Below are 115343 nucleotides of genomic sequence, written 5' to 3'. Positions count from 1 at the left end.
TGTTTGGCTTCATCCTCGTTCGCATAAAAATCAGGATGATATTGTTTGCTTAGTTCGTAAAACTTCTTTTTAAGCTGCGCAGCATCGAGGTTGAATGATTGGGTTATGGCGTAAAAGTCAAAATAATTAATCATACTGCAAAGGTAGGCGATATACGTACGAATTGTATTAAATAAATATAATTACTCTGCTATAATATCGCATTACAGTACGCAAAGCAGTGCGGGACAACACCCACCATAGGCTAATATAAAATAATCCGCAACGTCTCTGTTTGTTGTAAGGATAACGCTGATCTATATATCATATTGCTCTCAAAAAAATATAGTTAAAAAACGTTTTTTTAGTGTTCTGTACCCTATACTTTTGACGATATCATCAACAAAAAAAAGAAAAACATGGATAAATTAACCGAAGCCAAACACGATTTGAATGCGCAGCAATTCTTTCACGGCACTAAGGCTCAGCTACAACAAGGGGACTTGATTGCACCCGGTTTTAATTCAAACTATGGCAAGCAGAAGAAGGCATTATTTGTCTATCTGACAGCGACCATGGATGCTGCTATTTGGGGAGCCGAGCTTGCTTTGGGCGATGGGCCTGGTAGAATTTATATAGTAGAACCTACAGGACCTATCGAGAATGACCCCAATTTGACAGACAAGAAATTCCCCGGAAATCCAACCAAGTCCTATCGTACTCGTGATCCGCTTCTAGTTATTGGTGTAGTTACCGATTGGCAAGGACACTCGCCGGAACGGCTCAAAGAAATGAAGAATCATCTTGAACGTCTTAAAGAACTTGGTGTTGAGGCAATTGAGGACTAATTATACTGTAGCCTCATTTTTACATAAATATAATTCTGCTTGATTTATATTTATGCCAAATTAACAATTGATATGCTCCAAAAAATCTCGAACATTGCATTTTTAGTAATGCTTTCTGCCGCTACTTTTGCGCAGACCACCCCTCCGGCGAATGCCCCAACCGGTCAGACACCGCAACGCCGTCGTGGCCAGCCACGCCCATACACTGTAATAATTGCTAATAGCACCAAAACTGATTTAGATACAGCCCAGATCAACGCTGAATTTAAAGCGGTCTATCCCGGTTTTGCCGCTGCCGATGGTTATAATACAAAAAGGGAAGTAACCATGCGCGTTATTGACACCACTAAACAATTCACCATAAGCGCTAAACCAGGCGAAATTGTGGTTAACAGTAAATGGATAAAAAAGAAAAAAAATTTTAAAGGTTTTCAGATAAGCCTACAGGAAGCACTGCATAAAAATTGGAACTCGGTAGATACCATCAAAAAAGATGGCTACCAGTTAGTGTTTATCAACAAAAACTCAAATTTTAGTCCTACTTGTAAGCAAGACCTAATCGATACTTACTTCACTGTTTTTCCTCAATTGGTAAATATGTTTAATGACAAAACTACACATGAGGTTGTATTTGTAACCGATACCGCTTATAAAGGTGTTGCCGAAGCCAGCGGTAACCGCATTTTGTTTAGTACTAAATATATGAATGCCCACCCTTATGACATTGACATTGTAACCCATGAGGGCATGCATATTGTACAGGGCTATGGTTATGGTTCGGGCCCGGTTTGGTTAACTGAGGGTATTGCTGATTTTATCCGTTATAAATATGGTGTAAACAACATTGGTTCAAAATGGTACTTGCCGGCGTTTAAGGCAAGTCAAAGTTATAAAAATAGTTATAGGGTTACAGCCCGTTTTTTTGAATGGATAGACCAAAAAGTTAAGCCTGGTATGATTGTTCAGATTGATAAAGAATTGAGAAATCATACTTATACAGAAGCTACCTGGGCATCACTATCAGGCGGTAAAAGCATAGACCAGCTTTGGGATGATTATGCAAAAGATTCAACTGTAACACTTAAATACAGTGGCAAAGAAGCCCCTGCAAAAATGTAATTGCAGTAGATCACCTATAACAACAAAGCCCGGTATTTTATATTGGGCTTTGTTGTTTGCAATAACTAAATTTAGCCAACAAAAATATCCCCCATGATTAAAACCAAACCCAATCTCCAATTATTTGCTTTAGCTAGCTTTATACTATTTGCAAGTGCCCCGGCTTTCTCGCAAACTAACCTTAGCCGTAAAAAAGCTGATGCTATAGCCGCAACTGAGCTTAAAGCCCAAATGGACCTGCAAAAACCAAAAGCTGCTGAGGAATGGGCCGCCAAACAAATTCAGTATAAGGAGTATATATTAAAATTTACCACCCAGATATTTGGCGAAAAACCGGCGGATGGCAGGAGCCTATATATTTCATTACATGGCGGTGGTGGTACTGCACCAAAGGTTAATGATGGGCAATGGGAAAATCAGAAGAAACTATATAAACTAAAAGAAGGTGTATACTTTGTACCGCGCAGCCCTAAAGATGCCTGGAACATGTGGCACGACTATCCGATGGATGAGCTATTAGCCGAAGTAGTTAAAGATGCTATTGTTATGGAAGATGTAAACCCCAACAAGATTTATGTAATGGGTTATTCGGCAGGCGGCGATGGTGTTTTTCAACTGGCACCACGATTGGCCGATTATTGGGGTGCAGCGTCAATGATGGCCGGGCACCCTGGCGATGCGCAAATTTTGAACTTAAAGAATATTCCATTCATGGCATTTGTGGGTGGTAAAGATGCGGCATATAACAGAAACATGTTAGTTGCACAATGGGGCAAGCGGCTGGATAGCCTGCAAGAAGTTTACAAAGGAAGCTTTATCCACGAAACACATGTTTACCCGGACATGCCTCATTGGATGAATAGAAAAGATACTATTGCGGTACCATGGTTGGCCTCATACAAAAGAAACCCGTTGCCAAAAGATGTGATCTGGATACAGGATGATATTTTACGTGATCAGTTTTATTGGTTGGGCACACCTATTGAAAGTGCGAAGCAGGGTTTAAAAGCACGAGTAGCTGTATCTGGTAATGATATTACTATCCTTGAAAATCAAAACGAAACACTGTATTTATATTTAAATGATGATTTGGTGAACCTGGATAAAAAGGTTACAGTCACCATAAATGGCAAACAGGTATTTAACCAGAAAGTGCCACGCAATGCAGATGTAATTAAAAAGACGGTGACTGCAAGGATGGATAAAGGTTTGATCTTTACAGCTGGTTTGGCTATTAAAAACGGACAGGTAACAAGCATGTAAAAGCATTCTGCAACGTTGTATATACAAGGCCCGGTATTTTTGCGCCGGGCCTTGTTGTTTGTAATATTTAAATCACACAATAAGCGGCCAATGTTTTTTTGCTATTATTGGGCTATTAAACCGCTGTAACCATGCGGCACCCTTTATAACCAACTATTTAGGCCCAACCTCAATACAAAATGAAACTAAAGCATCTTTTTTTTATGCCATTGCTGCTTATCAATACGGCATTTGCGCAACAGCTAAATCTTGTTAACTATGTTAATACTTTACAAGGTACCAACTCGCAATTTAAATTAACCAGGGGCAACACCTACCCTACTACCGCGTTACCATTTGCCATGCACACCTGGACACCGCAAACCGGTAAAAATGGCGATGGCTGGAAATACCAATATTTTTTAGATCATATCCGTGGTTTCCAGCAAGCGCACCAGTGTAGTTCTTGGACAAATGACTACGCCGTTTTCTCGCTTATGCCAATGAGTGAACTGGTTGTTGACGAAAACAAACGCGAAGCTAAGTTTAGCCATGCTAATGAGATAGGTAAACCCAATTACTACAAGGTTCAGTTTGATAATAAGATAACTACTGAGATCTCACCTACCGAGCGCGGTGCGCATTTACGATTTACTTATCCATCAGGCAAAAAGAGTTTTTTGGTATTGGATGGTTACACCAAATTAAGTGGTGTTAAAATTTATCCGAAGGAAAACAGAATAACCGGCTATGTAAACAACGGACGTGGTTTCAGAAATGGCTGGAAAAGCTATTTCGCCATGCAGTTCGATCAGCCTATTAAAGCTTATGGAACCTGGGAGAATAAGAAAAACACAATTAACGCCGACTCAACATCTGCCGAAGGCTTAGGCAAAGGCGCTTATATACAATTTAAAGATGGCGCTAAAGTACAGGTAAAAACCGCTTCATCATATATCAGCTTAGAACAGGCAGAACTGACTCTAAAGAACGAGTTAGGCCCAGACAAAACATTAGAGCAAACCAAAGCCAATGCCGCCGCGGTTTGGAATAAATCATTAGGCAAAATTGTAGTTGAAGGCGGTACCCAGGCTGATAGAGAAACTTTCTACTCTTGTTTCTTCCGTGCCAGTTTATTTTCAAGGAAATTTTATGAAATAGGTACCGATGGCAAACCTTATTACTTTAGTCCGTATGACGGTACTGTGCATCCGGGGTATATGTATACGGATACCGGTTTCTGGGATACTTTCAGGGCACAATTCCCGCTAAACAGTTTGATACAACCAGAAATGCATGGCCGCTACATGCAGGCTCTGATAGATGCTTATAAACAATGTGGCTGGTTGCCGTCATGGTCATTTCCAAGTGAGGCTGGCAGTATGGTAGGTAATCATGCTATATCTTTATTGGCTGATGCATGGGCAAAAGGTATCCATACATTCGACCCTAACGAAGCGCTGTCAGCTTATATGCACGAGGCATCAACCAAAGGTCCATGGGGTCCGGCTAACGGGCGTGAAGGGTGGAAAGAATATTATGAGTTAGGTTATGTTCCGTACCCTACTTATCGCGAATCAACAGCTAAAACTTTAGAATATGCTTATGACGATTGGTGCGGTTACCAGTTAGCCAAAATGACCGGTAATAAAACCTATATGGACATATTTGCCCGCCAGATGTATAACTACAAAAACGTATATAACCCGGCAACTCACTTTATGCAGGGCAAAGGGCCTGACGGCGAGTGGACCAAAAACTTCGACCCTATTGAATGGGGCGGCCCATTTACAGAAGGTAACTCATGGCATTACACCTGGTCGGTTTTTCAGGATACGCAAGGCTTGATTAACCTGATGGGTGGCAGCAATAATTTTAACGCCAAGCTTGACTCTGTATTTAGCGAACCTAACAAGGTTAAAGTAGGCACTTACCGCGGTATGATTCACGAGATGACCGAAATGGTTGCAGCTAACATGGGACAATATGCGCATGGGAACCAGCCTATCCAGCACATGATCTATTTATATGATTATGCAGGCGAGCCGTGGAAATCACAATTTCATGCAAGGGATGCGATGTACAAGCTATACAACGCTACCGAAAATGGCTATCCCGGCGATGAGGACCAAGGACAAACATCGTCATGGTATGTGTTAAGCGCTTTAGGTATTTATAGCGTTACACCAGGCACCGGCGAATATGCTTTAGGCAGTCCGATGTTTAAAAAGATCACTTTGAACTTAGAGAATGGCAAGAAATTCATCATTGATGCTCCAGCTAATGATAAAGACCACGTGTACATCCAATCGGCAACTTTGAATGGAAGCACCTATACTAAAAACTTTATCACTCATGCCGACCTAACCAACGGTGGCGTTTTAAAATTGGAAATGAGTGATAAACCTAATGAGCAAAGAGGCACCGGCGCTGCTGACAAGCCTTTCTCTTTAACCAAACGATAGGTTATTTGATGACAAGAACAGGATCATTATTCGCAGGTATTGCTTTGCTGCTGGCTACTTCGGTATCGGCACAAAAGATAATGCCTGCAGATACTAATTCGCTGACTGGTGTTATCGATTTTCATTGCCATACCGGGCCGGATATTTCTGTTCGTTCTATAAGCGATGTGCAGCTAGCACGACTTGCCAAAAAAGACGGTATGCGCGGTATTGTACTCAAGAACCATTATACCATGACTGCCGACAGGGCGCAGGTAGCCATGCAGGAAGTTGGTGGTATTGAGGTGTTTGGAGGCATTGTTTTGAATCGGTCTGTAGGTGGTATTAATGCCGAAGCTGTCAGGCGCATGGTACAGATAGAGGGCCACCGTGGTAAAGTTGTTTGGCTGCCTACGGTTGATGCGGAGAATGGCTTTGAGCACACTCCCGGCCCGCGCCAGTTTGTACCGGTTGTGAAGGACGGCAAGCCTGTGCCTGAGTTAGCAGAAGTATTTCAACTAATGGCTAAAAATAATTTGGTGTTCGAGACCGGGCATTCATCACCACAAGAATCATTGATACTGATACCCGCGGCAAAGCAAGCGGGCGTTAAAAATATAGTGGTAACCCATGCCATGCTGTTGGGCGCTACATTAGACCAGGTTAAACAAATGGCAGCAATGGGCGCTATTATTGAGTTTTGTTTTCAGCCAGCCGGGTTAAGCTATGCTAAAAATCCCGCTACCATTGCCAATTATGCCAGGGTGATTAAAACAGTTGGAGCAGAACATTTTATTATTGATTCAGACCTCGGCCAAAAGAACAATCCGCTGCATCCTGATGGCTTGCGAACGTTCATCGCGCAGCTTAAAGCAAACGGATTAACCGAACATGACATTGACCTAATAGCCCGTAAAAACCCGGCAAAGCTGCTGGGCCTTGATCCTTCCAACTAGTACTATTTTACGGCGATGCAGTGATTCATAAAAAGTGAATCACTTTGAATCACCTGAATCACTTTTTACTTGTAAGTGACCCGTCCTAAAAAAGTTTACACTTTTGATTGTTAATACTTGATTGAATTTATGGCTCTATTAAAAATTCAACATTAACCCCGAAGATCATTTCGAAGCCACAAGCACCACATCTTTTGCTCTGCTTGCAGGTATTACCTGCAAGTTGGATAGCTTGCCTTTTTCTACATGCCCTTTAACAGTAGTATTACCGGGTGCATGGAGTTTAAAGTCGGCGGTCCAGTCTGCCGGCCATGCGGGGGTTAGCTGTATCCGCTTGCCATCACATTGCATCAGCATGTTTTGAAGCGTGATCATACCCGAACCGCCGTTGTCAAAATCGGGGTTCCAATCATGGTCAGCCCTCCAAAACCATAGAAAATCATCTTTGCCGTAATTGGTAAATTCGGCAATGGCCGCTTTTTTTGCCACATTGGTAAGGCCGAGTATAGATGCTTGGGTGCCATCCTGCCCCCAGCAGGTGTTTGCCGGGAAATGCCTGGCGGCAAATGTATTAAGCGCCAGTTCAAGGTTAGGTTTCCCTACGCCGTAAATACGGTACGGAAAAGTGGTATAAAGTTCCGGGTTTTCGCTATTTTCTGTTTTACCGTATTTTTCTGCAGGCAAAATGACTGCCTTGCCGTCGGTATCGCCTTCGCCAAATGCAGGTATTTTGCCTTTAACGGTTTTACCCATCGGCAGTGGCGGCAGATCACGAAGCACGCGCGACCAGTTGTCGCGCTGTTGCTGGGTGGTCATCTCAGACGGAAGTGCCAGTAAACGCGGGATGACACTCATCAGGCCCGCGATATCCGGTGTAGGATTAGCCGCTGTAAGCTGATAGGTTTCAAGCGACTGCATAGGGTACATATAGATCTTACCATTAGCGTCCCTTTGCCAGTGTTTATCATAGTAAGTAATGATGGCATCGGCAAACGGCACTATAGACGACCGGGCAAATGCTTTGCCACCGTAATAATCATATTGGTCAAGCATTTCGGCAATTACTTCAAGGGTGCCCTGTACATGATAGCGCTGCCAGCGGCTTTGGATCTCATTGGTAGGGTTATTTCCTCCAAAATCGTCCATCCTTGGTACCCCATAAAATTCCATGGTTTCAGGGAAACTTGCACCATCATGATGATAGTATAAAAAGTTGCGGGCCTTAGCAAAATCCAGGTGGTTTAAATACATGTCAAACCAGGGTTTTAGCAAATCGTTATCCCCGGTCATCACCAATGGCCAGTAAAACAAACGGTTATTTTGGTTCCAATAAGCCTCGCCCCATTCGCGAAAATCGGGGTCATAGTTGGTTTTGTTTTGTTTCACGCCTTCGGCCATATCATGCCCTACGGTGAATAAGCCGCCGTTAAATTTTACGGCAGACTCGCCGCGCGAGGATGCCGCAATCATATAGCGTTGCATAGCATAACCTTGCGAAACTTTTTTAGCGTCATCGGTTCCGGTTACATGGATCCAACTACGATTCCAAAAATCAGACCACCATTGTTCATGAGACTTGCGCAAGTTGCGTGAGTCGTAGCCGGCAAGGGTGTTAGCCAACGCATTGATTTTATTGTTCCAGCCGGCGGGCGAAGCTGATTTAATACCCGTAAGCGCTACAATATCGAGCTGCAACTGTCGCCCTGCCTTGGCCGACTTTAAAGTACGGTCATCCTGTTTGACAAGCCCGGGGCCGGTTAACAACGCGCCAAAGCAACGCTGATAAAGCGGGTCCGGGTATTTATTTGTTAAGCTTTCCAGGTGTTGTTGTTTGAGTATGTACGGATAATAACTATCAGCATTGTAATGGCACCAGGCCAGACGGTTTTTCGTTACAGGAAAAACAAAATCAGGTTTTAATTTAGGTTGACGGTCGCCGTTCATAACTGATGAAAAATCCGAACCTGCTGCTAAAGAAACGCCGTCAGCTTGCACCTTGCGCCACATTTCAAGCCCGGCACTCATGTTGCCGGCACTAGCCAGCATTGCCTGCACGTGGATCACCGGGTGATTGGCATCGATCCAGACCAACACTGTGTTCGTGCCACGTTTAATTTCAAGCGTACCGCTTTCCAATCGTAGTACTTGTGTAAAATCAACCGTATCCGCAAATGGATTCGGCGTTAATTTTACGCGAACGCGGCCAATTTTAAAGAGATTTGCAGTCTCTGCCCACGCATCAGATTTAGCAATTAGCAATACGATATCGCCATTCTTTTCGGTCCAGACATTGGCGGCAATATCACCGTTACCCAAAGGCATTGAGCTATTTTCATCGTTACCCAAAGTATGCCATTTGACATCATTCGAGACGGCCAGAATATTAGCTGATGGTTGCCTGACCTGTGCTGGCGACACAGTGCTGTTTATAAAAAACAAGCTCAATAATAAGGGTAAAAATCGTCTATCCATGGCTGGGAAATAAAGTGGCTTATAATCTCTGAAATTAGCTAATTAATTGATTTTATCAATTAATTAATTGCATAAATCAGGTATCTCCATTAGTCCGGATTTCGCCAACCCAATAGCTATCATTCAGCAGCTAATGCCTTTACATGAATATTATCAAACAAATTATGATTATAGGTGCTTGCAATGAAAGCCATACCTTTTAAGCCTGATTTGCTCGTAACGGTTGTCATTTTATGGCCATCCACAAACCCGGTAACCTGGTCACCATTCATTTCCAGGCGGAGTTGGTGCCAATCCGAAGGTTTGAAGTTCTCGATCTGGCCCGAAGCGAGCGTGGTGTATTGCCAGTTTAGTTGCCACCGCCCGTCCCGGGTAAGTATCCAGCGAAAACCCAGCTTATTTCTATCGGCGTAGCGTCCGCCTATCTCCACATCACCACCTTCCAATAAAACGTTACCTTCAATGGTATAATTTTGCCAGTTAGCGTCGCCAAATAACGAGTGTGGTTTCAATAACCAGTTGTTATACCATAAAATTCCCTGATCGGGCACGATCTGCGCCAGGCACATTCCACCGCCCGGATACTGATAGGTTTCGAAAGTACCTTTCTGATCTGAGAAATATCGTGGCGTTTGGCCGGGGGCATAGTTACTAAAATCCTCTATATATGGAAAAGGAAATGGCTTACTTGCCGGCGGCGTACCAAATGTGCCTTTTGTTTGCCCGGTGGTACTGGTTAAGGTATAAATTGCATCAGGCTCCAATTCTATTTCAATAGAGTTCTTATTTAACCGCAGTGGCTTTTGCCTGATAAACTGTTCTTTTTCTGTTGATTTCCATAAATAAACAGGTCCGTTTTTAAGCCCTTTACCAATATCGAGCTTTACCCTCCGTTTTTCTCCGGTGACTATGATAACCGACCAATCGCCGGTTTTCGGATCCCGCATTGCCACATGGCTACCGCGCCAGGTATTAATATCAAATTGCCCGCAAGCTCCGTCCATATATACCCAGCCAGGTTGGGCAAATTGGGTTGTATGGGCCAATGCCCATACCGATGGCCACACGGTATAATGGCCGCTCCACGGCGAGTCGGCCTGTATTGCACCTGTATTAGCCCAAATAATTTGGTCATAAATACCATCAACAGGGCACCAAATCTCGTATTTTGTAATACGATCTCGCGTATATAGTTTATTCATTAACCGGGCCAGGTAGAGGGCCCCTTTTCCTCCCCACTCCTGCCCCGACTGACTCCATTCCTCGGTGGCCCACAGCGGTTTGCCTGATTGCTTGGCTTTCTCTGTCGCATCGCGGCCTGTTTTCTGATCAATCTGCCACGGCTCGCGACCGTCCACATAATGATAACCAACAGCGTCAATCAAGTGGTTATATTCAGGGTTCTTTTCAAGTTGATCAAATACCTGCCAATATTCACTGTCATCATCCGGAGCTTGAAGTTTCACTTTTGAAAAACCATGGGCATCTAATGTTGGGCGCAAGTATTTGGCTATCCAGTTCAAATCAGTTCCATTTTCGTTTTGGGCCGCAGATACCCAGTTTATATCCAGCCCATAGTGTTTGCGGGCAACTTCCAAAAATGAAACAAACCAATCAGCAGACTCCTGCGAAAACCGTTTACCAACCCAACTAGGGTAACCCCATGGAAGACAGTCTAGTATAATATTCGGGTTGCGTTTACGCGCTTCAGCCATCAGCCAAAACTCATAACCCCGGGGTTTAGGGTCAAGTAATTCTTCTCGGGTGATAGCGTGAGAAGGTTCACTGCCGCAAGTTGAATTTTCGCCGCTCCCTATTTCAACTTTAAGATGCTGAAAGCCTGCCCCAAACTTTGGTTTGAATAAAAAATCAAGTACCTCGGCGCGTTGCTTTTCAGGGTAATCGACCAGATTGCGAGTTGAAGCCCCGGCGCTAACAGCCCCGATCCCTTCAAAAACCCTTCCTTTATCATTTGCATTTAAAGAGATCGTTGTTTGTGCGTCAATATTCAACGCAATAAAAAGCATTGCCGCAAAGCAGAGGACATGTTTTCTCATCGGTTTTTTATTAATTTGGAAAGGTTTAAACTCGGGCAACAATACTAATAATGGTAGGCAATCTAAAAATAATATATTGAAATTAAATGGACTATACAGCGTTAATAATGGATTATTTTATCATGTGTACGTGGCATCTTGGTTGTATATTTTTCTCTGGGAAGACAGAGCACCTTTAGCTATCTAAGAAAGAAAACCATTTTCTTAATATCGGCAGAACGCGCCATTAACTTACCGTCAACAAAACACATCAGGCCCTGTCCTTTTTTATACTTGTTTCCAAATTTGTCATAAAGTATGGTTAATGTTTTACCATGATAGGTAATATTATCCAGGCAAAACCAATCCCACTTGTTTTTTGGGATCAGCGGGTTAATTATAACCTTATTATTACTTTGCGGGCGCAAACCAATCAGCCCGGAAATAACCAGGTCGCAGTAAGTCGAATGATTATAATCTTTTCCGCGCTCCCTGCCGCCTAAACCCGGAGGAAAGTTTAAGCCTTGTAATATAGTGCGCGATATCCAATCGCCGGTATAAGGGTTCAACACTTCATCTATCCAGGGTATCACTTTCCCATCTTTGTCAATGCGTCGTTGTGATTTGGCATAAATACTTAACTGATCATAGTAGTTTGAGGCTGTTACCGTTGTTTGATTATAGTTATTCAAAACATTGGCCAGGGCGGTAAGTGTAACAGATGTTGAAAATGGCCAGCTGGGGCCGTTCCACTGACATTCATGACCGGTATAAGCCAATTTAAAACCGGGATCATCCTGTTCGGCACTTGTTAGGCCGTATGGGGCAAAGAAACCTTTCTCCGATTTGATATATTTCCAAGCCGCGTCATAACCTTTATCATCCGGAGGTAGGTTAAAATACCAGGGAGTGTAACCCATGATCTCTTTTACAGCCACCAGGTTCTGTTTGCCATAAGGTAGTACTTTAAAAAAGGAATCATTACTATCCCAAAGTTTAGCCAGTATAAGTGTTTTTAATGAATCTGCTTTTTGTTTAAATTCTTTTTCTGTAGCGCTATCACCTTTCAAATTTGCGATTTTAGCTATCGCTATTGCATCGCCATACATATAAGCGTTAATGGTAGGTCTTTCCCCACTCCCGCCAATAGACATTTCCATGCCATCACGGTCGTCTATACTACTGAATAATCCATCTGCATTTTTACCCATAAATTGATTATGGTAGTTTTTGCCCGTTTGCCACTTTTTATAATTTTCAACCAAGTCCGGCAACAATGCTTTGATATAGGTAGCATCAGGATCAACTTCATAATTTGCCCAAAGCGCATCAGATAGCCAATTACTATAGCTGCGCAGATCGCCTCCTTTTTTGAGCCAAAAGAGCGTATTATCTTTCAGGTATATTTCATTTTTAAGCCAGCGCCCTTCATAAATCTGGTGTCCTAAAGCGCAGCTTATTGTATTATATTTACCAGACCATGGCACTTGCGGCAAAAACTCCGTGATCACATAGCCATCTGCCGTAAGTTTGATATGTTTACGATAAGCCCACCAGCGAAAATAGTAGGTAAGTTCAATATCTTTATCCGGGCAATCAAGCAGCGGTATGTTTTGACTTAAAAAAGCCCAGGCAGAATCATTAGTGAAGTGCTCTTTATATATTTCGTCATCCTCGCGGTTAAAGCGGTCAATATAGAATTTATAATCAGGTGCTTTAAGTACAAAATTTGCCTGTGCTTGTAGTTTAATTGTATAAAAACACAGTAAAATTAAAGCGGTTATAATCTTAAACACATAAACCCGGTCATCCTGTTTTATCATTATTATAACTTTAAAGACTGATCAGAATACAAGGTGTTAGAAACTATTTAGACTTATCAATTTCGGCCTTTAAATCCTTTAACTGCTCAAGCGTGTATGCACCGGATATGTTTATACTATTGCCGGTGATATTGCCCACCATACTGGGTGCCAGTTTAAGTTTATTATTTAAAATCAAACCTATTGTTCGTTTATAACCTGTTGATGATGCTTTGGTATTGGCACTTGCGCCTTCGGCATCAAAAACAATCATTAGTGTTGGGTGCGATGTACCATTAAACTTTACCAAAGTTACCGCTGTAGAAACGATATGCCTGGTACTTACAAACGGAGTTGACTCGACATCATAATATTTATGGGTATGATTTAATTCCAAGTGGATACCCTTTTCGTCAATTACCTTATAAAATCCCGACACTAACTTTTTTTTCGGCGGCCGTGATGCAATTAACAACAAGGGCGTGCAGAAAATAACTGCCGTTATGAGTAAGGTTTTAAAATTCATGATTCAATGTTTAAGTGAAGGCAATATACAAATTATTGTAAATCCAGACTACCCCTTCCCCAATCAGAGGCGTTAGCCTCGGCCAACATTATAGCAATGGATTTCAATCCGTTGAGTTTTAAGACAAAGCAAATGAAGAACCATAGGTTCGGCCCATATAAATATACATCGTGCCTATAGCACTCGTTATTTAATGTTGATCTTTTCAACGGGTTAAAACCTGTTGAAAAAAGCTACGCCTCTTGTGATATTGATCTTTTGAACACTCCTAGATTAACCTGCACTTTTTTCTAAAGCTTGATTAATATCAGCTATAATATCTTCTACTTTTTCTAAACCGGTAGATATACGGATAAGGCCGGGGGTAATACCAACGCTTAATCTTTGCTCATCAGTTAACCTTGAGTGTGTTGTACTTGCCGGATGCGATGCTATACTGCGGGTATCGCCCAGGTTGGCTGTTACCGAAAGCATTTGCAGAGCATCTAAAAATTTACGACCGGCTTCTAAGCCGCCTTTAAGTTCCATACAAAATACACCGCCGCCCATTTTCATTTGTTTTTTGGCGATGTCAAATTGCGGGTGCCCTTCCAGGAAAGGATATTTCACCTTCGAAACATGCGGATTACTTTGCAAGGTTTGGGCAACTGTAAGCGCGTTCTCGCAATGGCGGGTCATGCGCACATCAAGCGTTTCTAAACTCTTACTTAATATCCAAGCGTTAAACGGTGCTAATGCAGGGCCCGTATTACGGCAAAATAAGTATATTTCTTTAATCAGATCGGCACGGCCAACAACTATGCCACCTAATACCCTGCCCTGACCGTCAATCCATTTAGTAGCCGAATGTACTACCAGATCGGCACCATACTCAATAGGTTTTTGTAACAGCGGTGTAGCAAAACAGTTATCTACATTTAAAATAAGATTATGCTTTTTTGAAAATTTACCGGCCCACTCCAAATCCAAGATCTCTAATTGAGGGTTAGTTGGCGTTTCAAGGTAAATCATTTTCGTATTAGGCTGTACGGCCGCTTCCCAAGCCGCTTCATCATTAGCTGGTACCAACGTGCAGGTAATGCCATAACGAGGCAAATATTTGGTAACTAAGGTAAACGTACTGCCAAATACAGAACTACAGCTTATTAAGTGGTCGCCTTGTTTAAGTAATGCAAAGAAAGACCCAAATACAGCGCTCATGCCGGTTGAAGTTGCAAAGCCAGCTTCGGCACCTTCTAAAGCGCACATCTTAGCTACAAACTCATCAACGTTAGGATTGCTGAAACGGCTGTAAATATTATCATCGGTTTCATCAGCAAATGCGGCGCGCATAGCCTCTGCTTCATCAAAAACAAAGCTACTGGTTAAATATAGTGGTGTAGAGTGTTCCTGCTGTTGCGTTCTTTCTGTTTGAATGCGTATAGCCTGGGTTATAGGGTCTAGTTTAGATGACATTTAGTATTAGTTTTATTAGTTATTGTGCAGGATGTACAAACACCTGCGTTTTAATTTCGGCACCGGCTTTTTCTAAAGTAGCCGCAACCGAACAATATTTATTAACTGAAAGATCAACAGCGCGGCTGGCTTTATCCGGGTCTATATCGCCGTATAAATGAAACTCGATGGTAACATCTTTCCATAAAGAAGGCTCTTTACCTGTTTCGCGGCCACCGCTGATAACCATTTTATAATCTTTAACATCCTGGCGCTGTTTCTTTAATATAGCTATCACATCAATAGCCGAGCAGCCGCCCAGGCCCATTAGCAGCATTTGCATAGGGCGCACCCCAAAATTTTGGCCACCACTTTCGGGGCTGCTATCCATCTTTATGGTATGTCCGTTTTCATCACTTGCGGCAAAGCCAAAATCGCCATGCACGCGTTCTAAATTTATAGTAGGCATAATCTATGTAACAAGTGTGCTAAGTTATAACTTTTGCAGGAGTAAACTTTGCGCAAAATCAACATTTCTGTAATTTTAACAACATCCTACTGTAAAATACACGTATGAAAAAGCTACTTACTTGTTTATTATTTATTGGCTATACCAGTTATTGCTTCGGGCAAAAAAACCTGATATCGTACGAGGATCTTAAATTTTTGTTACATAACAACCTTGAGCAAGCTGACACTTTTTTAACGGCCAAAGGATATACTACTACAGTAAAGAATGTTAAAACAAAAAATCGCACTTACAAACTAACTATAAAAGGCGGAACCTTTGTAAGCCTAAGCATAAGGGCCGATGGCAAAAAGCAATTTATGGAATTGGAAACAAACGAGGTGGAGCAATACACGTTGTTAAACAATTCTATATCACAGTATATTAACAAGGAAGGCACTATAGGCGATGTACAAACCTATTTTATAAAAAATCTCTGTAGTATTTATATCACGGTGAATGATACCCAACCTTATGACCCGCTTAAAAGAGATTACATTATGCAAATAGTCCCTGATAAAAATGTAATGGCGTTTGATTGATGTTAAAGATTAGTGATCGAAGATTAAAGATTAGGTACTAAGCGTATTTATCATTGGCCAATAATTATCCCCTATCCCTAATAGGTATAACCAGTTTCAGGCCTGACCATACCTCATCAACCGCGCAAACTTTTATATCAACCAGGCCAATGCGCAGTGCATAGTTGCGGATAGTATCTTCGGTAATATCTGTTAAAACTTTCGATGCTTTTTTGGGCCATGACACCCAGATCATTCCGTTGGCTTTAATCTCCTGCTTTAATAGCGGCAATAATTCTAAAAGTTCGCTCTCCTGTTTGGTAAAGAAATGAATAAAGTCTTTTTTAACACCTTCATCCTTTATTAACTGTACATCAGCAGGCATATCTGTAAGCAAATCAAAATAATAAATCGGTTCATTAATTAAACCTATATTAAAGCCCGGTTTAATACCCAATTTCTTTACCAATTGCGTGCCCGAATATCCGGATGGTTTAGTTAGATCCATTAATACACTTGCCTTAAATGATGTTTTAAGTGATCTACATAATCCTGGGCCAGCCATTCAACGGTATGTAAGCTAACTTCGGTTTTACTGTTGTCACATTGTGCGGTAAGTCTGTCGGCAGGATAGTTTTTCCATACCGTAATAATTTGAAAGTTAAGCAGTCGCCAAAGTTCCAATATCTCATTAATATCGGTATCCTGGTAGTGTTGTACCTGCACCCACTCCACCTGTTCATACGTCAGCTTAAAGTTTTCTTCATAAGTGCAGCGTATAAAGCGTTGCAGGTTTATCTGAGCACTATCAACTAAATGGCCAATAATTTCTTTTCTAGACCACCTGTCCGGCGCGGGTTTGTAATCCCAATCTATGGCCTGCAGATCGGTTGTCAACAAATCATTAATCGCATCGGCTAATTGTGCTATGGTATGTTTCAATTTTTGCTGTTATTATATTTAATTTAAAATTGCGCAAAACAAAAGTGCTTATCAAATCAAAAATTGCATATTTTCACATCTGCAATATTATACTCATAAAGCATGGCCTTAAATTATATCTGGATTGCCTTTTTTTTAATTGCCTTTGTCATCGGTTTATTCAAGCTGATATTTTTAGGCGATACCGAGATATTCAGATTGATGATAGAAGGTACATTTGACTCTACCAAATCATCGGTAATGGATATTGCCTTGCCCCTGGTAGGTATAATGGCCTTTTACCTGGGTATATTAAAAGTAGCCGAAAAAGCCGGGGCAATAAATTTCCTTTCGCGTATTGTAGGGCCATTTTTTAATCGCTTATTCCCTGAAGTACCTAAAGATCATCCTGCTGTTGGACAAATGATGATGAATTATGCGGCCAATTTATTGGGACTGGATAATGCCGCTACACCTTTTGGCTTAAAGGCTATGAACGGCTTGCAGGAATTAAATAAAGATAAAAACACGGCATCAAACTCGCAGATCATGTTTATGGTGTTGCATGCGTCCGGCTTAACACTTTTACCCATAGCTATTATTGCGCAGCGTGCCATATACCATTCTAAAGACCCTACTGATATTTTTATCCCCTGTATTATTGCAACTTACGTGGCTACACTGGCCGGTTTAATTGTGGTAAGCATTAAGCAAAAAATAAATCTGTTTGATAAGGTTATTTTAACCTGGCTTGGAGGAATAACCGTTTTTATAGCTTTAGTGATATGGTATTTTACTGCCTATCTAACTAAAACCCAAATAAGTGATGTATCGAAAGTGTTCAGTAATTTAACCTTATTTGGATTGCCTGTTCTGTTTATATTAGGTGGTGTACGCAAGAAAATAAACGTGTTTGAAACTTTTATTGAAGGCGCTAAAGAAAGTTTCGATATCGCTATTAAAATCATTCCTTATTTGGTTGCTTTATTGGCAGCCGTAAGCATATTCAGGATAAGCGGGGCTGTTACTTACTTAGGTGATGGCTTTAAGTGGATATTTAGCCACTTTAATATTGATACCCGATTTACCGATGTTTTGCCTATAGCCTTTTTACGTCCGCTTAGTGGATCGGGGGCAAGGGCTATGATGCTTGATAACTTAAAAACTTATGGTGCGGATAGCTTTACCGGCCATCTATCAAGCGTTTTATACGGCACTGCCGATACTACGTTTTATATTGTGGCACTGTATTTTGGTTCGGTTGGCATCCGGAAAACACGTTACGCTATCCCCGCCATGCTTATTGCCGATTTTTTTGGTGTAGTAACGGCAATATTGATCTCTTACCTATTTTTTGGCTAAGGCGGCAAGTTGTATATATAAGTTGTTATAAATATTCTTGATGATTTATTTTTGTAGTTTTTATCTTTAACTTTAAAGCATTATTTTATACTAAGCTAATAGTATGGCAAACGATTTACCCAACAACAAAACTGATCAATATTTAAAGGAAAAAGCCGCGAATAAAAAAAAAGGCAACAAGGCGCTTGTAGTATTCCTGTTTTTAATTTTTATAGTAATATCGGTAGTAGTTAAAATAACACTTACAGGCTCATTAAAACCCGATTTTTTTAAAGGCCTGCCCGGCAGTGATGATGCTTATACTATAGCTAAAGAGTTTATACGCCCTACCCTAAAATCATCAAGCGCTAATTTTTCTGATACTAAATACCAGTTTGGAAAGCAATCGGATTCTGTATATGTGATACAATCATCGGTTGAATCAAGAAATGATAGCGGCGACAAAATTAATACCGAATTTAAGATCGTTTTAAAATACAATGGTGGCCAGGTTGACAAACAAAAAAACTGGACGCTTATAGATCTTAGCCAAAACTAATACCTCCCCTGGATTAGTATATATAAAAAAAGCAGGCTGAAATTTTACTTTCTGCCTGCTTAATCACTCTAAAACAATCACCTCTTAACTTTAGAAGTATCTTTGATAATTGATATATATTATATTAATTATTATCTTATTTATTAACGGTCAAAGTTACCATTAAGTTATCTTTCCACGCTGATAGTCAGTATTTTTTACTGCAAGGTGACAGTAGTTTAGTTAATACATCAAGCCCTTTATAAATATATCAAGCAGTAATAACCGCTTGGTATGTATTTCATCCAGGTGTTCTTTTTGCGGAAACATTACTTTTTTATGCGATACCGCGCTTACCCTAACCCCATGCAACGCGTCTAACAGCAGATCAACAATTTGTTCAGGGTTATCAACTGGTTTTATATTTCCCTTATCGGCTTCGGTTTTAATAGCCGCGCTTAACAATACCATTTCGGTTTGGTGTATCTCGGTTATAATTTCCCAAATAGTATCCGGCAGGTTTTGTTCGTTAACTCTAAAAAAATCAAAAAAGTTGTAATTTTTTACGATGAAATTATGCTGAGTATCTATCTGTGATACAAATGCTTCTTTAAGATTGACAAATGTGTTAAGCTTATTTTCCAAGTCCTGTATATACTCCCCAGCCAATTTGCGCATAACGGCAATATATAACTGGCTTTTATCCGGGAAATAATAATATAGTAATGCTTTAGATAGCGACAGATCGCCGGCTATCTCATTCATGGTGGTTTTTGAATATCCATAATGCAAAAACCGTTGGTAGGCCGCTTCTAAAATCTTTTCCCGCTTAATATCCTGCTGATCGCTTCCTGTACTCATTGTAGCGTATTTACTGTAAAACTGACTATTTAAACAAAATTATCAAAAATTCTACATTATAACCTCAATAAGGCCAAACAAGTGTTTAAACTCACAAAATTGATACACAAATTACATTAAAATTAAAAAGCAACCCTAAATCACGCCCATATTAAGCCAGTTTAGCCAACTCTAATCCGGCACTAATTATCAGCGCATCTTCTATTACACCAATAATAGGATGTATCACGCCAGAACTTTTAACTGTAGTTTTTCGCAAAAAGAAACTACCAAATGTTGATGCAAATGCTGCCGTACCGCCTATTAAAGCGCCAACAATCGCGTTGCCCCCACTAGCTTTTAATATACCCGCGCCTGCCAATGCGCCTGATATGCAGCGGGCCGCTATTACTACAGGCTTAATTCTATCTGGTGTTGAGGGTAATTTGTCGCCAACAAATTCGGCCAGCGCCATAAGTTTAAGGCCGTTAGCTACAACGTTTGATTGCATGAAGTTTAATGGCGATCGCTCTAATATTTTTGAATGGTGGTGGCTTAATATATGACTGGTTATAGCCGGTGCCGATGCAGAGCGCATACCGGCTAATACGCCAACTCCTAATACTTGCCAAAACGGTTTTTCTATTTTAAGTTTCATGACTCCAATGTTTGTAGAACCATGGTTTGCAATAATCATTCCCAAAAAAGGTGCATAACAAAAAGAGGCCCCGATATATCGGAGCCTCTTGGTTATAATAAACTTGATAACTATCCAGCTATCTCTGCAGGTGTTTCATGCAATTCTTTTTTGCTGAACCTGGCTTTAATCCTATAACGGATCAAATACATACATGGTACCAATATCAGGGTAATTATGGTTGCAAAACCTAACCCAAATATCATTGTCCATGCTAACGGTCCCCAAAACGCTACGTTATCCCCACCAAAGTGAATATGTGGTTTAAAGTGTGTAAACAAGCCCACAAAATCTATATTAAAGCCTACAGCCAATGGTATTAAACCTAATATGGCTGCGGTAGCTGTTAATAGTACCGGAGTCATCCGCGTATGGCCGGCCTCGACAACAGCATCATGTATGCTTGCGCCCTGTTCCATCAACATATCTGTAAACTCAACCAGTAAGATCCCGTTACGTACCACAACACCCGCGAGGGCAATGATACCTACACCGGTCATTACAATTGATATAGTCATTTTAAATATGCTCACACCTAACAACACCCCTATAATACTGAACAATATTTCACTCAATATGATCAACGTTTTACCCGTAGAGTTAAACTGGATCATGAGGATGATCAGGATCAAACCAAACGAAGTAGCCAAAGCACCCAGCAAAAAGTTCATTGCTTCTGCCTGGTCTTCCTGTCCGCCACCCATTTTTATGGTTACACTAAGCGGCTTTTTAAAAGTGTTTATCGCTCTTAAAATATTAGCGTTAACCTCATTGATGTTATTCGGCTTAATAACGTTAGATCCTAAGGTTAATACGCGTCTTTGTTGTTTATGCTTGATGTTACTATAAGTTGTGGTGTACCTTACATCTGTAAAGGCAGATATAGGCACCTGGCGTATAGCACCACCTGTTGCCATATCGCGATAAGTGATCTTTAAGTTCTTTAAAGCGTCCAGGTTACTGCGCTGGCTTTCTAAGGCACGTACTTTTATCTGGTAATCATCCTCGCGGGTATTTCTAAAATCAGCGGCTTTTCTACCAAAAACTGCAATAGCTAATGCATCTGTTACCTGTCCTGTGCTTATACCTTCGCGGTTTGCTCGTTCACGGTCAACATCAAATACTATTTCAGGTTTGTCGGTCTGCACATCGGCAATCAATCCTTCTATACCAGCTATGTTTTGTTTGGCCAGGTAGCTTTTTAAATGATTAGCAGTTTTAACCAATGTATCTATATTATCACCGGCTATTTCAATACTAATATCTTTTTGTACTGGTGGGCCACCATTCTCTTGCGCTACCGCTATTATAGCACCCGGGATTATCCCAACAACAGCCTTACGCACATTTGCCAATACTGCTTTGGTATCCTTACCATTACGTTTACCAAATTCAACAAACGCTACGGTTATCTTACTCTTGTTTTCGTAATCGCCCTGGTCCTCATCACTTGGGTCGGCAACACTGGCTGTAACGTTTGATATAATGGATGAAACGATATCCTTATCAGGCTCAACAGCCTTTGCAACAAGTTTCTCCAATTTCTTGGTTACCTCATTAGTATAAGTCTGATCTGTGCCGATAGGCATCCTGATATAAACAAAGGCAAAGTTGGGATCACCAGCCGGGAAAAACTCCACTTTTGGCGACCGGGCTACCAGGAAGAATATGGTAAATATAAACAACAACACTGTGCCACCCAATACCCATACCGGGCTTTTAACAGCACGTTCCAACCATCTGGCGTACCAGTCTTTAAAGCGCGGCCATAAGTTGTTTTGGAAACTGTCTATCGCCCGTAATAAAACAAAATGATTTAACAGGTACAAGACGATAGCCAACGCAAACAAATTACCCATACCCATTGTCCACTTACCGGCAAAAAACATCAAGTAACTTAATAAGCCCAAACCACCTAATATGGCTGTTGTACGTGCTGTCTTTTTATCAAACTTAGGGTTATCATGTTCACCTTCAACGTGCGGCTTCATAAAATCAACCGCAAATACCGGGTTAAACAAGTAGGCTACAACCAATGATGCCAGTAACGTTATGATCAATGTAATAGGCAGGAAGAACATAAAGTGCCCTATCAAACTATTCCAAAAAGCCAACGGAACAAACGGTGCAAGCGTAGTCATGGTGCCAGAAAATACAGGTAAAAATACTTCGCCCGCGGCTATCTTAGCTGCTTGTTTAATTGGGATAGCTCCATTGTTAAATATCCGGTGCGTGTTTTCAATTACCACAATGGCATCATCTACTACTATACCCAAAGCGAGCAGGAAGGAGAACAGCACGATCATATTTAGCGTAAAGCCAATAGCCGGCATGACCAGGAAGGCGATAAAACACGACAGCGGTACCGATAGCGCCACAAATATGGCGTTGGTGCTACCCATAAAAAACATCAAGATGATGGTAACCAGTATAAAACCAATAACAATGGTGTTAATAAGGTCATTCAACGTTGTACGTGTTTTGTCTGACTGATCGCCGGTTACGGTTATTTTAAGGCCTTTAGGGAATGTCGTTTTAAGTTTCTGTGCAATAAGATTGTTTATTTTATCAGAAGCTTCGATCAGGTTTTCGCCGGTACGTTTACTTACGTTAAGCGTAATTACATTCTTAAAGTCTTTACTATCGTTTGTTTTTAAACGTGCGTAGCTTTCCTGTTCTAAAAACGAATCTTTTATCTCGGCGATGTCACGCAGGTATATTGGTTGCCCTTTTGGGTTTCTTACTACCATTTCGGCTACTTCGGCAGCGCTCTTGTAATCTTTCTTAATGTCTATACTACGACGGATACCATCTGTAGTTACATTACCTGCCGACGCTATGATGTTTTCATTACCAATTGCTTGTACAATATCGCCAAAGCTTAATTGTACTGCCGCCATTTTATTCATGTCGACATTGATCTGGATCTCGGGTGTTAACGCACCTACTTCCTGAACGCGTGAGATCTCTTTGTAACTCTCTATCTCGTCTTTTAAGTTATCGGCATATTCCTTCAACTTTTTCAGGTCATAATCGCCTGAAATATTTACATAAAGGATAGGGATATCAGCAACATTAATATCAGATATGATTGATTCTTTAAGGTTAACATCGCCCTGCGGCAAATCTTGTTTTGCTTTATCAACCGCTTCTTTTACGTCAATTTTTGCATCCCTGATCTTAACATCCGCATTAAATTCGGCTGTTATTACAGAGATGTTTTGTTTTGAGTTTGATGTTACCTTTTTTAAACCTTTAAGTGATTTTAATTGTTTCTCTAATTGCCTTGTAACCAGCAACTCAATATTTTGCGGCGATTGGCCAATATATGGCGTGCTCACAAAAACCTTTGATTGTGCTATATCCGGAAAATTTTCCTTAGGCAAAGTATTATAGCTGATAAGCCCCAGTACCGTAATTAAAAATATAAGTACGTATATGGCAGTCTTATTATCAATGGCCCAGCTTGATGGCCCAAATTCTTTGTTAAGATCTTTCATTATAGATCAAATTATTTAAGTGTGATTAATTACCAGATTGTAACACATTTACTTTGTCGCCATCATTCAAATCGGCAGCGCCGGCAGTTATTAATTGGTCGCCGATAGTTAAGCCTGATATAATTTCGGCCTGGCTGCCATAGCTTATGCCAACTTTAATATTTTTGCGCTTGGCTGTACCATTATCATTAACATAAACGTAATCGCCCTGCTCTGATTTTTGAATGGCATTTAGCGGAATAACAATTGCTTTGCTGTTGTTATAGTCGGCTATTTTTATAATAGCTGTCATGTTAGGGCGCAGAGTTTTGCGCACAGGTAAAGCTATTTCAATAGCGAAACTACGTGATGTTGGATCGATAACTTTAGCAGCGAAAGTTAACTTCGCACTTAAAGAGTCATTACCATCAGGCACAACAATTTTTACATTGTCGCCCTGGTTCACACGGCTTGCGTATGACTCAGGCACATCAGCTTTAACTTTTAACACATCGGCATTTACAATACGGATACCTGTACTGCCCGGCTGTGCCACCTGGCCCAGTTTAAGATCCATTTGGTCAATACTGCCGCTAATAGGCGAAATGATACGATACAGATCGGCCTGTTGGCGCAATGCGTCAACTTGTTTTTGCGCACTTTGCATTTGAGTTTGTGCTTGTAAAAACTGCACCTCGGTACCAATTTTTTGATCCCACAGATTTTTTTGACGTTGGAACAACGTTTTGGCCAAAGTAGCCTGTGATTCGGCTTGTGATATATTTTCTTTCAGCACACTGTTATCTAATTGTGCCAAAAGCTGGCCCTTGCTTACATGCTGGCCCGGTACTACATAGATCTTAGTAATAACACCCGGCGATTGCGGATAAGCCATTACGTTATCTTTAGCATCAATTTTACCCTGTATATCAACATAGTGGGTAAACTTGGTTTCAGCAATTTTTAATACGCTTATATCAGCACTCTTAGATGAATCCTGGCTGGCGTCTGTAGTTTGCAATGCCGCAATTTTTGAGTTGATGTCTGCCTGTTGTTTTTTTAGATCGGCTAATTCCGTCGCTTTATCCTTTGGTTTTTGCGAGCATGCTGCTAACAACAATAAGGCTGGTATGTATATTAATTTTTTCATTTTTTATGGTGATTTAGTTTTAGTTAATGCGTGCGTATGCTTTATCAAGATCTACCTTGCTTATTAAAGCATTGTATAGTGCCTGTATGTATTGATTGTCTGAATTTTCCAGTTCGGTTTGTGCTTGTGTAACCTCAATGCTTGAACCTACCCCCTGCTGATATTTAATTTTTGATACCCTTAAAACCTCTTGCGCCAACTCGCGACTACGTTTTTGGTTGTTAAGCGATTGCATGCTGTTATAAAAAGTTATCCGCGCAGCGTTGGCTTGCAGCTTAAATCCGTTACTTGCGTTATGCAAATCGTTTTGGGCTTTCATCACGCTTATTTGCGATTGCTTTAGCTGATTAATGCGTTGGCCTCCACTAAAAATTGGAATATTTATACTCAAGCCAATAAAGCTGTTTGGATACATATTGTTATATAAATATTTAAATTGGTTTTCCTGAAAAACCTCGCCGAAGCCACCGTTTAAACTTACCGTAGGTAAAAAAGCGGCTTTTTTACTTTTAGCATCAAGTTGGTTAAGCGTTATGTTGGTTTCCAACAACTTATATTCAATACGATTATGATAAAAAGCTGTATCAAGCGCGCTTGCGGCAGCCTGGTTTTGCATGTCAATACTTTCCAATTTGTCTGTTAATGTCAAGGGCTGCTCAATAGGCATGCCCATCTGGAACTTTAACATCTGTATATTTAACACCAATGACCGTTCAACATTATCGCGATTAGTAATCAGGTTATTATATTGAACTGATAAACGATCAACATCTATTTTCTCTACAAAACCTTGTTTATTTTGCTGAGTTGTTTGGTCAAGCGTTTGTTTTAGTTGGATAACGTTGGCATCCAGCAATTTTACCTGCTCATTACTCACTAATGCCTGGTAATACGCTTTGGTAACATTAACATTGGTTTCAATTTTAGAGCGTACCAAACTGCGTTGTGATAGCTCTCTGAAAGTTTTTACCGCCTGTAAACCAACTAAAAACGTCCCGCTAAATAAAAGCTGACTAGCCTGCAACGAGTAAGTATTGTTATACTTAACAGCGCCAAACGGGAACTTTACTAAAGGTGCATTCAAGTCAATTGGCGGCGGGCCAAAAACATTAGGGCCTACTGTTGCCGGTGGTTTTAAAAAATCCTGGAAACTAATAGAACCGTTTATCTGCGGTAAACCGGAGCCTATAGTTTCCTTTACTTTATATTCGGCGCTTTGCACATCAAGGTTGGCGTTTTTTACCGAGTCCTGGTGGTCATAAGCATATTTTATACAATCGGCCAGGCTAAAGTTTACCGGCGTATTGGGAGGCGGTGCCTGCTGCGCATAACCACTTAAAGCTATGGCACAAATTAAAGACGCTGTTAGAAAAATATATTTCATTGTATTATTGTGTGTTTAGTTGACTATTTATTTAATTGTCTTTTCAAAATAACATCCCGGTTATGACAGCCCTATGTCAGCAGGAAAATTATTCATCATTTATATTTTTAAACTCATTTAGCAATTTATAACCCTTTAGGGTACAAATGCCAAAATTAAAATGCTCTAAAAGCTGGTACTGTACTTTCCATGTGCTAAACTCGGCGATGGGGAAGATGTTAGAATTAAAACCCATCTCTACCTGGTTTACCCGCATACGTGCCATAATTTTAACATCTATATCCGGGCGTATATAGCCTTGCTTAATACCTTTAGTTAGCAACTCTTCTAAAGTGTGTACTATTACATTGGCTTTAAAAGTCTGAAAATGCTGCCATGCTTCCGGGTGATATTTTTGCAGATCATGGATTACTATCGGGTTGATCCTTGAGAATATCTCTTGCGAGCATTTCATCATGTTGATCATTTCCTCTATCACATTCTCAGATTTAAGCATTATGGCACACATCTGATCTTCGTCCTGTTGCAACTTTTTCTTTACCAGAGCTATCACTAACTCGTTTTTATCTTTAAAGAACTGGTAGATGGTTTTTTTTGACATGCCTAAGTGTTTAGCTATATCATCCATCGTAACGCTTTTGATGCCTGCTGTTAAAAACAGATCCTCACCGCCTTGTATTATTCTATCTATTTGACCCATTGACTTGATTGGTCAAAACTATGGAAACATTTTTAGATTTTAAAGTTTCCATTTAGAAAAAGTTTTTAACATTACTTAGTAATGACGATCGAGTTTGGCCCTATTGGACAATTGCTTTACAAATATTTCTGACTGCTACTATAACTGCTACTGCTAGTTAATAAGCCAAATTGTTACCTTTGCACAAAATCACCGAACATGACACTTACACCTCTATCTGCAATATCACCCATTGATGGCCGTTACCGAAAAACCACCGCCCAACTAGGAGCTTATTTTTCTGAATATGCCCTGATCAAATACCGGGTATTTGTAGAGATCGAATACTTTATAGCTTTATACCAGCATCCGTTACCACAACTACAAGGTTTTGATAAAAATTTGATAGAAAAGTTACGGGATATTTACAAAAATTTTACCGAGGCTGATGCACAAAGCATTAAGGATATTGAGAAAATAACCAACCATGATGTTAAAGCGGTTGAATACTTTATCAAACAAAAATTTGATGAGTTTGGCCTGCAAGAACATAAAGAGTTTATTCACTTTGGCTTAACATCACAAGATATTAACAATACCGCCATCCCATATACTTTTAAGTTGGCGTTGGATGAGGTTTACTATCCGGCTATTAATGAGTTGGTTACATTATTAAAAAAATATGCAGGCGATTGGGAGCAAATACCAATGCTGGCCCATACTCATGGGCAAGCGGCATCGCCTACCCGTTTGGGCAAAGAAATACAGGTTTTTATTGAGCGATTAGAAAACCAACTACATTTATTAAGGCAAGTACCTACATCAGCTAAATTTGGCGGGGCTACAGGTAATTTTAACGCGCACAATGTGGCTTATAGCAATATTAACTGGAAGGATTTTGGCAATAACTTTGTTAATAATATTTTAGGGTTGAGCCGTTCGCAATACACCACGCAAATTGAACATTACGATAATTTTGCCGCGCAGTGTGATGCTTTAAAAAGGATCAACAATATCCTGATAGACCTTGATCGCGATATGTGGACCTATATATCTATGAACTACTTTAAGCAGCAAATTAAAGCCGGCGAGGTAGGTTCATCAGCGATGCCACATAAAGTAAACCCGATAGATTTTGAAAACTCTGAAGGTAACTTAGGTATTGCTAATGCGATATTTGAGCATTTGGCAGCCAAACTGCCTATATCAAGGTTACAGCGCGACTTAACCGATTCGACCGTACTGCGTAACATAGGTGTGCCGGTAGCGCATACGTTAATCGCCATAAAATCAACAATAAAAGGCTTGGGTAAATTGTTATTAAATGAAAATGCGCTGAACGCACATTTGGAAGCTAACTGGGCCGTGGTTGCCGAAGCCATACAAACCATTTTAAGGCGGGAAGGCTATCCAAATCCGTATGAAGCGTTAAAAGAGCTTACACGTACCAATACACAGGTTAACGCGCAGACTATAGCAGAGTTTGTAGATACTTTGCAGGTTGGGGATAGTGTTAAGGAGGAGATTAAGAAGATAACGCCGAGTAATTATACAGGAATTTGATGTGCAGATCTGCTTTTTAAATTTATTGATTTGCACATTTGCATATCCGCGCATTTGCACATCAAGACCGTCACCAACAGGTCATAACTAAATTAGGATGATACTTTAATCAAAAACCTATTTAACTTTGTTAAGTAAATAAAAGAGAGAGCAAAATGAATATCAACGTATATACCGAATCTACGCCTAACCCGGCAACCATGAAGTTCATTGTGAACAAATTGATGATCAATGGGAGTGCAGATTTCGCCACTAAAGAGAGTGCAGAAAAATCACCGTTCGCTAAAGAGTTATATAAATTTTCGTTTGTTAACGGTGTATTCTTCGCAAGCAACTTTGTTACCGTTACCAAAACTGAAGGTACCGATTGGGAAGATATTGAGCCGATATTGAAAGAGTTTGTAAAAGGCGCGGTTGAGTCTGAATTAAAAGTTCAACTGGAAGAACAAGCCGAAGATGTTGCTTTTGAAGGTACAGAAACCGAAATAAAGATCCAACAAATATTAAATGATTACGTACGCCCGGCTGTTGAGCAGGATGGTGGTGCTATTTCTTACCGCTCATTTAACGAAGGTGTGGTAACTGTTGAACTGCGTGGTTCATGCAGCGGTTGCCCATCATCAACAATCACCCTAAAAGCAGGTATTGAGAATTTGCTTAAACGCATGGTTCCTGAGGTTCAGGAAGTGGTGTCAGAAGCATTATAATTTTTAGATTGCACCGATTAAGATAAAGATTACACCGATTAAGATAAGGATTGCACAGATTTGTGCGGTCCTTTTTTATTTGAAGTATGTTTGAATAATGGTAATCATTTCTTTAGTGATTCGTCCATTAGTAGCCAACAGCTCTCGCGTATCCAACACTTCATCACCGCCTTTAAAATTAACTACATGACCTCCGGCTTGTTTTAATATCACTATGCCAGCTGCAACGTCCCAGGAGTTAAGGTTATATTCATAAAACACGTCAAATCGTCCCGCGGCGGTATAAACCAGGTCGGTAGCAGCCGAGCCCAGGCGGCGAAGGCCATGGCAGTTTTGCATTAGGTAATTTAGCAACTCCATGTATTGTGGCTGCTTTATAAAGTCATAATACGGGAAACCGGTAGCAATTAAACAATCAGCCACTTTAGGGGCTTTACTTACTTTAATTTCAGTACCGTTCATGTAAGCCGGTGAACCTTTCCAGGCATAAAAGCATTCGTCCTGGTTAATTTCGTACACAACACCCAATACCAGTTCATCATATTCTTTAAGCGCTATGCTTACCGAAAATACAGGCAGGCCGTGTATAAAATTGGTAGTGCCGTCAAGCGGGTCAATGATCCAGTTATAACGCTCTCCTATTTTGGTCGTAGTTTTCTCTTCGGTTATAAAACCGGCTTCGGGTAAAATCTTTTCAAGTCCGGTAACAATGATGCCTTCGGCAGTTTTATCCACGTATGATACCAGGTCGTTCAGGCCTTTGTATTCTATTTTATCGTTGCTAAAGGTTTTTCTTTCCTGGCGGATAAAATCGCCGGCTTGTTTTGAAAGCTCAATTACTTGCGCTGCTATCTGCTCCAGTTGCATGTTGATGTCTTAATGATAGGCTGAATGAGAAAAACTTATGTACAAAAAAACTGGCGAAGAACAGGCTCAGCGCGGCAGCAACACGTGCCACAGGCGGATACATACCTACTGACCTGATAAAAATATCTAACAACATAAGATTGGCAAAAAAACCAATTATAGCTACCGATACAAAACGCACAAATTGTTTGGTTGGTGACGATACCGATTCATTAAAAACCAAATACCGGGTAATTAAAAAATTAACCACTACACCGAAAAAGAAGGATATGGCTAACGCAAGTGTATAGTTATCAAAGATGAAAGTTAATATATTATAAGTGGGCTGTTGCAGCCAATTATGATCTAAAAGGTAGAAAGCAACAATATCAACCAAAAACCCGATCCCTGCCGAAAATATAAACCTGGCTATCTGATTTTTTAATAATTTTTTAAATTTTACGTTAGCCATGCTTAGCAGTTGCCTTTTTATCTCTGTTCAATCCCGTTATAATTAAGGCTAACCCTCCTATTGCTAAACAAAGTGATATCATTTCGGCCTGGGTAAATAATATACCGGCTACATGATATTTGGTATTTACTCTTATCAATTCAATTAAAAAGCGCTCTATACCGTTTAGTACCAGGTATATACCAAACATTACGCCGGGTAACTTAATGCGATCTCGAATGCTCCATAAAACGAAGAACAGCAATATACAGATCACCGACTCATAGAATGATGTAGGATATACCGCTAATTTTAGTTCATTACAATATTTGCCTATACAGTTAGGTATAAGGTTACCGGCATCTTCATTACTTACATTGTGCGGAAACTTAAATGCCCACATCCAATCTGGCGCCCAGCTTAACCAGTGGGGTTTTGGTGCAACATTGGGTATCCCCCAATCACCATCGCCAGACATTTGGCAACCTATACGACCAACGCCATAAGCCAGCATCATACCCGGGCCGCCAATATCCAGCATGGTTAAAGGTTTTATACCATGTTTGTTAGCAATATATAATACGGCTGCACCGCCGCAAATTAATCCGCCGTAAAAAGTAAGTCCGCTAAAACCTATCAGCATCCCAACCGGATCGCGCATAAACTCGTCCCAGTTCTCGAGCGCGTTAAATAGTTTTGCACCTGCAAATCCGCAGATAGCAGACCATAACAGTATGTTCCCCATTAACTCGTATGGGTGTACCTTTATGGTTTTGGTTTCGGGTTTAGCTAAAATTTGTTTTTTATTTTCTGAGTAAGCCCAGTAGCCAAATATGGCTGCAAATAAAATACCGCCAATAAAATTACCATGAAGGGATAACAAAAAATCCTGCGGATCATCAATCATAGCATGGTAATTAAATACCATATCCAGGAATTTATAACCCAAAACAAAGCCAAATACGCAATTGCCTATCAACTCGGGCATAGTAATTGGCGCACCAATGGTTACTTTTTTTTCGAATGTGTGGATATAACCCAGTTTCTCTTTACGCTTAAACTCCTGCACAAAGGCCCAGTAAGCCGCCATAAAGGCAAGCGCCACAAAAAAGCCAAAAGTTTGTATAGGTAACGGAATATCTACCCCTATAAGGTATTTTATTAGCGAACTAATGCTTGGAAACATAGATAAATAATTTGCAGCGAATATAAGGGTTAATGTACTAATATTTCTTCGCCTTCGGTTATTTCAACATCGCCATCGGGTGAAATATTGGATAAGCAGACAGTTTTTAATTCGTTCACCAATACCGGGTCGAATTTGGTTTTAACTTTTACATAGTTGCGGGTAAAACCATGCATGTAACCTTCTTTAATATCCCTTTCAAACAAAACATCTTCCGTACGGCCTAATTGGGTCTCGTAAAAGGCACGGCGTTTTTTTTCTGATAAAATATGCAGCATCTTACTCCTATCAGCACGTGCAGAGCCGGGCACTATGCCGCTCATTTCGGCAGCCAGGGTGTTTTCCCTTTCGGAATAAGTAAACACGTGCAGGTAGGATATATTCAACTCGTTTAAAAAGTTGTAGGTATCTATAAAATCTTCGCGTGTTTCGCCGGGGAAACCAACTATAACATCCACGCCTATACAGCAATTTGGCATTAGCTCTTTGATCTTAGCTACCCTATCAACATACAGCTCACGCTTATACCGGCGGCGCATCAGGCTTAATATTTTATTGGAGCCCGATTGTAAGGGGATATGAAAATGCGGCACAAAACGTTTAGATTGCGCTACAAATTCAATGATCTCATCTGTTAATAAATTGGGTTCGATAGATGAGATCCGTATCCGGTCAATACCTTCCACTTCATCCAATGCTTTTACCAGGTCGAAGAACTTAGTTTCGCGGTTGCCGTTGATGATACCGAAATCGCCCAGGTTAACCCCGGTCAATACAATTTCTTTTACATCTGTTGCAGCTATTTGTTTTGCCTGGTCAATAACACTTTCAATAGTATCGCTCCTGCTTGCGCCGCGCGCTAACGGGATGGTACAAAAAGAGCAGGAATAATCACACCCATCCTGCACCTTTAAAAAGGTACGGGTACGATCACCAAATGAAAAAGCGGGAACAAATTCATTAGCTTGCGACACCGGTTGGTTATAAACCAGCGCCTTTGGATTTTTAGTTAAATCCGTAATATGATCTATGATCTGAAATTTCTCGGCAGCGCCTAAAACCATGTCAACACCCGGTATTTCGGCTATTTCTTTTGGCTTTAACTGCGCATAGCAGCCAACTATAGTTACATAAGCGTTAGGCGATACCTTTAATGCTTCTTTAACTACTTTTTTGCACTTTTTGTCCGCATTATCAGTTACCGAGCAGGTATTGATAACATATACATCGGGGGTATCGGTAAAATCAACCGTATCAAAACCGGCATTACTAAAAAGCCGTCCCAGCGTTGATGTTTCCGAGTAATTGAGTTTACAACCCAGCGTGTAAAATGCTACTTTCTTGTTCATTGCGGACGCAAAGATAATTATAATGAGTGAATGATGGAATTAGTGATTGATGGAATGATTTAACAATGACTAAATAAGCTGATTTTTACCAGAGTCCTTAAATCTTTTAATCCTAAAATCATGGTTCAGACAATTATTATTTCTCAGCCACAGCATCACCAGTATTCAAAAACACAAACTGGTTATCAAACATATCCAACTTGATCTTGCTGTCCTTGTCAATCTTACCGGCAAGTATTTGTTTAGATAATTCATTCAATATCCTTTTCTGGATTACCCTTTTTAAGGGCCTTGCACCAAATTGCGGATCGTAACCTAATTGCGCCAGCCAATCCAGTGCTTCGTCTGATGCTTCGATAACCACGCCCATTTCGGCCAAAGTTTGTTGTACGCCTCTAAACTGTAGCTTCACAATATCCCCTATCTCATCACGGCTAAGCGGTGTAAACATAATGATCTCGTCAATACGGTTTAAAAACTCAGGGCGTATGGTTTGCCTTAACAGATCAAACAACTGGCTTTTGGTTTTAGCCATTACTTCGTCTTTGTCGCTATCCTCAAAATCCTGGAAGTTTTCCTGGATAATGTTCGAACCGATGTTTGATGTCATGATGATGATGGTATTTTTAAAATTCACCAAACGGCCTTTGTTATCTGTTAAACGGCCATCATCCAATACCTGCAGCAATATGTTAAATACATCAGGATGCGCTTTTTCTATCTCATCTAATAAGATAACACTATAAGGTTTCCTGCGTACAGCTTCGGTTAATTGTCCGCCTTCATCATAACCCACATATCCCGGAGGCGCGCCAATTAGCCTTGATACGGCATGGCGTTCCTGATATTCGCTCATATCTATGCGTACCATAGCGTGTTCATCATTAAACAAGTACTCGGCTAATGCTTTGGCTAATTCTGTTTTACCAACGCCTGTAGTACCTAAGAAAATGAACGAACCAATTGGCTTACGTTTATCCTGCAAACCTGCGCGGCTGCGGCGTATGGCATCGCTTATGGCTTCAATAGCTTCATGCTGACCGGCAACACGTTTATGCAATTCATCTTCCAGGCTCAATAGCTTTTCGCGCTCGCTTTGTATCATTTTAGAAACCGGGATACCAGTCCAGCGAGAAACCACACCGGCAATATCTTCGGATGTTACTTCTTCTTTCAGCATCCGGCTATTCGACTGATTAGTCAGTAAAGCTTCTTTTAATTTTTCAACTTCTTCCTGCGCTTCGCGGATGCGGCCATAGCGTAGTTCGGCTACTTTGCCGTAATCGCCGGCACGTTCGGCCTGGTCAGCTTCAAGTTTATAGTTTTCAATCTGCTCAACTTTTAAGTTAATGCCGTCAACCACATCCTTCTCCCCTTGCCATTTAGCACGTAACGAGTCACGCTCGGCCGATAAGTTTGCTATCTCCTCGCCCAATTCTTTTACACGCTTATCATCTTTCTCACGTTTGATAGCTTCGCGTTCAATCTCCAGTTGCATAATGCGGCGGTCCAACTCATCAACCACCTCGGGTACCGAATCCATTTCTAAACGTAATTTAGAAGCGGCTTCGTCCATCAGGTCAATTGCTTTATCCGGCAAAAAACGATCAGAGATATAACGTTGCGACATCTCCACCGCGGCAATTATCGCCTCGTCTTTAATCCGTACTTTATGATGTGCTTCGTAGCGTTCCTTCAATCCACGTAATATGGATATCGCATCGGCGGTATCAGGCTCATCAACCAATACCATCTGGAAACGGCGTTCCAGGGCTTTATCCTTCTCTATATATTTTTGGTACTCGTTTAACGTAGTCGCGCCAATGGCTCTTAGTTCGCCACGTGCCAGGGCCGGTTTTAATATGTTGGCGGCATCCATAGCGCCTTCGCCACCGCCCGCGCCTACAAGCGTATGTATCTCATCAATAAATAGAACAATCTCGCCATCGGCTTGCGTAACTTCTTTAATAACGGCTTTTAAGCGCTCCTCAAATTCGCCTTTATATTTGGCACCGGCAATAAGGGCACCCATGTCTAACGAGTAAACGGTTTTGGATTTGAGGCTTTCGGGTACATCACCTTTTATAATTCTAAAGGCAATACCTTCGGCAATGGCCGTTTTACCAACACCGGGCTCACCAACCAGTATAGGGTTATTTTTTGTACGGCGTGATAGTATTTGAATAACCCTGCGTATCTCTTCATCCCTGCCAATAACCGGGTCAAGCTTGCCTGATTCGGCATACTCATTTAAGTTACGGGCATATTTATTTAAAGCGTTATAGCTTGCTTCGGCGTTTTGGTCAGTCACCTTGTTATCCCCGCGCAGGCTGATAATAGCTTTTTTAAGATCTTTTTCGTTTACGCCAAAATCTTTAAGCGCGGTACTGGTTTTATCGCTTACAGCTAAAATACCAAGTAATATATGCTCTACAGATACAAATTCATCCTTAAACTCTTTAAGGTAGCCGGTTGCTTTTTGTAATACCGAATTGGATGTAGATGATAAGTAAACATCACTCCCGCTAACTTTCGGGAACGATGCTATCTGCTCGTCCAAAATATCATGTAACCGGTTAAGATTAACGTTTAATTTTTTTAATAAAAAGGATATAACATTCTCATCCACCAATAACAAACCTTTAAGCAAGTGTGCGGGCTCAATGGCCTGTTGCTGATTGCCGGATGTTATTTCTGAAGCTTTTTGTACAGCTTCCTGGGCTTTTATGGTAAAATTGTTAAAGTTCATATTTGTACTTAGTCAAAATACTTGCCACAACTGCATTTATGAAATAATGTCATTTTATAATAAATTGGTATGTCTTTTTGTCAATTGCTTATTAAGTAATTATAGTTTTCTTAACAACCAATTAATTTAACAAAAGTTGTTAATAAACAGTAAAAAAGCAGGTTAGCTATAAATCAATGCACATTTTTTATATTTTTGGATACCCATAATTAATTGAATTGAATACCCATTACTTTAAAAGCGTACCCGGTAAATATCGCGTAGCATTCCGTAACTATTATACGTTACAGAATTTGTTGTCTATCCGTAACTGCGCACTAATATTTTTATTAATAAATGTGATATTAAGGGTATTGGTTTTGGCCCTGCCTATCAGTATTACCAAAGCGCAAAATTTCCCTGAGTTTGACTTTACCAACTGGGTGTATCTTATACTTACCCCCGTATTTTACCTGATAAGTCATTTATTGGTTATCCAAATACGTAAGACAAAAAAAGCTAATGCAGGCATGATCCTGTTTGTGTTTTTGTTTTCACTATATATCATTTTAAGCGGTATGTATTCGGCGTTTATAGCTACTTCCGAGCCGCGAAATAACTTAACCATCTATTTGATCGCATTAATTGTTATCAGCGTAATGTGTGTGTTCGAGTATGATGAGGTATTGATACTATTGATCTTGTCGGAAATAGCTTTTACATCGTTGTTACTTTACGCTCACGCGGATGCGACCGGCATGTTGTACGATCAGCTGATATCTGTTGTATTGCTATCAGGGTTTTATTTAATATCCCGGTACTTTTTCTCGTACAAAGCCAGTTATTATGAACAGATCATAGAGATCAGAAGCAAGAATATTGAAATTGAAAAAGCAGGCGAATTTAAGAACCAGGTATTAGGCATGGTAGCGCATGATCTGCGTAACCCTATAGGCGCTGTCGAGTCGATTGCGATGATGATGGAGTTGGAAGAAATTGATGAGGACACGCAGGATAATGTTAACATGATTAAAGAATCGTGCAGTAAGGCTCGTGATATTTTGGATGATCTGTTAGAGGCTGCCAGGAACGAGAACATAAACATTATTGAAACAAAAAAGATAGAACTTAACCAATACTTGAAAGGTATAATAGATGCCTGGAAGATACAGAACCCTATTACTATTATACTGATTAGCTCGGTTAACCCATTGTATACGCAGCTTAGCAAGGAGAAATTTACCCGAGTGTTGGACAACCTGATAAGCAATGCTCTTAAATTTTCGAAAGAAACAGACAACGTAGAATTGCACTTAAATCAAAAAGGCAATATCATCAATATCGAGGTTAAAGATCATGGATTAGGCATCCCGCAGGATATGATCCCACATATTTTTGAACGCTTTAGTAAAGCGGGCCGTACCGGTTTAAAAGGCGAGAAATCTACCGGTTTGGGCCTAAGTATTGTTAAGCAAATTATAGAGAGTCATAAAGGAAAGATAAGCGTAAGCAGTGTGGAAGGTAAGGGCACAACATTTTTAATACAACTACCTGTTAGTGCTTAGACTTAGCCGGTTATTCAATTACTAAGAACTATGAAAGCAGCATATATTATATTATCAGCCCAACCTGCAGAAACCGGGTATTATTTAAAACACATAGCAAATTGGTCGCAAGTAATCATATTATTTGCTTTGGCTATAGCAGCGTATTTTTTTCTAAAAAAGCTGTTTAAATAGCTAGAATGGCTGCTCGACCGGGCCGCCATAAAACTTATCGTTAAAATTTACCAAAAACAATTCTTTAGTAGCACGGGTACAGGCGGTATAAAACCAGCGTAAAAAGTCGGTATTTACCATTTCATCGGTTAAATATCCCTGATCTACAAAAACAGCATCCCATTGGCCGCCTTGCGCTTTATGGCAGGTAATAGCGTAAGCAAACTTTATTTGAAGCGCGTTATAATAGGGATTCAGCTTTAACTCATTATGCTTGGCGCGTTTGTTGGGTATATGGTCGTAATCTTTCATGGCTTCCAGGTACAATCGCTTTTGATCTATAGGTTGTAAAGCGGGCGATTCAGAATAAAGTGTATCCAGTAAAACCTTACAATCTAAAACCGGGTCCTCGGCATAATCAATAAACTCCAGCTGTACATCCGCGAAGCGGAAACCATACATTTCTTCAAATTTGCGCACTTTCCTTATTTTGGCAATGTCGCCATTGGCTATAAAAGCGGTGCTTCCCTCCTCCTGGTCTTGTAGCCAAAAGTAGTTGTTCTTTACTATCATTAGCTGGTCGCCGCCGGTTAGCTCTTCTTCGCGCCATAATAGCCGGGCACGTATTTGTTTATTATACAGGTTGGCGTTTTTATTGGATCGACAGATGATCAGCGTATTTTCATTACCGTATTTATTGTAAGCATATTCCAACCCTTCTTCCAAACGCTCGCCCGTCATCCTGAAAACATCAGTATAACCTTTTGTAGTTATTTGCGGAATAACCTCCACTCCCTGACGGATGATGTCACGAATACGTGTAGCATTATACAATATCCCCGAGTCTTTTCCCTGGCGCAGCACATCAGTTAGTTCGTAGCTAAACACGTTCAGGCTAAAATCAATCTTCATTAATTGTTCATCCAGCGCGGGGCTGTTATCAGAGCCTACAGGCGGTAATTGCGCGGTATCGCCTACCAGCATTAACTTGCAATTCTTCTTATTATAAACATACTTAACCAGGTCAAACAACAATGTATCGCGGTTATTGCCACTTATCTGGTCAGATATCATGGAAGCCTCATCAATAATAAACAGGGTATTACTGGCCAGGTTATCGGCTATCGAAAATGATTCATCAACATTTAGCGCTGTTTTTTTGCGGTAGATGCGTTTATGTATAGTAAAAGCCTTACGCCCCGAGTAGCTGGTAATTACTTTAGCCGCCCGCCCGGTTGGCGCCAACAATACCGATTTATAATTATAGCTTTTTAACGCCTTTACCAGCGCGCCTACAATAGTGGTTTTACCCGTGCCGGCATATCCTTTTAAAATAAAACATTCGTCACCATCCTCCTTTAATAAAAAATTATGCAGCCTGTTAAATAACTCCTGTTGCTGGGCGGTAGGTTCATGCGGAAAAGCTTTGCGGATATGATCTGTTTCTGTCACCTAACAAAAATGCAGATAAGTAATTAAGTAATTCAAAAAATATTACTTTTGTTAACAGCATGAGCGAACAAATTTACACTTTCCGCGATCCATCGTTTAATCTTAACCAGGCCTACTATTATACGTTGTTAATACAGGTAGATGCTATGTCATTTTCGTATGCCATAACCTACAAGAAACAGTTAATTGCCTGGGATACCAATTGCAGTATAAATGAGCTTTCTGACCCGCAGGAACTGGCCGAAGAATTAACAGCAACTTATAAAAAAGTGGTTGTTGGCTTACCTGCCAACGGGTTTACCTTAGTACCTGCGCCGCTTTTTAGTAAAAATCAAATAGCTAATTATGGCCGATTGCTGGATGTAAAACCTGATGAGGGCGTTTTAGCACAGGTGTTGGATAACCAAAATTTTATTATTTATAAGGTCGATGAAAAGATATTATCTGCAGTGCAAAAGTTTGACATGGATAATACGGTTTACTTAAATAAAGGCTGGATAACAGCTGTCGCCCAAAACAGTCCGTCAAACCAGGACCTTTACCTGCATGCAGAGAATAGCAAAGCCGAATTTTTATATTTTAAAGATGGCAAAATCCGCTTTTACAATAATTTTGACTATAAAAACGAAGACGACCTGGTTTATTTTACCTCATTAGTGGTTGAAGAATTAGACCTATATGCTCAAAACGTACACCTAAAATTAAGCGGAAACTTAAAGCCTGAAGATAGATACAGCTTACGGCTGGCCGAGTTTTTCCAGCACATAGTGTTCTTTAACCCGCAATTATTAGAGTTGCCTGAACAAATAGACTCAAAACAGGTATTGACTTTAGCAGCATTGTCATTATGCGGATCATTGGAGGTACTTTAAAGGGATTAAGGCTTAATCCGCCTAAGAATTTACCGGTACGCCCTACTACAGACCTTGCTAAAGAGGCGCTTTTTAATATCCTGCTAAACCAAATTGAGTTTGATGATATTAAGGTACTTGATCTTTTTTGCGGTACCGGCAATATTGCTTACGAGTTTGCATCACGCGGCGCTAAACAGGTTATAGCAGTTGACCGTAGCATACACTGCATTAACTATGTTAAAGATACCAGCCGCCAGTACGGCTTAACCAATATAAAAACTTTTAAGGCCGATATTTTTAAATACCTGCAGGTTGAAACAGAACAATATGATCTGATATTTGCCGATCCACCGTATGATATGAACCAGATTCCGGAGATACCGAAGATCATTTTTGAAAAAAATCTATTGTCGCCTGATGGTCTATTGATTCTGGAGCATCAATCCATGCAGAACCTAAGTAATCACCCCGCATTTGTTGAGCAGCGTACGTATGGACACTCATCATTCTCGTTTTTTAAAAAATTAGTATACTAACCAATGAAAAAACATGTATTGCATATTTTAGTAACCCTTTGCGTTATTATCACACTGCAAAGCTGCCACTCAGGCACGCCGGGCGTATGGGTAAATGGCGATATTAACAGTGATATTAAAAAGCAAATTACAGAACTAAACCAAAAGCTTTTTAAAGCGATCATGGCGCGGGATACCAACGGTATTAAAGCACTTTTGTCACCAAAACTGCTTCAAAAAGCAGGCAAAAAGTTAGATACGCTGATATATACTTCGGCACAAAACTTTCAAGCTAAAGATTATGAGGTGTTGGACGAGTATTATACCAAGCACCATGTAAAAGGACCGCCTGATACACTGTTATCTAACAAAGGAAACATCAGCGACTATATGGTAAGCTACAAAGCCATGAATGCGGAAATGTACACCTCGTTACTGGTAACTAAAGATCTGCCGGTAAATGGATTGATATTGGTTGTTTACGGCAAGTATGGCAACGAGTGGAAGATAAATGTACTACAGATTGGTGAGTATAGCATAAATAATAAAACCGCGACCGATTATTATAAAATGTCGAAAGAGGAATATGATAAAGGAAATTTAGTAGATGCTACTGACCTGATCATTATAACTTCACAATTGGCTAATCCGGCAGGCGATTTTTTTAAATATACCCATGAGGATACGATGAGAATTTTCTCTGCTACAATTTTAAACGAAGCAAATAACCGTTTTAGGTTCCCGGTAGTTATTGACCAGGTTACAACTAAACCCCAAATTTTTTCTGTAGAACCCCAATTTATTGGCGAGGCCGGGCATGAGGGCATATTTCCGTTGATAAAATATAAGTCGACCATTAAACTTACGGATAGCGTTGCTTTAAAAGCAGAGAACAATGCTATACAACAAGTAATCGGCAGTATGTTTAAAGGTATTGATCAAAATAAAAAGTATATTCTTTACCAGGCCTTTGATCAGATACCTAATAATAAGCCGGGCATTAAACATTATGGCTTTATACAAAATATAAAACAGAACTGATCTTTTAGCTTTATCTTTACGTAAAATACAGCAAATCATGAAAATAGCCCTTTTCCCGGGATCATTTGATCCGGTTACCAAAGCTCATGTTGATATTGTGAAAAGATCGGTAGGCTTGTTTGATAAAGTATATATTGGCATTGGTGCCAACAGTACCAAACCCGGCTTTTTAAGTATTGAAACCCGTGAGAAAATGCTGCGCGCTGTTTTTGATACGGAACCCAAAATACATATAATAGCCTACGAGGGGCTTACTGTTAACTTCTGCAAAAGTATTGGTGCCGCCTACATGATCCGTGGCATTCGTACCGTATCAGATTTTGAATACGAAAAAGCTATCGCCCAAATGAACCACTCTTTAGCGCCCGATATTGAAAGTATATTTATTGTAAGTAAACCGGGTTATTCGTCTATCAGTTCAACCATTGTGCGCGAAATACTGCGTTATAACGGCGATGTAACGCAGTTTATTCCGAAAGAAGCTTTGGCTTTTCTGTAATCAAGTCCATCGCTGCCAGTACATCTAAAATAGATGGGAAGGTATTGGTTAAAATAGCGTCAATGTCATTAGGTTTAAACCAGCGTACATCAGTTATACCTTCTTCTATTTGAGGTTTTAGTTTATTTTGCCCTTTGGCCTTCATTTTATACCAGTGGGTCTTCTTTAAAACCACTTCGTTTTTGTAGATATATACGTGGTAGGTTTTGCATATTTTATCGCCGCGTTTGCTTACTACAATATTGCACTCCTCCTCTACTTCGCGTACGGCGGCCTCCTTAATGGTCTCGCCTTTTTCTATTTTGCCTTTCGGCAGATCCCATTTATCGTTACGATAGATAAACAAAAGATCCTTGTTTTCATTCTTCACCAAACCGCCTGCGGCCTCAATAACATTAACGCTTTGCTTAATTTGTTTCAGGAATGATTTTGCATCCTTACACAATATGTAAAACAGATCATTCTTGTGCGCCAGTATCCAGGTGTAAATTATTTTAAGATCAAATGCCTGGCTATCAATCTTTTGATAATGCTCTGATTTCTTCGGTTCAGATTCTGTTAATAAGATAACCTTTTGGTTAATATAAATTCTGTATTTTTGAGCCATGTTTAATACTACTGAAACCGAACAACAGGTAGCGGAATTTCTGTTGCAAATTAAAGCAATTAAATTACAACCTAATAATCCTTTTACATGGGCTTCTGGTTGGAAATCGCCTATATACTGCGATAATCGTATTACGCTTTCACATCCAACCATACGTACTTATATAAGGCAGCAATTAACCAAGATCATCCAGGAAAAATTTGGATCGGTTGGTTGTATAGCCGGGGTTGCCACCGCGGGTATACCGCAAGGCGCATTAGTAGCGCAAGAGTTAGGCTTGCCATTTATTTATGTTCGAGCCAAACCAAAAGAACATGGTACAGGCAATATGATAGAGGGCGATATACTTACCGGCAAACGTGTTGTTGTTATTGAAGACCTGATATCAACCGGAAAAAGCAGCTTGCAAGCCGTTGCAGCTTTACGCGATGCAGGTTATGATGTAGCTGGTTTAGCCGCCATATTTAGCTATGGATTTGATATAGCAACAGAGAATTTTAAAGCTGCTAATTGTCCATTTATAACGCTATCAAACTATACAGCTTTATTAAACTATGCCGAAGAACATCAATACATATCTCGCAAAGATGTTGACGTATTAAGAGAATGGCGCGAAAGTCCGTCAACCTGGGGCACAGAAACTGCTGAATAAAACATGGCTACTTTTGAAAGTAAAATAAATATAAATAAATCAGTAAGTGATGTATATCAGTTCTTAGCTGATTTTAATAATCATCAACAGCTAATGCCTGATAGTGTGTTGGATTGGACCTCTACTGTAGATGAAGCCAGTTTCAATATCCAAAACATGACTTATCTTTCTCTAAAGATCTCAGGACGTGTTGAAAATAAGGCAATCAACATCATCGCCACCGGCAAACCGCCTTTTGCTGTACAGCTTAAATGGGATCTAGCAGTTAATGGCGACACAACCGCTGTTACCTTCACCATAAATGCCGAGTTAAATATGATGATGAAAATGATGGCATCAGGCCCACTGCAAAAACTAGCAGATCATGAAGTTAATACATTAAAGAAAGTGTTAGCATAATAAGCCAGTACCGTCTTTAATAACTAATCTCTAATCTTTAACCCGCTAATCTTTAAAAATCCTTACCTTTGCGCCAAATTACAGGTGCAGCATGATCTCGGTATCCAATCTATCTTTACGCTACGGTAAGCGTACATTATTTGAAGACGTTAACTTAAAATTTACCCAGGGTAACTGTTATGGCATTATTGGTGCCAACGGTGCGGGTAAATCAACATTCCTTAAAATACTTTCGGGCGAAATTGACCCCACCGGCGGGCAGGTAAGCTTTACCCCCGGCGAACGTATGGCGGTTTTAAGCCAAAATCATTACGCGTTTGATGAATTTACTGTCATTGAAACAGTGATGATGGGACACAAAGAGATGTATGCCATCATGAAAGAAAAGGATGCCATCTACTTAAAAGAAGATTTTAGCGATGCCGATGGCGAACGTGCCGGCGAACTGGAAAACCTTTTTGCCGAAATGGATGGCTGGAACGCAGAAAGCAATGCCGCTACCCTATTAAGTAACTTAGGCATTAAAGAAGAATTTCATTACCAATTAGTTAAAGACTTAGATAACACTCAAAAAGTACGTGTGTTATTAGCACAAGCACTTTTTGGCAACCCCGATATATTGCTATTAGATGAGCCTACCAACGATTTGGATATCCATACCGTTAGCTGGTTAGAAGATTTTCTGGCAAGTTACGAAGCTATTGTATTAGTTGTATCTCACGATAGGCACTTCCTGGATACCGTATGTACGCATGTGGTGGATATCGACTTTGCTAAAATGACTATCTACACTGGTAACTATTCATTCTGGTACGAATCGAGCCAGTTGGCTTTGAAACAACGTTCTGATCAGAATAAAAAGACTGAGGACAGGGTTAAAGAGTTGCAGGAGTTTATCCGCAGGTTTAGCGCGAATGCGTCAAAATCAAAACAAGCTACCAGTCGTAAAAAGGCTTTGGATAAGATCAACCTGGATGAGATCCAACCATCAAACCGTAAATATCCGGGGATTATATTTAACAACCTTGGCCGTGAGGCCGGCGACCAAATCTTACAGATAGAAGGTTTAAGCAAAAAACTAAATGGCGAGACCTTATTTAGCGACATCCGTTTAATGGTTAATAAAGGCGATAAGATCGCGGTGCTATCCAACAACAGTTTAGCCACTACTGCTTTTTACAATATATTAACCGGTCGTGATAAGGATTATAAAGGCGAATTTAAATGGGGCGTAACCATTAACCCTGCCGATATCCCGATGGATAATACAGATTACTTCAAGGGTAAGAACGATAACCTGATCGACTGGTTGCGCGAGTATTCGCCGGGCGAAAAGGATGATCAGTTTATTCGTGGTTTCCTGGGCCGGATGCTATTTTCGGGCGAGGAAGTGTTGAAGAAAAGCAGTGTATTATCAGGTGGCGAAAAAATGCGTTGCATGTTTAGCCGCATGATGCTGCAATCGGCCAATTTGCTGATGTTTGACGAGCCTACCAATCACCTGGACCTGGAATCTATCACTGCCCTAAATAATGGCATGAAGGACTTTAGAGGCACTATCCTGTTCACCTCGCGAGATCATGAGTTGGTGGAGACCGTTGCTAACCGTATTATAGAGCTAACACCAGGGGGTATCATCGATAAACTGATGACGTATGACGAATACATCAACAGCGATGCCGTACAAAAACAAAAAGACGAACTATACGCTATGGCGTAAATCACAAACAAGTATAACAGCCTGACTTAACGGGCCGTTATACTTGTTTGATATAAGAATCCAGGTTCGGCGCTATCCTTTGTCGACCTGTCATATTCTAACCCGAAACATCCCTTTGTTGTAGTTGAGCTTATTGCTATAGTATAGCTTTTACCTGCTGTAATTTTTATTTTTGGATGGATAATCATATTCTTTGGCGACCAGCTCATTTTATCAACTTTGATAGTTGATGAACTTAGCGTTTTGTCGTTGCCTGCCTCTCCTATTTCAATTAGCAGATCAGCATCCGGATAGGTATTTTTAAATGCTGATATACTTACCTCGCTTAATAACCCTGTTTTTGTCGCTTTAAATGTTTGGGTGCGCTTAATACCATTACTAATATCACATCCTGGCGCATAGTTAGTTGGCTTGTTTTTTTTATTTACTGCCGATGGTATGGCTACCGTGTTTTGGCAAACTATCGGGTTAATAGAACCATCAGCAGCAAAACTTAGCGGGGCCCAGTAATAGTTAGCCAGCGACTCATTTTTAGCCGCCTTGTTCCACAAATCACTGCCGAACAGGAATACATCGCCCGACTTTAGTTTGATAGATGATACAAACGATGGCTGCCCGCCACAAGAGTTATCACTGATCTTTATCCCGTCAGACCACGGCCCTAATGGTGACTTAGCCGTACGATATGATGCGCCGGTACCCGAACAATAACCACAATTTGGGTCAGAGTAAACCAGGTAATAAATACCTTTGCGCTTAAACAGTGCAGGCGCTTCAGTACGGGCGGCGGTTACCGCTTGTACAACTTTACCCATGCCGGTTAAGTAATCGGCACTTAATTGCTCTATAGCTATGGCGCCTTTTGCGCGCCAGTCGGTATAGGCCAGGTAGGCGGTGCCGTCATCATCTACAAAAGTGTCATGGTCGCCATTGTTTAGGCCGGCAACAGGGGCGGTGCCATTAACGGCGAGTTTGGGCTGATCTTTTTCTATAAAAGGCCCAACCGGGGTTTTGCTGGTGAATACCCGGTAGCCAACCTGGTTATCATAAACATTGATCCAAAGCACATATAGCTTAGTATTTTTATTGTAGATAACATGCGGACGAAAGCACCCATAAGTATTGCCATTGCAGCGGGTTTGCCATATAGGTGTCGAAGCATCAAACAGCATGCCCTTGTTTGTCCACGTCACCATGTCTTTTGATGAGTAGACCATAAATCCGCAAAATGGCGCGTCTTTATGTCCCCATTCAAAACCACAACCATAACTGGTACCGTACAAATAGTAAACACCATTAAAGTAGGCTATCTCGCCATCGTGCGCGTCAACGGCATCGCCCAGCTTGCTAAACTTGGTTAATTGTTCGCCTTTATTGTTGAAATTATTGATCGATTGCGCTTTCAATAATACGGGGAACAAACAAACCATTGCTAACCATAACTTCATCTGGTGCCTTATCTTCATATTCGGTTTTATTAATTATCCGGGCGGATATGTTTCGGTAAATATAAATTTATTGCGCTATATTTGCCACCCCACGAACAAACAATCAGACTTGGTAGCTCAGCTGGTAGAGCAACTGACTCTTAATCAGTGGGTCGAGGGTTCGAACCCCTCCCAGGTCACGAAAAGCCTTTCAGCGTAAAAGTTGGAAGGCTTTTTTATGACAAGTCAGAGCCATTCTATTCTATGAGTTTGCAGAACCTGAGTTAAGTTATATTTGGCTTCATCCTTTAAAGGGAATGATGCCAAATCAACATTTGAGAAAAATTTTAAACTGACAAAAGCATCACAACTAATCATTGCCGCTCAAGGAAGTTTGTTTTAAACCTCTACAAATAATATCCGTTACCAATTATAATAATTATTATTAGATTGCATTTATGGACTCAACTAAACCTAAAATATGATAATCAGGCAGGTAACTAAAGATGAATATTGGCTGGATAAAACATTAATGTAGGAGAAATAGTTTATCGATATATGGGCGCGACATATAAATGCATTAGAGATACTAGTCCTGCTTTTACGTTGACTCCTAACACGCTTCCATTTTTTCAGCTACCTAAAAATGCTATAAGTCCCGCATCCGAATTGATGGTAGATTAACAATAATCGTAATTATTTGAACTACATTATATGAAACCAAAACTTATTAAAAAACTATATGAGCCTCAAATCAACAGGTTACGGAATTCAAGCAAATGAATTTGTTAATAAAGTAATATCTAAATTTGAAAACATTGACTATGATGATACTCGCCTAACGGTTACTAAATAAACTAAGATGAACGCTGCTAAAGATTTGACCCATTTGCTCTCCAATGAAACATTTGACCTGGATCTTTTTGTTCAATCATCGCCAGATATGATCTGCATTGCCGGATATGATGGTTTTTTCAAAAAGATCAATCCGGCAGTGTCAAAAACATTGGGGTATACCCAAGATGAGTTATTATCAAAACCAATAAATGAATTTGTTTATCTCGAGGACAAAGCTGCCACTAATGAAAGTCGGGAGTCTATCAAAAGATCTGTTCCGCTAATAAATTTCGAAAATCGGTACCTAACAAAATCGGGCGATATTGTATGGCTGTCTTGGACATCTATAGGAATAGAAGAGCAACAGTTAGTATTTGCAATAGCCAAAAACATCACCCACAAAAAACGACTCGAAGAAGATAGAAACCTATTACTTACCAATCTTACAAAAACAAATAACGAACTTAAACAATTGGCCTATACTACTGCACACGATCTCCGGTCACCGGTAAATAGTTTACTTTCTATATTTAGCATAATCGATGAGCAAACCGTTGATAACGAAGAGGTAGTTGAATTATTAAGTATATTAAAAAAATCTACGGAGAATCTTCGCAATACTTTAAACAATTACGTAGATGTGCTAATACAAAAAAAGAGTTTAAATATAGAAGTAAGCGAGGTAAGCTTAACAGAATCTTTTAACACAGTCCAAAGATTGTTACGGTCATTGATAATCGACACTAAAACCGAGATTACTTCAGATTTTAAGAGGGCGGATGTTATAAATTTTAACAAAGCCTATTTAGACAGTATATTCCTCAACCTACTCTCCAATTCAATTAAATACGCAAAGCCTAATACCTATCCTAAAATTTCTTTGCACAGCGAAAAAGTGAATGGAATAGTTAAGTTGATATTTAAAGATGAGGGCCTTGGATTTGATATGGAAAAAGTGCAAGGTCGGATCTTTGGGTTTAACCAAACGTTTCATGATAATAAAGACAGCAAAGGCATCGGCTTGTATTTGGTGCACAATCATTTAACAAGCCTGGGTGGTCATATCGATATTGACAGCCGTATTAATGAAGGTGCTACATTTACAATCACGTTTAAGGCGTAGATAAGGCGAGGAGAATATACATAATCATTACAGCAAAGTTAGGCGTGAATATGGATACATGGCAAGGAGCTATATCCAACATTTTACCTTATAAAGAAGTGGTTTGAGCCAAGCCCAACAATCAGTGGATCGAGGGTTCGAACCACTCCCAAGGTCACGAAAAAGCTTTTCAGTGTAAAGTTGAAAGGATTTTTAAAGTGATTCACAAATATATGAATCACTTTAGCTTTTTACCTATTTACCAAGTTTAAGAAAGTGCCTGTTTCAAATCATCCAGCAAGTCATCTACATCCTCTACTCCTACGCTTAAACGTAACAGGTTATCAACCACGCCCACCTTTTCACGGGCATCTTTAGGTATGGAAGCGTGCGTCATGGTAACCGGGTGATTGATTAGCGACTCTACTCCTCCTAAGGATTCGGCCAACGCAAATACTTTGAATGATGATGCTATTCGGAACGTCTCTTTCAGATCGGCACCTTTCAGAGTAATTGATATCATCCCGCCAAAATCGCGCATTTGTTTTTTGGCGATCTCGTGGTTTGGATGGTCGGTAAAGCCCGGCCAATAGATCTTATCCACCTTAGGGTGCGTTTTCAGGAACTCGGCTATTTTACGGCCATTCTCGCAATGCGCTTTCATACGCAGGTGCAGCGTTTTAATACCGCGTAACACCAAAAAACTATCCATTGGCCCCGGTGTAGCGCCGCACGAGTTATAAATGAACCAAAGGCGTTTATAAAGATCCTCGTCATTTAACATCAAAGCACCCATCACAACATCAGAGTGCCCGCCTATATATTTGGTTACCGAATGCATTACCACATCAGCCCCCAGATCAATAGGATTTTGTAAGTATGGAGAAGCAAAGGTGTTATCAACTACGGTCAACAAACCTTTTTCCTTACCGATTTTAGTTACCGCCGCTATATCCACGATCTGCATAGTTGGATTAGTTGGTGTTTCTATCCAGATCAGCTTAGTATTGGCGTTGGTATACTCACGGATAATATCCGGGTTAGACAAGTCCAGGAAATGAAACTTGATACCATAATTAGCAAATATTTTAGTGAACATACGGTATGAGCCGCCGTACAGGTCATTACCGGTAATTACCTCATCGCCAGGCATCAACAGCTTCATAACAGCATCAGTAGCACCCATTCCGCTTGAAAAGGCTAAGCCAAACTGCGCGTTCTCCAAGGCTGCTAAACAATTCTCTAAAGCCTTACGGGTTGGGTTTGTACCACGCGAGTACTCATACCCCTGGTGATCACCCGGCGATTTTTGCCAGTAGGTAGATGTCTGGTATATCGGTGTCATCACGGCGCCAGTTGATGGATCAGGTTCCTGGCCCGCGTGTATTGCCTTAGTCGCAAATTTCATGGTGATACTTTTTTATTTACAGTTAAAAAAAGCGTCATTGCGAGGAACGAAGCAATCTCTGCACTTGCTAATCAATATGCAGATTGGCTGTCCTATGTAGAGATTGCTTCGTTCCTCGCAATGACGGGCGTGTCAGTAGCACTACCCAATATTTATTCTCTTATTACTCTATCTTCCGTGACATCAGGGCTAATAGGCTCTTGCAAACAAAACCCTCTGGATACTTGGCTTCCCGGTCAAAATACACTTACCCTCTTCCTGCTTATTATCTAAAGGAATACAACGGATAGTAGCTTTGGTTTCGTCTTTTATTTTTTGTTCCGTTTCTGATGTGCCATCCCAATGTGCTAAAAGGAATCCCGGTTTTTCGTCCAGCAGGCGTTTAAACTCTTCGTAAGTGTCAACCTCGGTAGTGTTTTCAGTACGGAAGTTGGCGGCCTTTTGATAGATGTTTGTTTGAATTTCTTCTAACAATGCTTCAATATGTTCAGCAAGCCCTTCCTGGTTAACAGTTTCTTTAGTCTTTGTATCTCTACGGGCCAGTTCAACTGTTCCGTTCTGCATATCGCGGCTGCCTATGGCTACACGCAGTGGTACGCCTTTTAACTCATACTCGGCAAATTTAGCACCGGGGCGATGGGTATCGCGTTTATCAAACTTAACTGATATATCTTTAGCTTTCAGTGTTTTACTTAATTCATTTACATAAGCCGTGATGTTCTCCAATTCTTCATCATGTTTATAAATCGGTACTACAACAACCTGTATAGGTGCCAGTTTTGGTGGCAATACTAGTCCGGCATCATCGGAGTGTGCCATGATCAACGCCCCAATTAAACGGGTTGAAACACCCCATGAGGTGGCCCAAACATAATCCAGTTTGTTTTCTTTATTAGTAAATTTAACATCGAACGCTTTAGCAAAGTTCTGCCCTAAAAAATGCGATGTTCCTGCTTGCAACGCTTTACCATCCTGCATTAACGCTTCAATGCAATAAGTATCTAACGCACCTGCAAAACGCTCGTTAGGGGTTTTGCGACCTTTAACTACAGGTAATGCCAGCCAGTTCTCTACAAAATCAGCATATACTTCCAGCATTTGCTCGGTTTCGGCTATGGCCTCCTCAGATGTCGCGTGGGCGGTATGCCCTTCCTGCCATAAAAACTCACTGGTGCGTAAAAACAACCGGGTACGCATTTCCCAACGCATTACGTTGGCCCATTGGTTAACCAATATGGGCAGGTCGCGGTATGATTGGATCCAACCGCGGTAAGTGTTCCAGATAATAGTTTCTGATGTTGGGCGGATAATTAATTCTTCCTCCAGTTTAGCATCTTCATCAACAATAATATTACCGTTACCATCATTTTTTAAACGGTAATGGGTTACTACAGCACACTCTTTTGCAAAGCCTTCTACGTGGCTGGCTTCTTTAGAGAAAAAGGATTTGGGTATCAGCAGCGGGAAATAAGCGTTGCTGTGGCCAGTGTCTTTAAACATTTTGTCTAACACGGCTTGCATTTTTTCCCAAATAGAATAGCCGTACGGTTTAATGATCATACAACCCCTAACCGGCGAATACTCAGCCATATCGGCTTTTATAACCAAATCGTTATACCATTGCGAATAATCTTCATCTTTACTAATAACGCCTTTGCTCATTTGTATGTGGAATATATTTTGACTGTTTAATTACTTATTATTGTGGTCAAATTTATAAATTTATACGTTATTAGAACGTCAAATTAAACTATCGCTGTAAATAATAGTCTAATTTTCAAAACCAAGCCTAAAATGAAAAGGAACCTGCTACAAGGAATAATTTTGATCAGTGCTATAGCATTGAGTTCCTGCTCTACCTTAAATACAATTTCTAAATCAGAAAATACCGGCGATGATGTTTATTATACCAAAGCCAAAGCAGGTGATGATTATGAATATGTACCCGAATATACCCAACAACCAACCAACACGGTAAGAAACGATGATTACTATTATTATGGTGATTACGAATCGCGCATAAAACGTTTTAGCTATTTCACACCGTTTGATTATGATGACGATTTCTATTACAGCTATACACCTTATAATTATTACAGCCCGCAGCCTACAGTAACAGCTGATGCTAATATAGGATACGCTTACGGCTATGATCCTTATGCTTATGATTTTGGCACCTACTCTGCCTATGACTTTGGTTATGGCGATTATAGCGGCTATGATAATTTTGGCTACGGATTTGCCTATTCAACTTTTATATACGGTGGCGGCGGCAGGACTAGTCATAAAAAATCATATTCTCATAGCAATAACAATGTAGTTGGTTCGGGCGGTTTAACTTTTACAAGGGCAAACGGTGGTTCAAATCGTTCTAATACAAGTAATGGCTCGGGCTTAACTTTCGCGAGAGCCAACGCTAATAGTAATGGTAATGGCGCTGCCTATTCCGGTAGCCGTCCGGGAGGTACTAACGCGGTTTATCCTGGCCGTCCCGGCGCAAACTCAGTAACAACAGTTCCTACAAATACTACTACACGTTACATACGTCCGCAAAGCGAAAATCCAAGGCCGGTAATTCAACAACCTACTATGGAGCGCGCGTCTCCTCCGGCCCAATCCACCAGCAGTTCATCAAACAGCAGCTCAAGCGGTTCAAGCAATAGCAGCGGCGGCGGTGGCAGACCTGTTAGGCCATAACCTATATCACTTATGAAATTTAAATATATACTATCCGTAATTGCTTTTGTAGCAGTTAGCAACAGCAGCTTTGCCCAATACGCAAAGGATGCCGTACGTTATTCAACTTTCCAAACCGGATCTACATCGCGCATAAAAGCAATTGGTAATGCAGGTACAGCTATAGGCGGAGATCTGACATCTATAAGCGGCAATCCAGCCGGTTTAGGTTATTTTACCCGATCTGAGGTTAGTTTTACGCCCGAGTTTGATGGCTCGAATAACAATTCGGCTTATTTGGGTCAATCAGGTACCGCAACTAAAAGTAATCTTAATTTAAGTAATGTCGCTATTGTGTTTTATTCGAGATTAAACACACCAAGCGGGCAAGATAAAACTAAAGGATGGGTAAGTATAAATTGGGGTGGAAGCTATAATCGTACAAATAATTTTTATGAAGGTATTCAGTACGGTGCTAAAAACAATACGAACTCTGTAAATGATTATTATGCCAGCCTGGCAAATTCATTTGGTGTAGATAATGGTGGTTTGCAGGCCTGGGCTTATGATCAAAAATTGATAAGCCCATATGGTACTGCATCTAATTATACCTACAGCAGTAATTCTTTGCCGGGTGTACAACAAAATAATACTATTAACCGTACAGGCGGACAAAGCGCCATCGATTTTTCCGTAGGGGCAAATTATAGCAATAAGTTATACCTGGGTTTTGGGTTTGGAATTACAGATCTGCGATATAAATACACTAATAACTTTAATGAAACAGGCTCTGTTACCGTAACAGAAAATATCTTACCGGTTACCAGGGGCTTCAATTCTACTTATTCAAGATTCCAGGATACGAAAGGTGAAGGATTGAACGCAAGATTTGGTATCATATATAAATTATTAGAAAGTGTACGGATAGGCGCAACTATTACCACACCAACGTTCTTAACTGTTGACGATACTTACAGCGAGGGCCTTACCAATAACCTAAGCAATGGTAATAAATACTCAAATGGACCTACAGACTATCCTTTAACTTATACCATGCGCACGCCATTTAAAGCAGCGGGTGGATTATCCATATTTTTAGGGCAATATGGTTTTATAACCGGCGATGTAGAATATATTGATTACAGCACCACCCACATGGATAGTAATGACAACTATACCAATACCTATGATAATGGTATAATAAAAAGCACTTACAAATCGGCTATTAACGCCCATGCCGGTGCCGAAATTAAACTGGGCAGCGTTGCTTTACGCGGTGGTTTAGGTATACAGGGCAGTCCTTTAAAAACAAACGGCGTAGCTACAAAAACTGTTACAGGTGGTTTAGGTTATCGTATCGGTAGTTATTATATTGATGCTACTTATGTACATTTAACTAACTCGCAAAGCATATTACCTTATGATATTGGTACCACCAGCCCTACAGCCAATGTAAACGGCACCAATAATAATTTCTTTTTAACTATCGGATATAGGTATTAATAAAGGACACCACATAGGTAGGCGCTTCTGCTATTATTGAATTTAATAGCATATTTATACCCTTATGACTATGCTATTACCATTTATTAATGAGCAGCTAACCGGCGTGATCTGGCGCATGGAAATTGACAGTTTAAGTGATACGCTTTTCCTTGAAATACGTACGACAGATAAGCAGGTTTCATTCACCTCTTTAGATCTAACAAGCGGCCAACCCAATTTCACAAACTATATCACGCCCGACAGGTGGTTAACCGGGATAGAAGCTGCTTATAACGATGTACTGTTATTGCATAACTACCAATCAGAAAACACACCAGTACATAAAGGTGTTATGGCCGTTAATACTAAAGGCGAAGTGATATGGAGTAATTATACTTACGCGTTTGATCATTTGTCAGTAAACGGCCCTATCTTATATAATATCCAGCTACAGCCTAAAAAATTATTTTTGGTTGATGTGGAAACAGGTTTGACCGTAAGATCATTTGAGCAAACCATTGATACAGAGATTGAAAATTATGTGACTGCTCCGCAAATTTTGCAGGCATCCCATTTAAATCAATCCTTACCTGTAGAGCCTTACGGAAACATTGTACATTCCCTTGATTACAATAATTTCAGAATTGTATCTTTGCACTCTTTCGTATCGGGACAACTTCAACAACATTTATATATTATGGATAGAAGCGGTCTTGTTTATGAAGATTTATTAAATGCTGATATACAAAAAATGCAGCCCGAGTCGTTTATCTTGTATAAAAACTCGCTCATTTATATTAAAAACAAATCAGGATTGAGGGTTTTAAACCTATAAATTACTGACTAATAAATTATTATGAAATTAAGAACTTTGTTATTCCTAACTCCCCTACTAACAATTTCTACCTCACTTTTTGCTAAAACCTTATTAACCGATTCTGTCGGGATTGAAAACCTGGATGGTAAAAAGGTAATTCTGCATAAACTTGACCCAAAAGATAACTACTACTCTATAGGCCGCAGATATAACGTAAAGCCCGGCGATATCATAAAATTTAATAATAACGCTCCTCTAAAAATTGGCAACATTATTAAAGTACCTACCGACAGATCGTTCGTTGAAGCGTCAAAGCCTGCTGTTGTGCAACAAAAAACGGTGGTTACACCTCCTGTCGTAACGCAACAATCACCAGAACAACAACCTGCTGCACCGGCAAACACCAGTGGTTCAACACAACAATACAAAGTATCGGCCGGAGAAACGCTGTATTCTATAGCCAAACGCTTTAACTCGACAGTTGAGGATATTACTAAGTTAAATGGTTTAACCTCGACTACCGTAACTCCCGGGCAAGTTATACAAGTAAAATCTGGCACGGCTGATGTACCTGCAGTTGTACGCCCTGTTGCCAAACGCGACTCTACAACCTATATGACCAGCCAGGATAGCGCCGACAGTAAACTAAATGCCAACCGTTATGGTTTGTTTGAGAAAAGCGAAAAAGGCGTAGCCACCTGGATAGATGATGCCAGCCTTGATCCTAATAAAAAATTGGTATTGCACCGTACTGCTCCAATTGGGACGGTTATAAAAATAACCAACCCCATGACCAGTAAAACTACTTTTGCCAAGGTTGTTGGCCGTTTTACAGAGAGCGAAGCTACCAGGGATGTTATATTAATCATGACAAAAAATGTTGCCGAATCTATAGGTGCTTTAGATAAACGCATCCACGTAAATATAAGCTACGGTAGCCCAAATGAATAAACCTTACATTGTAGGTATTGCCGGCGGTAGTGGCTCTGGGAAGACGTTTTTTTTAAATCGATTTTTAGATCATTTTTCGCCGGATGAGGTTTGTTTGCTATCGCAGGATGATTATTATATCCCTGTAGCACATAACATGACTCCTGAAGAAAATAAGCTCTATAACTTCGATCTTCCGCGTACGATTGATTATGAGCAGTTTGAGCATGATGTAACCAAACTGCTAAACCGCGAGGTTATCTACAAAAAAGAATACACGTTTAACAACCCTAATATCGTCCCAAAAATACTGGAGATAAAGCCTGCACCAATTATTATTGTTGAGGGATTATTCATTCTACACTTTAAAGGCATCGCAGATTTGTTCGATATGAAGATATTTGTAGATGCTAATGAAGACGTAGCTCTACAACGCCGCCTAAAGCGCGATCTGCTGGAACGCGGCTATTCGCACGATGATGTGATGTATAAATGGATTAACCACGTTGTGCCGGCTTATAAAGAGTTCTTGCTGCCTTATAAAGACGGCTGCCATAAATTGGTAGTGAATAACACCCATACCGCTGATGGTATACAGGCGGTTACTGACGAAATATCCAGAGATTTGAGAGAAAAGGTATTTAGTTAATATCCATTTCAGGTATATCACCTTCAATAATTAACCTTCCTGATGTAGCATTTTTTATTTCTTCGATGCTTACCCCGGGTGCGCGTTCCAGCAATTTGAAGCCGCCGCCGGGTAGTACATCCAACACCGCTAGTTCGGTAACGATTTTTTTAACGCAGTTGATACCTGTTAACGGTAAGGTACATCGCGGCAATAGCTTTGACTCGCCGGCTTTGTTTACGTGCTGCATAGCTACTATGATATTTTCTGCCGATGCTACCAAATCCATCGCTCCTCCCATTCCTTTAACCATTTTGCCGGGAATCTTCCAACTAGCTATATCGCCGTTTTCTGCAACTTCCATGGCACCTAATATGGTTAAGTTTACCTTACGAGCCCGTATCATCCCAAAGCTCATTGCCGAATCAAATATAGCCGAGCCCGGCAGCGTGGTTATGGTTTGCTTACCTGCGTTTATAATATCAGCGTCTTCCTCGCCCTCAAACGGGAAAGGCCCCATACCCAGTAAACCGTTTTCAGATTGTAATACAACATCCATATCCTCAGGGATATAATTAGCTATCAGCGTAGGTATGCCTATTCCTAAGTTTACATAGTAACCGTCTTTTATTTCTTTGGCGATGCGTTTCGCTATTCCTGTTTTATCAAGCATCCTGTCTTTTTCTTACTGTACGTTGTTCAATGCGTTTTTCGTAATTGGTACCCTTAAATATTCTATGCACATATATACCAGGTGTATGTATATGGTCAGGGTTTAGTTCGCCAGGCTCTACCAGTTCTTCTACCTCGGCAATAGTGATCTTGCCGGCCATTGCCATAACCGGGTTAAAATTGCGCGCGGTTGACCGGTATACCAAATTCCCCATGCTGTCCCCCTTCCAGGCTTTTACTATGGCGTAGTCGGCGTCAAAGGCCAATTCCATCAGGTAGTCTTTACCGTTAAAGTTGCGTACTTCTTTGCCTATGGCTACTTCGGTACCAATACCTGCCGGAGTGAATATTGCGGGCATACCATATCCTGCTGCCATGCAGCGTGTAGCAAGTGTGCCTTGTGGTATAAGTTCAACTTCCAGTTCGCCACTTAGCAGCTGGCGCTCAAACTCGGCATTCTCGCCTACGTAGGATGAGATCATTTTCTTAACCTGGCGCTGCCTTAACAGCAGGCCTATACCAAAATCATCAACACCGGCATTGTTGGATATGCAGGTAAGGTCCTTCACCCCTTTTTTAACCAGGGCGGCAATGCAATTTTCGGGCAGGCCGCATAAGCCAAAACCACCCAGCATCAAGGTCATGCCATCCGCTATATCATGGATAGCCTCATCGGCATTATTAAAAACTTTATTCATTGATTGGTATTGGTATTAGTAAAATTACTAAAATCATCAGCAGCCTGAAACAATAACTTATGTCTTATTAGGCGGTAATTTTACCCTGTTTACATAACGATAAAACCGTGTAAGTGTTTCACAAAATAGTGAATCACTTTGAATCACTTGAATCACTTTTTGCTTGCAACATACTGTAAATAAGTTATTTATAAAAAATGAGTAAATCACCCTGAATCAGTACCAAAACTTGAGGTCGACATAATTAGCTTATTGTAAATTAGCAAATTATGTAATTTTTATAAAATTTAAAAATTCTGAGTGAATCACTTTTGTGAATCACCTGAAATGAGAAATATGTTATAAAATATTAAATTTAGTTTTAAAAACTTCGATTTCTCTACTTGTTAAATTACAAACGTCTTTCCCTCTATCGCCAAAGCAGTATTCGGGAACACACTTTGCGCCTCTTCCAGCAACTCATCCAAACTCTTATAACGGGCCGAGAAATGGCCTATAAGTAATTTTTTAGCATTTACTTGTACGGCTATTTCAGCAGCTTGCAGGGCTGTGGTATGATGGGTTTCGTTAGCCCTGTCCAGCATATTATGCAGGAAAGTAGCCTCATGGTAAAGCAGATCAACATTGCTTATTTGCTTAAAGTATTGCGGATTAAACAATGTATCAGAGCAATAGACATAAGTTTTTGGCGCGTCCGAATCTGTGGTAAGCGTATCGTTCTTATAAATCTTACCTTTTGGATTTGTATAGTCGGCTCCTTTTTTTAAGGAAGTGTATAATTCTATAGGCACCCCTATTCGCTCCAGTTCGTCTTTTAATAATTTACGTAGTCTTTTCTTTTCTCTGAATAAAAAACCTGTACAAGCTATACGATGGTCAAGGGGGATAGTTTCTATCGTTACATCGTCATTAACAACAATTACTTGTGATTGGGTAGCATCGGTTGCAAAAAAATCAATTTCGTATTGCAGTGTAGTTTCAGAGTATTTAAACTGCAGGTCGATAATTTCCATCAGTTGCGGTGGGCCAAATAATTTCAAGGTTTTTTTTCTCCCGTTTAAATGCAGGGATGACAATAACCCGATCAAGCCCAGGTAATGATCACCATGTAGGTGGCTGATGAAGATATGATCTATACGGCTGGCCCTTATATCAAAACGAAGCATTTGCTGTTGCGTACCTTCGCCACAATCAACCAAATAAAGGCGCTCATTAATATTAAGCACCTGCGATGTAGGATTTCGATTATAAATAGGAGTTGCAGAACTACTTCCGAGAATTGTTACCTCAAATTTCATGTCAGGTAAACAATGTAAGTATTATCTTGCTTCTTTTTTTAATTCTTTTTCTATCTCTTCCATAAAAATAAGGTCAATGCCTTCTTCTGATTTTGAGACGATAGTTAAAACGGTTTCTAACTGCGAGATAGTAATTAAACGTGAAACAGCATCATTTAAACCTGTTAAGATAAATGAGCCACCTGCATTTTTGCATAAACGATGGCCAACCAATAAGCTGCTTAGACCCGATGAGTCGGCAAATTTTATCTGAGACAGATCCAGAATTATATTTCTCTGCCCTTCGGTATTAATCAATATTAACTCTGACTTTAATTGCGGGGTGATCAGTGAGTTCAGTTTTGATTCATTGAGCTTCAGCAAAATATATTTCTCGTGTTTATCAACAGTAAACTTCATTTCTTTATTTCTGTAATTTAGTGCTAATATAATACATTATTCACAAATAAAAATCACAATGATGTTAATGCATTTTTAATTGCAGCTTCAACCCTGTCTAAAATATTTATTCCTCCAGGTTTTACAAAGGCTTCGCCGGTAATTTGTTCGTAAAGTTCAATGTACCGTTCTGATATAGATTCCACCTTCTCCGGCGTCATTTCCGGCACTACCTGCCCATCTTTACCCTGGAAGTTATTTTCTATCAGCCACCGCCTTACAAACTCTTTAGACAGCTGCTTTTGAGGCTCATTGCTTGCCTGCCTTTCGGTATATCCCTCGCTATAAAAATAGCGTGATGAATCGGGCGTATGTATCTCGTCTATTAAAAATATTTTGCCATCAGCTTTGCCAAACTCGTATTTGGTATCAACTAAAATCAAACCTTGTTTGGCTGCAATTTCGGTACCACGGGCGAATAAGGCTTTGGTATATTGCTCTAATTGCTCATAATCCTCAACTGATACGATACCTTGTCTTAATATTTCTTCTTTTGATATATCCTCGTCATGCCCCACAGCAGCTTTAGTTGTCGGGGTGATGACAGGCTCGGGCAGTTTATCGTTTTCTTTTAGTCCTTCGGGTAAGCTAACACCGCAAACCTGGCGTTTGCCGGCAGCGTATTCGCGCGCGGCGTGGCCCGCTAAATAGCCGCGTATTACCATTTCTACTTTAAACGGCTCGCAAATGCGGCCAATGGTAACGCTTGGGTCGGGCACGCTCACTACCCAGTTTGGTACAATATCGGCAGTTGCTTTTAAAAATTTGGCTGCTATCTGGTTCAGTACTTGTCCTTTATATGGGATAGGTTCAGGCAATACAACATCAAATGCCGATATCCTGTCGCTTACCACCATTACCAGGTATTTATCAGCTATAGTATAAACATCCCTTACCTTGCCTTTATAAAAACTGGTTTGATTAGGGAAATTAAAATGGGTTTCTTTTAGTGCAATCATTTAGTTGTGAGTTTTGAGTGATGAGTTGTGAGTTTCTAAGCTCGCGAGAAATTACTCACCACTCATCACTCACTACTCAACACTCTACTGAATATCTCCGTAAGCTTCTAAGATCTTTCTTACCAGTTTGTGCCTTACTACGTCTTCGCCGCTTAGGTAAACTATTTCTATGCCTTTAATATCGGTTAATATACGCAGGGCGGTATGTAAGCCTGATTGTTGTTTTTTAGGCAGATCTATCTGTGTAACATCGCCCGTAACAATAAACTTAGCTGATGGGCCCATACGTGTTAAAAACATTTTTAACTGCATATCGGTAGCGTTTTGCGCCTCATCTAATATCACAAAGCAATTATCTAAGGTACGGCCACGCATAAATGCAAGTGGTGCAATTTCTATGGTACGATTCTCCAGATACAATTTAAGTTTTTCAGCCGGGATCATATCATCCAGGGCATCATACAATGGGCGTAAATATGGGTCGATCTTTTCTTTCAGGTCACCCGGTAAAAAACCCAGGTTCTCCCCTGCTTCAACAGCCGGTCGTGTAAGGATGATACGTTTTATTTCTTTATTCTTTAACGCTCTTACCGCTAATGCAACAGCAGTATAAGTTTTACCGGTACCGGCAGGGCCTATGGCAAATAGGATGTCGCTTTTGTTTATACAATCAACCATTTTGTGTTGGTTGGCTGTACGGGCCTTAACCATAACACCGTTAGGGCCAAAAACAATAACCTCGCCGCTGGCAAATTTATCAGTAGTCGGATCGTTTGTAGCGTTTATATCAACCTTTGAACCCAGCACTCTTTCCAGGTCGGTTATGTTCAAATTTTCAAACTTCTCTATGTGTTGTATCAGGTGGTTAAATTTTTCTTCAAAAATTACTAATTCCCGTTCATCGCCCAGCACTTTTACCTCGCTGCCGCGTGCAACAATTTTAAGTTTTGGATATTGTTTTTTAATGATCTCGAAGTGATCATTGTTGGGGCCCCATAAAACAGCGGGGTTAATATTTTCAATTGATATTTTGAGCTCGTTCAATAGTAATTTTGATTATTTTGTTGCCGATTTTTATGAATTAAAAATTGAATATTTGCAGCGTCTAAAGCTTGTACAAGATTAGTAATAAATATTTGAAAAATTAATGGCAATAATAACTTTAACTACTGATTTGGGCGATAAAGACATTTATCAAGCCGCCCTTAAAGGAAGCATATTAAAATTGCTGCCGACAGTAAATATTGTTGATATTACCAACAGCGTTGCCGCTTACAATGTACAACAAGCAGCGTTCATTTTAAAAAATAGTTTTCATTATTTTCCGGACGATACGGTGCACCTTATTGGTATTGATACCGTATATAGCGATCATACCAAATATCTGGCTGTTCAATACAATAATCACTATTTTGTTGGTGCCGATAACGGTATTTTCTCGTTGATGTTTAACCATGATCCGCAGGAAATGGTAGAAATAAACATTATGCAGGATTTAAAATTTCTGCACTTCCCCCTGGCGGATATATTTGTGAAAACTGCCTGCCACCTGGCAAAAGGCGGCAAACTAACAGAAATTGGCATACCGGTAACCGGGGTCGAAAACAAAATGAACCTGCAACCTGTGATCGAAAAGAATTTAATTAAAGGCGCCGTAATTTATATTGACTCTTTCCAAAATGTAATTACTAATATTACCAAGGAGTTTTTTAACAAGGTGCAGCAAGGCCGCCAGTTTACTTTGTATTTTAAACGTAATGAAACTATTAATCATCTAAGCTGGCATTATAGCGAGGTGCCCGAAGGCGAAAAACTTTGCCTGTTTGGTATAAGCGACCACTTAGAGATAGCTATAAATAAAGGCAACGCCAGCGGCTTATTAGGCTTAAATTTGGGCGATAGCGTAATAATTGATTTTGACTATACCGCATGAAAAAAATAATACTATTTGGCTTAATGTGCTTTTTGTTTGCCGGTGCATTTGCACAGTCAAATTCAGATTCGCTGACTTACCAGGTACAGCGAAACAAAATTAACAGCATGCTGGCAGTCCGCAGTCAGAAATTTGGTCAGTATGACCAAAGCCTGAGCGAGCATACCGGCATTTTTGGTTTTCAAACTAAAAAGGATATCCGCCGCAGTAATGATATACTAATGGACATTGTTAAAACGGATAACGAAATTTACCAACAGCTTAAAATATTATTAGCGTACCGCACGTTTCAACAAAGCCAGGTTTTGGACAAATCAAAAGAAACCGAAAATACTGCTCTGGAATCTATGTACACCATAAACAAGTTACAGAATCAGCTGGAGAAAATAAAAAAAGAACAAGAAGAGAATATCAGGCTACAGGATAAAGCATCGCTTAACTTTAAGATCATTGTTTTTATACTGGTTGGAATAATTCTATTCCTGCTAAGGAACCAGATACGCCGCAAAGAAAAAGCTTAATGAAATTAACTATACACGGTGCTGCCCGGCAAGTTACGGGTAGTATGCATTTGCTTGAGATAGGCCAATACAAAATACTAATAGACTGCGGGCTCGATTACGAAAAGGACCGTAGCACACAATCAAACGAAGATTTTCCGTTTAGCCCTGCCGATATAGACGTGTTGGTGTTAACACACGCGCATATAGACCACTCGGGTAACATCCCTACGCTGGTACGCTTAGGATTTAACGGCCAAATACTATCAACCCCTCCTACTGCCGACCTTACCGAGCTTTTATTGCTTGACTCGGTAAATATATTCATAAACAAGGCCCATAAAAGCCGTAAGCATGGTAAAGGTAAGTTTGGTACTAACGCTCAGCCATTATACCTGCAAAAGCACGTAATGGACGCTATGGACAGGTTTGTTACTATCGGCTTTAATAAACCATTTAGAATTACGGGCGATATTGAATTAACTTTTATCCCGGTTGGACATTTGTTGGGCGCGGCGGCAGCAGTATTTAAGGTAAACGATAACGGCACCGAAAAGTCAATTGCTTTTACCGGCGATATAGGCCGTAAAAACTACCCGGTGTTGGATGACCCGCAACCGCTACCCTCTGTCGATTTTATAGTAACTGAGTCTACGTACGGTGGCAGGATGCATACAACCGGCAAAAGCGTTGAAGAAACTTTAATTGAACATATTGATAAATGCTGTATTAAAGAGCAGGGACGTATGATTATCCCGGCGTTTAGTATCGGACGTACGCAATCATTAGTTTACTCGCTTAATAAAATATTTAGCAGCGGTTTATTGCCGCCGGTTAAGGTTTTTGTGGATAGCCCGATGGCCAGCATGGCTACCGGTATCTTCCGTAAATATCATGACCTGGTAAACAAAGAGGCGCAGGACTTTTATATGTCGCAGGGCGATGAGTTTGAATTTGATAACCTGACGTATGTGGAGACTTTAAAAGATAGCCGCCAGATCTCCAATTATTTTGAGCCTTGTATTATCATCTCATCAGCAGGAATGCTGGAGGGCGGACGCATACAGGATCACTTGTTTTATAATATCCAGAATTACTATTGTACCATATTATTTATAGGCTACTGTGCTAAAGGAACGTTAGGACATCGTTTATTGCGCGGCGATTCGATAGTACACATCAAGGACCGCGATCTGGCCGTATATGCCACTATTAAACAAACAGACGTACTAAGTGCCCACGGCGACCATGCCGACCTTGTAGACAACATTAAACATCAAGATAAGGCCCAATTGAAAGGCATCTACCTTGTACACGGCGAAGAAAGCAGTATGCAGGCATTGGCTGATAGTTTAGAAGCAGAAGGTTACCCGGTTATAATTCCTGAAAAAGGGGTGAGTTATTTGTTGTAGCAATTTATTTATTGTCTCTGTTAAAATACTTTTCACGGCAGGCAACCTTATAAAAATAAGAGCGTATTGTTTAAATAAAAATTAAAAAAATATGAACAAAAAACTTGCTATCCTACCTGTCTTGGCTATACTTATTTTTATGCTATCGTGCCAAAAACAAGGCGTACAATCAAACTCCTCTGCTACTAAGACTATCAAATTTATTCTTTATACCAATAAAGATTTTTCTGGTGTTAATGATACCATCAATTTCTCATTAACTATAAAAAAGAAGTCAAACATCACTGTCTTCGATTCGGCTTTAACTTCAATGAGAATTAAGGATATCCCAGGTCCTGCAAATAAAATGATTTTTCAAAAAACAGTACCTGATGATGGCTCCACCCTTATTGTGGGCTTTAACTATAGTATCAAGAACGTTGGTTATTCATGGTTTTTAGATACTGTCGCAGTCAACGAAAAATTAAAGGTTATCGAGTACCCTTTTCAATAAAAAACTAATTTACTGTAACAAAAAAAGGAGGCATAAACCTCCTTTTTTTGTTGTTAACGTCACATTATTTCTTAAAGTGCCCAATTATTAAACTGGCCAGCTCTGCCCCTATACGCTCTTGTGCTTCGTTTGTAGCAGCACCAATGTGCGGGGTTAATGATATTTTAGGGTGGGTTAATATCTCTGCACGAGGGGTCGGTTCATTATCAAATACGTCTAATGCCGCGTATGATACCTGGGCACTGTTTAAAGCGTCAACCAGGGCTAACTCGTCAATTAATCCACCACGTGAAATGTTGATTAGTTGTACACCTTTTTTCATTTGCGCCAATTCTTCGGCGCCAATTAAAGCTTTGTCGATGAATGGTGTGTGCAGGGTTATAAAATCAGCAGTTTTAATGATCTCGTCAAGTGTTGATGTTTTAACGGTTACATTAACTTTAGTACCACCCGTACCTAATGTTATTTCCACTTCAGGATTGAACGGGAACAGATCATAAGCAATAATATCCATACCAACACCGATAGCGATCTTTGCCACTTCGCGGCCGATACGACCAAAGCCTACAATACCTAAAGTTTTACCACGCAGCTCGATACCTTTGGCGTAAGCTTTTTTCAAGTCGTTAAACTTAGTGCCGCCATCAACCGGCATTTTGCGGTTACTGTCATGCAAAAAACGCACGCCGGTAAACAATTGTGCGAAAACAAGCTCTGCAACTGATAATGATGAAGAAGCCGGCGTATTATATACGCCTATTCCTTTTTCTTTAGCGTAATCAACATCTATATTATCAACACCTACACCGCCGCGGCCAATCAGCTTTAGGTTAGGGCAAGCGTCAATTAATGCTTTGCGTACTTTAGTCGCACTACGTACGGTAATAGCATCGTAATTTTGTAATTTAACAGGTAATTCATCCTGTGGTATATTGTTAGTATCAACCTCAAAACCGGCATCCTCTAACATTTTTTTTCCGATAGGATCTATCCCATCGTTAGCTAATATTTTGATCATCTTTTAAAAGTTCATTTGTTCAATAGTTCATTTGTTCATCGGTCTGCTTCATTAGCCCATCGATATGCACCAATGAACTATTGAACCAATGAACCAGTGAACTAACTATTCTTTTCTGCAAACTCCTGCATGGCGTCAATCAGCACATAGATGCTGGTTATTGGCAACGCGTTATATATGGAAGCACGGAAACCGCCTACGCTTCTGTGGCCTTTAATGCCAACTATGCCTTTTTCATCGCAAAGTTTAAGGAATGGTTTTTCCAACTCAGGGTTTTCCATTACAAAGCAAACATTCATATCCGAGCGATCTTCAACTGCGCAAACTGCTTTAAATAGCGGGTTACGGTCAATTTCTTCGTACAATACGTATGATTTTGCTTTATTTTCTTTGGCAATTGCTTCAACGCCGCCTTTTGATTTTAACCAGTTTAGCGTAAGCATTGATACATATATAGCAAATACCGGCGGGGTGTTATACATTGATCCACCTTCTATTTGTACCTGGTAATTTAACATTGCAGGTATTTTACGGTCTGTTTTACCTAGTATTTCGTCTTTAACAATTACTAAGGTTGTACCGGCCGGGCCCATATTTTTTTGAGCGCCTGCATAGATAATACCAAAATCAGCAACATTAATTTTTCGGCTGAAGATGTCTGACGACATATCGCAAACAACAGGTATTGGCGATGCAGGGAACTCATGCAATTGCGTACCATAAATGGTATTATTTGATGTTAAATGCAAATAAGCCGCATCAGCAGGTATGGTATAATCTTTAGGGATGTAAGTAAAATTACTTTCTTTTGATGTAGCAATAACATCAACCTCGCCAAAGAATTTAGCTTCTTTTAAAGCTTTGTTAGCCCATACACCCGACTCTACATAAGCAGCTTTACCGGTTGATGGCAGCAAGTTATAAGGCACCATTGCAAATTGTGTACTTGCACCACCTTGTAAAAACAATACCGAGTAACCTTCCGGAACTTCTAATAACTCTTTCACTAATTTTACGGCTTCATCTAAAACCGCCTCAAACTCAGCCGATCGGTGCGAGATCTCTAAAAGAGATAAACCGATGCCATTAAAATCAACAACCGCAGCTGCAGCTTGCTTTAAAACTTCATGAGGTAAGATGCCTGGTCCGGCACCAAAATTATGTTTCATATGTTTTGAAAATTGGTTTTCTGCGCCATATCGAATTAAGAACTTCGTATTTTGCTGGGGCAAAGGTAATTAATTTGACAAAGTTTACAGGGTTTATTTACATTTATTTTAAAAAATATAAATATTTAATAAAAATGACTTTTACAGCCCTTTTATTAAATAAAATTAAAAAGTTGTACTATTTGTATTATGATTGTAATAACATTCAGGAGTTTTTGAGCGTTGAGATCATTGCCGACGGACTAGATGCCGAGAACACCGAGCTACCCGCAACTAACACATTTGCACCAACCGAAAACAATTCCCCAGCGTTGTTTTTATCAACTCCGCCGTCAACTTCTATAAACAGATCAGGATTATATTTTTCGGCTAGCCTTTTAATATCAGCTACCTTTTTGTAAGTATTTTCAATAAAGTGCTGCCCGCCAAAACCTGGATTTACAGACATGATCAAAACCAGGTCAAGGTCACCAACAATATCTTCCAATAAAGCAACAGGGCTATGCGGGTTAATGGCCACTCCTGCCCTGCATCCTAATTCTTTAATAACTTGTATAGTACGATGTAAATTAGGGCAAGCTTCTAATTGCACGGTTATACCGGCTGCACCCGCGGCTGCAAAACGTTTAAGGTAACGATCAGGGTCTACTATCATTAAATGTACATCCAGTGGCTTTGTAGCGTGCTTATAGGCAACCTCGGCCACCGGGAAACCAAATGATATGTTAGGCACAAATAAACCATCCATTATATCAACGTGTATCCAGTCTGCTTCGCTTTGATTAAGCATTTCTATATCACGTTGCAGATTCCCAAAATCGGCAGATAAAATTGATGGAGCAATCAAATGGTCATTGGTCATTGTGTCATTAATCATTAGTTGTTGCAAATATATTAAATGTAGGGAATTGTGGTAAGTTTATTAGCAAACATGCTAAAGGCCGTCATTCAATGACTAATGACTTAATGACCAATGACAAAAATCAATCACAATTCAACAAAAGATCATAGTATTTTTTCATCAGTATAATATCATAGTTAACTAACGAGTTGTAGGCTTCGGTAATCAGTTCGGTTAAAATAGATGAGCCAAGCTGCCCGCCCCCATTTGGAATGGAGTCATAATAAGCAATAAGTTCTTTTACCCTTATTATTTCATACAATAACATCTGTACCAAATCGGCACCAGGGCCTGCCAGTTTGCCAGAATTATTATTGTTATTGAGAAAGTCTAAAGGATCATTGGTAGTAGAGGTCATTTCAATTTGGATCGGCCTTTTAGCTTTTATCAACTAACTATAAAAGATATAAAGCTCAAAAAACAGCTTTTTGTTTCAAAAAATAAAAAATAATTAAAACAAAATTTCGATTAAACAGTAAAGGCCTTATTTCTAAGGCCTTTACTGTTTAAAATATGATTACTCACCCGGTCTTTGCATCGCTCGACCACCTTCTCTTCCGCAAGCGGTAAATAGGGATTTAGGGTGAGGCTATTACTTAGCTGCTTCTGGCTTAGGTAATAAAACCTTACGCGAAAGTTTTAATTTACCTTGCTTATCAACATCAAGCAATTTCACACGTACTTCATCGCCGACTTCAAAAATGCCGTCCATAGTTTCAATACGTTTGTGGTCAATTTCTGATATGTGCAATAAACCGTCTTTACCTGGCATAATTTCAACAAATGCACCAAAAGGCATAATTGATTTTACTTTACCTTCGTAAATCTCACCAACCTCTGGTTTAGAAGCTATGTTTTTAATACGGGTAACAGCTTTGTCAATTGCTTCTTTGTTATCAGCAAATATTTGAACTACACCCTGGTTGCCAACTTCTTCAATAGAGATAGTAGCACCGGTTTCACGCTGCATTTCTTGGATGATCTTGCCACCAGGTCCGATAACGGCACCGATAAACTCTTTGTCGATACGGATAGTAACGATACGCGGAGCGTGTGGTTTGTAATCTTCGCGAGGTGCTTCCATGGTTTTAGCCATTTCGCCTAGTATGTGTAAACGACCATCTTTAGCCTGGTTTAACGCGTTGGTTAAAACTTCGTATGATAAACCGTTTATTTTCAAGTCCATTTGTACAGCAACAATACCATTTTTAGTACCTGTTACTTTAAAGTCCATATCACCTAAGTGATCTTCGTCACCTAAGATATCAGAAAGGATAGCATATTTAGTACCCATTTCGTTAGTGATCAATCCCATCGCGATACCTGATACCGGGTTGGTAATTTTGATACCTGCATCCATCAAAGCCAATGTACCGGCACAAACCGTAGCCATTGATGATGAACCGTTAGATTCTAAGATATCAGAAACAATACGGATAGTATAAGGATTTGCATCCTCGGCAGGTAATACACGTTTTAATGAACGCATAGCTAAGTTACCATGACCAATCTCGCGACGGCCTGCACCCCTGTTAGGACGAACCTCGCCGGTTGAGAAACCTGGGAAGTTATAATGTAACAAGAATTTTTGGTAACCATTAATGAACGCGCCGTCAATCATTTGTTCATCATCCTTAGCACCTAAGGTAACTGATGTTAATGACTGTGTTTCGCCACGTGTAAATACAGCCGAACCGTGAGCAGCAGGTAAATAACCAACTTCGCTCCATATTGGGCGTATTTGTGTAGTTGTACGGCCGTCTAAACGTTTGCCTTCGTCTAATACAAGGTTACGGATAGCGTCATACTCAACATCGTGATAATATTTTTTAGCTAATGATTTAGTTATATCATCAATCTCGCCTAAAGTAGCGATATACTCATCACGTACTGCTTTAAATTTAGCACCACGCTCGTCTTTACCAGAAGCTTCGCCTGCAATAGCGTAAACTTTATCATAAGTAGCAGCATAGATAGCTTTTTCAAGCTCGTCATTGCTGTGCTCATGGCTGTAAGTACGTTTTTCGGTTTTATTCAATTCAATGGTTAACTCTTTTTGAGCTAAACACTGTATTTTAATAGCAGTGTGTGCAAATTTAATAGCTTCAACCAATTCTTCTTCTTGTATCTCGGCGCTTTCACCTTCCACCATGTTGATGTCATGCTCGCTACCTGCTACTATAAACTCTAAAGTTGCAGTTTGCAATTGGCTTAAAGTTGGGTTGATAATTAATTTACCATCAACTTTAGCTACACGTACTTCTGATATAGGGCCGTTAAACGGAATATCAGAACAAGCTAATGCAGCTGATGCAGCTAAACCTGCTAAACAATCAGGCATGATATCTTTATCAGCTGATATTAATGATATCATTACTTGTGTGTCCGCATGATAATCATCCGGGAACATTGGGCGCAATGCACGGTCAACCAAACGCGAGATCAAAACCTCATAGTCTGATAAACGAGCCTCGCGGCGTAAAAATCCACCAGGGATACGACCGGTAGCAGCGTATTTTTCTTGATAATCAACAGAAAGGGGTAAAAAATCAATACCTTCTTTTGCTTCTTGTGATGATACTACAGTAGCCAATAACATGGTATCACCCATTTTTATTACTACAGAGCCATCGGCTTGTTTGGCCAATTTTCCTGTTTCGATCTCGATGGTGCGGCCGTCACCTAAATCGATCACCTTTTTAATTACGTTTAAACTCATCTTGTTTTCGTTGTGATGCGCTTTTCATCTTTTAGAGCGTATCGGTTTTTTTATTGTGTGTATATTAATTCGTAAAGTAAAAAAGCCATCTCCTAGTAGAGACGGCTTTTTGTAAAAAATAACTTTAAGTTACTTAATGATATCCCTAAGCGCTAAAGCTTTGATGATGGCACGGTATCTTGAAATATCTTTTTTGTAAAGGTAAGCCAGCAATCCGCGGCGTTTACCTACTAATTTTTGCAGTGATAATTGGGTTGAAAAATCATGTTTGTTTTTTTTCAAATGCCCTGTTAAATGTGCGATACGGTAAGTGAATAATGCTACCTGACCTTCGGTTGAACCTGTGTCTGCTGCATCTTTACCGTGTTTTGCGAAAATTTCTTGTTTTTCTTCTGTACTTAAATACATTACGTAAATAATATTAAAGCGTTAATAATTTTGTTATTTGTGGGTGCAAAGGTAAGTGTATTATTATTATTATGCAAGTATGTTTTAATACTGATCAACAAACGTAAACTCTTTTTTTTCACGCACAAAAAAAGCATTATTTCCAAAAACGTTAAAATGACCCCCTCTATTATAGTTATTGAATGATTGAATGCGTATTCTATCTGTAGTATAAAAACCTAAATACATTTGTTTAACAAGTTTCTGGCCCGAATAAAAATCAACAGGAATAGGTTGTTGTCTAAAATCAACCACATATCTCAATTTTATCAGGTGAGTGGTATCTTTATAATACACAGTCTTGTCATCAACAAAAATAAACTTATGATCACTTATTTTTCCTTTAAACGAATTGCCCCATTGGCCTAACAAATCTTTATAAATCGGCAAATGCATTTCAGTGCCGGTCATAGGCTGTTTTATTTTTAAATAAACTCCTACCTTTTTATTGGTGGTATCGGCATCCTTAGGTATGTCCCAACTATTAATTCTAAGTAAGATTACACTGTCGTTTAAAAACTTGATATAGCCACGTTCAAAACTTGGTTTTTTGCGGTTTAATTGAGTTGTAAATTTAAAATTCATTTGCCTGTCGCCTACTTTTTGTATGGCAGGTATGTACTTAAATCTATTCAATACAAAACCGCCTTTATCTAGCCATGCCCCGGTTGTATCACTGGTAAAAATTATGTTAGAATTTTTAAATCGTGATGATTGCCATCTGCCTACCAGATCTTTCGCCGAATAGCTTTGCGCGTATAGAAGTGCTGTGTTGACTAATAAAATTAAGGTGATAAGTATTCTTTTTTTCATGCGATAGTTGCATTTAGGTTTCTCAAATATAAAACGAAATTAACATGATTACCAGTGCAAATATACCAAGCATTGCAGGTGATTAGTTTTTAGCTGATGTTTGCCTCTTATACGGGATGAGCGCTTTGATTCCTATCAGAAAGGCCTTAAAATGATCCCGCCGTTTATCATGCCCAGAATATTCCACTAGCATAATATTTCTGTTATAAAAGTAAAAAATCGCCTCATCTACAGGTTCGTTACCCTTGTAAAAATCTATCATCATTGGCTGTTTGGTAAAATCAGCAACGTAACTTAGCCTCACTGAGTTCTGTCTGCCGTTTTTGCTATAAACAGTACTATCATCAACAAAGTTAAGCTCCCAGCTATTTAAAGTATCCTTAAAGGAATATTTCCACAAACCCAACAGATCCTTAAAATTGTGCATGCGCATTTCTGTACCCGGCAAATCATACTTTATTTTTTTGTAAACTTCTATTTTCTTATCGCTCGTATCTATTTTTTTGGGGATAGCGCTTCCCCTACTGGTAATCAAAACACTGTCGCTAATAAACTTAAAATAAAACTTTTCGTAGCTCGGGCTTTTCCGGTCAATTTGAATAGTAGCGTCAAGCTTAATAATGTCCTTATCGGGCTTGATGGTATACTTTATTTTATTTTTTAAAAACCCATCATCACTCAGGAAGGCGCCGGTAGAGTCTGTAAAAAAAGCCATATTAATTTCTTTCTTCCGTGTTGATTCCCATCGGCCCAAAAGATTTTTTGCCGAATATTGCTGCGCATAAATAGCCGCAGCGTTAAGCAATAAAATTAAGGCGATGAGTATTCTTTTTAGCATGGAGGAATATATTTAGGTTTCGTCAAATATAGAAGGAATCTCTTAATTACCAACTTCCGGTAGCAATCTCAATCCTCCCTATGGTGATGAAACTTATGGTCTATTTACGGTTGGCTCTACAACGGGCTTATAGGGTACCTTCTCAATCAACTTTCCATCCAAATACAGCCGCAGGTTGTCAAACCACATTTTGCCTTTGCCCGTTAATAAAGCCCCAACATTAAGGCTGCGTGCAACATCACTATTATAAGGCATTGAAATTGTGTACTCCTTCCAATCATTAGTACCATGCAGATTTTGCTTTTCCATTTTATCAAACTCGTCAATGCCATTTACCCGCATCCATATACCTGCGTAGCCATTGGTAACATTTTCTGTTTTTATAAATCCTTTTAATTGTAACGTGTGCCCGGTAAAATTATACGGGATAACGCAGTTAATAGCACCATAAGGGTAAGCATCGCTTGATGTAATGCAAATAGAATATTTGCCGTGATACACAACATTGCTATCCAGGGTGTAGGTATAGCCGCCTTTCATAGCGTTTGTCCAGGCCACCGGCATATTGGTTTTAGGGTCTATATTTTCAAGATCGCCATTAAATATTACTTGTGCTTTTAAGTGGCTGCTGCTGATAAAGCATGTCAACAAGAAAAACATGAAAACAGGACGTTGCATTGGCATTGAATTGGTAATTAAAGTTACATATTAAAACTGTCGATTTCTTAATTTTAAAAGGACATCTATTCTAATTATTCCCTTTTGAATTTTTACTTTTGGTTTTTAACTTAACCATGAGTTACGCCACTTTCGAAACTGAATACCGTGTACGCCCCGATGATATTGATATGTATCGCCACGTACATAACAGCAAATACTTTGATTATGTATTAGCTGCCCGTTATGACCAAATGGAGCGTTGCTATGGTATGGCTATGGAAAAGTTTTTGGAGCAGGGCAATGGTTGGCTAGTACGCAGTGTTTTTGTTGATTATAAACGCCCTTTAATATTGGGCGATTACTTTATTGTTACTACCGGGATTGAAAGCATTGACGAGAAAATTTGCCGCGTACAATTCAACATTAAAAACAAAACTACTACTAAAATATGCTGCGATGGCTGGTTTGATTTTGTGATGATAGATATGAATACTGGCAAAGCTGCCAAAATCCCCAACGATGTAATAAACCACTACACCTCTTTTAAAAAATAATTTAGGTGCCCTTATTATGATTTTGTGCAGCAAGCCGAATTGCGGTAAATTTGCTGTAGTTGAATAGATATATTTTAATTTATTTCTTTAAATTTGTTAAATGACAACAATAACAGTCGAAATTACAAAGGATAGGGATCTTACTGCTATAAAAGAATTTATAGCGCAATTAGGGTTGAAGTTTAGGGTTGCCGATACTGAAACCATAGTATATACAGACGAACTAAAAAATATGCTTGACCAACGATATGCTGATTATCAGGCAGGCAATATTAATTTGATTAGTGAAGAGGAAAGTCGTCAAAAAATCCAGAAACTACTTGTAACCAAGTAAGTGATAGCTTTTAAATACCGGCTTCACCCATCTGCCCAGGACGACTACGAATCCTCAGTATCATGGTATCTTAAACGCAGTTTAAAAGCAGCAACTAATTTTGTAAATGATATTGATAGAGCTTTAGCTCACATCTGTTCAGACCCAAAGCAAAATCGTAATGAATACAAAAACTATTATGAATTAAACATTCATAAATATCCATTCACTATCATTTATATGGTCGAAGAAGATCTACAAATAGTCATTATTGTAGCTATATATCATCACAAAAGAAAGCCGGGAAATAAATACAGATAGCACAAATTTTTTATAAAGCGGAAAAGTTTATCTGCCTTAATCACGCCAAATCTATCCCTACAATTTCATGATCCATTATCTGCGTGACTGTTAGCATAATCCTGCCATCTTTAATAGTATATGCCGGTTTTCGTTCGCTTACAGGTAAGTTCACACCTGTTACTTTTGCATTAGCGGGTATTTTAATGCTAACATCGGCGTTAACAGGTATCAGCTCGCGCATGGGGCCTTTCATCATCATTGGGTTGGTTAGGTTAACCAAATGCACCGCCATAGACTGCTCTTGCCGCCACACGGTGGTTTCTATTAACCCCGGTGCGGTAACTGCAACTACCGGCTCTTCGTTAAGCGCCCATTTAATGGTATTATTTAATAGCTTTCCATGATCAGGCGCCATGTATTGCCAAAAAGTCCTTTCAATATCCCAGGGGATGTAAGCTACCCGGCCTTTCCCAATCTCGCGTAAATAAAGCTCACGGGTATCGGGGTCCGGATTACGGGTGTAAACATCTTCCATCGGCAGATCCGGGTAGGTTGGCACTAAAGTAACCGGGCTGGGGAAATTAGTCGCCACCGGTTTCACCTTAACCGTATATATACCATTAATAATGCGGTTAGCGTCTTCCAGCCCTTCTAATACCGGGTGAAATTTATTGGTAGCTGCATCACTATGTAACCGCAAATAGCTGTTTTGCATCGGCCCTTCAACAGCATTATCAAAACTTACCCCAAATAGGTTAGCCAGTCCAAAATCTATACGCTTTTTACCATTCTCATCATATAACGATGATTCAAAAGAAGCCACAACACTTCCGCCATCCTCAACAAATTTGGTTATGATAGCGCATTGACTATCAGAAAGCGAGGTAATATTTGGCAATACCAATAGCTTATAAGGCTTCAATAGTTCGGCATTAAGCACGGCAGAGTTAATCATTTCGAAAGGCACATGCCCCTCTACCAAACTATGGTACATACCATTCATGTGATACGCACCGTTTGTTTGCCATGGCTTGCCACCCGCGCTTGCGACGCCTTGTTCTAATACGGCCACCCTTGCCATTGATGCGGTATTGCGCAGGTACTTTTCGCTGCGATAAAACCCCTGGTAAACCTGTTCTATAGGGCTCATCCAGCGTTTATCAATAGGTGTGGCGCCAAATTTTACAAAGCATGGCAACATGCCGTTAGCCACGCCATTAACAGCCCATATCCTTAACTCCGCAGCTGTATTTACCGAGTCTTTCCAGCGTGGAGACTCTTCTAGTCCCACGCTAAAAATATGTATCAGGGGTTTCATGTCCATACCACCGGCACGTAATTCTTTTGCGCCGCGGCCACTGTCCCATGGTGGTATATTGCCCGACCGGCCCTGCCTGTCAACAAAAAATATATCTGCCAATTGTCCGGTTATTTTTCTATCTGGGAACCCGTTAGGGATAAAACGCGATACCGGTTTTATTTTACGCATCTCGGCATCCCATAAAAACCATAATTCTTTTAAACGGGCGGTATTCCATTCGCGATACTTAGCTGTCGAACCACCATCCCGGGGCAGTTCCATACCACCCGAAAATGCTTTGAAGTTTTGTACACAATGCTCGCAATAACACATACCACTGCCCGACCAACGGTTAGAGAATATGCCTTCGGGTTTATACCTGGTCATGATCTCTTTGTGAACCGATGTCATGAAATCAAAATTATAGGGGCCCAACGCGCAGGTAACCCATAGATCAGGATTGGCCCAGTGACGGCGTTTTTTACCATCAGCAGTAACTGCTATCCAATCGGGATGCGCATCGTACACATTTTGTCGTGCAGCATGCGGGTCGGTGCGCAGGCAAACGGTCATATTCATTTTGCGGCAACCCTCTACCATATAACCAACCAGGTCTTTATTGCCTAAATAATCGCTGCGATGGTGTAAAGGGACATCGGTAGGATAAAAAGCCACTACCCCGCCGGCACTCAACAAAGCGCCCTGCGCGTGGATGCGTTTAAAATAATCAAGCCAGAAATCGGGGTCGCATTTGGCCGGGTCATTTTCAACAAAAGCCAACTGCGCCCAGCGCATTGATTTATTAAACCAGGCTTTATCGTCAGTTAAACTCTTTTCAGTCGAAGGAAACAAACTACCGGCATTGGCTAGCAGCGCCGGGCCGGTTATAGCATATCCACCTGCTATGGTAGACGTTTTGATAAAATCTCTTCTTCGCATAGTTGGTTAAGGATATGGTATTGGTGGCGCTTGACTTGTACCAAAATGACTTTTAAGTCAGAAAAAGTGTGCCAAACTGTATCATGAAATTAAATTCAAAAATACAATTAACTCATTAACAAATAATTATAAAAATAGGTGTATCAAAGTGTATCATCAAGACACACGCGCAGTGGTACACCTGTTTACATATTCCCTTCTATCAACTCGCTATAAAAATCAGGCACGCTCATACCTGCCGCCCGTACCTGTTGCGGTATCAGGCTATTTGATGATTGGCCGGGTGTGGTGTTTATTTCGATGAAATAGAAATCTAACGTTCCTTCTAACAAAATAAAATCTATCCTTACCATTCCTTTGCAGTTTAACCGCACATACACTTCGGTAAGTATCCCGGCTATTTCCTCATTCTTTTCTGATGATAGATCAGCCGGCGTTATCTCTTCGGACACCCCCGAAGTATATTTAGCCTCGTAATCAAAAAAGTCTTTCGAGCTTATGATCTCGGTAGTAGGCAATACTATTATTTTGCCTTGCAGGCGGGCTATCCCCTGGCTAAACTCACGGCCTTTTATAAACTCCTCAACCAATATCTGGTCATCCTCATTAAAAGCTTTGTGGATAGCAGCCGGTAGTTTGGCAGCATTATAAACCTTACTCATCCCTACACTGCTGCCCCCATTATTAGGCTTAATAAACAACGGGAATTTTAGCGTTGAAGCTATAGTAGCAATATCGTGTCCATCACTCTTAAATAAGCGCATAGACTTGGCCGTATGTAAACCGTGTATACCATTTACAATGGTTTTGGTATAAGCCTTATTCATACTAATAGCCGATGCAGTAACATCGCAGGTATTGTACGGGATGTTTACCAGGTCCAGGTAGCCTTGCATTTTTCCATCTTCGCCCGGCGTACCGTGTATGGTAATGAATGCGAAATCAAACTTTATCTTGTCGCCCTTAACTGTTATGCTGAAATCATTTTTGTCAACATCTATCCTATTGCTGCCCTCCTCATAAAACCAACGGTCGCGATTAACCAATATGGTATAAACGTTATACTTGTTCTTGTTTAAATTGGCAGCAATATTTTGGGCGCTGTTTAAAGACACTTCGTATTCACCGGTAAACCCACCGGCCAAAAGGGCTATGTTTTTCATTAGAATAATTATTCGTTAATAATTGTTTTTCAGTGGCACTCATGAGTGCTACGCAGTTTGTTTTTAATGGTAATGAAGCTATCATGAACTAGTCTATTTCACTCCGATACGTAGACAGTAGCCCATGATGGTTTCATTGTCATACGGTCAAATATAATTATTTTTTGAAGCAGGATGTTTAATTAATACATTAGTTTTTCAAACCGATAAATCCGAAATTATCCTTATGTTTGATGCGTGATTAAGTATAATATCACCTAACTGCGGATGAATAAATTTGGGGCCTATTTAAAAACTAAATCTTTTAGAAACACTATACTGTTAGCTATTGGGTCTGTTATAGCAATAGTTTTAATAGCTTTTTTTAGTCTGAGTTTTTATACTAATCATGGCTCTGGCATACCTGTACCTAAACTAAAAGGCTTGCCTATAGACCAAGCCATCAACATATTAAAAGAGCAGGGATTTGATTACCAGGTAGATTCTGTTTATGTAGGTGATGCCCCGCCCGGGACCGTACTTGAACAAGATCCCGATCCTGAAACCAATGTTAAAGAACATCGTAAGATCTATTTAACCATGGTGACTGTTAAGGCCCCTCCTGTAGCATTGCCAGATATTGAACAAATGCCATATATACAAGCGGCGGCTACCTTATCAAACAATGGGTTAAAGGTTGGTGATACAACTTACCGATCGGACATAGCGCTTAACGTAGTTTTAGAAACAAGGATAGCCGGCCAAACTATTAAACCCGGCACAAAAATACCTAAAGGATCAAAAATTGATCTGGTATTGGGCGATGGTGTAGGCGCCAGCGAAGTTGAAGTACCTGACCTTACCAACCAGGACCTTGACGCGGTGCGGTTTGTATTAAAAAATTCAAACTTATCCATAGGGACCATTACCTACCAGGGTATCATAACCGATTCAAGCAATGTTGTGGTTGTTAGCCAGTTCCCTATGAAAACAGATTCGGTAACCAAAGTAAGCATTGGCACAAAAATAAACCTAACAGTTACACAAGCTAAAAAATAATGCAGCAGATTAGTGCAGGCAGTTTACAAAGCAGGTTGCAAAGCGGCGAGGAGCTAAATTTGCTTGATGTACGTGAGGAAATTGAATACCATACCTATAATATCGGGGGCAAAAACATTCCCCTATCTAAATTAACTGAAAAATCAGACTTTGTTCATCCTAACAAAACCGATGAAATAATTGTTATATGTAAAGCCGGCTTGCGTAGCCAAACGGCTCAATCAATTTTGATAAGCAACGGTTATCAAAATGTAAAAAACTTAACAGGCGGATTATTAGCATTGCAAAAATTGCAGTCTTAACCATACTTTTATATCATGGCTAAACAAACATCATCAGGCGGAATATTCAGGAAATTTATTATTGCCCTGGTAGTTTTGATCGTTTTAGGACTAGGGGGTACTTTAATATTTTATTATCTAAGATACTTTGGCCCTAATGTTACCGGCAACGAGGAGTACCTATACATACATACCGGCGAAGACTTTAATGACGTTTATAAAACCATTCGCGAAAAAGGAATAGTAAAAGATACCGCCACATTTTCATGGGCTGCTTATAACATGAAATATGCAGAGCATGTAAAACCAGGTAAATACCGTTTGCACGAAGGTATGAGCAACCGCAAGTTTATACGTATGTTACAACTTGGCGAGCAGGAACAGGTTGAGCTATCTTTCCACGTTTTCAGAACCAAAGAACAATTTGCAGGATTTGTAAGTAAAAAACTGGAAGCCGATTCATTAACCCTGCTCCATTACCTTGACTCGACTGATTTTGTAAAACAGTACGGTTTTAACACAGACAACGCTTTTGTAATGATTATGCCCGATACTTACCAATTGTATTGGAATATATCACCCGAGAAGTTTTATAAACGTATGTACTCGCATTATGAAACCTTTTGGACGCCTGAGCGTAAGCAGCAGGCAGCAGCCATAAATTTAAGTGAGCCTCAAGTATCCATATTAGCATCAATAGTTGATGCAGAGGCAGTTTATGACGATGAAATGCCAACTATTGCCGGCTTGTATTTAAACCGGTTACGCAAAGGCATGAAGCTGGAGTCGGACCCTACGATTATTTTTGCCATGCATGATTTTACTATTCATAGGGTGTTGAATAAATATCTATCGGTAAATTCGCCTTACAATACCTACCTGCATACTGGTTTACCTCCGGGCCCTGTTATGTTGCCATCGGTAAACGCGGTTAAAGCTGTACTTAATTATCAGAAAAACGATTACTTATACATGGTAGCTAAAGAGGATTTTTCAAATAGGCATAATTTTGCTACCAATGTGGCCCAGCATAATATTAACGCGCAAAAATTCCGTAAGGCGTTGGACGAACATAACATTAAAAAATAATGTTTGAATATTCAACCAAAATACGAGTACGTTACGGCGAAACCGATCAAATGGGTTATATGTACTACGGCAATTATGCTGAGTTTTACGAGGTTGCCCGTGTAGAAATGTTACGCAGCCTTGGCCTAACTTATAGCGGTATGGAGGCATCGGGCATAATGATGCCAGTGTTGGAAATGAAAAGCAAGTATTTAAAACCTGCCTTGTATGATGAGGAGATCACGGTGAAGGTTATCATGGATAAAATGCCGGGCGTAAAGATCTATTTCAGGTATGATCTGTACAACGAAAAAAAAGAACTGATACACCAGGCCGAAACGCTCTTGGTCTTTGTTAATATGACGACTAACCGCCCATGCCTGCCTTCGTCTGAATTTTTGGATAAATTAAAGCCATTTTTTAAGTAAATTAGCTCGAATGAGATGGGTGAATCGTTTACTTCTTCGCATAAAAATTTACCGGGCCTTTGTTAAGTGGACCAAATCTGCTGTTTTACCCGGTTTTGGTAACCTTTCTATATACGCGGTTAGTATTTCGCTCATTAATGAGTTTTTAGAAGATTCGTTGTTAAACAAAGCATCATCGCTGGCTTATAACTTTATGCTGGCGCTTTTCCCCGGTACCCTGTTTTTGTTTACGCTGATAGCCTATGTACCCGTTGATAATTTCCAGGATAAACTGCTGGAGCTATTGCATACCATTTTACCTACCTACGCCTACCTGGCTTTTGAAACTACCATAGAAGACATTATCAAACATCGAAATGCAAGCTTATTATCTTTAGGATTTATCACCGCTTTATATTTTGCAACCAATGGTGTAAGCACCTTAATGCAGGCATTTAATAATTCATCGCTTATACTCGAAAAACGTAGTTGGTTAAAGCGCCGTGGCATTGCTATGTTACTTACTATAATCATCAGTATAGCGCTTATTATAGCTATAGCGATTATGATAGCCGGCGAAAGTGCTATAACCTACCTGCAAAGCCATATTGCCAGCAAAAGTCATTTTTGGATATACCTGCTTATACTATCCAGATGGTTAATTATTATAGGCATATTCTTTGTTACTATATCGCTGTTATACCGTTACGGGCCATCGCATAAATTAAAGTGGGCATTTTTAAGCCCGGGGTCTATATTGGCTACAGGGTTGGCTATTTTAACGTCATTAGGGTTTACCTATTATATTAACCATTTTGCATCATACAATAAAATATATGGCTCCATAGGCACCATTATCGTGGTGATGTTGTGGTTATATTTAAACTCGCTGATATTGTTAATCGGGTTTGAATTAAACGCAAGTATTGACCTTTCTAAACGTAATTTAAAAATTGTAAAACCACGTTTTAACAACTTTCGTGCAGAAAAACTGATTGATTAGATTTACAATCAACTAATCATCAATCATTTATGACCTTTTAAAAAATTGTTAAAAAAAGTGAAAATCAGGTTTGGCAATTCGGCCCGGATTTGTACTTTTGTCCCCGGAGAGCTGGCAGAGTGGTCGATTGCGGCAGTCTTGAAAACTGTTGACTGTAACAGGTCCTGGGGTTCGAATCCCTAGCTCTCCGCTCCTTATCTTTAAAACAGATAAAAAGCGCTATAAATATGACATTTATAGCGCTTTTTATGAATTCTCATTCAAACTGATTCAAATAATCGCAAAGTTCGGGGTCTTAATTTACACAGAACTTTACCGACTAATACCGCCGCCTGCCCCTGTCAACCGCCGCCACATTGCGGGGACCACGGCCTCGTGCCCGTCAAACAACTCCGGCAACTGCCATGCGTCAGGCTGTCCGGCACGCCAAAGGCCTCGGGCAGCATATTCCGCATTCGATTCATTAAGATCCATAATAAATGTTAATTTTTGGTAGTGATATCGCTTAATTTCTTCGAATTTTAGGATGGGATATGTTATATTTGAGTACAATTACAAACCAATTAGGCCATTTTATTGTATTACCAATGCGTATCTCTGATTTGAAGGTCCTGCTGTTTCTTGGGTGCGCGTTTTTTTCGGTCAAAACGGCTTATGCTCAAAACGTGGTGCTTGTTGATACTACGGTCAAACAGCATAAATTTGTACAAAACGAGCTTGATTATCTGAAAGATAAAAGCAATAAGCTAACTTTTGATGAGGTAAAGCGTCTGGACGGAGACTTCATCCATAACAATGTTTATTATCCAAGCAATAACACTAATAAATATGCCTATTGGTACCGCATAAAAGTGCACTTTAAGCAGTCGATCACTAAAAGAACCTGCCTTTTTGAATTTTTTGACCAAACGACTGATGAGGTTACGGCATACATCTCTAACGGCAAAGGCAGTTATAAAATCTCCAGTTCGGGTGCTGATGCCAGTTTTACTAACAGGCTTTACCTTCATAAAAACTTCGAATTTTTAATTACCGATCCATCCAAAGGTGAACATACGTATTATTTTAAAGTTCGCTCAAAAAATCCTGTTAAGGTAATTATAGTATATCGTACGGTTGATTATTTTATCCAGTATGCACTGTTAGAATATTTCAGCTTTGGGTTGTTCTATGGCATGATATTGATTTTTTGTTTCCATAACCTGTTAATGTTTACAGCAATAAGGAAGAAGCAGTACCTGTATTATGTGATATACATTATATGCGTAGCGTGGTATGAAATGAGTGTCGACGGTATCGCATTTCAATATTTATGGCCAAACACCCCAGTCTTAAATGATTACATGTATGGCATTGCTATGTATTTGGTAAGTGTGTTTGCATTGATATTTACCAAAGAATTGTTACAGGTAAAGCAAAAGTCCTACAGGCTTTACTATGCCATAAATATTATTCTTGTTGTAAGAACGATATATTTCTTATACTGCTTGCTATTTAACAAGGGGCTGTTTATTTACAAATTTGTGGAGGTTATTCCACTTTCTATCGCCTTCGTCACTGGTATAAACATATATCGCAGGGGCTTTAAACCGGCAAGATTCTTTGTATTGGCTTATGCGGTACTATTTACCGGTTTCATAGTTAAAGCAATTACCGCTTTAGGATACGCGTACTTTTTACCCGAGTTTTTATCATACTATAGCATAGGTTTTTGTTTTGTGGTTGAGATGTTGTTTCTATCATTCGCTATTGGCGACCAGGTGCGTATTATGCGGAAAGAAAAAGATGCCGCACTTGATGAAACCATACAGCAAATGGACATCAACAATAAACTTAAAGACACCATTAACCAGGAATTGGACTTGCAGGTGAAAGCAAGAACCAAAGAGGTTATAAAAAAATCTGAAGAGATCTTAACGCAGTCGCAAACTATTGAGCAGCAAAACCAATTATTAGAAAGCACCAATCACCAACTGGAACTACAGGCAGCTGAAATTAATCGAATGAACATTTTGCTTGAAAAAGATAATGTTCAGCTTCAAAACGATATAGAAAAAGTTACAGACGCCAGGGCACTGTCAACTGAGCTTAGTTTTGAGGAGTTTAGCGCCAAGTATCCCGACCAGGAAAGTTGTAATAAATTCCTGTCCGATTTAAAATGGCAAAACGGTTATCAATGTATTCGTTGTAATCATGATAGCTATTCGGGCGGCAGGGTGCCTTACAGTCGCCGCTGCACCAAATGCAGCTATGAGGAATCGGCTATGCACAATACTATTTTCGAAAATAACCGCATCCCCATCAACAAAGCCTTTTATATAGTATACCTGGTTTATAGCAGTAAAGGCACCATATCATCTTACCAATTATCGCAAAAGATAGGTATTCGGCAAAGCACCTGCTGGTCTTACGCCATCCGTATAAAAAAAGTATTGAGCGAGCAAAAGCGGGCCAGGAAAAAAGGTGCCCAACAGGGTTGGGTAGCCCTCGTAATGTAATCATTGTTTTATAACCGCATGCCTTTAGCTAAACGGTCCTGGCGGGTTAATGCCTCTAAATAGTAATAATCAGCATAACTTATCGGCACATCAATTTCGCTTTTAGCGGGCTTATGCCCGGTGCTATGCAACAAAATAAATCCCTGGCTTTCGCCCGGCCTGGCTGTATAGTTATTGGTTAGGCTATAAACTATCTTATCGGCAGTTGCTTTATATAATTTACTATTGGCGCTATAAGTACTTAACTCGTAAAGTGCCGATGCTATAATAGCTGCTGCAGAAGCATCGCGCGGTTCGTTAGGAATTCCCGGCGCATTAAAATCCCAATAAGGCACTTTGTCGGCAGGTAAAGTAGGGCTGTTTAGTATAAATTGGGCAATGTGCTCGGCCTGCACTAAATATTTCTTATCGTGGGTTTCGCGGTAGCACATGGTAAACCCATACAAAGCCCATGCCTGTCCCCTAGCCCATGCGGACTCATCGGCATAGCCCTGGTGTGTTTGGCGATGGCGTACCTCGCCGGTTGCAGGGTCATAATCTACTACGTGGTAAGAGCTGTAATCGGGCCTGAAATGATTTTTAAGTGTAGTGTTTGCATGGGTAACGGCTATTTTATAAAAACTTGAATCGCCAGATAAACGGGTGGCGGCAAACATTAGCTCAAGGTTCATCATATTATCTATGATCACAGGGAAAGGCCATTCCTTACGCCCATCCCATGATTTTATACAACCTACAGCGGGATTAAAACGGGTAGACAAGGTTTTGGCAGCTGTTACAATTACATCTTTATAATGTGGGTCATTTGTAAGGCGATAGGCATTACCCACGCTGGTGTATATTTTAAAACCAACATCGTGGCTATCGCCATTATTTTGTTCAGGTTCTATTTTAGCTGTGAAATCTTTCGCGGTTTCCAGCCATTTTTTGTTATGTGTATAGTCATACAGGTACCATAATTCGCCCGAAAAAAAGCCACTTACCCAGTCTCTTGATGATATAAGTACCAGGTTACCTTGCGCGTCAACAGTACGAGGCGCTACCAGGTTTGGTTTGGTAGCTTTACTTTTGGCATCGGCTGTTGCTTTTAACAAAACCTCTGTTTGGTCTTCAGCAAATTTAAAATCCTTTTTTGCGTCATGCTGCGCGTAAGCCATTGTGGTAACAATGGTTAATAGTATGGTAGCTATCTTTTTCATTTAATATGCGTTCTAACTTTATTTAATACCAGCTGCCAGTCGTTATAATTATCGCCGTTTACTTTTTTGATGATCTCCTGTAAAGAAGGATCAAAATAACTTGCCAAAGACAGTACCAAAATACCTGATTTCGGTACAAAATTAGCCGGCTCGTATCCTTTTTCGTGGTTGGCTGCCCGGTCGCGGTCAAACTTTACGGTGCTGTTTAAAAATTCAATATGAGTTTTCTCGCCGGTGATAAATGGCATCAGGAATTGTACCGATTGCTGAATTGACGATTGACTTTTAGACTGAAAGGTATAGTAATTTTTACCAGTGGCCCTATTTATAACTATTATTGCTTTTAGTAATGGTTCAAGCGTATACACATGATAATGTAGCGCGTCCCGTTGTTTAAAGTCGAAACCCGAACCGTCTACAAATAGATTTTGGGCTATTTGTTTTTCAATTTCATCATTAACATATTGCTCCTGTTTTTTACTATGCAGCGTGTAAACAATAAACGTAATAACTTTTAAGCGGTGCGAGTTCCAGTTATTAATCGCAGTTAGTTTTCCTGATTTTAACGATTCGCTGTTTATCTGCTCACTTGCAAATTTATCCAACCAAGCATCTATATCCGCTTTTGTCTGCGCATTCACTTTATCCCTTACCAGGTCATACCCGGCTATCAGATCTTCCAGTTTAGTTCCGTCTATTGGGTCGCCAGTTGGTTGGTTTATTTTTGCCCAGGCTGTTAAATACTCAGTGGCTTTATTTAAATATTGCTTATCGTTATAAAGCCTGTAATATAGCGCCAGCGCATAGATCTTAGGCGCATCATCAACAGCCTTCAAACTTGCTGTTTTAGCCGGGTTTCCTGCCAATAAACCCTGCGATGTGATCTTTTCGATAGGATTGGGGTGGTCATTTAAAGCTTTTTCGGCAGTAGTTTTTATGGGTTCAAATATCGCCCTTACCTTGTCATCGGTTTTGATGGCATTTGCCAACGTCTTAACCTCGGTACTAGATAAACTAACAAACTGGGCCTTTACCGGTGCATAGGCACATATTAGAAATACAAAAACAAAAAGCTTTGCCATCGGGATGCGGGTTTATTGCACAAGCTCAAATTTACTATTTAATATGATATGATCTGATGAGTTGCCTATCATTACATCAAAAGTACCGGGCTCGGTTGTCCAGTTCATTTTCTGATTGTAGAAAGATAGTTTTTCTTTATTGATCACAAAGGTAACCGCCTTACTCTCGCCGGCCTTCAAGTAAACTTTTTCAAAACCTTTTAACTCTTTTACCGGGCGTGTAACGCTGCCTACTTCATCGCGTAAATATAGTTGCACTACCTCTTCGCCGGCATATTTGCCTGTGTTTTTTAAGGTGCATGTTACTTTGATGTTTTCATTAGGCTTAATGCTTATTTTATTCAGTTTCAGGTCTGACAATTCAAATTGTGTGTAACTTAAACCGTAACCAAACGCGTAACGCGGACTGTTTTGAAGGTCTGTGTATCCCGATTTGTAGCCGGTGCCATAATCGTTAGTTGATGGCCTGCCGGTGTTTTTGTAATTGTAATAAACCGGGATCTGCCCTTCAGATCGTGGGAACGATATAGGCAGCTTGCCTGATGGATTATAGTCACCAAACAGTACATCTGCTATGGCGTTACCTGCTTCGCTGCCCAACCACCATGTCTGCAGGATGGCATCAGCGTGGTCTGCAGTCCAATTAAATATCATCGGGCGGCCAGACATCGTTAATACAACAATGGGCTTCCCCGTGGCTTTAATGGCCTTAATAAGGTCCTCCTGCACGCCGGGTAAATGTATGTTTGCTTTACTTTTGGCTTCGCCTGTCATATCAAAATGTTCGCCTACTGCAAGCACCACAACATCAGCCTGCATAGCGGTTGCAACTGCCTGGCTAAAATTTGCTTTTGAGGTATCAGTTACATCACAGCCTTGCGCATATAGTAACTTTGTTGTCTTTCCAACCTTGTTCTCTATTCCCTCGTACGGCGAAACCAAATGGTCATTGTCCCACTTAACCGACCAAAAACCCATCATATCTATATTTGATTTAGCCAGCGGGCCTATTACCGCGATGATTTTAATTGTTTTTGACAGGGGTAATAACTGGTTATCGTTTTTCAACAATACAATGCTATGCTTCGCGATATCGCGCGCGGCGCCCCTATTTTCGGGCGAATTTAATGTGTTTTTTTCGCGCTCTTCATTGCTAAAGCGATAAGGATCATCAAATAATCCCATCTCAAATTTTTTGCGCAGGATACGTTTTACCGCCTCATTAATTGTAACGACAGATACCTTTTCCTCTTTTACCAATTGCGCAAGGTTTACAATATAACTGTGGCTTTCCATATCCATATCGCTGCCGGCATTAATAGCCAGCATGCCTGCTTGTTTATTGTCAGTTGCAAAACCATGGTTCACCATTTCGCCTATTGATCCCCAATCACTTACCACAAAACCCTTAAAGGCCCATTTGCCTTTTAAAATATCGCGCTGCAAATAACTGTTACCTGTTGCAGGCACACCATTTAGATCATTAAATCCGTTCATAAAGGTAGCGGCACCGGCATCAAGCGCGGCTTTAAAGGGTGGAAGGTACACTTCCCAAAGTGTGCGGTCGCTCATATCGGTTGTGTTATAATCACGACCACCTATTGCCGCACCGTATGCAGCAAAGTGTTTGGCACAAGCCATTATCGCATCCAAACTACCTAACCCTTTACCCTGGAAACCTTTTACCCGCGCACCAGCAATTAATGAACCTAAATACGGGTCCTCTCCAGCACCTTCCATTACCCGGCCCCAGCGTGGGTCGCGGGCAATGTCAACCATTGGCGCAAATGTCCAGTGAATACCTGCTGATGCTGCTTCTTTACCAGCTATCCTGGCCGATGTTTCTATCATACCCAAGTCCCAACTTGCGGCTTCGGCCAAGGGAACCGGGAAGGTAACCCTGTAACCATGTATCACATCAAGCCCAAAAAGCAACGGTATTTTAAGGCGCGATTGCATGGCCAGTTCCTGCACCATCCGGGTTTCTTTTGCGCCCTTTACATTAAGCATAGAACCTACTTTGCCGGTTTTTATCTCATTAAATTTGCTGCTATTAGGTGTAAGCGGGCCGGTAGCTAAGCGGTCGCTGGTGTATTGGTTAAGTTGGCCAATTTTCTCGTCCAGCGTCATTTTAGCCAATAGCGTTTTAACTTTAATATCAATTGCATCGGCACTTTTAGGTTGAACAGGTTTTTTTTGTGCCGATAGCGTAAGACTTAAATGTACCAGGCTTAGTATAAGTAATATAGTATGTCTTTTCATTCTGATGGTTTAGGTTTCAGGCTACCAAACAAATGTTGCTACCGAGCCGCCACCAAGCGATGCAGTTACTATTTTGTTATTAAATTTTATGTTGAAGTTTTGCAGCGTGGCCGATGTATTTAAAACAATCAAAACCTTTTTGCCATCGGCAGTTTTAAAGGCTACATTGCTTAAATTGTCGGGGGTATTAGAGTCTATACGTACCGATCCGGGCCTTACAAATTTTGACGCATGTGCAACTATATAATAAGACACATTGCGCGTTACAGTAGCGGGCCCGATAGTTAGCGCACCCAAACAAGTAGTGCAGCCACCAACGGTATGCGGGCCGTAGCCTGCATCTGCAGCAAGATTCCATTCTAATACATTACGGCTCCAGTTACGGGTAGCGCCAATAATTAAATTATTAACGTGCCACGAAAGATCGCCGGCGAAATTACCGGGCCCACCAACCCATTGCTCGGTAAAATAAACGTTTTTGGTAGGATAGGCATCATGCACTGCCGACATAGAAGTAATGCTACCGGAATATAAATGAAATGCCGAACCATCTACATAAGGATTAGCGGCTGCATCGGCTAAAACAGTTAAAGGGTAATCTGTACGATCTAAATTATGATCGTATGATATAATTTTAGTGGTTATGCCCGCCGTTTTAAATTGTGGGCCTAAATAGTTTTTTATAAATGCAGTCTGTTCGTTGGCCTGCATTACCAAGCTTGGCGTATTATTAGGGTTTAAGGGCTCATTTTGCGGCGTGATGGCATCAATAATTATGCCTTCGGCTTTCATGGCCTGGATATATTTTATGAAATACCTTGCGTAAGCATCATAATAAGTTGTGCTTAGGCTACCTCCTCTGAAACTATTATTAGTTTTCATCCAGGTAGGCGAAGTCCATGGGCATGACAATATTTTTATGGACGGATTGATGGCTATAATTTTTTTAAGGATAGGTATCAGGTCTGTTTTTTCCTGGTCGATGCTGAAATATTGCAGCGCGTTATCTGATGTTTGCCCGGCCGGCAATTCATCATAAGTAAAAGTTGTAGCACTTAGATCAGACGCACCTAAACTAATCCGCAGGTAACTCACCCCTATTTTGGTGCTATCGGTTGCAAATAGTTCTTTTAACAAAGCATCTTTTTGTGCGGCGGGTAAATTATTAATAAGCGTTGCGCTGCCGCCGGTAAGTGTGTAGCCAAAACCATCGATGGTTTGGTAAGTCTTTGTAGTATCAATGGTAATTGTGGGGTTTGAATTTGTGCCCGAACTAAAAAGCAGGCCAATATTTTGTTTTTGAAACAACGAGCTTTGGTCTGGCTGCGTTAACCACATTGCTACATCAGTTTTAACAGGTGCGGTAACAACCGGGTCGGGTGTTGTATTTGTACCACCTGTAACAGGTTGTTTTTTTTGGCAGCTGCCGGTTGCAACAACAACCATAAACATTGCTGTAAAAAAATAAGTTTCTTTTGTTTTCATGAGGAGATTTTATCGTTAGTGACGATGTTAATCGCTTTTTTTAATATTATTTATTAATGATAGTATCTGTTTGGTTTGCTCGGGGTAAACCGCAATTTGGTGTGTATGTAATAAGTATGGCGAATTTTGATTTTGTGCCGACATTTTGAATGATATCAGTCTTGATGGCATTGCAGGCATGTGGCAGTCAATACATTTACCTGCTATTGCGTTGCCTAACTGCGGGGCCATTTTGCAAAAGTTATGGGTTTTTGTTTTATGACAGTCCAAACATTTTTGTGAACTAATTACCGGGTCATGCTTTTCTTGCTGATGTACATCATGACAGGTGGTACAAGTTAAATTTGTACTGTTAATATAACATTTGCTGCGTTGCAGCAATGTTGCCTGGTTGCCATGCACATCAGGCTCTGTAGTCATTCCAAAATTGGGGTCATAAAAACTTGCCAGGTTATCGCCGGGCTTATAGCCAAAGGTTGATTTTTCTGTTTTCAAGTCATTGCCGCCATGACATACTGCACACATATTAACCTTTAGTTGCTTGTTTAATGAGTTGTAGGTTGTAATATACCTGGCTGTTTTAACAGTTGGGTTTTCTAAATGAAATTGTACATGGTTAGCGGCCGGGCCATGGCACCGCTGGCAATCTATGCCATAAATTATTGAATGTTTTGAAAATTCTTCGGCGACAGATAAAGGACCGGTTTGCACAAAACTCTTTTTAAGGTAAGACCCATGACATTCAAAACAATGACTTACAATTGCCCTGTCATAATAAACTACATTAGACGGAAAACCCGGACTAATGCCCCAGTCATTTATTGTATCAAAAAAAGATAATGGTAATTCATAAACCCGGTTTCCTTTCCAGTAACCATATGTTTGTGCTTTTTCATTTGCGCCAAACGCGATATCCATTTTTTGGCTGCGTACTTCTTTACCTTTAAACCAGGCAGTCTGGTAAATGCCGTCTTTACGCGTTTCAATAATAATTTTCAGATCGTTATTATAAATAAACGAGTGGTTTCTGGCTCTTGATTTTGCCGGTAAATTATTGCCGGTAATAGGGCCTGATGTTTTAAAATGGGCTGTGTGTATGTAAGAGTTACTTATATTTTTGTGGCAGCTTGCGCACGTGGTTTCATCAGCATAAGCTTCACCTCGCAGGTCTGGCTTTTGCCCATTATCGGAGGCGCATTGCGAAAGAAATGCAGCCAGTGTGAATAATATACCTGAGATAATAACAATGAATAAACGGGTGCTTCCCTTCATAAATAATATTGATATAATTACCCGGTTAATCTTTCATTAAAATATAGAAGGCGGCCGGGCGGCCGCCTTCTGATGAGTAATAATAAACCAATTTAGTTTACCAATTAAAGGGAACCACCCCATTCCTTACTTTGCTGAAGCTTAGTATTGTTTAACTCGCTTTGTGGGATAGGGAAAATTTCATTTTTACCCGTAACAAATCCTTTTGATGTTAAAACAGTACCTGCATCGCCCCAACGAACAAGATCTAACCAGCGTTGTCCTTCGCCGGCAAGCTCTAAACGTCTTTCTTTTTTAATATTATCTAACGTAACCGCTATTGGTCCTAATCCTATGCGTGCTCTAACTGCGTTTAGTAAAACATATCCGCGGCTTCCGGCACCCACACCCGCGCCACTGGCTAATTGTGCCTCTGCTTCTAACAGGTACATGTCGGCTAAACGTATTTCATACATATCAACCGGGAAGTTTAACTCTAACTGGCCGGTTGAAGCCTTTGTAGATGTACGGCCAGCAAATTTTTCTATGAAGTGGCCTGTATTTTGGTAGGCATGTAAGTAAGTAATGATGCCATTGGCTTCCAAACTATCGCAATTGGCAACAGTAGCAGCATTACGTGGATCGTAATGTACCAAATTCCAAAAATCATCTGTGAAGGGCTGACCACTCCATCCTGAAACATAATCAGGTGCTGTTGATTTTAATGGGGTGTAGTTACGCGGTCCAACCAAAATACATTCTAAGTTTCCTTCAGTACCTCCTACACTGTTCCATGATCCGTTTGAAGTTGAATTAAATACAATTTCAAAAATTGACTCGGAATTGAATTTGTTGTTTATCTTCCAAAGGTCACCAAAATTTGGAATTAGTTTATAGCCATACGCACTTGCTGATACACCGGGTGCAGAACCGTTTACTAAAGCAAGTTCTGAAAGTGCGTTGGTGTAATCTTTTTGCCACATGTAAACACGGGCTAATAAAGCATGGTCAACCCCTAATGTAACGCGGCCGCCTTCGCTTGTAGCCGGAGCTGTAGTAGGTAAACTAGCCTGCGCATCTTTAAGATCCTGAATAATTTGCTTGTAAACAGTAGCAGGAGGAACTTGGGTAATGGTATAAATTGCAGATGGATCAATTGGTTCTAACGTTAATGGTATGTTTTTAAAAAAACGCACCAGATCAAAATAAAAATATGCCCTTAACAACTTAGCTTCGGCTATATATCTTGCTTTTAAGGTGGCATCCATTGGGGTATTGACAACGTGTTTTAGAAACACATTTGCACGATATACCCCTGTGAAACCTTTATTCCACAAGTAACTTACGGCTCCACTCTGAGCCGATGGCGTATAAGAGTATTTAGCTACAGATTGCAAATCACCAATATCGGATGAGTTAGCGCCGCCTGCAAAATGGTCGTCAGATGCAACGTTCATAATATCTGTTTTAGTTAAATATCCACTCGACTGGTTTCCCACCATATCATAAACTGTGGTTAGACTGGAAAATGCCTGAGGCTGAGTAGTGTAATAAGCAGATTCCAGGATTCGTTCTTCAGGATTTACTGCAAGATACTTCTTGCATGACACCATTAATTGCACTCCTGCACACAGGACTAGAATTAATTTAATTTTGTTTGTCGTTTTCATTTTATTTAAGTTTTTTAAAATCCAAGATTTAGCCCAAGCATAAATGTACGTGCCTGAGGGTAATTGCCTTTATCAATACCTAATACGCCACCGCCGCCTGCTCCGCCATTTCCAACTTCAGGATCATAACCGGTATATTTTGTAAGCGTAAATAAGTTTAATGCACTGGCATATACACGCAGCTTGTTTATACCAATTTTTTGGGTTACAGTTTTTGGTAACGTGTAGCCAAGTTGCATTGTTTTTAACCTAAAGTAATTTCCGCTTTGTAAATAGATCTTACTGAATTTAGTATAGTTACCATTCGGATCATCGTCAGCTAAACGTGGGTTAGTTGTAGATGGATTTGAAGGGGTCCATCTATCTAAAATCGTTGTTTGATAGTTGGCATTGGTAACATCTAAACGGCGTAATCCCTGGAATAGAGAATTGCCGCCTACACCATTTCCAAATGCAATAAAGTCAAAACTTTTGTAAGCCACGTTAATAGTTAACCCATAAGTAACTTTAGGGATTGGATTGCCTATTACAGTGCGGTCGTTTCCATCAATTACGTTATCGTCGTTTAGGTTAGCATATTTAATATCACCTGGTTTTGCATTAGGTTGTAATTTAGTTCCGCCCGGGCCGACATAACTATCAACCTCGGCTTGGCTTTGGAATATACCTAACATTTGGTATCCGTAAAATGCATTGTATGAGTTGCCAACGATTGAACGTGAAATATTACCCATTGTCTGGAAACTGGCAGCTAAGTTTTCTGTGAATAAAATTCCGGGGGATATAAAAAGAATTTTATTTTGTAAGAACGATACGTTGCCATTAGCCCCGAACGACCAATTGCCAATTCTGTTATGATAACCCAACTCAATATCAATACCGCGGTTTTGCGAAGTACCGTAATTAGCAGCAGGGTTACCAAAATAACCAAGGTAGCCCGGCACTGCGGGTGATTGTAATACACCCACTGTTTTCTTGGTAAACAAATCAATGTTTAAGTTAAAGTTATTGAATAATATCGCATCAAAACCAATATCTGTAGATTGGGTTTGCTCCCATTTTAAATCTGCATTTTGTGGGGCATTAGGACTAAAACCTACAACACTTGAATTGCCTGTACCGAAGGTATAATTCCGTCCGCCACCTACTGTTGCGTTAAAAGCAAAATCACCTATACCCGCATCATTACCGGTTACACCGTAACCGCCTTTAAATTTTAAGAAATTAACTACTTCATTCTTAGGCCAGAACTTCTCTAACGAAGGCACCCATCCTAAAGAGAACGATGGGAACACGCCAAATTGATTATTAGAACCAAATCTTGAAGAACCATCGCGGCGGATAGTACCTGTTGCCAGATATTTTTCGTCATAATCATAATTTAAACGCGCAAATAGTGATGTGATTCTATGTTCGGTACCATCACTGCCATTACCCGTTATATCACCGGCAACTGGTTTATAGTTCAAATTACCTTGATCAAAGTTTGTTGCTATCACGTTTGCGAATGAAACGTTAACGTTCTTAGTATCATTATCCATATATATACCTTGACCCACCAATACAGATATATTGTGTCTATCAATAGTTCGCTGGTAAATTGCTGTGTTTTCAAAGTTATAAGCCAGGCCGGTAGTCATTGAACGTGCAAACGTTTGTTTACTACCTATGCTGGATGAAGTGAAATAATACAATGGGGTGTAATTTTCGCTACCGTAGAAAGCTAATTTTGTACCTAAACTCGACCTAAACTTTAGTCCCCTAACTGGGCTTATCTCTACAAAAGCGTTACCTACTATGTTATGCTCCCAATTGTAATTACCCAATTTGGTTTGAATGTATGCCAATGGATTAGATATTTCCTGGCCAACATATGGCGAAATACCAAACACATTTCCATTAGCGTCATGGCCCACGTTTATATTGGTGTATGGAGATGCGGCAAGTATAGCAGGGTCTGTTTGATATGCGGGTGTTATAGGGTCAAGATTGACAGCATCACTAAGTGTGCCGCCAAATTCTGTATTGTAATTACCTCCATTAGATTGTGTCTTTGCAAAATCATAACCTAAATTCTCTCCTACCGTTAGCCACTTAGCCAAATTATAAGTGGAGTTTAAACGCACATTAATGCGTTTATAGGCTGAAATAGGTTTCGCTACAATACCTTTTTGATCTAAATAGCCAAATGAGGTGAAAAAAGTCGATTTATCGCCGCCGCCGCTTATACTAACCTGATGATTTTGTATAGGGGCTGATGAGAATACCAATGACTGCCAATCTGTACTGTTAGTTAATGCCGCCACGTTAGGAAAAGGCAAGGCTGGTTTAGTAGCAGCGGCCTGGTATGAAACAGTATTCATAAAAGACTCATTTCTGATAGTTGCATACTGCGTGGCATTTAACAAATCAAGTCTCTTAGCTGTGCTTTGCGTACCAAAGTAACCATTGTAATCTACTTGCAGATGGCCTGCTTTACCTTTCTTAGTTGTGATTAAAATTACACCGTTAGCTGCACGTGTACCATAAATTGCTTGCGATGCAGCATCTTTTAAAACTTCGATAGATTCAATATCGGCCTCATTAAGATAACCTATGCCACCGTTGTCTACTATTACACCATCAATAACCCATAAAGGGTCATTATTGGCACTTCCTGAGAACGAAGTATATCCACGTATACGCACTGTTGATGAAGCTCCTGGTAAACCAGATGCAGCCGAAACGTTTATACCAGATGCACGGCCCTGTAAAGCTTGCTCGACACGGTTGATAGGCATATTTTCCAAATCTTTAGCACTAACACTTGAGATCGACCCGGTAACCAAACTTTTCTTTTGCGTACCATAACCCACCACCACTACTTCATTAAGATCGTTCTCTCTAACCGTTAAGGTTACATTTAATAAATTACTGCTACCTACTTGTACGGTTTGTGCAGCAAAGCCTATATACGAGAATATTAAGGTAGCATTTGGTGGTATATTGATACTGTAATTACCATTTGCGTCAGTTGTTGTTACACTTTGCATATTTTGCACTTTAACCGTTACACCCGGTAATGCCTCGCCTTTGCTGTCGCTAACTTTACCTTTTACAGTGGTATTCTGTGCTAATGCAATATTAATACATGTAAAAAGCATTAAAATAAATAAAGGAAATTTTCTTGTCATAATTAAGTTTTTTAATTGTTAAGATTTACTTTTTGGCTATCCGACAGACTAAAAAATTCGGCGAAAAAAATAATAGGCGTGTCAGCCATAAGCAGTTTGTGTGTACATTTTTATTAACGGTATTAATTGGTTACTTAACCGGCAACATAGGAGATGCCGTGTTGTTTTGTTAGGTCAAATTTATATAAAGTAATATTAAAAAAACAATAAAATATTACATAAATGCCTGATAATTAAAATATTACAAAATATTTAATACGGTTTATGCACTAATGGAAAAAATATATTTCAAGTATGTTTATGTGTTTTTACGTAATTATCGGCAGGCTTGTTAATACGTTTCAGTCGACATGAAAAAAAATGTTTTTGCTATAATTTTTTGTCCCATAAATGTTACAATTGGCCATTTTCCCCTTATTTTATTTTCTATTGACAGGCTATTTGATAGATTTATTGTAGATTTACGTCAGGCTTTTTTAAGAATTCTATTTTCTTAAAACGATAGCTCGCTTATAAACCAATTAGCTGATCATTTTTTACGTATTAAATGCAAAGAGGATTTGTTTTTGCCCTTCTTTTAAGTGTTTTTGCTGCGCCTGTATTTTCACAGAAGCCGGTAGAACTGGATAATACACACAAGCAATACATATTTTCTGCCAACGAGTTTCAATACCTTGAGGATAGATCGAACAAGCTAACAATAAATGATATTAGGGCCGACAGCATCTACCATCGGTTTAAAATAAACAGCGATTTTTATCCAACAAATCACAACCTGAATGCTACTTATTGGTATAAGATTAAAGTAAAATTTACCCAACCATTAGATCTTAACAGTTCGATATTTGAATTTTATGATCAAACTACAGATCATATCACAGTATACCAACCAGATACAAATGGCCGCTATGTTCAAACAACCGAAGGGGCTGCAATGGCCTTTGGCAACAGGTTGTTCCGGCATAAAAACTTTGAGTTCCCGATATATAACAGGGATAAAGGTGAGCGCGTTTATTATATAAAAATACAATCGCAGAACCAGGTAAACGTAATAGTTGTTTACCGCAAAATAAGCCATTTTATATATTATGCGCTTACAGAATACCTAACCTATGGTATTTTCTATGGCATGATCCTGATATTTGGTTTCCATAACCTATTGATGTTTATAGCAGTTAAGAAACGGTCGTACTTATTTTATGTGCTGTATATTTTAAGTGTGGGACTTTATGAAATGTGTACAGATGGTATTGCATTTCAATATATATGGCCCAATGCCCCCAACTGGAATGAATATGCTTATGGCACCGCTCTATATTTGGTAAGTTTATTTGCCTTGTTATTTACCCGCGATCTTTTACGTGTGCGCAGCCTAAATAATAAGCTATACCGCCTTATTAATTATACCATATTATTCAGGACGCTATACTTTATTTTTTGCCTTTTTGCCCACCGGTATTTCATATATAAATTCATAGAGTTTATACCGCTATCGCTGGCGTTTATGACTGGTATAATTATCAGGAACAGCGGCTTTAAACCTGCAAGGTTTTTTGTATTAGGTTATACCTTCCTGTTTCTTGGCTTTATATGCAAGGCTATTAGTGTACTTGGGTTTTTCCAGGGGGTATCGGGCGTAATAGGTTTTTATAGTTTAGGGTTTAGCTTCATTTTAGAAATGACCTTCCTATCATTCGCTATTGGCGACCAGGTGCGTTTATTCAGGCGCGAAAAGGAAGCGGCTATGGACGCTACCATAAAGCAAATGGCCATTAATAGTAGCTTGAAAGATACTTTAAATCAGGAACTTGAAATTAAGGTGGAAGAGAGAACACAGGAAGCAATTAATAAATCAAAGCAAATATTTGAACAGGCGCAATTTATTGAGCAGCAGAACAAGGAGTTATTATATATAAATGAGCAACTGGAAAAACAGGCTGCAGAAATATCCATGATGAATGTATTGCTTGAACAAGACAATACAGAACTTAAGCATAATATTGAAAAGGTTAATGATGCAAGAGCACTTTCGACCGAACTGTCGTTTGAGGAATTTAGCGCTAAATATCCCGATCAGGAGAGCTGCAATAAATTTTTAGCTCATTTAAAGTGGGATAACGGGTTTTCTTGTATAAAATGTGCCAATGTAAATTATCACGCTGGCCGTGCGCCATACAGCCGCCGGTGTACTAAGTGTAATTACGAGGAATCGGTGCTGTTTAATACTATTTTCCAGAATAACCGGATCCCCATAAATAAAGCTTTTTATATTGTGTACTTGATGTACACAACTAAGGGTGCCATCTCATCCTACCAACTATCAGAAAAAATTGGCATAAGGCAAAGCACCTGCTGGCAGTATGCTATCCGCATAAAAAAGGTGATGGATGATCATAAGAAAGATGTGCGAAAAAATGATAACAAAGGTTGGAGCAAGCTGGTTATGGATCATCATCCCACCCATAAAGAGGTGCATAAACTACAGGCGCCGCATCATAATTAAATTACAACCAAATAAGCGGGTTGCGAATTGGCAGGTTCCTGATAACTTCTTCCACTTGCGGGTCATGATCTAATTTAGCCCATGTCTTGAACCAATTATCCTGCTTGTAAGCATTTGCCCCAAATAGTAAAAAAGGTTGGGCAACCGGCCAGTTTTCCCAATACATTACATCGGGTTTTAGTTGCCACTTACTTTTATCGGCAATATATGGATATAGGTATGCAATGCCTTTTTTAAGAGATTTGCCGTCGGGCGTTTCATAACTCCATAGATCATCCGTTTGTGTTGACAGGATCTGGCACAGCATTGTCATAGCGTCTAAATTAAAGATAGAATAACCATAAGGCTTGGTACGCGCCAATTCTAATGGAAAACTACCATCAACAGCCATCTGATTAGGCAGCAATATTGTCTTATAACGTATCCGTAAAGAGTCCAGCATAACCTTATCCTCACAAAGTTTGGCAAACGCAGCTACCTGCATGGCCCAGCAGGTAGCATGATTATTTTTAACATCCCTTTCCTGCATACCGGGTTTGCTAGTGTTTAACCAATTGATATACCCGGCAAACCATTTTTTAATATTTATTGCTGATTGTTTGTCAAATGATCTTGCGGCCTCCATAACCAATATACCCTGGGCTACCTCCATTAAATGGATAGAATCAATAATACCGTAATTACGCCCCGTAAACTTACCTTTAACGGCCTGTGCATAAAGCAAATTAGGGTTCATCATGGTTTCGGGGTTTACAAACCATGCGTTTAAGTGTATTAGTGCTTGCTTCACATACTTTTCATCGCCCGTTATTTTATAAGCCGATGCAAGCGCGCCTATGATCTTACTTAGCTTAACCATTGCTTTTCTGTGCTCCAAAAAATTATCCGGGTTGGTTAATCCATCCCGATTAATGTACGGCCCATCAGGATTTGCGGGGTCGGGCCAGAAATAATCTGCTTCCGAAAAAAAATCATGCAAACCACCCGCGCTACGTGGCGAATGGCTTGCTGTTATAGTAATCGGTTGTTGTTGTAAGGCCCATGCCGCATTGGCTAATATTTGTTTTTTAAGCAGTGCCGCAGCTTCTTTTTTTATGTCTATAGCTTCAGTTTCTTTTTGCTTTTGTGCTGAGAAGCCTGTTTGAAAAACATATATGATCACAACTAAAATGCTACAGCAAATTCTTTTCATAACAACATCAATTTTTTATAAACTGTATAGATTTAAAATTAAAGCCACCTTCATCCGCCGCCACCTTAATTTTATTTAAGCCTTTATTTAAAGCTACGTTTTTAATGTCGACCGTATACCACCCTTTGGTATAATTAGTTAACCAAACTGGCGGTAGCAATTTATCTCCCAAAGCTAAAGATATCTTTCCTTTACCGGTATCGGTTAATACTAATAGTTTAACCGTATAGGTACCTTTTTGTGCAACCTTTGTGGTGTATTGCAGCCACTCACCATCCTCGATATTAAAAACATGATAGCCATTGTCATCCGCCTCTATATCAACACCATCATTACGATAAGCGTGGCCGCGATTGCCAATTGTTTTTACTCCTGGTGTGTACTGGTAGCTGGCTGTGTCCTTATCAAAATAAGCAATGCGCTGGCTGCCCATATCATAATCAACGGCGTTAATGGTAGTATTGGCACCGATTGTATTCTTTTTAAAGGGGACTGCTGTTGCTAAACGCACCTGCCTGAACATAGCATCGATAACATCTTTATGGTAGCTATTATTTTCGAGCTTTATATTTTCTAAAAGTTCGTCTAACGTTGCTATGGCCTCAGTTTGCGATGGTTTTGTCCCCCGGCCGCTCCAGTAGTCCACCAGTTTTTTATAAGCCGGTGTAAATTTTATTTCAAGAGGGTTGTTTATTCCCATTTTTTTAAGTTGCCACCAGCACCAACCTATGTCGTTGCTCTCTACCAGTTTTATGGCTTCTGTAAACCAGGTGTTTGAGTTTTCGCCCGATTCGCCCAGCCACAAGGGCACGTTGTTTTGCCGACCCAGTGTTAAGAAATTTTGAATTGCTTCTGTAGTATTGAAATTTCCATATTTATGAAAACTCACTGCAATATTATCATCCCACACCGGGAAGATACCGTGGTAATTGTTGCCGAAACCATTACCCTCAATAATTATTAGATGGTTTTTATCAACCTCGCGAATGGCTTTGGTAATATCTACCATCAAAGCGCGTAGCGGTTCGTTTTTACTTTCGGCTGTGCCCCGCTTATCTTCGGCATTTTCAAAACCCCAGTTGGGTTCGTTAATAACATCATAACCGCCAATGGCAGTTTCGTTGGCGTATCGCGCAGCCAGCTTCCGCCATAAAGCGATCATCTTTTCTTGGCTTGCTTTACTCTCCCATAACGAAGGTTTATCCGGGTAACGGTCTGATATAGGAAGGTCATTACCCTGGCCGCCGGGTGTTGCATGCAAGTCGAGTATTAAATAAATATGGGCGGCTTTGCACCATTTTACTAAACTGTCGGTCATTGTAAAACCTTTTTCAACCCAGGTATTTTGCCCTTCAACGGGTTCTTTATCAACCGGCAAAGTATATAACTGGTAATGCATAGGTAGCCTTATCGAATTAAATCCCCACGCAGCCATCGAGTCGATATCTATTTTACGGGTATGGTTATTTAACCATTTATCGTAAAACTTTGCTGTATAATCAGGTCCCGCCACTTCTTCAATGCGCTGCCTGATGTTATGCTGCTGCCCCAGGTTGGCTAACCTAAACATATAGCCTTCCTGGAGCATCCACCCACCCAGGCCCATACCCCGCAGGATAACTTTATTACCTTTCCCATCAACAATTAACCTTCCTTTGGCCTTTAAAAAGCCTTGGCTATGTGTGGCTGTCGAAAGTAGTAATGTGCATAGCGCAGTGCCACAGCACCTTAAAAATTGGTTATGTTTCATTATTGGTCAGGTTAATTGATAACTAAGGTTTCGATAGAATGGGCAGGGCTATTTGTTGTAGTACCTTTCCCTTTAATCCATAACGTGTATGGTATTTCATTATCGGTACTGTTCATCACCACTACGGCAATTTTACCATCGGGGTTAAGGTAAGCTGTGGTTAATAATTTATCTCGGCTGGCGGCGCTTACAATGCGTTTGGCGCCCGGCTTAATAAATTTAGAGAAATGGCCTATATAATAATACTCGTTAGTGTATATCAGGCTGCCATTGCGGGTATCAGCATGTACGGGCGCGAAGCAAAAGTTGCCAACATGGTTGGGCCCACCCTTCTCATCCAACAATACGTTCCAATCTGTCCATGCAACGGTGCCAGCGTTAAAATCATTGATCATTGATGTGCCGTACTTCTCGCCGAGCGCCCAGTCATCCAATCGGTTAAAATCAAATTTCTCTATACAGCCTTCGGTAAACACCAGGTGTTTAGAAGGAAAAGCCTCTGCCACACGGCGCGTATTTTCAAACGCCATACCTGCTCCGGTCCAGGTTTCATACCAGTGAAAGCCTATGCCCCAAACATATTTTGCCGCGGCCGGATCTTCCAACATCGTGCTGGCACGCTGGTAAAGCAAATCGCGGTTGTGATCCCAAACGATCAGTTTTTTATTACCCAAGCCTTGCTTTTGAAGTGTGGGCCCTAAATAGTTCTTTACAAAATCACGTTCCTCTTCGGCGGTATATATACATGACTCCCATCTTTGTTTGGCCATGGGCTCGTTTTGTACAGTAAGGCCCCATATTTTTATGCCTTCCTGCTCATAAGCCTTAATAAACTTAACATAAAAGTTGGCCCAGCTTTGGTCAAACTCGGGTTTTAGCTTACCGCCGTTTATCACATTGTTATTATCCTTCATCCAGGCTGGCGGGCTCCAGGGGCTAACAAACATATCCAATTTGCCGCCCGCGGCTTTGTAAGCCTCTTTTATAAAAGGAATACGATATTTTTTATCATGGCTGATATTGAATGTTTTTAATAGCGGATCGTTGTCGGCCACGTAGCTATAGGTATCGCTCGAAAAATCACAACTTTGGATATTAGTGCGGGCAAACGTATAGCCAATGCCCTTGTCTTTGCTGTAATAGGCCGTAAGCAATTCTTTTTGTTTAGCTGCCGGCAGCTTATAAAAGGTTTCGGCAGCTGCATCGGTAAGGGCGCCGCCAATACCTACCATGGTTTGAAACGTTTTACCCGGATCAACAAACACGGCCAGCTCTGTTTCAACCGGCTGCGGTTTTTTGGTTAATGCTATGGGTCCGGATGATGCAAAATGCGCAGCCGCTCCCTTAGCGGTGGTATATATCGTTACTGTGCTTAATGGCTTTTGTGCCGCAGCGTATAACGAACTGCAAACGACAAGTGATGAAATAATAGTTCTTTTCATAAATTGATAGCGATAAAATAGGCTTGTAAAATTTAATTGATGGTGGTAAATGTAAAATAGATTAGCTTAAATGCAAAAATATATTTTTCGCAAAATGCTGCATATCAACTAATTACAAATAGCTTAATACGGTTTAATAACGATGAGTTTAAAGCCCGGCAGGTTCAATATCCCGTCAGTTCTAATACGCTTAATGATAATTGAAAATGTTGAGAAAAGCACCGGGACAATCGCGGCGCAGCTACCGCCCCAGTTAGTAGCCAATGAACAGCGCCACCAGGATAATCACAAAAAAGATATATGTGTCAGGTCTGTGACCAGTATCATTCTATTTCTAATTTTTATTTAGCACCTTTGTTTGATTGTTGTGTTGTAAGGTTTTTAGAATTAATTAAGTATCTTAGATAAATGAAACGCTCCGCGCTTATCTTATTAACGGCCATTTATTTGTTATCCTGCGTGGGTATCGGGGTAAACCGTTTTTACTGCTGCGGTAAGCTAGCATCTACCACCTTATTTTATGGTGCTGATGATAACGCCAACAAACAGGCCGGTAAAGACAATAATTGCTGCAAGAATGAACGGCAAAGCTTTAAGGTGAAAGATACGCATGTCAGCAGCTATTCATTTACTTTTAGCGAGTTATCACCTGTCATCCTACCTACCTTGGCCGTTTGGGATGCTATTATCCCTGTTAAAGAACATGCTTTAATTGTCGGTTATCAAAGCAATGCCCCACCGGGCAATCTGGCTATACCAATTTACACCCTTAACTGTACTTACAGGATCTGACCTGCATTTTCCTGTAGCCGTACTTTCTGTACCCGGCTATACCTCCCTCGTAATTCATCTTAATTCATAATCACGTATAGGTTTTGCCTATGCTATTTTATTCATTTTTAATTTTAATCTCATGAAAAAATTAATGCTGATGGCTGTTACCATCCTTTTTTCTGTCGCAACCGTTTTTGCTGCCAATAGTACCCACCCGTTATCGGATACCATAAAAAACAAAAATGTTAAACCTGCTAAAGTGCGATATACCTGCACCATGCATCCGGAAGTGATTAGCGACAAACCCGGCAAGTGCCCGAAATGTGGGATGACGCTGGTTAAAAAAGTTGATGCCAAAAAGAAACCGGTAGCAAAAATGAAAATGTAATTCATTTCGGCTCTCAGCCAAATAGCTGAGAGCCGATTAAAGCAATTAAGATGATTAATCAACTTATTAGCCTGTCTTTAAAAAACAGGTATATCGTACTGCTTATTGCTATCGCCCTGTTTACATGGGGCGCTTATTCGGTGAGAGAGAATCCCATTGATGCCATACCCGACCTGTCTGATAACCAGGTGATCGTATTTACCGAATGGCAGGGCCGCAGCCCGCAGATCATTGAAGACCAGGTGACTTATCCGTTGGTGAGTAATCTGCAAGGCATCCCAAAAGTAAAAGCAATCCAGGCTACCTCTATGTTCGGGATGAGCTTTGTGTACATTGTTTTTGAAGATAAAGCCGATGTATACTGGGCAAGAAGCCGTGTATTGGAAAGACTGAATTATGCACAGCGACTTTTACCTCAAGGTACAACGCCAACATTAGGACCGGATGGTACAGGTGTAGGTCATATTTTGTGGTACACACTGGATGCCAAAGGCATGGATCTGGGAGAACAACGAGCCCTGCAAGACTGGTATATCAAATTGGGACTACAAACAGTTTCTGGTGTAAGCGAAGTAGCCTCTTTTGGCGGCTTTGAAAAACAATACCAGGTTACTATAGATCCACATAAACTCAACTATTATAACATTTCGTTATCACAAGTGCTCAAATCCATCAAAAGTAACAACAATGATGTGGGCGGGCGTAAGTTTGAAATGAACGGCACCGGTTATATTGTACGCGGACTTGGCTATATCAAAAGCATTACCGATGTAGAAAACATTCCGGTTGGTGTCATCAATACCATACCGGTAAAAATAAAAGATATTGCTGCCGTGCAAATGGGCGGAGACGAACGCCTGGGGATTTTTGACCGGAATGGAAACGGCGAGGCCGTTGGAGGCATTGTAGTGATGCGCTATGGTGAGAATGCCGATAAAGTGATACATGCTGTGAAGGATAAAATGGCGGACATTCAAAAAGGCTTGCCGGCCGGTGTGGGTTTTAACATTGCCTATGACCGTAGTGAACTGATCGAAAGCGCAGTCAATTCGGTTAAGCATACGCTGTTCGAGGAAATGATCACTGTATCCATTATCGTCATCCTGTTCTTGTTTAGCTGGCGTAGCGCATTAAGTATCATTATCCAGATACCGATTACCATAACTGCAAGTTTTATTCTACTCAATGCCTTTGGCATCAGCTCGAATATTATGTCATTAACAGGTATCGCTTTGGCTATCGGGGTTATTGTAGATAACGGTATAGTGATGGTAGAAAATTCACATCGCAATTTATCCATTGCACAAGAAAAGGAAAGATCATGACCACAGCAGAACGAATAAAAATCATAGAGGCATCCTGCAAACAGGTTGGCCGTGGCGTGTTTTTCTCAACACTCATCATTGTCGCTTCATTCCTCCCGGTATTTTTACTGGAGGGACAAGAAGGTAAATTATTTGGGCCATTAGCCTGGACAAAGTCTTTTATTTTAGCTATTGATGCTATCCTGGCGGTAACACTTGCGCCTGTACTCATTTCCTTTTTCCTTAGGGGAAAGTTGAGACCAGATAACCACAATCCACTGAACCGGAGATTGGAAAAAATTTATCACCCTTTATTAAACTGGTGTATGACCTGGCGTAAAACCACTATCGGTATTAACCTTCTTGCCTTGTTGATAAGTATACCGTTGCTACTTAGCCTGGGCACTGAATTTATGCCGCCGCTTGATGAAGGTACCATCCTGTTTATGCCGGTTACCCAACCTGATGTATCTAACGCCCAGGCCAAACAGTTGTTGCAGATACAGGACAAGATCATTAAAAGTGTGCCCGAAGTAAAAAGCGTTTTAGGAAAAGTGGGACGCGCTAATACCGCCACAGACAACTCACCCATAAGTATGACCGAAACCATTATACTGTTAAAGCCAAAAGACGAATGGCGAAAGGGGCTAAAAAAGGAAGATATCATTAATGAACTTAATGCCAAACTGCAAATACCGGGCGTGGTGAATGGCTGGACACAGCCCATCATTAATCGCATTAATATGTTATCTACGGGTATTCGTACGGACGTGGGATTGAAGGTTTATGGGCAGAACCTGGATACGATCAATAGTTTATCTAATCAAATGAAACAGGCACTGATTGGGACAAACGGTGTTAAGGACCTATATGTTGACCCAATTACAGGAGGCAAATACCTAGACATACAGGTAAACAAAGAGGCCATTGGCCGGTATGGCCTCAGCGTAGACGATGTGAATGAAGTAGTGGAAAGTGCATTGGGCGGGATGAATTTAACAACGACTGTGGAGGGCAGGCAACGATTTAGTGTCAATGCACGCCTGGCGCAAGACTACCGCAGTAACCTGGAGGCGATTAAACGTACTTTAGTACAAACTTCCGGCAACGGTCCGATTCCTTTATCCGCCGTGGCTGATATTAAGATCAGCAATGGCCCTGCCATGATCCAGTCTGAAAACGCGTTGTTAAGAGGAACGGTCTTGTTTAATGTACGTGACCGTGATCTGGGAAGTACGGTTAAGGAAGCGCAGGATAAACTTAATAACCTCGTTAAAACACTCCCAAAAGGCTATTATATAGAATGGAGTGGTCAATATGAAAACCTGATCCGGGCGGAGCATACCTTAAAAATGATTATGCCTGTGGTGTTGATAATCATTTTCGCCTGCCTGTATTTTGCTTTTCATTCTATTCGCGAAGCATTTTTTAGTCTGATAAGTATCCCATTTGCGCTGATAGGCGGTGCTTATATGGTTTACTTTTTTGGTGTGCATTTATCTGTCGCGGTAGCCGTTGGCTTTATCGCCCTGTTTGGGATAGCGGTAGAAACGGGAATTGTAATGGTGATCTATCTGAACGATGCTATGCAGCAACTGGTTGCGCTTAAGGGAAACTCCAAAGAAACGATCACCCGTGCAGACTTGCATGAATATGTAATTAATGGGGCGGTTAAACGACTAAGACCCAAATTGATGACGGTTTGCGTGGCATTATTTGGTTTAGTGCCTATACTATGGTCCACCGGTACAGGCAGTGATGTAATGCTGCCAATTGTATTGCCGATGATCGGCGGGGTATTAACATCCTCCACACATATTTTACTGGTTACCCCATTGATCTTTTTAATGGTGAAGGAATACGAATTAAAGAAATACGGCAAACTGGAAGTATTGGAGGTAAAAGAATAATGAAAAGATATCAGATCATATTAACCGGATTGATGTTTACTGCAAGTTGTGCAAATGCACAGCGCCTACCGTTGGATACTGTTTTAAATAGAGTTGCAGCTAACCCCGCCTTGCAGGCTTTTGACGCTAAAGCGCATGCACAGGAAGCCTACGCATTGGGTGCTAAAAGTTTGGATGCGCCAAAAATTAGCGCGGGCCAGTATCAGGTGCCTTATCAACTAAACCCCAATGGCGGTTCATTTATGTTACAAGCAGAACAAATGTTTACCAACCCCGCCAAGTTAAAGGCAAAGGAAAATTACCTAAAAGGGCAAGCAACAGTGACAGCAACAGATAAGGATTACCTGAAAAATCAGTTGACCAGCCAGGCAAAACAATACTATTATGAGCGCGTGATGCTGGAAAAGAAACTGGCTTTATTACAAAACACACAAGGATTGTTGGATTATATGCTCAAGGATGCGAACATCAGGCTAACCTATGGTAAGGAAAAATTGAGTAATATCTATAAAGCTAAAGCAGACTTGTTTGAACTGGATAATACCCGCGAACAGTTAAACAATGAGATCAATCAAAAGAATATTGCGCTGAATACCCTGATGAACCGGGACAAACAAACCGCTTTTACGGTTGATACGAATTTAATATTAAAAGATTACGCAAGCGCGACAACTGATACTGCCAGCCTGGCCGGGAGTCGTAGTGACATTAAAGGGATAAGCCAAAGTATCTATTTGCAGCAATTGAATGCTCAAATGGAATATAGCAAACGTAAGCCGGATTTTGGCGTGCAGGCCGGGCATATGTTTAGCTACGGGGGCATGGCCAATCAATATATTCTAATGGCATCGGTTACGATACCTATCGTACCCTGGGCTTCTAAAGAATATAAGGCCAATCTGAAAGGCATTCAATATGAAGTGCAGGAACTGCAACAAAAAAGATTGGATATGCTAAACCAGGCCGCAGGCCAGTTGGCAGGTTTAAGAACTGACATGGGCAGCAAGAAAAGACAGATAATCAACTATCAGCAAAACATTATTCCTGCCTTGCAAAATAGTTATAAAACAGCCCTGCAGGCTTATGATCAGAATACGGGCGACCTACCTACTGTATTGAATGGCATTAGGGATCTGCAAATGGCGAGAATGGCGGCTTTAGACCGCTTACAGGAATTATTAACCTTACAGGTGGCTTATGAAAAAGAAAATGAAAGGAATTAAGATATATCTGGTAGCCTTGTTTGGCATCGCCGCGCTCATTAGCGCCTGTTCTAATCCTAAACAGGCGCCTCCAGAGGTAGTTGCCAAAAGTGTTGTACAATATACCTGTCCAATGCATCCGCAAATTTTAGAGGATCATCCGGGTAGCTGTCCTATTTGCGGGATGACACTTGTGAAGAAATCCGGGCAGGCCAGCGAAGGCGCAGGCATTAGTTTAAACACAGTTTTACAGCCTATAAATTCCACTGTATTGTCTAATGTCAATGCCATAATGCCGGAACAAAAGGAAGTATCTCAAACGATATCAGCACAAGGGTATCTGGATTTTGATACGCGTACATTTAATAATATCGCGTCCCGATTTTCTGGCCGTATCGAAAAGTTATACATTAAATACGCTTTCCAGGAAATCCACGCAGGACAGCATATTTTTGATATCTATAGCCCGGAGATTGTTACGGCGCAACAGGACCTGATCTTTATCAGCAAAAATTCATCGCAGGAAACTGCCCTAATCAACGCGGCCAGGCAAAAGCTGTCTTTATTAGGAATGACCGGCTCTCAAATTGACCAGATAATCAAAACGGGGAAGGTTTTTTACAACATACCTGTTTATAGCCCTTATGAAGGCCATGTACACGATGTAGCGCATAGCCAGATGGCTGGAACATCAGAAACTAACCCAAGCACAGATTTTACAAGCAATAGGCCTTTAGCTATTAAAGAAGGTATGTATGTGGAAAAAGGTCAAGCGCTTTTTAATGTAGTTAACCCCCATATGCTTTGGGCCATCATTAAAATTGATCGCTCATCTGGTTCCGCTATCAAATTAAACCAGTTGGTTAAAATTATACTGCCCGATATACCGGGTAGAGTTATACATGGCAAGATAAACTTTATTGAACCGGTTTTACAGGACGGGGATAAAACTACCAGCATCCGGGTTTATCTGGATAATATGAACCATGATCTGAAAGTAAATAGCCTGATAAAAGCCGAAATACAAGCCGGAAAAATCAAAGGTTTATGGATACCGAGATCTGCATTGGTTAATTTGGGGCATACACAGGTTGTTTGGTTAAAAAAAGGTTCGTCTTATCAAACACATCAGGTAAATATAGGGTCAATAAACGGTAATGAAATCCAAATTACCAAAGGGTTAGCCGCAACAGACAGCCTGGCATCTAATGCCCAATATTTAACTGATAGTGAAAGTTTCATTAAAACCCAAGGCCATGAATAAGCAATCTAAAAAATATACCGTTCTTATTTTATTGATAACCGTGCTATTTGTTGCGTGCAAGCAAAAACCGCAGGCATTGGGAGTCAAAAAAACAATAGAAAAAGCCTATTACACCTGTTCCATGCACCCGCAGGTGCATGAGGAGCATCCCGGTAATTGCCCTATCTGTGGCATGAAACTGATCAAAGTAGAACTGACGGGTGATCAAAATATAGCATCGGATAAAATAACGCTAACTGCTACGCAGATTCAGCTTGCCGCCATACAAACGGACACTGTTCGGGAAGAAAATACGGGCGATGAAAAAACACTGACAGGAACAGTAACCGTTGATGACAATAAAACAGGAGAACTAAGCGCTAGAATAGCCGGGCGAATACAGCAATTATTTGTTCGTACAGTTGGAGAAAAAATAAGAATAGGCCAGCCCGTTTTTACCATCTATAGCGATGACTTACAGGAAGCAGAAAAAGAATACCTGCTGGCTAAACAGCAACAAAAAACGCTGCATAATCCGGATGTGGATTACCAGCAACTGATTAGCGCGGCCGAAAACAAGTTACTGTTATGGGGGCTTTCACCTGCACAGGTCAGGAGTTTAGCAGCTTCGGGTAAAGTAGCTGCAGCAACAACCGTTTTAAGCAAGGTTGGCGGAACGGTTAGCGACATAGCCGTACATGAAGGCGATTATGTTACCGAAGGGATGCCTATATTGAAAACCCAGGCCCTAAACAGTTTGTGGGTACAAGCACAGCTTTATGCCAACGAATCGGGAAGTTATAAAGAAAACGACCACCTAAGTGTGGCCTTTCCTGACATTGGCGGACTGGTTATTCAGGGTAAGGTAGGATTTGTTAATCCCGAACTGTCGGATGCTTCTAAGGTGGACCTGATCCGGGTGAGTGTTCCCAATCCACAAGGATTGATACGGCCGGGAATGCTGGCGTATATCTCAATTGCTAAAACTGGCAACCGTTCATTAGCTGTACCTGCTTCGGCTATTTTAACCGATGGCAATGGTAGTAAAGTATGGGTCAAGAATACAGACGGCAGTTTCTCAGCAAAAATGGTCACAACAGGTGCAGGGAATCAGAGCTATAAAACCATTACCTCAGGATTAAGCAAGGGTGATATTGTGGTAACAAATGGTGCTTATCTTCTAAATAGTGAAGCAATATTTAAAAATGGAGGTGAAAATATGGCAGGAATGAAAATGTAGTAATAGTTAATTATTTACCATTAGCCTCATTTAGAAGAGCCACAGTCTTTGCATGTCACTGGGTGCATGATAGTAAATTCATCATTAAGTTTTGTGCTATGCCCTTCGAAATCTTTTAACCAACACCTTGAAACATCATTCACTATATTTTTAAAAACGCCTCGTGAGTGTTAAATCGTCGGCTCACGGAAAACGCCTTTCCCTGTAGTAAAATAAGAAAATAAACTTGTTTTGATCCAATGTGTCCAACCTGGTGCACAGTCCTTGTAACACTCAACTTCCGGTGTAAGCCCTTCATGCGTAAAACTCAGATCTGTTACGTCATTATTCTCAGTGAGATCAAAAATCAATTTAGTGTTAGCCCACTCCTTTTTATCAGAATACCAGGGCATATTGCAATCTGTAACTAACCAAACAACCCTTTTACCGGGAATTAATTCTGCTATTGTAAAGTTAAAGAATGAATCACCACCCATCTTTATTATAAATTGATCATTTTGTTTTTCGGAGCTCCCGCTAAAGGTCACACCCCACCACCCGGGTACATTGCTAATCTTTTTGATCGCCTCGCCCGCGCTGATTTTTGCAGAGATACTGCTTTTAAAATCGTTTTTTGCCATTTTATTTATTTTTTAAACAAAGATCAGTATATGGCAGCTTTAAGTATTGTACAAATCGGAATTCAGCTAGTAAAATTCTTAGTACTAAGTTCGTTCGTGCTGTTTTGAAGATCGGTCGGGGTAGATCCGGTGAACCTTTTAAATGCCCTGATGAAATGGGATTGGTCGTGGTAGTTATAGTAAATTTGTTCCTTTAACTTTTTTAATTCGGTACCAGTTGAATACGCATGATAAAATTGTTTGAATCGAACTATTTCGGAAAGGTTTTTTGGCCCTGTACCCAGATGTTCCGAAAATTTTGAATGAAGCCAACGCGAACTATAACCAGTTTCCTTTTCCAGTTGAGTAACAGTCAGAAGACCATCAGCACCCAATATTCTATTGATACAATAATCATAGATCGGGTCAGCTACCGTTTTCTCCAACTGTTTGATCAGAAAATTTTGTAGGAGCTGCAATTTCAGAGTTACAGAATTTGCCTCGGCAAGTTGGGATCGGAGTTCTTTTGCCTGGTTGCCGATCAAGTCCGCTAGTTCGACGATTTGATTTTTGACCTCAGCGTATGATAAACGAAAAAAACGATACGCGCCGAGTGGGTTGAATTCAATGATTATGGTGCCAGTCTCCGCATCTTCCTCCACATCAAGCATAACTGGCGAATCGATTATGCCTGTTAAGCTTAATCTATTTTCACCTTGAATAAAGACCTTGTTCCCGATGCGGGCCATGATCCCGTTACGGTAGGTAAGCGTTAATTTAAAATTTGCATTTGGCACTATCAGTTTTTTTTCCATAGCGGGAAGACGTCCGCTGCTTTCGAACACACATATTTTCGCAACGTATGGTCTTAGTAAAGGATGTGGTGTGACTGGATTGAATTGGAACGCTGTCATTTGCTTCTTCCCACAAAGTATTACTGCTATTTTAAAGATAAGGCTAAAAAATGAATTTTCTCAATTTTTATTCTGGAACATATTATCCATCAATAGATTTGTAGACTATGATGAACGGCTATCGGCTATACGGACTCTAACTTGTAAATGGCTGATTAGGATATTTCTAAACCATCTAAAAAAGTCAAAAATGGTACAAGGAGTTCGATTGTACTCCCTCACTCTACGCCAAGTAATATTTTAGAACCTAATCCATTGATTTATACTCTAATTAGGCAGTTAATAAGCCTACGGCGCATTCTATAGGAATTATCGCTGCCATAAATTACTCTATTTGTCCTTACCGACTCCTAAAAGCTCGGCCAGCCGCAATTGCCGGCAAATTTAGCATCCCGACCGACCAGTTTCTTGCCCGAATACCGCGCAATAATAAGTATGGCGGTTTCATCTTACTGACATTGAAGAATTTGAAAAAAATAATTTTAATATTAATTTGTCATTATGTAGTACATAACTATATATTTGTTTAAGCAACGCCTTGTTGCACATGCCAAATTATTAACCTTTAAATCCTAAAAAAATGAAAAAAAACTTCTCTGCACGGGTACGTCCCGGGATTTTGTATGCTACTATTGCCTTTTTATGCACTTCATTAATTTTTTTTTCGTGCAAAAAAACGACCCAGAACACGGTAGGCTTGGCTCCTACAGCGGATGCCGGTATAAGCTTCAGCGCTGCTACCCTTACCTATAACTACACCAATCTTTTTAATGGTGGTGATGGGGCTTATCACAGTTATCGCATTCCATCACTCATCCGTACCACTAAAGGTACCATGTTAGCTATTTGCGAGGGAAGGAAAAACAGCTCTGCTGATTATGGCGACATTGACGTGGTATGTCGCCGGCTATTGAGCGGTGCCAGCAGTTGGGAAACCACACAACGCATTGTTGCCGGCGGCACAGCAGGCGATACGGACACCTGGGGCAATCCCACCCTTGTAGTAAACCAGGTAGATGGAAAGATCTGGCTATTCATGTCCTGGAATGACAGGAACCACAGTCAAGGCGGGGCCGGTGGCCTGAGCCCGATTAATGCTTGGGGGCAGCGCCGCGTTTACGCGTGCTATAGTACTGCTACCCAGGATGGTTCTGCCTGGTCTGCGCCGGTAGATATGACCGCCACACTTTTACCAAGCAACTATGCATGGGATGGAATGGGCCCGGGGATAGGAATCCAAAAAACACAGACTCCTAATATTAACCGTATGATCATTCCGGCAATTGGCAGGAATATTTATAGCGATGATAATGGCGTTACCTGGAATTATTCTTTATTACCCGGCGGTGGTAGTAATAGCGAGGCAACTATTGCAGAATTAAAGAACGGTACTTTAATGCGTAATGACCGGCCTACCAACTCTTACTACCGTAAAGTATCAAGCGGGCAAATAGGCAACTGGACTCAAGCCTTTACAGATGATACCAGTTTGCCGGACCCACGTTGCGAAGCCTCAATTTTCAGATATAATATGCCGGCACCAAACCGTATCTTTTTTCTGAACTCCAACAGTCAAACACAGCGCCGGGTTCCTTATATACGTATCACTTATGATGAAGGCGGTACTTGGCCTATCGGCAGAAGTATCCCGCAAAATGGGACCGGCATATTGGGCGGCTATACCAGCCTCAGTAAAACACCTGATCTGATGACCGGCGCATTGATTGAATACAATCAAAATAATACGGCGGGTAATCTGTCTATTCAATACCATAAATTCAATTTGTCCTGGATCTTAAACGGCGCAACCGAGCCAACAGGTTACTAATAAATAATTCCTTAAAAAAGAGGTACTTCAACTGTTCTCTTAGTTGAAGTGCCTCTTTTCACCCTTGTTGGCGTTATTCACTACCCAGTACCCTAGGATCAAATAAGCCACGGTATTATTTTCTATTCGAACACCAGGTTAAATTTATCTGTTGATGGGTCGAATTTATCCGGATAGACAATAACTATAAACACACCCCATTAAGTACAAAGCCGCTCTACTTTCGCAAGGCGGCTTTGTGCTTAATGGGGTTCGTGATTGCTAAAGTTTATTCTGATTTTGTTTTTTATTTTTTTTTAAAACAAACCGTTACTACTCTTGTTTTCTGTTTTCCATACATTTATAAAGAAATTAGTTTAAAAATAGATATACTGCTTTTTCGGCAAATACTGTTTTTAGAGATGGTGTGTACTGAAAGTTTATTACCTAATATATTACTTATTGCAAAAATATTGATCTATGGAACAAGATCTACTTGACCTTAAAATTACCAAGCCGCAGGAGGATGCGGTCCCGGATGATTCGCTTGATGTAAAAGAGTTGCTAAAAGTGCTTTCGTTTGTTAAGAACGGGAAATTAAATGT

At 40.3% G+C, this 115343-nt stretch carries 100 protein-coding genes and 2 tRNA genes (1 of these 102 running past the window's edge); 48 read left to right on the top strand and 54 right to left on the bottom strand.

Going from position 1 to position 115343, the window contains the following annotated elements; all coding sequences use genetic code 11:
• Positions 1-134 carry the beginning of a Fe-S protein assembly co-chaperone HscB gene (gene hscB / locus JWQ34_RS04855; protein ID WP_299354719.1) on the bottom strand. Its footprint begins 394 nt before the window's first position, so 134 of the gene's 528 nt are visible here — the first part of the coding sequence; it begins with the start codon at positions 132-134; its stop codon lies beyond the left edge, outside the window.
• A 264-nt stretch (positions 135-398) separates the two neighbouring features.
• Between hscB and arr the strand changes: the two genes are divergently transcribed.
• From arr to JWQ34_RS04830, 5 genes are all read left to right on the top strand, one after another.
• The gene (gene arr / locus JWQ34_RS04850) at positions 399-827 is read left to right on the top strand and encodes an NAD(+)--rifampin ADP-ribosyltransferase (RefSeq protein WP_299354716.1); all 429 of its coding nucleotides are present in this window, start codon (positions 399-401) and stop codon (positions 825-827) included.
• Positions 828-899: 72 nt separating this feature from the next.
• The gene (locus tag JWQ34_RS04845; RefSeq protein WP_299354713.1) at positions 900-1946 is read left to right on the top strand and encodes a basic secretory protein-like protein; all 1047 of its coding nucleotides are present in this window, start codon (positions 900-902) and stop codon (positions 1944-1946) included.
• Between the two features lie 93 nt (positions 1947-2039).
• Positions 2040-3209 carry a dienelactone hydrolase family protein gene (locus tag JWQ34_RS04840; protein WP_299354710.1) on the top strand — a complete coding sequence of 390 codons (1170 nt, stop codon included), beginning with the start codon at positions 2040-2042 and terminating at the stop codon, positions 3207-3209.
• 179 nt (positions 3210-3388) lie between these two features.
• Entirely contained in the window at positions 3389-5653 is a 2265-nt protein-coding gene (locus JWQ34_RS04835; RefSeq protein ID WP_299354707.1) for a GH92 family glycosyl hydrolase, read from the top strand.
• An 8-nt stretch (positions 5654-5661) separates the two neighbouring features.
• The gene (locus JWQ34_RS04830) at positions 5662-6588 is read left to right on the top strand and encodes a DUF6282 family protein (protein ID WP_299354704.1); all 927 of its coding nucleotides are present in this window, start codon (positions 5662-5664) and stop codon (positions 6586-6588) included.
• Positions 6589-6753: 165 nt separating this feature from the next.
• Here JWQ34_RS04830 and JWQ34_RS04825 read toward each other — a convergent pair whose 3' ends face one another.
• From JWQ34_RS04825 to JWQ34_RS04800, 6 genes are all read right to left on the bottom strand, one after another.
• Entirely contained in the window at positions 6754-9060 is a 2307-nt protein-coding gene (locus tag JWQ34_RS04825) for a DUF5703 domain-containing protein (protein WP_299354701.1), read from the bottom strand.
• Between the two features lie 119 nt (positions 9061-9179).
• Complete coding sequence (locus JWQ34_RS04820; protein WP_299354698.1) at positions 9180-11117, bottom strand: hypothetical protein; 1938 nt, start codon at positions 11115-11117, stop codon at positions 9180-9182.
• A 179-nt stretch (positions 11118-11296) separates the two neighbouring features.
• Entirely contained in the window at positions 11297-12919 is a 1623-nt protein-coding gene (locus JWQ34_RS04815; protein WP_299354695.1) for a glycosyl hydrolase family 65 protein, read from the bottom strand.
• 43 nt (positions 12920-12962) lie between these two features.
• Positions 12963-13424 carry a hypothetical protein gene (locus JWQ34_RS04810; protein WP_299354692.1) on the bottom strand — a complete coding sequence of 154 codons (462 nt, stop codon included), beginning with the start codon at positions 13422-13424 and terminating at the stop codon, positions 12963-12965.
• Positions 13425-13697: 273 nt separating this feature from the next.
• Complete coding sequence (locus JWQ34_RS04805) at positions 13698-14879, bottom strand: aminotransferase class I/II-fold pyridoxal phosphate-dependent enzyme (RefSeq protein ID WP_299354689.1); 1182 nt, start codon at positions 14877-14879, stop codon at positions 13698-13700.
• A 19-nt stretch (positions 14880-14898) separates the two neighbouring features.
• Positions 14899-15327 (bottom strand): OsmC family protein, encoded by a 429-nt coding sequence (locus JWQ34_RS04800; protein WP_299354686.1) that lies wholly within the window; start codon positions 15325-15327, stop codon positions 14899-14901.
• A 104-nt stretch (positions 15328-15431) separates the two neighbouring features.
• On the opposite strand from JWQ34_RS04800, the gene JWQ34_RS04795 reads away from it, so the two are divergent.
• Positions 15432-15908 (top strand): hypothetical protein, encoded by a 477-nt coding sequence (locus tag JWQ34_RS04795; protein ID WP_299354683.1) that lies wholly within the window; start codon positions 15432-15434, stop codon positions 15906-15908.
• 64 nt (positions 15909-15972) lie between these two features.
• On the opposite strand, the gene JWQ34_RS04790 is transcribed toward JWQ34_RS04795, so the two are convergent.
• Together JWQ34_RS04790 and JWQ34_RS04785 are read right to left on the bottom strand one after the other, a co-directional pair.
• Entirely contained in the window at positions 15973-16395 is a 423-nt protein-coding gene (locus JWQ34_RS04790; RefSeq protein WP_299354680.1) for a DUF3052 domain-containing protein, read from the bottom strand.
• A complete protein-coding gene (locus JWQ34_RS04785) occupies positions 16395-16829 on the bottom strand; it encodes a DinB family protein (RefSeq protein WP_299354677.1) in 435 nt (144 codons plus the stop codon). The genes JWQ34_RS04790 and JWQ34_RS04785 overlap by 1 nt, the downstream gene beginning before the upstream one ends.
• Before the next feature lie 102 nt (positions 16830-16931).
• On the opposite strand from JWQ34_RS04785, the gene JWQ34_RS04780 reads away from it, so the two are divergent.
• Together JWQ34_RS04780 and JWQ34_RS04775 are read left to right on the top strand one after the other, a co-directional pair.
• Positions 16932-18170, top strand: coding sequence for a nucleoside recognition domain-containing protein (locus tag JWQ34_RS04780; RefSeq protein WP_299354674.1), 1239 nt, complete (start codon positions 16932-16934; stop codon positions 18168-18170).
• Between the two features lie 103 nt (positions 18171-18273).
• The gene (locus tag JWQ34_RS04775; RefSeq protein ID WP_299354671.1) at positions 18274-18708 is read left to right on the top strand and encodes a hypothetical protein; all 435 of its coding nucleotides are present in this window, start codon (positions 18274-18276) and stop codon (positions 18706-18708) included.
• A 222-nt stretch (positions 18709-18930) separates the two neighbouring features.
• Here the strand turns inward: JWQ34_RS04775 and JWQ34_RS04770 are convergent, their stop codons facing one another.
• The 6 genes from JWQ34_RS04770 to JWQ34_RS04745 form a co-directional block, all read right to left on the bottom strand.
• The gene (locus JWQ34_RS04770; RefSeq protein WP_299354669.1) at positions 18931-19548 is read right to left on the bottom strand and encodes a TetR/AcrR family transcriptional regulator; all 618 of its coding nucleotides are present in this window, start codon (positions 19546-19548) and stop codon (positions 18931-18933) included.
• Between the two features lie 151 nt (positions 19549-19699).
• A complete protein-coding gene (locus JWQ34_RS04765; RefSeq protein ID WP_299354666.1) occupies positions 19700-20185 on the bottom strand; it encodes a DUF4126 family protein in 486 nt (161 codons plus the stop codon).
• Positions 20186-20295: 110 nt separating this feature from the next.
• Positions 20296-23724: an efflux RND transporter permease subunit gene (locus JWQ34_RS04760; protein WP_299354663.1), complete on the bottom strand. Its 3429-nt coding sequence runs from the start codon at positions 23722-23724 to the stop codon at positions 20296-20298.
• A gap of 25 nt (positions 23725-23749) precedes the next feature.
• Positions 23750-24853, bottom strand: coding sequence for an efflux RND transporter periplasmic adaptor subunit (locus JWQ34_RS04755; RefSeq protein ID WP_299354660.1), 1104 nt, complete (start codon positions 24851-24853; stop codon positions 23750-23752).
• A gap of 19 nt (positions 24854-24872) precedes the next feature.
• Positions 24873-26237 (bottom strand): TolC family protein, encoded by a 1365-nt coding sequence (locus JWQ34_RS04750; RefSeq protein WP_299354657.1) that lies wholly within the window; start codon positions 26235-26237, stop codon positions 24873-24875.
• A gap of 88 nt (positions 26238-26325) precedes the next feature.
• Positions 26326-26937 carry a TetR/AcrR family transcriptional regulator gene (locus JWQ34_RS04745; RefSeq protein WP_299354654.1) on the bottom strand — a complete coding sequence of 204 codons (612 nt, stop codon included), beginning with the start codon at positions 26935-26937 and terminating at the stop codon, positions 26326-26328.
• A 198-nt stretch (positions 26938-27135) separates the two neighbouring features.
• On the opposite strand from JWQ34_RS04745, the gene purB reads away from it, so the two are divergent.
• Positions 27136-28479, top strand: a complete 1344-nt coding sequence (gene purB, locus JWQ34_RS04740; protein WP_299354651.1) for an adenylosuccinate lyase — start codon at positions 27136-27138, stop codon at positions 28477-28479.
• Positions 28480-28634: 155 nt separating this feature from the next.
• Positions 28635-29186, top strand: coding sequence for a NifU family protein (locus JWQ34_RS04735; RefSeq protein WP_299354649.1), 552 nt, complete (start codon positions 28635-28637; stop codon positions 29184-29186).
• A 75-nt stretch (positions 29187-29261) separates the two neighbouring features.
• Here JWQ34_RS04735 and JWQ34_RS04730 read toward each other — a convergent pair whose 3' ends face one another.
• The 5 genes from JWQ34_RS04730 to clpB form a co-directional block, all read right to left on the bottom strand.
• Positions 29262-30053, bottom strand: a complete 792-nt coding sequence (locus tag JWQ34_RS04730) for an inositol monophosphatase family protein (protein WP_299354646.1) — start codon at positions 30051-30053, stop codon at positions 29262-29264.
• Positions 30019-30504 carry a GtrA family protein gene (locus JWQ34_RS04725; RefSeq protein WP_299354643.1) on the bottom strand — a complete coding sequence of 162 codons (486 nt, stop codon included), beginning with the start codon at positions 30502-30504 and terminating at the stop codon, positions 30019-30021. Before JWQ34_RS04725 ends, JWQ34_RS04730 begins: the two co-directional genes overlap by 35 nt.
• Positions 30497-31669, bottom strand: coding sequence for a prolipoprotein diacylglyceryl transferase (locus tag JWQ34_RS04720; RefSeq protein ID WP_299354640.1), 1173 nt, complete (start codon positions 31667-31669; stop codon positions 30497-30499). Before JWQ34_RS04720 ends, JWQ34_RS04725 begins: the two co-directional genes overlap by 8 nt.
• A 29-nt stretch (positions 31670-31698) precedes the next feature.
• Positions 31699-33018, bottom strand: a complete 1320-nt coding sequence (gene mtaB / locus JWQ34_RS04715) for a tRNA (N(6)-L-threonylcarbamoyladenosine(37)-C(2))-methylthiotransferase MtaB (RefSeq protein WP_299354637.1) — start codon at positions 33016-33018, stop codon at positions 31699-31701.
• A gap of 136 nt (positions 33019-33154) precedes the next feature.
• Entirely contained in the window at positions 33155-35767 is a 2613-nt protein-coding gene (gene clpB, locus JWQ34_RS04710; protein ID WP_299354634.1) for an ATP-dependent chaperone ClpB, read from the bottom strand.
• 218 nt (positions 35768-35985) lie between these two features.
• Between clpB and JWQ34_RS04705 the strand changes: the two genes are divergently transcribed.
• Complete coding sequence (locus JWQ34_RS04705; RefSeq protein WP_299354631.1) at positions 35986-37311, top strand: HAMP domain-containing sensor histidine kinase; 1326 nt, start codon at positions 35986-35988, stop codon at positions 37309-37311.
• Positions 37312-37485: 174 nt separating this feature from the next.
• On the opposite strand, the gene JWQ34_RS04700 is transcribed toward JWQ34_RS04705, so the two are convergent.
• Complete coding sequence (locus JWQ34_RS04700) at positions 37486-38916, bottom strand: ATP-dependent RecD-like DNA helicase (protein WP_299354628.1); 1431 nt, start codon at positions 38914-38916, stop codon at positions 37486-37488.
• A gap of 59 nt (positions 38917-38975) precedes the next feature.
• Between JWQ34_RS04700 and JWQ34_RS04695 the strand changes: the two genes are divergently transcribed.
• The 4 genes from JWQ34_RS04695 to coaD are packed head-to-tail and all read left to right on the top strand — an operon-like array spanning position 38976 to position 41825.
• Positions 38976-39788 (top strand): DUF3822 family protein, encoded by an 813-nt coding sequence (locus JWQ34_RS04695; protein WP_299354625.1) that lies wholly within the window; start codon positions 38976-38978, stop codon positions 39786-39788.
• Positions 39764-40306: a 16S rRNA (guanine(966)-N(2))-methyltransferase RsmD gene (gene rsmD, locus JWQ34_RS04690; protein WP_299354622.1), complete on the top strand. Its 543-nt coding sequence runs from the start codon at positions 39764-39766 to the stop codon at positions 40304-40306. Before JWQ34_RS04695 ends, rsmD begins: the two co-directional genes overlap by 25 nt.
• Before the next feature lie 3 nt (positions 40307-40309).
• Positions 40310-41326, top strand: a complete 1017-nt coding sequence (locus tag JWQ34_RS04685; RefSeq protein WP_299354619.1) for a hypothetical protein — start codon at positions 40310-40312, stop codon at positions 41324-41326.
• Positions 41327-41363: 37 nt separating this feature from the next.
• Positions 41364-41825: a pantetheine-phosphate adenylyltransferase gene (gene coaD, locus JWQ34_RS04680; RefSeq protein WP_299354616.1), complete on the top strand. Its 462-nt coding sequence runs from the start codon at positions 41364-41366 to the stop codon at positions 41823-41825.
• Here the strand turns inward: coaD and JWQ34_RS04675 are convergent.
• Positions 41794-42432: an NUDIX domain-containing protein gene (locus JWQ34_RS04675; RefSeq protein ID WP_299354613.1), complete on the bottom strand. Its 639-nt coding sequence runs from the start codon at positions 42430-42432 to the stop codon at positions 41794-41796. The genes coaD and JWQ34_RS04675 overlap by 32 nt on opposite strands.
• Here JWQ34_RS04675 and pyrE point away from each other — a divergent pair.
• The 3 genes from pyrE to JWQ34_RS04660 all read left to right on the top strand — a co-directional run bounded on the left by pyrE (position 42431) and on the right by JWQ34_RS04660 (position 45203).
• Positions 42431-43084, top strand: a complete 654-nt coding sequence (pyrE, locus tag JWQ34_RS04670) for an orotate phosphoribosyltransferase (protein ID WP_299354610.1) — start codon at positions 42431-42433, stop codon at positions 43082-43084. The genes JWQ34_RS04675 and pyrE overlap by 2 nt on opposite strands.
• Before the next feature lie 3 nt (positions 43085-43087).
• On the top strand, positions 43088-43483 hold the full coding sequence (locus JWQ34_RS04665; RefSeq protein WP_299354607.1) for an SRPBCC family protein: 396 nt from the start codon (positions 43088-43090) through the stop codon (positions 43481-43483).
• A gap of 91 nt (positions 43484-43574) precedes the next feature.
• Complete coding sequence (locus JWQ34_RS04660; RefSeq protein ID WP_299354604.1) at positions 43575-45203, top strand: ABC-F family ATP-binding cassette domain-containing protein; 1629 nt, start codon at positions 43575-43577, stop codon at positions 45201-45203.
• A gap of 26 nt (positions 45204-45229) precedes the next feature.
• Here the strand turns inward: JWQ34_RS04660 and JWQ34_RS04655 are convergent, their stop codons facing one another.
• Positions 45230-46669 (bottom strand): family 43 glycosylhydrolase, encoded by a 1440-nt coding sequence (locus tag JWQ34_RS04655; protein WP_299354601.1) that lies wholly within the window; start codon positions 46667-46669, stop codon positions 45230-45232.
• Between the two features lie 88 nt (positions 46670-46757).
• Between JWQ34_RS04655 and JWQ34_RS04650 the strand changes: the two genes are divergently transcribed.
• Positions 46758-46830: transfer RNA gene (locus tag JWQ34_RS04650), tRNA-Lys, on the top strand.
• A 662-nt stretch (positions 46831-47492) separates the two neighbouring features.
• Entirely contained in the window at positions 47493-48590 is a 1098-nt protein-coding gene (locus JWQ34_RS04645; protein WP_299354598.1) for a PAS domain-containing sensor histidine kinase, read from the top strand.
• 247 nt (positions 48591-48837) lie between these two features.
• Here the strand turns inward: JWQ34_RS04645 and JWQ34_RS04640 are convergent, their stop codons facing one another.
• Positions 48838-49977 carry a cystathionine gamma-synthase gene (locus JWQ34_RS04640; protein ID WP_299354595.1) on the bottom strand — a complete coding sequence of 380 codons (1140 nt, stop codon included), beginning with the start codon at positions 49975-49977 and terminating at the stop codon, positions 48838-48840.
• A 189-nt stretch (positions 49978-50166) separates the two neighbouring features.
• Entirely contained in the window at positions 50167-51639 is a 1473-nt protein-coding gene (proS, locus tag JWQ34_RS04635; protein WP_299354592.1) for a proline--tRNA ligase, read from the bottom strand.
• Between the two features lie 132 nt (positions 51640-51771).
• Between proS and JWQ34_RS04630 the strand changes: the two genes are divergently transcribed.
• The 5 genes from JWQ34_RS04630 (at position 51772) to JWQ34_RS04610 (ending at position 56534) form a co-directional block, all read left to right on the top strand.
• Complete coding sequence (locus JWQ34_RS04630; RefSeq protein ID WP_299354589.1) at positions 51772-52674, top strand: hypothetical protein; 903 nt, start codon at positions 51772-51774, stop codon at positions 52672-52674.
• 12 nt (positions 52675-52686) lie between these two features.
• The gene (locus JWQ34_RS04625; RefSeq protein ID WP_299354586.1) at positions 52687-54156 is read left to right on the top strand and encodes a hypothetical protein; all 1470 of its coding nucleotides are present in this window, start codon (positions 52687-52689) and stop codon (positions 54154-54156) included.
• A 64-nt stretch (positions 54157-54220) separates the two neighbouring features.
• Positions 54221-54973 (top strand): DUF4905 domain-containing protein, encoded by a 753-nt coding sequence (locus JWQ34_RS04620; RefSeq protein WP_299354583.1) that lies wholly within the window; start codon positions 54221-54223, stop codon positions 54971-54973.
• Positions 54974-54994: 21 nt separating this feature from the next.
• Entirely contained in the window at positions 54995-55906 is a 912-nt protein-coding gene (locus tag JWQ34_RS04615) for a LysM peptidoglycan-binding domain-containing protein (RefSeq protein WP_299354580.1), read from the top strand.
• Complete coding sequence (locus JWQ34_RS04610; RefSeq protein ID WP_299354577.1) at positions 55899-56534, top strand: uridine kinase; 636 nt, start codon at positions 55899-55901, stop codon at positions 56532-56534. Before JWQ34_RS04615 ends, JWQ34_RS04610 begins: the two co-directional genes overlap by 8 nt.
• Here the strand turns inward: JWQ34_RS04610 and JWQ34_RS04605 are convergent.
• The 6 genes from JWQ34_RS04605 to JWQ34_RS04580 form a co-directional block, all read right to left on the bottom strand.
• On the bottom strand, positions 56527-57186 hold the full coding sequence (locus tag JWQ34_RS04605; RefSeq protein ID WP_299354575.1) for a 3-oxoacid CoA-transferase subunit B: 660 nt from the start codon (positions 57184-57186) through the stop codon (positions 56527-56529). The genes JWQ34_RS04610 and JWQ34_RS04605 overlap by 8 nt on opposite strands.
• Positions 57179-57883, bottom strand: a complete 705-nt coding sequence (locus JWQ34_RS04600) for a CoA transferase subunit A (protein WP_299354572.1) — start codon at positions 57881-57883, stop codon at positions 57179-57181. Before JWQ34_RS04600 ends, JWQ34_RS04605 begins: the two co-directional genes overlap by 8 nt.
• 386 nt (positions 57884-58269) lie before the next feature.
• Entirely contained in the window at positions 58270-59181 is a 912-nt protein-coding gene (locus tag JWQ34_RS04595) for a ribonuclease Z (protein WP_299354568.1), read from the bottom strand.
• A 21-nt stretch (positions 59182-59202) separates the two neighbouring features.
• The gene (locus JWQ34_RS04590) at positions 59203-59580 is read right to left on the bottom strand and encodes an STAS domain-containing protein (protein WP_299354566.1); all 378 of its coding nucleotides are present in this window, start codon (positions 59578-59580) and stop codon (positions 59203-59205) included.
• Positions 59581-59633: 53 nt separating this feature from the next.
• The gene (locus JWQ34_RS04585; protein ID WP_299354563.1) at positions 59634-60578 is read right to left on the bottom strand and encodes a phosphoribosylaminoimidazolesuccinocarboxamide synthase; all 945 of its coding nucleotides are present in this window, start codon (positions 60576-60578) and stop codon (positions 59634-59636) included.
• Between the two features lie 84 nt (positions 60579-60662).
• Positions 60663-61622 carry a PhoH family protein gene (locus tag JWQ34_RS04580; protein WP_299354560.1) on the bottom strand — a complete coding sequence of 320 codons (960 nt, stop codon included), beginning with the start codon at positions 61620-61622 and terminating at the stop codon, positions 60663-60665.
• Positions 61623-61725: 103 nt separating this feature from the next.
• Between JWQ34_RS04580 and JWQ34_RS04575 the strand changes: the two genes are divergently transcribed.
• From JWQ34_RS04575 to JWQ34_RS04560, 4 genes are all read left to right on the top strand, one after another.
• Positions 61726-62511, top strand: coding sequence for an SAM-dependent chlorinase/fluorinase (locus JWQ34_RS04575; protein ID WP_299354557.1), 786 nt, complete (start codon positions 61726-61728; stop codon positions 62509-62511).
• Positions 62508-63032 (top strand): hypothetical protein, encoded by a 525-nt coding sequence (locus JWQ34_RS04570; protein ID WP_299354554.1) that lies wholly within the window; start codon positions 62508-62510, stop codon positions 63030-63032. The genes JWQ34_RS04575 and JWQ34_RS04570 overlap by 4 nt, the downstream gene beginning before the upstream one ends.
• Complete coding sequence (locus JWQ34_RS04565) at positions 63032-64423, top strand: MBL fold metallo-hydrolase (RefSeq protein ID WP_299354552.1); 1392 nt, start codon at positions 63032-63034, stop codon at positions 64421-64423. The genes JWQ34_RS04570 and JWQ34_RS04565 overlap by 1 nt, the downstream gene beginning before the upstream one ends.
• 91 nt (positions 64424-64514) lie before the next feature.
• A complete protein-coding gene (locus JWQ34_RS04560; protein ID WP_299354549.1) occupies positions 64515-64916 on the top strand; it encodes a hypothetical protein in 402 nt (133 codons plus the stop codon).
• Between the two features lie 64 nt (positions 64917-64980).
• Here JWQ34_RS04560 and JWQ34_RS04555 read toward each other — a convergent pair whose 3' ends face one another.
• The 9 genes from JWQ34_RS04555 to JWQ34_RS04515 all read right to left on the bottom strand — a co-directional run bounded on the left by JWQ34_RS04555 (position 64981) and on the right by JWQ34_RS04515 (position 73499).
• Positions 64981-65934 carry a D-2-hydroxyacid dehydrogenase gene (locus tag JWQ34_RS04555; protein ID WP_299354546.1) on the bottom strand — a complete coding sequence of 318 codons (954 nt, stop codon included), beginning with the start codon at positions 65932-65934 and terminating at the stop codon, positions 64981-64983.
• A 101-nt stretch (positions 65935-66035) separates the two neighbouring features.
• Positions 66036-67103 carry a 3-phosphoserine/phosphohydroxythreonine transaminase gene (serC, locus tag JWQ34_RS04550; RefSeq protein ID WP_299354543.1) on the bottom strand — a complete coding sequence of 356 codons (1068 nt, stop codon included), beginning with the start codon at positions 67101-67103 and terminating at the stop codon, positions 66036-66038.
• Between the two features lie 205 nt (positions 67104-67308).
• Positions 67309-67980, bottom strand: coding sequence for a ribulose-phosphate 3-epimerase (gene rpe / locus JWQ34_RS04545; RefSeq protein ID WP_299354540.1), 672 nt, complete (start codon positions 67978-67980; stop codon positions 67309-67311).
• 106 nt (positions 67981-68086) lie between these two features.
• Entirely contained in the window at positions 68087-68362 is a 276-nt protein-coding gene (locus JWQ34_RS04540) for a hypothetical protein (RefSeq protein WP_299354537.1), read from the bottom strand.
• A gap of 234 nt (positions 68363-68596) precedes the next feature.
• Entirely contained in the window at positions 68597-70723 is a 2127-nt protein-coding gene (gene pnp / locus JWQ34_RS04535; protein WP_299354534.1) for a polyribonucleotide nucleotidyltransferase, read from the bottom strand.
• Positions 70724-70852: 129 nt separating this feature from the next.
• Positions 70853-71131 carry a 30S ribosomal protein S15 gene (gene rpsO / locus JWQ34_RS04530; protein ID WP_299354531.1) on the bottom strand — a complete coding sequence of 93 codons (279 nt, stop codon included), beginning with the start codon at positions 71129-71131 and terminating at the stop codon, positions 70853-70855.
• An 84-nt stretch (positions 71132-71215) separates the two neighbouring features.
• A complete protein-coding gene (locus tag JWQ34_RS04525) occupies positions 71216-71983 on the bottom strand; it encodes a hypothetical protein (RefSeq protein WP_299354528.1) in 768 nt (255 codons plus the stop codon).
• An 82-nt stretch (positions 71984-72065) separates the two neighbouring features.
• Positions 72066-72821, bottom strand: coding sequence for a hypothetical protein (locus tag JWQ34_RS04520; protein WP_299354525.1), 756 nt, complete (start codon positions 72819-72821; stop codon positions 72066-72068).
• 93 nt (positions 72822-72914) lie between these two features.
• Positions 72915-73499, bottom strand: coding sequence for a hypothetical protein (locus JWQ34_RS04515; protein WP_299354522.1), 585 nt, complete (start codon positions 73497-73499; stop codon positions 72915-72917).
• 116 nt (positions 73500-73615) lie between these two features.
• On the opposite strand from JWQ34_RS04515, the gene JWQ34_RS04510 reads away from it, so the two are divergent.
• From JWQ34_RS04510 to JWQ34_RS19120, 3 genes are all read left to right on the top strand, one after another.
• The gene (locus JWQ34_RS04510) at positions 73616-74035 is read left to right on the top strand and encodes an acyl-CoA thioesterase (RefSeq protein ID WP_299354518.1); all 420 of its coding nucleotides are present in this window, start codon (positions 73616-73618) and stop codon (positions 74033-74035) included.
• 100 nt (positions 74036-74135) lie between these two features.
• Positions 74136-74369, top strand: a complete 234-nt coding sequence (locus JWQ34_RS04505) for a hypothetical protein (RefSeq protein ID WP_299354516.1) — start codon at positions 74136-74138, stop codon at positions 74367-74369.
• The gene (locus tag JWQ34_RS19120) at positions 74370-74669 is read left to right on the top strand and encodes a type II toxin-antitoxin system RelE/ParE family toxin (protein WP_367278593.1); all 300 of its coding nucleotides are present in this window, start codon (positions 74370-74372) and stop codon (positions 74667-74669) included.
• A 40-nt stretch (positions 74670-74709) separates the two neighbouring features.
• On the opposite strand, the gene JWQ34_RS04500 is transcribed toward JWQ34_RS19120, so the two are convergent.
• Together JWQ34_RS04500 and JWQ34_RS04495 are read right to left on the bottom strand one after the other, a co-directional pair.
• Positions 74710-76890 carry an alpha-amylase family protein gene (locus tag JWQ34_RS04500; RefSeq protein ID WP_299354512.1) on the bottom strand — a complete coding sequence of 727 codons (2181 nt, stop codon included), beginning with the start codon at positions 76888-76890 and terminating at the stop codon, positions 74710-74712.
• A 185-nt stretch (positions 76891-77075) separates the two neighbouring features.
• A complete protein-coding gene (locus tag JWQ34_RS04495; protein WP_299354509.1) occupies positions 77076-78053 on the bottom strand; it encodes a D-alanine--D-alanine ligase in 978 nt (325 codons plus the stop codon).
• A gap of 267 nt (positions 78054-78320) precedes the next feature.
• On the opposite strand from JWQ34_RS04495, the gene JWQ34_RS04490 reads away from it, so the two are divergent.
• The 7 genes from JWQ34_RS04490 (at position 78321) to JWQ34_RS04460 (ending at position 84348) form a co-directional block, all read left to right on the top strand.
• Positions 78321-79091 carry a PASTA domain-containing protein gene (locus JWQ34_RS04490; protein ID WP_299354507.1) on the top strand — a complete coding sequence of 257 codons (771 nt, stop codon included), beginning with the start codon at positions 78321-78323 and terminating at the stop codon, positions 79089-79091.
• Positions 79091-79393 (top strand): rhodanese-like domain-containing protein, encoded by a 303-nt coding sequence (locus JWQ34_RS04485; protein ID WP_299354504.1) that lies wholly within the window; start codon positions 79091-79093, stop codon positions 79391-79393. The genes JWQ34_RS04490 and JWQ34_RS04485 overlap by 1 nt, the downstream gene beginning before the upstream one ends.
• Before the next feature lie 15 nt (positions 79394-79408).
• Positions 79409-80461, top strand: coding sequence for an endolytic transglycosylase MltG (mltG, locus tag JWQ34_RS04480; protein WP_299354501.1), 1053 nt, complete (start codon positions 79409-79411; stop codon positions 80459-80461).
• On the top strand, positions 80461-80868 hold the full coding sequence (locus JWQ34_RS04475; protein WP_299354498.1) for a thioesterase family protein: 408 nt from the start codon (positions 80461-80463) through the stop codon (positions 80866-80868). The genes mltG and JWQ34_RS04475 overlap by 1 nt, the downstream gene beginning before the upstream one ends.
• 10 nt (positions 80869-80878) lie before the next feature.
• Positions 80879-81850 carry a YihY/virulence factor BrkB family protein gene (locus JWQ34_RS04470; protein ID WP_299354495.1) on the top strand — a complete coding sequence of 324 codons (972 nt, stop codon included), beginning with the start codon at positions 80879-80881 and terminating at the stop codon, positions 81848-81850.
• 105 nt (positions 81851-81955) lie between these two features.
• Positions 81956-82040: transfer RNA gene (locus JWQ34_RS04465), tRNA-Ser, on the top strand.
• A 397-nt stretch (positions 82041-82437) separates the two neighbouring features.
• A complete protein-coding gene (locus JWQ34_RS04460; protein ID WP_299354492.1) occupies positions 82438-84348 on the top strand; it encodes a 7TM diverse intracellular signaling domain-containing protein in 1911 nt (636 codons plus the stop codon).
• 8 nt (positions 84349-84356) lie between these two features.
• On the opposite strand, the gene JWQ34_RS04455 is transcribed toward JWQ34_RS04460, so the two are convergent.
• From JWQ34_RS04455 to JWQ34_RS04425, 7 genes are all read right to left on the bottom strand, one after another.
• The gene (locus tag JWQ34_RS04455; RefSeq protein WP_299354489.1) at positions 84357-85547 is read right to left on the bottom strand and encodes a glycoside hydrolase family 88 protein; all 1191 of its coding nucleotides are present in this window, start codon (positions 85545-85547) and stop codon (positions 84357-84359) included.
• On the bottom strand, positions 85544-86629 hold the full coding sequence (locus JWQ34_RS04450; protein ID WP_299354484.1) for an alginate lyase family protein: 1086 nt from the start codon (positions 86627-86629) through the stop codon (positions 85544-85546). The genes JWQ34_RS04455 and JWQ34_RS04450 overlap by 4 nt, the downstream gene beginning before the upstream one ends.
• Positions 86630-86641: 12 nt before the next feature.
• A complete protein-coding gene (locus JWQ34_RS04445; protein WP_299354481.1) occupies positions 86642-88891 on the bottom strand; it encodes a glycoside hydrolase family 3 N-terminal domain-containing protein in 2250 nt (749 codons plus the stop codon).
• Positions 88892-88912: 21 nt separating this feature from the next.
• Positions 88913-90376, bottom strand: a complete 1464-nt coding sequence (locus tag JWQ34_RS04440; RefSeq protein WP_299354478.1) for a glycoside hydrolase family 30 beta sandwich domain-containing protein — start codon at positions 90374-90376, stop codon at positions 88913-88915.
• 27 nt (positions 90377-90403) lie between these two features.
• A complete protein-coding gene (locus JWQ34_RS04435) occupies positions 90404-91648 on the bottom strand; it encodes a hypothetical protein (protein ID WP_299354475.1) in 1245 nt (414 codons plus the stop codon).
• Between the two features lie 104 nt (positions 91649-91752).
• A complete protein-coding gene (locus JWQ34_RS04430) occupies positions 91753-93297 on the bottom strand; it encodes a RagB/SusD family nutrient uptake outer membrane protein (RefSeq protein WP_299354472.1) in 1545 nt (514 codons plus the stop codon).
• A gap of 14 nt (positions 93298-93311) precedes the next feature.
• Positions 93312-96470, bottom strand: a complete 3159-nt coding sequence (locus JWQ34_RS04425; RefSeq protein WP_299354469.1) for a TonB-dependent receptor — start codon at positions 96468-96470, stop codon at positions 93312-93314.
• Between the two features lie 547 nt (positions 96471-97017).
• Between JWQ34_RS04425 and JWQ34_RS04420 the strand changes: the two genes are divergently transcribed.
• Positions 97018-98973, top strand: a complete 1956-nt coding sequence (locus tag JWQ34_RS04420) for a 7TM diverse intracellular signaling domain-containing protein (RefSeq protein ID WP_299354467.1) — start codon at positions 97018-97020, stop codon at positions 98971-98973.
• Position 98974: 1 nt separating this feature from the next.
• Here the strand turns inward: JWQ34_RS04420 and JWQ34_RS04415 are convergent, their stop codons facing one another.
• Genes JWQ34_RS04415 through JWQ34_RS04405 form a run of 3 tightly spaced genes read right to left on the bottom strand, consistent with a single transcriptional unit; the run spans position 98975 to position 103357 of the window.
• Positions 98975-100165 (bottom strand): alginate lyase family protein, encoded by a 1191-nt coding sequence (locus JWQ34_RS04415; protein WP_299354463.1) that lies wholly within the window; start codon positions 100163-100165, stop codon positions 98975-98977.
• Between the two features lie 7 nt (positions 100166-100172).
• Positions 100173-101915 carry a cellulase family glycosylhydrolase gene (locus JWQ34_RS04410; RefSeq protein ID WP_299354460.1) on the bottom strand — a complete coding sequence of 581 codons (1743 nt, stop codon included), beginning with the start codon at positions 101913-101915 and terminating at the stop codon, positions 100173-100175.
• 11 nt (positions 101916-101926) lie between these two features.
• Positions 101927-103357: a glycoside hydrolase family 30 protein gene (locus tag JWQ34_RS04405; protein ID WP_299354458.1), complete on the bottom strand. Its 1431-nt coding sequence runs from the start codon at positions 103355-103357 to the stop codon at positions 101927-101929.
• Between the two features lie 408 nt (positions 103358-103765).
• Here JWQ34_RS04405 and JWQ34_RS04400 point away from each other — a divergent pair, with 408 nt between their 5' ends.
• From JWQ34_RS04400 to JWQ34_RS04370, 7 genes are all read left to right on the top strand, one after another.
• On the top strand, positions 103766-104149 hold the full coding sequence (locus tag JWQ34_RS04400) for a hypothetical protein (RefSeq protein WP_299354455.1): 384 nt from the start codon (positions 103766-103768) through the stop codon (positions 104147-104149).
• Between the two features lie 121 nt (positions 104150-104270).
• Positions 104271-104519, top strand: coding sequence for a heavy metal-binding domain-containing protein (locus tag JWQ34_RS04395; protein WP_299354452.1), 249 nt, complete (start codon positions 104271-104273; stop codon positions 104517-104519).
• A 50-nt stretch (positions 104520-104569) separates the two neighbouring features.
• The gene (locus JWQ34_RS04390) at positions 104570-105844 is read left to right on the top strand and encodes an efflux RND transporter permease subunit (RefSeq protein ID WP_299354449.1); all 1275 of its coding nucleotides are present in this window, start codon (positions 104570-104572) and stop codon (positions 105842-105844) included.
• Positions 105841-107733: an efflux RND transporter permease subunit gene (locus JWQ34_RS04385; RefSeq protein ID WP_299354446.1), complete on the top strand. Its 1893-nt coding sequence runs from the start codon at positions 105841-105843 to the stop codon at positions 107731-107733. The genes JWQ34_RS04390 and JWQ34_RS04385 overlap by 4 nt, the downstream gene beginning before the upstream one ends.
• Entirely contained in the window at positions 107733-108956 is a 1224-nt protein-coding gene (locus JWQ34_RS04380; RefSeq protein WP_299354443.1) for a TolC family protein, read from the top strand. Before JWQ34_RS04385 ends, JWQ34_RS04380 begins: the two co-directional genes overlap by 1 nt.
• Positions 108931-110199, top strand: a complete 1269-nt coding sequence (locus JWQ34_RS04375) for an HlyD family efflux transporter periplasmic adaptor subunit (protein WP_299354440.1) — start codon at positions 108931-108933, stop codon at positions 110197-110199. The genes JWQ34_RS04380 and JWQ34_RS04375 overlap by 26 nt, the downstream gene beginning before the upstream one ends.
• The gene (locus tag JWQ34_RS04370; RefSeq protein WP_299354437.1) at positions 110192-111418 is read left to right on the top strand and encodes an efflux RND transporter periplasmic adaptor subunit; all 1227 of its coding nucleotides are present in this window, start codon (positions 110192-110194) and stop codon (positions 111416-111418) included. The genes JWQ34_RS04375 and JWQ34_RS04370 overlap by 8 nt, the downstream gene beginning before the upstream one ends.
• Before the next feature lie 170 nt (positions 111419-111588).
• Here JWQ34_RS04370 and JWQ34_RS04365 read toward each other — a convergent pair whose 3' ends face one another.
• Both JWQ34_RS04365 and JWQ34_RS04360 read right to left on the bottom strand, forming a co-directional pair.
• On the bottom strand, positions 111589-112038 hold the full coding sequence (locus tag JWQ34_RS04365; protein WP_299354434.1) for an SRPBCC domain-containing protein: 450 nt from the start codon (positions 112036-112038) through the stop codon (positions 111589-111591).
• 62 nt (positions 112039-112100) lie between these two features.
• Positions 112101-112931, bottom strand: a complete 831-nt coding sequence (locus JWQ34_RS04360) for a helix-turn-helix domain-containing protein (RefSeq protein ID WP_367278592.1) — start codon at positions 112929-112931, stop codon at positions 112101-112103.
• A 580-nt stretch (positions 112932-113511) separates the two neighbouring features.
• On the opposite strand from JWQ34_RS04360, the gene JWQ34_RS04355 reads away from it, so the two are divergent.
• A complete protein-coding gene (locus JWQ34_RS04355) occupies positions 113512-114759 on the top strand; it encodes a sialidase family protein (RefSeq protein ID WP_299354429.1) in 1248 nt (415 codons plus the stop codon).
• Positions 114760-115343: the final 584 nt, after the last annotated feature.

Source organism: Mucilaginibacter sp. (assembly GCF_028288185.1).
Taxonomy (GTDB): domain Bacteria; phylum Bacteroidota; class Bacteroidia; order Sphingobacteriales; family Sphingobacteriaceae; genus Mucilaginibacter.
This window is presented reverse-complemented; position numbering and strand designations above follow the sequence as displayed.

What these genes read in the sequence shown, in the direction of transcription:
- arr (WP_299354716.1), top strand. Translation starts at nt 399, where the DNA reads ATGGATAAATTAACCGAAGCCAAACACGATTTGAATGCGCAGCAATTC.
- JWQ34_RS04845 (WP_299354713.1), top strand. Translation starts at nt 900, where the DNA reads ATGCTCCAAAAAATCTCGAACATTGCATTTTTAGTAATGCTTTCTGCC.
- JWQ34_RS04840 (WP_299354710.1), top strand. Translation starts at nt 2,040, where the DNA reads ATGATTAAAACCAAACCCAATCTCCAATTATTTGCTTTAGCTAGCTTT.
- JWQ34_RS04835 (WP_299354707.1), top strand. Translation starts at nt 3,389, where the DNA reads ATGAAACTAAAGCATCTTTTTTTTATGCCATTGCTGCTTATCAATACG.
- JWQ34_RS04830 (WP_299354704.1), top strand. Translation starts at nt 5,662, where the DNA reads ATGACAAGAACAGGATCATTATTCGCAGGTATTGCTTTGCTGCTGGCT.
- JWQ34_RS04825 (WP_299354701.1), bottom strand. Translation starts at nt 9,060, where the DNA reads ATGGATAGACGATTTTTACCCTTATTATTGAGCTTGTTTTTTATAAAC.
- JWQ34_RS04820 (WP_299354698.1), bottom strand. Translation starts at nt 11,117, where the DNA reads ATGAGAAAACATGTCCTCTGCTTTGCGGCAATGCTTTTTATTGCGTTG.
- JWQ34_RS04815 (WP_299354695.1), bottom strand. Translation starts at nt 12,919, where the DNA reads ATGATAAAACAGGATGACCGGGTTTATGTGTTTAAGATTATAACCGCT.
- JWQ34_RS04810 (WP_299354692.1), bottom strand. Translation starts at nt 13,424, where the DNA reads ATGAATTTTAAAACCTTACTCATAACGGCAGTTATTTTCTGCACGCCC.
- JWQ34_RS04805 (WP_299354689.1), bottom strand. Translation starts at nt 14,879, where the DNA reads ATGTCATCTAAACTAGACCCTATAACCCAGGCTATACGCATTCAAACA.
- JWQ34_RS04800 (WP_299354686.1), bottom strand. Translation starts at nt 15,327, where the DNA reads ATGCCTACTATAAATTTAGAACGCGTGCATGGCGATTTTGGCTTTGCC.
- JWQ34_RS04795 (WP_299354683.1), top strand. Translation starts at nt 15,432, where the DNA reads ATGAAAAAGCTACTTACTTGTTTATTATTTATTGGCTATACCAGTTAT.
- JWQ34_RS04790 (WP_299354680.1), bottom strand. Translation starts at nt 16,395, where the DNA reads ATGGATCTAACTAAACCATCCGGATATTCGGGCACGCAATTGGTAAAG.
- JWQ34_RS04780 (WP_299354674.1), top strand. Translation starts at nt 16,932, where the DNA reads ATGGCCTTAAATTATATCTGGATTGCCTTTTTTTTAATTGCCTTTGTC.
- JWQ34_RS04775 (WP_299354671.1), top strand. Translation starts at nt 18,274, where the DNA reads ATGGCAAACGATTTACCCAACAACAAAACTGATCAATATTTAAAGGAA.
- JWQ34_RS04770 (WP_299354669.1), bottom strand. Translation starts at nt 19,548, where the DNA reads ATGAGTACAGGAAGCGATCAGCAGGATATTAAGCGGGAAAAGATTTTA.
- JWQ34_RS04765 (WP_299354666.1), bottom strand. Translation starts at nt 20,185, where the DNA reads ATGAAACTTAAAATAGAAAAACCGTTTTGGCAAGTATTAGGAGTTGGC.
- JWQ34_RS04760 (WP_299354663.1), bottom strand. Translation starts at nt 23,724, where the DNA reads ATGAAAGATCTTAACAAAGAATTTGGGCCATCAAGCTGGGCCATTGAT.
- JWQ34_RS04755 (WP_299354660.1), bottom strand. Translation starts at nt 24,853, where the DNA reads ATGAAAAAATTAATATACATACCAGCCTTATTGTTGTTAGCAGCATGC.
- JWQ34_RS04750 (WP_299354657.1), bottom strand. Translation starts at nt 26,237, where the DNA reads ATGAAATATATTTTTCTAACAGCGTCTTTAATTTGTGCCATAGCTTTA.
- JWQ34_RS04745 (WP_299354654.1), bottom strand. Translation starts at nt 26,937, where the DNA reads ATGGGTCAAATAGATAGAATAATACAAGGCGGTGAGGATCTGTTTTTA.
- purB (WP_299354651.1), top strand. Translation starts at nt 27,136, where the DNA reads ATGACACTTACACCTCTATCTGCAATATCACCCATTGATGGCCGTTAC.
- JWQ34_RS04735 (WP_299354649.1), top strand. Translation starts at nt 28,635, where the DNA reads ATGAATATCAACGTATATACCGAATCTACGCCTAACCCGGCAACCATG.
- JWQ34_RS04730 (WP_299354646.1), bottom strand. Translation starts at nt 30,053, where the DNA reads ATGCAACTGGAGCAGATAGCAGCGCAAGTAATTGAGCTTTCAAAACAA.
- JWQ34_RS04725 (WP_299354643.1), bottom strand. Translation starts at nt 30,504, where the DNA reads ATGGCTAACGTAAAATTTAAAAAATTATTAAAAAATCAGATAGCCAGG.
- JWQ34_RS04720 (WP_299354640.1), bottom strand. Translation starts at nt 31,669, where the DNA reads ATGTTTCCAAGCATTAGTTCGCTAATAAAATACCTTATAGGGGTAGAT.
- mtaB (WP_299354637.1), bottom strand. Translation starts at nt 33,018, where the DNA reads ATGAACAAGAAAGTAGCATTTTACACGCTGGGTTGTAAACTCAATTAC.
- clpB (WP_299354634.1), bottom strand. Translation starts at nt 35,767, where the DNA reads ATGAACTTTAACAATTTTACCATAAAAGCCCAGGAAGCTGTACAAAAA.
- JWQ34_RS04695 (WP_299354625.1), top strand. Translation starts at nt 38,976, where the DNA reads ATGAGCGAACAAATTTACACTTTCCGCGATCCATCGTTTAATCTTAAC.
- rsmD (WP_299354622.1), top strand. Translation starts at nt 39,764, where the DNA reads ATGCGGATCATTGGAGGTACTTTAAAGGGATTAAGGCTTAATCCGCCT.
- JWQ34_RS04685 (WP_299354619.1), top strand. Translation starts at nt 40,310, where the DNA reads ATGAAAAAACATGTATTGCATATTTTAGTAACCCTTTGCGTTATTATC.
- coaD (WP_299354616.1), top strand. Translation starts at nt 41,364, where the DNA reads ATGAAAATAGCCCTTTTCCCGGGATCATTTGATCCGGTTACCAAAGCT.
- pyrE (WP_299354610.1), top strand. Translation starts at nt 42,431, where the DNA reads ATGTTTAATACTACTGAAACCGAACAACAGGTAGCGGAATTTCTGTTG.
- JWQ34_RS04675 (WP_299354613.1), bottom strand. Translation starts at nt 42,432, where the DNA reads ATGGCTCAAAAATACAGAATTTATATTAACCAAAAGGTTATCTTATTA.
- JWQ34_RS04665 (WP_299354607.1), top strand. Translation starts at nt 43,088, where the DNA reads ATGGCTACTTTTGAAAGTAAAATAAATATAAATAAATCAGTAAGTGAT.
- JWQ34_RS04660 (WP_299354604.1), top strand. Translation starts at nt 43,575, where the DNA reads ATGATCTCGGTATCCAATCTATCTTTACGCTACGGTAAGCGTACATTA.
- JWQ34_RS04655 (WP_299354601.1), bottom strand. Translation starts at nt 46,669, where the DNA reads ATGAAGATAAGGCACCAGATGAAGTTATGGTTAGCAATGGTTTGTTTG.
- JWQ34_RS04645 (WP_299354598.1), top strand. Translation starts at nt 47,493, where the DNA reads ATGAACGCTGCTAAAGATTTGACCCATTTGCTCTCCAATGAAACATTT.
- JWQ34_RS04640 (WP_299354595.1), bottom strand. Translation starts at nt 49,977, where the DNA reads ATGAAATTTGCGACTAAGGCAATACACGCGGGCCAGGAACCTGATCCA.
- proS (WP_299354592.1), bottom strand. Translation starts at nt 51,639, where the DNA reads ATGAGCAAAGGCGTTATTAGTAAAGATGAAGATTATTCGCAATGGTAT.
- JWQ34_RS04630 (WP_299354589.1), top strand. Translation starts at nt 51,772, where the DNA reads ATGAAAAGGAACCTGCTACAAGGAATAATTTTGATCAGTGCTATAGCA.
- JWQ34_RS04625 (WP_299354586.1), top strand. Translation starts at nt 52,687, where the DNA reads ATGAAATTTAAATATATACTATCCGTAATTGCTTTTGTAGCAGTTAGC.
- JWQ34_RS04620 (WP_299354583.1), top strand. Translation starts at nt 54,221, where the DNA reads ATGACTATGCTATTACCATTTATTAATGAGCAGCTAACCGGCGTGATC.
- JWQ34_RS04615 (WP_299354580.1), top strand. Translation starts at nt 54,995, where the DNA reads ATGAAATTAAGAACTTTGTTATTCCTAACTCCCCTACTAACAATTTCT.
- JWQ34_RS04610 (WP_299354577.1), top strand. Translation starts at nt 55,899, where the DNA reads ATGAATAAACCTTACATTGTAGGTATTGCCGGCGGTAGTGGCTCTGGG.
- JWQ34_RS04605 (WP_299354575.1), bottom strand. Translation starts at nt 57,186, where the DNA reads ATGCTTGATAAAACAGGAATAGCGAAACGCATCGCCAAAGAAATAAAA.
- JWQ34_RS04600 (WP_299354572.1), bottom strand. Translation starts at nt 57,883, where the DNA reads ATGAATAAAGTTTTTAATAATGCCGATGAGGCTATCCATGATATAGCG.
- JWQ34_RS04595 (WP_299354568.1), bottom strand. Translation starts at nt 59,181, where the DNA reads ATGAAATTTGAGGTAACAATTCTCGGAAGTAGTTCTGCAACTCCTATT.
- JWQ34_RS04590 (WP_299354566.1), bottom strand. Translation starts at nt 59,580, where the DNA reads ATGAAGTTTACTGTTGATAAACACGAGAAATATATTTTGCTGAAGCTC.
- JWQ34_RS04585 (WP_299354563.1), bottom strand. Translation starts at nt 60,578, where the DNA reads ATGATTGCACTAAAAGAAACCCATTTTAATTTCCCTAATCAAACCAGT.
- JWQ34_RS04575 (WP_299354557.1), top strand. Translation starts at nt 61,726, where the DNA reads ATGGCAATAATAACTTTAACTACTGATTTGGGCGATAAAGACATTTAT.
- JWQ34_RS04570 (WP_299354554.1), top strand. Translation starts at nt 62,508, where the DNA reads ATGAAAAAAATAATACTATTTGGCTTAATGTGCTTTTTGTTTGCCGGT.
- JWQ34_RS04565 (WP_299354552.1), top strand. Translation starts at nt 63,032, where the DNA reads ATGAAATTAACTATACACGGTGCTGCCCGGCAAGTTACGGGTAGTATG.
- JWQ34_RS04560 (WP_299354549.1), top strand. Translation starts at nt 64,515, where the DNA reads ATGAACAAAAAACTTGCTATCCTACCTGTCTTGGCTATACTTATTTTT.
- JWQ34_RS04555 (WP_299354546.1), bottom strand. Translation starts at nt 65,934, where the DNA reads ATGATCAAAATATTAGCTAACGATGGGATAGATCCTATCGGAAAAAAA.
- serC (WP_299354543.1), bottom strand. Translation starts at nt 67,103, where the DNA reads ATGAAACATAATTTTGGTGCCGGACCAGGCATCTTACCTCATGAAGTT.
- rpe (WP_299354540.1), bottom strand. Translation starts at nt 67,980, where the DNA reads ATGATTAATGACACAATGACCAATGACCATTTGATTGCTCCATCAATT.
- JWQ34_RS04540 (WP_299354537.1), bottom strand. Translation starts at nt 68,362, where the DNA reads ATGACCTCTACTACCAATGATCCTTTAGACTTTCTCAATAACAATAAT.
- pnp (WP_299354534.1), bottom strand. Translation starts at nt 70,723, where the DNA reads ATGAGTTTAAACGTAATTAAAAAGGTGATCGATTTAGGTGACGGCCGC.
- rpsO (WP_299354531.1), bottom strand. Translation starts at nt 71,131, where the DNA reads ATGTATTTAAGTACAGAAGAAAAACAAGAAATTTTCGCAAAACACGGT.
- JWQ34_RS04525 (WP_299354528.1), bottom strand. Translation starts at nt 71,983, where the DNA reads ATGAAAAAAAGAATACTTATCACCTTAATTTTATTAGTCAACACAGCA.
- JWQ34_RS04520 (WP_299354525.1), bottom strand. Translation starts at nt 72,821, where the DNA reads ATGCTAAAAAGAATACTCATCGCCTTAATTTTATTGCTTAACGCTGCG.
- JWQ34_RS04515 (WP_299354522.1), bottom strand. Translation starts at nt 73,499, where the DNA reads ATGCAACGTCCTGTTTTCATGTTTTTCTTGTTGACATGCTTTATCAGC.
- JWQ34_RS04510 (WP_299354518.1), top strand. Translation starts at nt 73,616, where the DNA reads ATGAGTTACGCCACTTTCGAAACTGAATACCGTGTACGCCCCGATGAT.
- JWQ34_RS04505 (WP_299354516.1), top strand. Translation starts at nt 74,136, where the DNA reads ATGACAACAATAACAGTCGAAATTACAAAGGATAGGGATCTTACTGCT.
- JWQ34_RS04500 (WP_299354512.1), bottom strand. Translation starts at nt 76,890, where the DNA reads ATGCGAAGAAGAGATTTTATCAAAACGTCTACCATAGCAGGTGGATAT.
- JWQ34_RS04495 (WP_299354509.1), bottom strand. Translation starts at nt 78,053, where the DNA reads ATGAAAAACATAGCCCTTTTGGCCGGTGGGTTTACCGGTGAATACGAA.
- JWQ34_RS04490 (WP_299354507.1), top strand. Translation starts at nt 78,321, where the DNA reads ATGAATAAATTTGGGGCCTATTTAAAAACTAAATCTTTTAGAAACACT.
- JWQ34_RS04485 (WP_299354504.1), top strand. Translation starts at nt 79,091, where the DNA reads ATGCAGCAGATTAGTGCAGGCAGTTTACAAAGCAGGTTGCAAAGCGGC.
- mltG (WP_299354501.1), top strand. Translation starts at nt 79,409, where the DNA reads ATGGCTAAACAAACATCATCAGGCGGAATATTCAGGAAATTTATTATT.
- JWQ34_RS04475 (WP_299354498.1), top strand. Translation starts at nt 80,461, where the DNA reads ATGTTTGAATATTCAACCAAAATACGAGTACGTTACGGCGAAACCGAT.
- JWQ34_RS04470 (WP_299354495.1), top strand. Translation starts at nt 80,879, where the DNA reads ATGAGATGGGTGAATCGTTTACTTCTTCGCATAAAAATTTACCGGGCC.
- JWQ34_RS04460 (WP_299354492.1), top strand. Translation starts at nt 82,438, where the DNA reads ATGCGTATCTCTGATTTGAAGGTCCTGCTGTTTCTTGGGTGCGCGTTT.
- JWQ34_RS04455 (WP_299354489.1), bottom strand. Translation starts at nt 85,547, where the DNA reads ATGAAAAAGATAGCTACCATACTATTAACCATTGTTACCACAATGGCT.
- JWQ34_RS04450 (WP_299354484.1), bottom strand. Translation starts at nt 86,629, where the DNA reads ATGGCAAAGCTTTTTGTTTTTGTATTTCTAATATGTGCCTATGCACCG.
- JWQ34_RS04445 (WP_299354481.1), bottom strand. Translation starts at nt 88,891, where the DNA reads ATGAAAAGACATACTATATTACTTATACTAAGCCTGGTACATTTAAGT.
- JWQ34_RS04440 (WP_299354478.1), bottom strand. Translation starts at nt 90,376, where the DNA reads ATGAAAACAAAAGAAACTTATTTTTTTACAGCAATGTTTATGGTTGTT.
- JWQ34_RS04435 (WP_299354475.1), bottom strand. Translation starts at nt 91,648, where the DNA reads ATGAAGGGAAGCACCCGTTTATTCATTGTTATTATCTCAGGTATATTA.
- JWQ34_RS04430 (WP_299354472.1), bottom strand. Translation starts at nt 93,297, where the DNA reads ATGAAAACGACAAACAAAATTAAATTAATTCTAGTCCTGTGTGCAGGA.
- JWQ34_RS04425 (WP_299354469.1), bottom strand. Translation starts at nt 96,470, where the DNA reads ATGACAAGAAAATTTCCTTTATTTATTTTAATGCTTTTTACATGTATT.
- JWQ34_RS04420 (WP_299354467.1), top strand. Translation starts at nt 97,018, where the DNA reads ATGCAAAGAGGATTTGTTTTTGCCCTTCTTTTAAGTGTTTTTGCTGCG.
- JWQ34_RS04415 (WP_299354463.1), bottom strand. Translation starts at nt 100,165, where the DNA reads ATGAAAAGAATTTGCTGTAGCATTTTAGTTGTGATCATATATGTTTTT.
- JWQ34_RS04410 (WP_299354460.1), bottom strand. Translation starts at nt 101,915, where the DNA reads ATGAAACATAACCAATTTTTAAGGTGCTGTGGCACTGCGCTATGCACA.
- JWQ34_RS04405 (WP_299354458.1), bottom strand. Translation starts at nt 103,357, where the DNA reads ATGAAAAGAACTATTATTTCATCACTTGTCGTTTGCAGTTCGTTATAC.
- JWQ34_RS04400 (WP_299354455.1), top strand. Translation starts at nt 103,766, where the DNA reads ATGAAACGCTCCGCGCTTATCTTATTAACGGCCATTTATTTGTTATCC.
- JWQ34_RS04395 (WP_299354452.1), top strand. Translation starts at nt 104,271, where the DNA reads ATGAAAAAATTAATGCTGATGGCTGTTACCATCCTTTTTTCTGTCGCA.
- JWQ34_RS04390 (WP_299354449.1), top strand. Translation starts at nt 104,570, where the DNA reads ATGATTAATCAACTTATTAGCCTGTCTTTAAAAAACAGGTATATCGTA.
- JWQ34_RS04385 (WP_299354446.1), top strand. Translation starts at nt 105,841, where the DNA reads ATGACCACAGCAGAACGAATAAAAATCATAGAGGCATCCTGCAAACAG.
- JWQ34_RS04380 (WP_299354443.1), top strand. Translation starts at nt 107,733, where the DNA reads ATGAAAAGATATCAGATCATATTAACCGGATTGATGTTTACTGCAAGT.
- JWQ34_RS04375 (WP_299354440.1), top strand. Translation starts at nt 108,931, where the DNA reads ATGAAAAAGAAAATGAAAGGAATTAAGATATATCTGGTAGCCTTGTTT.
- JWQ34_RS04370 (WP_299354437.1), top strand. Translation starts at nt 110,192, where the DNA reads ATGAATAAGCAATCTAAAAAATATACCGTTCTTATTTTATTGATAACC.
- JWQ34_RS04365 (WP_299354434.1), bottom strand. Translation starts at nt 112,038, where the DNA reads ATGGCAAAAAACGATTTTAAAAGCAGTATCTCTGCAAAAATCAGCGCG.
- JWQ34_RS04360 (WP_367278592.1), bottom strand. Translation starts at nt 112,931, where the DNA reads ATGACAGCGTTCCAATTCAATCCAGTCACACCACATCCTTTACTAAGA.
- JWQ34_RS04355 (WP_299354429.1), top strand. Translation starts at nt 113,512, where the DNA reads ATGAAAAAAAACTTCTCTGCACGGGTACGTCCCGGGATTTTGTATGCT.